Origin of the sequence: Streptomyces sp. NPDC048507 (assembly GCF_043199995.1) — a bacterium.
GTDB lineage: Bacteria > Actinomycetota > Actinomycetes > Streptomycetales > Streptomycetaceae > Streptomyces.
The window spans coordinates 248379-359202 of record NZ_JBICWZ010000004.1 but is presented as its reverse complement, the minus strand read 5'-3'; the positions used below and the strand labels follow the sequence as shown (position 1 = coordinate 359202).

At 73.4% G+C, this 110824-nt stretch carries 108 protein-coding genes, 2 tRNA genes and 1 pseudogene (1 of these 111 running past the window's edge); 56 read left to right on the top strand and 55 right to left on the bottom strand.

What is annotated here, in order from left to right; translation table 11 throughout:
• The first annotated feature begins 67 nt into the window (after positions 1-67).
• From ACGFXC_RS14675 to ACGFXC_RS14645, 7 genes are all read left to right on the top strand, one after another.
• The gene (locus tag ACGFXC_RS14675) at positions 68-283 is read left to right on the top strand and encodes a CbtB-domain containing protein (RefSeq protein ID WP_362125771.1); all 216 of its coding nucleotides are present in this window, start codon (positions 68-70) and stop codon (positions 281-283) included.
• Between the two features lie 211 nt (positions 284-494).
• Positions 495-1247, top strand: coding sequence for a CbtA family protein (locus ACGFXC_RS14670; RefSeq protein WP_393712745.1), 753 nt, complete (start codon positions 495-497; stop codon positions 1245-1247).
• Between the two features lie 43 nt (positions 1248-1290).
• Positions 1291-1536, top strand: coding sequence for a hypothetical protein (locus tag ACGFXC_RS14665; RefSeq protein ID WP_351823703.1), 246 nt, complete (start codon positions 1291-1293; stop codon positions 1534-1536).
• 103 nt (positions 1537-1639) lie between these two features.
• Positions 1640-2701: a PucR family transcriptional regulator gene (locus tag ACGFXC_RS14660; RefSeq protein ID WP_393712743.1), complete on the top strand. Its 1062-nt coding sequence runs from the start codon at positions 1640-1642 to the stop codon at positions 2699-2701.
• Positions 2702-2930: 229 nt separating this feature from the next.
• Complete coding sequence (locus ACGFXC_RS14655) at positions 2931-3581, top strand: hypothetical protein (protein ID WP_393712741.1); 651 nt, start codon at positions 2931-2933, stop codon at positions 3579-3581.
• A 104-nt stretch (positions 3582-3685) separates the two neighbouring features.
• Positions 3686-4054: a hypothetical protein gene (locus ACGFXC_RS14650; RefSeq protein ID WP_393712740.1), complete on the top strand. Its 369-nt coding sequence runs from the start codon at positions 3686-3688 to the stop codon at positions 4052-4054.
• A gap of 57 nt (positions 4055-4111) precedes the next feature.
• Positions 4112-4330: a hypothetical protein gene (locus ACGFXC_RS14645; protein WP_393712739.1), complete on the top strand. Its 219-nt coding sequence runs from the start codon at positions 4112-4114 to the stop codon at positions 4328-4330.
• A gap of 186 nt (positions 4331-4516) precedes the next feature.
• Here the strand turns inward: ACGFXC_RS14645 and ACGFXC_RS14640 are convergent, their stop codons facing one another.
• On the bottom strand, positions 4517-4930 hold the full coding sequence (locus ACGFXC_RS14640; protein ID WP_393712738.1) for a hypothetical protein: 414 nt from the start codon (positions 4928-4930) through the stop codon (positions 4517-4519).
• Positions 4931-5112: 182 nt separating this feature from the next.
• Here ACGFXC_RS14640 and ACGFXC_RS14635 point away from each other — a divergent pair, with 182 nt between their 5' ends.
• From ACGFXC_RS14635 to ACGFXC_RS14620, 4 genes are all read left to right on the top strand, one after another.
• Positions 5113-5940, top strand: coding sequence for a hypothetical protein (locus ACGFXC_RS14635; RefSeq protein ID WP_393712736.1), 828 nt, complete (start codon positions 5113-5115; stop codon positions 5938-5940).
• Positions 5941-6010: 70 nt separating this feature from the next.
• Positions 6011-8014 (top strand): FUSC family protein, encoded by a 2004-nt coding sequence (locus tag ACGFXC_RS14630; RefSeq protein WP_393712734.1) that lies wholly within the window; start codon positions 6011-6013, stop codon positions 8012-8014.
• Between the two features lie 90 nt (positions 8015-8104).
• Positions 8105-8815, top strand: a complete 711-nt coding sequence (locus ACGFXC_RS14625) for a hypothetical protein (RefSeq protein WP_393712732.1) — start codon at positions 8105-8107, stop codon at positions 8813-8815.
• Positions 8803-10074, top strand: coding sequence for a sensor histidine kinase (locus tag ACGFXC_RS14620; RefSeq protein WP_393712730.1), 1272 nt, complete (start codon positions 8803-8805; stop codon positions 10072-10074). The genes ACGFXC_RS14625 and ACGFXC_RS14620 overlap by 13 nt, the downstream gene beginning before the upstream one ends.
• Before the next feature lie 60 nt (positions 10075-10134).
• Here ACGFXC_RS14620 and ACGFXC_RS14615 read toward each other — a convergent pair whose 3' ends face one another.
• Positions 10135-12225, bottom strand: a complete 2091-nt coding sequence (locus tag ACGFXC_RS14615; RefSeq protein ID WP_393712728.1) for a PhoX family protein — start codon at positions 12223-12225, stop codon at positions 10135-10137.
• 294 nt (positions 12226-12519) lie between these two features.
• On the opposite strand from ACGFXC_RS14615, the gene ACGFXC_RS14610 reads away from it, so the two are divergent.
• Positions 12520-14166 (top strand): VWA domain-containing protein, encoded by a 1647-nt coding sequence (locus ACGFXC_RS14610; RefSeq protein ID WP_393712726.1) that lies wholly within the window; start codon positions 12520-12522, stop codon positions 14164-14166.
• 119 nt (positions 14167-14285) lie between these two features.
• On the opposite strand, the gene aspS is transcribed toward ACGFXC_RS14610, so the two are convergent.
• Positions 14286-16115: an aspartate--tRNA ligase gene (gene aspS, locus ACGFXC_RS14605; protein WP_393712724.1), complete on the bottom strand. Its 1830-nt coding sequence runs from the start codon at positions 16113-16115 to the stop codon at positions 14286-14288.
• A gap of 136 nt (positions 16116-16251) precedes the next feature.
• Between aspS and ACGFXC_RS14600 the strand changes: the two genes are divergently transcribed.
• Together ACGFXC_RS14600 and ACGFXC_RS14595 are read left to right on the top strand one after the other, a co-directional pair.
• Positions 16252-18447, top strand: coding sequence for a SpoIIE family protein phosphatase (locus ACGFXC_RS14600; protein WP_393713192.1), 2196 nt, complete (start codon positions 16252-16254; stop codon positions 18445-18447).
• 38 nt (positions 18448-18485) lie between these two features.
• Positions 18486-19559, top strand: a complete 1074-nt coding sequence (locus ACGFXC_RS14595) for an AI-2E family transporter (RefSeq protein WP_393712722.1) — start codon at positions 18486-18488, stop codon at positions 19557-19559.
• Positions 19560-19605: 46 nt separating this feature from the next.
• Here the strand turns inward: ACGFXC_RS14595 and ACGFXC_RS14590 are convergent, their stop codons facing one another.
• Positions 19606-20565, bottom strand: a complete 960-nt coding sequence (locus ACGFXC_RS14590) for a pirin family protein (protein WP_393712720.1) — start codon at positions 20563-20565, stop codon at positions 19606-19608.
• Positions 20566-20755: 190 nt separating this feature from the next.
• On the opposite strand from ACGFXC_RS14590, the gene ACGFXC_RS14585 reads away from it, so the two are divergent.
• Complete coding sequence (locus tag ACGFXC_RS14585) at positions 20756-21142, top strand: hypothetical protein (RefSeq protein ID WP_393712718.1); 387 nt, start codon at positions 20756-20758, stop codon at positions 21140-21142.
• 8 nt (positions 21143-21150) lie between these two features.
• On the opposite strand, the gene ACGFXC_RS14580 is transcribed toward ACGFXC_RS14585, so the two are convergent.
• The 3 genes from ACGFXC_RS14580 to ACGFXC_RS14570 are packed head-to-tail and all read right to left on the bottom strand — an operon-like array spanning position 21151 to position 22673.
• Positions 21151-21597, bottom strand: coding sequence for an SseB family protein (locus ACGFXC_RS14580; RefSeq protein ID WP_362125816.1), 447 nt, complete (start codon positions 21595-21597; stop codon positions 21151-21153).
• Between the two features lie 10 nt (positions 21598-21607).
• Complete coding sequence (locus ACGFXC_RS14575; RefSeq protein ID WP_393712716.1) at positions 21608-21754, bottom strand: DUF397 domain-containing protein; 147 nt, start codon at positions 21752-21754, stop codon at positions 21608-21610.
• 16 nt (positions 21755-21770) lie between these two features.
• Positions 21771-22673 (bottom strand): helix-turn-helix domain-containing protein, encoded by a 903-nt coding sequence (locus ACGFXC_RS14570; RefSeq protein ID WP_393712714.1) that lies wholly within the window; start codon positions 22671-22673, stop codon positions 21771-21773.
• Positions 22674-22784: 111 nt separating this feature from the next.
• Here ACGFXC_RS14570 and ACGFXC_RS14565 point away from each other — a divergent pair, with 111 nt between their 5' ends.
• Positions 22785-22991, top strand: a complete 207-nt coding sequence (locus ACGFXC_RS14565) for a hypothetical protein (protein ID WP_393712712.1) — start codon at positions 22785-22787, stop codon at positions 22989-22991.
• A gap of 106 nt (positions 22992-23097) precedes the next feature.
• On the opposite strand, the gene ACGFXC_RS14560 is transcribed toward ACGFXC_RS14565, so the two are convergent.
• A complete protein-coding gene (locus tag ACGFXC_RS14560) occupies positions 23098-23484 on the bottom strand; it encodes a winged helix-turn-helix transcriptional regulator (protein ID WP_393712710.1) in 387 nt (128 codons plus the stop codon).
• An 87-nt stretch (positions 23485-23571) separates the two neighbouring features.
• Between ACGFXC_RS14560 and ACGFXC_RS14555 the strand changes: the two genes are divergently transcribed.
• From ACGFXC_RS14555 to ACGFXC_RS14540, 4 genes are all read left to right on the top strand, one after another.
• Positions 23572-24216, top strand: a complete 645-nt coding sequence (locus ACGFXC_RS14555) for an NADPH-dependent F420 reductase (protein ID WP_393712708.1) — start codon at positions 23572-23574, stop codon at positions 24214-24216.
• 171 nt (positions 24217-24387) lie between these two features.
• Positions 24388-26214, top strand: coding sequence for an acyl-CoA dehydrogenase (locus ACGFXC_RS14550; RefSeq protein ID WP_393713191.1), 1827 nt, complete (start codon positions 24388-24390; stop codon positions 26212-26214).
• A gap of 145 nt (positions 26215-26359) precedes the next feature.
• On the top strand, positions 26360-27094 hold the full coding sequence (locus ACGFXC_RS14545) for a hypothetical protein (protein WP_393712706.1): 735 nt from the start codon (positions 26360-26362) through the stop codon (positions 27092-27094).
• A gap of 102 nt (positions 27095-27196) precedes the next feature.
• Positions 27197-28489: a M18 family aminopeptidase gene (locus ACGFXC_RS14540; RefSeq protein WP_393712704.1), complete on the top strand. Its 1293-nt coding sequence runs from the start codon at positions 27197-27199 to the stop codon at positions 28487-28489.
• 46 nt (positions 28490-28535) lie between these two features.
• Here ACGFXC_RS14540 and ACGFXC_RS14535 read toward each other — a convergent pair whose 3' ends face one another.
• Positions 28536-30368, bottom strand: coding sequence for an NHL domain-containing thioredoxin family protein (locus ACGFXC_RS14535; RefSeq protein ID WP_393712702.1), 1833 nt, complete (start codon positions 30366-30368; stop codon positions 28536-28538).
• Between the two features lie 103 nt (positions 30369-30471).
• Between ACGFXC_RS14535 and ACGFXC_RS14530 the strand changes: the two genes are divergently transcribed.
• Both ACGFXC_RS14530 and ACGFXC_RS14525 read left to right on the top strand, forming a co-directional pair.
• On the top strand, positions 30472-31026 hold the full coding sequence (locus tag ACGFXC_RS14530) for a Uma2 family endonuclease (protein WP_393712700.1): 555 nt from the start codon (positions 30472-30474) through the stop codon (positions 31024-31026).
• Positions 31027-31087: 61 nt separating this feature from the next.
• A complete protein-coding gene (locus ACGFXC_RS14525; protein ID WP_393712698.1) occupies positions 31088-32242 on the top strand; it encodes an acyltransferase family protein in 1155 nt (384 codons plus the stop codon).
• Here the strand turns inward: ACGFXC_RS14525 and ACGFXC_RS14520 are convergent.
• Positions 32205-33011 carry a hypothetical protein gene (locus tag ACGFXC_RS14520; RefSeq protein ID WP_393712696.1) on the bottom strand — a complete coding sequence of 269 codons (807 nt, stop codon included), beginning with the start codon at positions 33009-33011 and terminating at the stop codon, positions 32205-32207. The genes ACGFXC_RS14525 and ACGFXC_RS14520 overlap by 38 nt on opposite strands.
• 32 nt (positions 33012-33043) lie before the next feature.
• Here ACGFXC_RS14520 and ACGFXC_RS14515 point away from each other — a divergent pair, with 32 nt between their 5' ends.
• Positions 33044-33550 (top strand): LURP-one-related/scramblase family protein, encoded by a 507-nt coding sequence (locus ACGFXC_RS14515; protein WP_393712694.1) that lies wholly within the window; start codon positions 33044-33046, stop codon positions 33548-33550.
• Between the two features lie 95 nt (positions 33551-33645).
• Here ACGFXC_RS14515 and ACGFXC_RS14510 read toward each other — a convergent pair whose 3' ends face one another.
• Together ACGFXC_RS14510 and ACGFXC_RS14505 are read right to left on the bottom strand one after the other, a co-directional pair.
• The gene (locus ACGFXC_RS14510) at positions 33646-34077 is read right to left on the bottom strand and encodes a hypothetical protein (RefSeq protein ID WP_393712692.1); all 432 of its coding nucleotides are present in this window, start codon (positions 34075-34077) and stop codon (positions 33646-33648) included.
• Between the two features lie 28 nt (positions 34078-34105).
• Positions 34106-34909, bottom strand: a complete 804-nt coding sequence (locus ACGFXC_RS14505; RefSeq protein WP_393712691.1) for a carbon-nitrogen family hydrolase — start codon at positions 34907-34909, stop codon at positions 34106-34108.
• A gap of 137 nt (positions 34910-35046) precedes the next feature.
• Between ACGFXC_RS14505 and ACGFXC_RS14500 the strand changes: the two genes are divergently transcribed.
• Positions 35047-35871, top strand: a complete 825-nt coding sequence (locus tag ACGFXC_RS14500; protein WP_393712689.1) for a maleylpyruvate isomerase family mycothiol-dependent enzyme — start codon at positions 35047-35049, stop codon at positions 35869-35871.
• A gap of 19 nt (positions 35872-35890) precedes the next feature.
• On the opposite strand, the gene ACGFXC_RS14495 is transcribed toward ACGFXC_RS14500, so the two are convergent.
• From ACGFXC_RS14495 to ACGFXC_RS14455, 9 genes are all read right to left on the bottom strand, one after another.
• Positions 35891-37267: a nitrate/nitrite transporter gene (locus ACGFXC_RS14495; RefSeq protein ID WP_393713189.1), complete on the bottom strand. Its 1377-nt coding sequence runs from the start codon at positions 37265-37267 to the stop codon at positions 35891-35893.
• An 8-nt stretch (positions 37268-37275) separates the two neighbouring features.
• The gene (locus ACGFXC_RS14490; protein WP_393712687.1) at positions 37276-37980 is read right to left on the bottom strand and encodes a GntR family transcriptional regulator; all 705 of its coding nucleotides are present in this window, start codon (positions 37978-37980) and stop codon (positions 37276-37278) included.
• 73 nt (positions 37981-38053) lie between these two features.
• Entirely contained in the window at positions 38054-39946 is a 1893-nt protein-coding gene (locus tag ACGFXC_RS14485) for a C1 family peptidase (protein ID WP_393712685.1), read from the bottom strand.
• A gap of 116 nt (positions 39947-40062) precedes the next feature.
• Positions 40063-40389, bottom strand: a complete 327-nt coding sequence (locus ACGFXC_RS14480; protein WP_393712683.1) for a resolvase — start codon at positions 40387-40389, stop codon at positions 40063-40065.
• Positions 40390-40675: 286 nt separating this feature from the next.
• Positions 40676-41293, bottom strand: coding sequence for a peptidase inhibitor family I36 protein (locus ACGFXC_RS14475; RefSeq protein ID WP_393712682.1), 618 nt, complete (start codon positions 41291-41293; stop codon positions 40676-40678).
• Positions 41294-41534: 241 nt separating this feature from the next.
• Positions 41535-42554 (bottom strand): CU044_5270 family protein, encoded by a 1020-nt coding sequence (locus tag ACGFXC_RS14470; RefSeq protein ID WP_393712680.1) that lies wholly within the window; start codon positions 42552-42554, stop codon positions 41535-41537.
• The gene (locus tag ACGFXC_RS14465; protein WP_393712678.1) at positions 42551-43117 is read right to left on the bottom strand and encodes an RNA polymerase sigma factor; all 567 of its coding nucleotides are present in this window, start codon (positions 43115-43117) and stop codon (positions 42551-42553) included. Before ACGFXC_RS14465 ends, ACGFXC_RS14470 begins: the two co-directional genes overlap by 4 nt.
• A gap of 263 nt (positions 43118-43380) precedes the next feature.
• A complete protein-coding gene (locus ACGFXC_RS14460; protein ID WP_393712676.1) occupies positions 43381-44631 on the bottom strand; it encodes an FAD-dependent monooxygenase in 1251 nt (416 codons plus the stop codon).
• A gap of 138 nt (positions 44632-44769) precedes the next feature.
• Positions 44770-45045: a glutaredoxin domain-containing protein gene (locus tag ACGFXC_RS14455; RefSeq protein WP_393712674.1), complete on the bottom strand. Its 276-nt coding sequence runs from the start codon at positions 45043-45045 to the stop codon at positions 44770-44772.
• Positions 45046-45107: 62 nt separating this feature from the next.
• On the opposite strand from ACGFXC_RS14455, the gene ACGFXC_RS14450 reads away from it, so the two are divergent.
• Together ACGFXC_RS14450 and ACGFXC_RS14445 are read left to right on the top strand one after the other, a co-directional pair.
• Positions 45108-46316, top strand: a complete 1209-nt coding sequence (locus ACGFXC_RS14450; protein ID WP_393712672.1) for a DUF1266 domain-containing protein — start codon at positions 45108-45110, stop codon at positions 46314-46316.
• Between the two features lie 74 nt (positions 46317-46390).
• Entirely contained in the window at positions 46391-46804 is a 414-nt protein-coding gene (locus ACGFXC_RS14445; protein ID WP_393712670.1) for a PPOX class F420-dependent oxidoreductase, read from the top strand.
• Positions 46805-46815: 11 nt separating this feature from the next.
• Here ACGFXC_RS14445 and ACGFXC_RS14440 read toward each other — a convergent pair whose 3' ends face one another.
• The 5 genes from ACGFXC_RS14440 to pdhA (ACGFXC_RS14420) all read right to left on the bottom strand — a co-directional run bounded on the left by ACGFXC_RS14440 (position 46816) and on the right by pdhA (ACGFXC_RS14420) (position 52341).
• Entirely contained in the window at positions 46816-47580 is a 765-nt protein-coding gene (locus tag ACGFXC_RS14440) for a hypothetical protein (protein ID WP_393712668.1), read from the bottom strand.
• Positions 47581-47614: 34 nt separating this feature from the next.
• Complete coding sequence (locus ACGFXC_RS14435) at positions 47615-48553, bottom strand: GNAT family N-acetyltransferase (protein WP_393712666.1); 939 nt, start codon at positions 48551-48553, stop codon at positions 47615-47617.
• Between the two features lie 126 nt (positions 48554-48679).
• A complete protein-coding gene (locus ACGFXC_RS14430; RefSeq protein WP_393712664.1) occupies positions 48680-50134 on the bottom strand; it encodes a dihydrolipoamide acetyltransferase family protein in 1455 nt (484 codons plus the stop codon).
• A 12-nt stretch (positions 50135-50146) separates the two neighbouring features.
• Positions 50147-51127, bottom strand: a complete 981-nt coding sequence (locus ACGFXC_RS14425; protein WP_393712662.1) for an alpha-ketoacid dehydrogenase subunit beta — start codon at positions 51125-51127, stop codon at positions 50147-50149.
• A gap of 5 nt (positions 51128-51132) precedes the next feature.
• Entirely contained in the window at positions 51133-52341 is a 1209-nt protein-coding gene (gene pdhA / locus ACGFXC_RS14420) for a pyruvate dehydrogenase (acetyl-transferring) E1 component subunit alpha (protein ID WP_393712660.1), read from the bottom strand.
• A gap of 325 nt (positions 52342-52666) precedes the next feature.
• Between pdhA (ACGFXC_RS14420) and ACGFXC_RS14415 the strand changes: the two genes are divergently transcribed.
• Complete coding sequence (locus ACGFXC_RS14415; protein ID WP_030225053.1) at positions 52667-53326, top strand: response regulator transcription factor; 660 nt, start codon at positions 52667-52669, stop codon at positions 53324-53326.
• A gap of 161 nt (positions 53327-53487) precedes the next feature.
• Positions 53488-53913 carry a pyridoxamine 5'-phosphate oxidase family protein gene (locus tag ACGFXC_RS14410; RefSeq protein ID WP_393712658.1) on the top strand — a complete coding sequence of 142 codons (426 nt, stop codon included), beginning with the start codon at positions 53488-53490 and terminating at the stop codon, positions 53911-53913.
• Between the two features lie 71 nt (positions 53914-53984).
• Here ACGFXC_RS14410 and ACGFXC_RS14405 read toward each other — a convergent pair whose 3' ends face one another.
• A complete protein-coding gene (locus ACGFXC_RS14405; protein ID WP_393712656.1) occupies positions 53985-55601 on the bottom strand; it encodes a protein kinase in 1617 nt (538 codons plus the stop codon).
• Between the two features lie 226 nt (positions 55602-55827).
• On the opposite strand from ACGFXC_RS14405, the gene ACGFXC_RS14400 reads away from it, so the two are divergent.
• The 10 genes from ACGFXC_RS14400 (at position 55828) to ACGFXC_RS14355 (ending at position 67739) form a co-directional block, all read left to right on the top strand.
• A complete protein-coding gene (locus ACGFXC_RS14400) occupies positions 55828-57498 on the top strand; it encodes a protein kinase (protein ID WP_393712654.1) in 1671 nt (556 codons plus the stop codon).
• Between the two features lie 190 nt (positions 57499-57688).
• Positions 57689-58270: a hypothetical protein gene (locus ACGFXC_RS14395; RefSeq protein ID WP_393712652.1), complete on the top strand. Its 582-nt coding sequence runs from the start codon at positions 57689-57691 to the stop codon at positions 58268-58270.
• A 98-nt stretch (positions 58271-58368) separates the two neighbouring features.
• Positions 58369-59007, top strand: a complete 639-nt coding sequence (locus tag ACGFXC_RS14390; protein ID WP_393712650.1) for a PadR family transcriptional regulator — start codon at positions 58369-58371, stop codon at positions 59005-59007.
• A 62-nt stretch (positions 59008-59069) separates the two neighbouring features.
• Positions 59070-59831: an ABC transporter ATP-binding protein gene (locus ACGFXC_RS14385; RefSeq protein ID WP_393713188.1), complete on the top strand. Its 762-nt coding sequence runs from the start codon at positions 59070-59072 to the stop codon at positions 59829-59831.
• Positions 59832-59839: 8 nt separating this feature from the next.
• Positions 59840-62689 (top strand): FtsX-like permease family protein, encoded by a 2850-nt coding sequence (locus ACGFXC_RS14380; protein ID WP_393713186.1) that lies wholly within the window; start codon positions 59840-59842, stop codon positions 62687-62689.
• A gap of 82 nt (positions 62690-62771) precedes the next feature.
• Positions 62772-63311 (top strand): bacterial proteasome activator family protein, encoded by a 540-nt coding sequence (locus ACGFXC_RS14375; RefSeq protein WP_393712648.1) that lies wholly within the window; start codon positions 62772-62774, stop codon positions 63309-63311.
• 178 nt (positions 63312-63489) lie between these two features.
• Positions 63490-64371: an NTP transferase domain-containing protein gene (locus ACGFXC_RS14370; protein WP_393712646.1), complete on the top strand. Its 882-nt coding sequence runs from the start codon at positions 63490-63492 to the stop codon at positions 64369-64371.
• Entirely contained in the window at positions 64368-65651 is a 1284-nt protein-coding gene (locus tag ACGFXC_RS14365) for a molybdopterin molybdotransferase MoeA (RefSeq protein ID WP_393712644.1), read from the top strand. The genes ACGFXC_RS14370 and ACGFXC_RS14365 overlap by 4 nt, the downstream gene beginning before the upstream one ends.
• Entirely contained in the window at positions 65639-66739 is a 1101-nt protein-coding gene (locus ACGFXC_RS14360) for a potassium channel family protein (protein WP_393712642.1), read from the top strand. The genes ACGFXC_RS14365 and ACGFXC_RS14360 overlap by 13 nt, the downstream gene beginning before the upstream one ends.
• A 22-nt stretch (positions 66740-66761) precedes the next feature.
• Complete coding sequence (locus tag ACGFXC_RS14355) at positions 66762-67739, top strand: NAD(P)H-quinone oxidoreductase (RefSeq protein ID WP_393712640.1); 978 nt, start codon at positions 66762-66764, stop codon at positions 67737-67739.
• A 46-nt stretch (positions 67740-67785) separates the two neighbouring features.
• Here the strand turns inward: ACGFXC_RS14355 and ACGFXC_RS14350 are convergent, their stop codons facing one another.
• Genes ACGFXC_RS14350 through pdhA (ACGFXC_RS14340) form a run of 3 tightly spaced genes read right to left on the bottom strand, consistent with a single transcriptional unit; the run spans position 67786 to position 71221 of the window.
• Positions 67786-69081, bottom strand: coding sequence for a dihydrolipoamide acetyltransferase family protein (locus tag ACGFXC_RS14350; RefSeq protein ID WP_393712638.1), 1296 nt, complete (start codon positions 69079-69081; stop codon positions 67786-67788).
• On the bottom strand, positions 69081-70088 hold the full coding sequence (locus ACGFXC_RS14345) for an alpha-ketoacid dehydrogenase subunit beta (RefSeq protein ID WP_393712636.1): 1008 nt from the start codon (positions 70086-70088) through the stop codon (positions 69081-69083). Before ACGFXC_RS14345 ends, ACGFXC_RS14350 begins: the two co-directional genes overlap by 1 nt.
• Entirely contained in the window at positions 70085-71221 is a 1137-nt protein-coding gene (pdhA, locus tag ACGFXC_RS14340; protein WP_393713184.1) for a pyruvate dehydrogenase (acetyl-transferring) E1 component subunit alpha, read from the bottom strand. Before pdhA (ACGFXC_RS14340) ends, ACGFXC_RS14345 begins: the two co-directional genes overlap by 4 nt.
• Positions 71222-71398: 177 nt before the next feature.
• Here pdhA (ACGFXC_RS14340) and ACGFXC_RS14335 point away from each other — a divergent pair, with 177 nt between their 5' ends.
• The gene (locus ACGFXC_RS14335; protein ID WP_393712634.1) at positions 71399-71980 is read left to right on the top strand and encodes an Lrp/AsnC family transcriptional regulator; all 582 of its coding nucleotides are present in this window, start codon (positions 71399-71401) and stop codon (positions 71978-71980) included.
• Positions 71981-72058: 78 nt separating this feature from the next.
• Here ACGFXC_RS14335 and ACGFXC_RS14330 read toward each other — a convergent pair whose 3' ends face one another.
• Positions 72059-72646 carry a TetR/AcrR family transcriptional regulator gene (locus tag ACGFXC_RS14330; RefSeq protein ID WP_351826624.1) on the bottom strand — a complete coding sequence of 196 codons (588 nt, stop codon included), beginning with the start codon at positions 72644-72646 and terminating at the stop codon, positions 72059-72061.
• On the bottom strand, positions 72643-74196 hold the full coding sequence (locus ACGFXC_RS14325; protein WP_393712632.1) for a 3-hydroxyacyl-CoA dehydrogenase: 1554 nt from the start codon (positions 74194-74196) through the stop codon (positions 72643-72645). Before ACGFXC_RS14325 ends, ACGFXC_RS14330 begins: the two co-directional genes overlap by 4 nt.
• 168 nt (positions 74197-74364) lie before the next feature.
• Here ACGFXC_RS14325 and paaN point away from each other — a divergent pair, with 168 nt between their 5' ends.
• Positions 74365-76047, top strand: coding sequence for a phenylacetic acid degradation protein PaaN (paaN, locus tag ACGFXC_RS14320; RefSeq protein WP_393712630.1), 1683 nt, complete (start codon positions 74365-74367; stop codon positions 76045-76047).
• 46 nt (positions 76048-76093) lie between these two features.
• Here paaN and ACGFXC_RS14315 read toward each other — a convergent pair whose 3' ends face one another.
• From ACGFXC_RS14315 to ACGFXC_RS14295, 5 genes are all read right to left on the bottom strand, one after another.
• Complete coding sequence (locus ACGFXC_RS14315) at positions 76094-76825, bottom strand: Crp/Fnr family transcriptional regulator (protein WP_393712628.1); 732 nt, start codon at positions 76823-76825, stop codon at positions 76094-76096.
• Complete coding sequence (locus ACGFXC_RS14310; RefSeq protein WP_393712626.1) at positions 76822-77112, bottom strand: hypothetical protein; 291 nt, start codon at positions 77110-77112, stop codon at positions 76822-76824. The genes ACGFXC_RS14315 and ACGFXC_RS14310 overlap by 4 nt, the downstream gene beginning before the upstream one ends.
• Before the next feature lie 612 nt (positions 77113-77724).
• Entirely contained in the window at positions 77725-78483 is a 759-nt protein-coding gene (locus tag ACGFXC_RS14305) for a TrmH family RNA methyltransferase (protein ID WP_393712624.1), read from the bottom strand.
• Between the two features lie 44 nt (positions 78484-78527).
• Positions 78528-79802 carry an HTTM domain-containing protein gene (locus ACGFXC_RS14300; RefSeq protein WP_393712622.1) on the bottom strand — a complete coding sequence of 425 codons (1275 nt, stop codon included), beginning with the start codon at positions 79800-79802 and terminating at the stop codon, positions 78528-78530.
• Positions 79790-80461 (bottom strand): DUF5819 family protein, encoded by a 672-nt coding sequence (locus ACGFXC_RS14295; RefSeq protein WP_393712620.1) that lies wholly within the window; start codon positions 80459-80461, stop codon positions 79790-79792. The genes ACGFXC_RS14300 and ACGFXC_RS14295 overlap by 13 nt, the downstream gene beginning before the upstream one ends.
• 134 nt (positions 80462-80595) lie before the next feature.
• Here ACGFXC_RS14295 and paaA point away from each other — a divergent pair, with 134 nt between their 5' ends.
• From paaA to ACGFXC_RS14265, 6 genes are all read left to right on the top strand, one after another.
• On the top strand, positions 80596-81618 hold the full coding sequence (paaA, locus tag ACGFXC_RS14290) for a 1,2-phenylacetyl-CoA epoxidase subunit PaaA (RefSeq protein ID WP_393712618.1): 1023 nt from the start codon (positions 80596-80598) through the stop codon (positions 81616-81618).
• Entirely contained in the window at positions 81615-81899 is a 285-nt protein-coding gene (gene paaB / locus ACGFXC_RS14285; RefSeq protein ID WP_030225109.1) for a 1,2-phenylacetyl-CoA epoxidase subunit PaaB, read from the top strand. Before paaA ends, paaB begins: the two co-directional genes overlap by 4 nt.
• Complete coding sequence (gene paaC, locus ACGFXC_RS14280; protein WP_393712616.1) at positions 81896-82645, top strand: 1,2-phenylacetyl-CoA epoxidase subunit PaaC; 750 nt, start codon at positions 81896-81898, stop codon at positions 82643-82645. The genes paaB and paaC overlap by 4 nt, the downstream gene beginning before the upstream one ends.
• On the top strand, positions 82642-83139 hold the full coding sequence (gene paaD / locus ACGFXC_RS14275) for a 1,2-phenylacetyl-CoA epoxidase subunit PaaD (protein ID WP_393712614.1): 498 nt from the start codon (positions 82642-82644) through the stop codon (positions 83137-83139). The genes paaC and paaD overlap by 4 nt, the downstream gene beginning before the upstream one ends.
• Positions 83140-84276, top strand: a complete 1137-nt coding sequence (locus ACGFXC_RS14270; RefSeq protein WP_393712612.1) for a 2Fe-2S iron-sulfur cluster-binding protein — start codon at positions 83140-83142, stop codon at positions 84274-84276.
• 167 nt (positions 84277-84443) lie between these two features.
• Positions 84444-85586 carry an acyl-CoA dehydrogenase family protein gene (locus tag ACGFXC_RS14265; protein ID WP_393712610.1) on the top strand — a complete coding sequence of 381 codons (1143 nt, stop codon included), beginning with the start codon at positions 84444-84446 and terminating at the stop codon, positions 85584-85586.
• A gap of 18 nt (positions 85587-85604) precedes the next feature.
• Here the strand turns inward: ACGFXC_RS14265 and ACGFXC_RS14260 are convergent, their stop codons facing one another.
• The 6 genes from ACGFXC_RS14260 to ACGFXC_RS14235 all read right to left on the bottom strand — a co-directional run bounded on the left by ACGFXC_RS14260 (position 85605) and on the right by ACGFXC_RS14235 (position 91185).
• Complete coding sequence (locus ACGFXC_RS14260; protein ID WP_393712608.1) at positions 85605-85949, bottom strand: rhodanese-like domain-containing protein; 345 nt, start codon at positions 85947-85949, stop codon at positions 85605-85607.
• 139 nt (positions 85950-86088) lie between these two features.
• Positions 86089-86919 (bottom strand): hypothetical protein, encoded by an 831-nt coding sequence (locus ACGFXC_RS14255; RefSeq protein WP_393712606.1) that lies wholly within the window; start codon positions 86917-86919, stop codon positions 86089-86091.
• A gap of 143 nt (positions 86920-87062) precedes the next feature.
• Positions 87063-88493 (bottom strand): DUF2252 domain-containing protein, encoded by a 1431-nt coding sequence (locus ACGFXC_RS14250; protein ID WP_393712604.1) that lies wholly within the window; start codon positions 88491-88493, stop codon positions 87063-87065.
• 70 nt (positions 88494-88563) lie between these two features.
• Positions 88564-89223, bottom strand: coding sequence for a response regulator (locus tag ACGFXC_RS14245; RefSeq protein ID WP_393712602.1), 660 nt, complete (start codon positions 89221-89223; stop codon positions 88564-88566).
• Positions 89224-89231: 8 nt separating this feature from the next.
• Complete coding sequence (locus ACGFXC_RS14240; protein ID WP_393712600.1) at positions 89232-90926, bottom strand: sensor histidine kinase; 1695 nt, start codon at positions 90924-90926, stop codon at positions 89232-89234.
• Between the two features lie 176 nt (positions 90927-91102).
• Positions 91103-91185, bottom strand: a tRNA-Leu gene (locus ACGFXC_RS14235).
• Between the two features lie 292 nt (positions 91186-91477).
• Between ACGFXC_RS14235 and ACGFXC_RS14230 the strand changes: the two genes are divergently transcribed.
• The 6 genes from ACGFXC_RS14230 (at position 91478) to pknB (ending at position 99531) form a co-directional block, all read left to right on the top strand.
• Entirely contained in the window at positions 91478-92305 is an 828-nt protein-coding gene (locus ACGFXC_RS14230) for an FhaA domain-containing protein (protein WP_393712598.1), read from the top strand.
• 10 nt (positions 92306-92315) lie between these two features.
• Positions 92316-92813, top strand: a complete 498-nt coding sequence (locus tag ACGFXC_RS14225) for an FHA domain-containing protein (protein WP_266575716.1) — start codon at positions 92316-92318, stop codon at positions 92811-92813.
• Between the two features lie 144 nt (positions 92814-92957).
• Positions 92958-94421, top strand: coding sequence for a PP2C family protein-serine/threonine phosphatase (locus ACGFXC_RS14220; protein WP_393712596.1), 1464 nt, complete (start codon positions 92958-92960; stop codon positions 94419-94421).
• A gap of 31 nt (positions 94422-94452) precedes the next feature.
• Positions 94453-95877, top strand: a complete 1425-nt coding sequence (locus tag ACGFXC_RS14215; RefSeq protein ID WP_393712594.1) for an FtsW/RodA/SpoVE family cell cycle protein — start codon at positions 94453-94455, stop codon at positions 95875-95877.
• Positions 95874-97337, top strand: a complete 1464-nt coding sequence (locus ACGFXC_RS14210) for a peptidoglycan D,D-transpeptidase FtsI family protein (RefSeq protein WP_393712592.1) — start codon at positions 95874-95876, stop codon at positions 97335-97337. Before ACGFXC_RS14215 ends, ACGFXC_RS14210 begins: the two co-directional genes overlap by 4 nt.
• A 157-nt stretch (positions 97338-97494) precedes the next feature.
• Entirely contained in the window at positions 97495-99531 is a 2037-nt protein-coding gene (pknB, locus tag ACGFXC_RS14205) for a Stk1 family PASTA domain-containing Ser/Thr kinase (protein WP_393712590.1), read from the top strand.
• A 101-nt stretch (positions 99532-99632) separates the two neighbouring features.
• On the opposite strand, the gene ACGFXC_RS14200 is transcribed toward pknB, so the two are convergent.
• The 6 genes and pseudogenes from ACGFXC_RS14200 to ACGFXC_RS14175 form a co-directional block, all read right to left on the bottom strand.
• Entirely contained in the window at positions 99633-100367 is a 735-nt protein-coding gene (locus tag ACGFXC_RS14200) for a class E sortase (protein ID WP_393712588.1), read from the bottom strand.
• 12 nt (positions 100368-100379) lie between these two features.
• Positions 100380-101237: pseudogene (locus tag ACGFXC_RS14195) on the bottom strand (class E sortase); the annotation flags it as partial.
• Positions 101210-101848 carry an aminodeoxychorismate/anthranilate synthase component II gene (locus ACGFXC_RS14190; RefSeq protein ID WP_393712586.1) on the bottom strand — a complete coding sequence of 213 codons (639 nt, stop codon included), beginning with the start codon at positions 101846-101848 and terminating at the stop codon, positions 101210-101212. The gene ACGFXC_RS14190 and the pseudogene ACGFXC_RS14195, both read right to left, overlap by 28 nt.
• A complete protein-coding gene (locus tag ACGFXC_RS14185; protein WP_030225149.1) occupies positions 101845-102021 on the bottom strand; it encodes a hypothetical protein in 177 nt (58 codons plus the stop codon). The genes ACGFXC_RS14190 and ACGFXC_RS14185 overlap by 4 nt, the downstream gene beginning before the upstream one ends.
• A gap of 92 nt (positions 102022-102113) precedes the next feature.
• Positions 102114-102824, bottom strand: a complete 711-nt coding sequence (locus tag ACGFXC_RS14180) for a class E sortase (RefSeq protein ID WP_393712584.1) — start codon at positions 102822-102824, stop codon at positions 102114-102116.
• The gene (locus ACGFXC_RS14175; protein ID WP_393712582.1) at positions 102793-103569 is read right to left on the bottom strand and encodes a DUF881 domain-containing protein; all 777 of its coding nucleotides are present in this window, start codon (positions 103567-103569) and stop codon (positions 102793-102795) included. The genes ACGFXC_RS14180 and ACGFXC_RS14175 overlap by 32 nt, the downstream gene beginning before the upstream one ends.
• A 91-nt stretch (positions 103570-103660) precedes the next feature.
• Between ACGFXC_RS14175 and crgA the strand changes: the two genes are divergently transcribed.
• Entirely contained in the window at positions 103661-103915 is a 255-nt protein-coding gene (gene crgA / locus ACGFXC_RS14170) for a cell division protein CrgA (protein WP_266575696.1), read from the top strand.
• Positions 103916-104031: 116 nt separating this feature from the next.
• Here crgA and ACGFXC_RS14165 read toward each other — a convergent pair whose 3' ends face one another.
• Positions 104032-104916 carry a rhomboid family intramembrane serine protease gene (locus ACGFXC_RS14165; RefSeq protein ID WP_393712580.1) on the bottom strand — a complete coding sequence of 295 codons (885 nt, stop codon included), beginning with the start codon at positions 104914-104916 and terminating at the stop codon, positions 104032-104034.
• Between the two features lie 107 nt (positions 104917-105023).
• On the bottom strand, positions 105024-105551 hold the full coding sequence (locus ACGFXC_RS14160) for a peptidylprolyl isomerase (protein ID WP_393713183.1): 528 nt from the start codon (positions 105549-105551) through the stop codon (positions 105024-105026).
• Between the two features lie 175 nt (positions 105552-105726).
• On the opposite strand from ACGFXC_RS14160, the gene ACGFXC_RS14155 reads away from it, so the two are divergent.
• Positions 105727-106446, top strand: a complete 720-nt coding sequence (locus ACGFXC_RS14155; RefSeq protein ID WP_393712578.1) for a DUF5324 family protein — start codon at positions 105727-105729, stop codon at positions 106444-106446.
• Positions 106447-106520: 74 nt separating this feature from the next.
• Here the strand turns inward: ACGFXC_RS14155 and ACGFXC_RS14150 are convergent, their stop codons facing one another.
• Positions 106521-107081: a LysM peptidoglycan-binding domain-containing protein gene (locus ACGFXC_RS14150; protein ID WP_393712576.1), complete on the bottom strand. Its 561-nt coding sequence runs from the start codon at positions 107079-107081 to the stop codon at positions 106521-106523.
• Between the two features lie 241 nt (positions 107082-107322).
• Positions 107323-107395 (bottom strand) — tRNA-Ala (locus ACGFXC_RS14145).
• Between the two features lie 161 nt (positions 107396-107556).
• Here ACGFXC_RS14145 and ACGFXC_RS14140 point away from each other — a divergent pair.
• Both ACGFXC_RS14140 and ACGFXC_RS14135 read left to right on the top strand, forming a co-directional pair.
• A complete protein-coding gene (locus ACGFXC_RS14140; RefSeq protein WP_393712574.1) occupies positions 107557-108105 on the top strand; it encodes a helix-turn-helix domain-containing protein in 549 nt (182 codons plus the stop codon).
• A 34-nt stretch (positions 108106-108139) separates the two neighbouring features.
• Positions 108140-109345, top strand: a complete 1206-nt coding sequence (locus tag ACGFXC_RS14135) for a serine/threonine-protein kinase (RefSeq protein ID WP_393712572.1) — start codon at positions 108140-108142, stop codon at positions 109343-109345.
• Here the strand turns inward: ACGFXC_RS14135 and ACGFXC_RS14130 are convergent.
• Entirely contained in the window at positions 109342-110730 is a 1389-nt protein-coding gene (locus tag ACGFXC_RS14130) for a hypothetical protein (protein ID WP_393712570.1), read from the bottom strand. The genes ACGFXC_RS14135 and ACGFXC_RS14130 overlap by 4 nt on opposite strands.
• A gap of 88 nt (positions 110731-110818) precedes the next feature.
• Positions 110819-110824, bottom strand: the end of a protein-coding gene (locus ACGFXC_RS14125) for a DLW-39 family protein (RefSeq protein ID WP_208809277.1). The gene runs 129 nt beyond the window's last position; only the last 6 of its 135 coding nucleotides appear in the window; the start codon falls outside the window, past its right edge; the stop codon is at positions 110819-110821.

Genomic DNA, 110824 nt, shown 5'->3' with positions numbered 1-110824 from the left:
AGTCAGACCCGCCACCTTCTTCGAGAGCACCACTGACCGGGACGCGTGTTCCCCCTGGAGGTTCGCCATGGCCCACTCCGCCGTTCCCACGTCGGCGCCCGTCGCCGTCGCCCCGCTGTCCCTGAAGGAACTGGCCCCCTGGGCGCTGTTCGTGGGCGTCCTCATGCTCGTCCTGCTCTACCTCGTCGGCGCCGAACAGGGCGCCACCGCGGTCTTCCAGGGCGACGGCATCCACGAGTGGATGCACGACGGCCGCCACCTGCTCGGTTTCCCCTGCCACTGACCGGCTGACCGCCCGGTCCCCGCACCCGCCCGGAACTCCCCCGCGCGCGGCGGCTCCACGACGCCCTCCCGTACGGCCCGTCCGTACGGCGCTCCGTCGTGCCCCCGTCCGCGTGCGGCTTCCGCGCGCCCGTGCGTCCGTGCGGCCAGGCGGCCGCGCGGCCCCCGGAGCTCCCGCTCCCCGTCTCCGCCCCAGCAAGGGAACCCGAAGCATGAACCCCATCTCCCCCCGTGTCCTGCTCGTCCGGGGCATGCTCGCCGGCCTGCTGGCCGGCGTCGCCGCCTTCCTCGTCGCGTACCTGCTCGGCGAGTCCAAGGTCGACGCCGCCATCGCCATCGAGGAAGCCGGGTCCGCCCTGCACGACCACGCCGAGGAAGCACCCGTCAGCCGGGCCCTCCAGGCCACGGCCGGCCTCGGCACCGGCACCCTGCTCTACGGCGTCGCCTTCGGCGGCATCGCCGCGCTCGTCTTCTGCTACGCCCTGGGCCGGCTGGGCCGCTTCGGCCCGCGGGCCACCGCGGTGCTGGTCTCCGGCGGGCTGTTCCTGACCCTGAACGTGGTGCCGTTCCTCAAGTACCCGGCCAACCCGCCCGCCGTGGGCGACCCCGACACCGTGGTCCGGCGCACCACCCTCTTCGTGCTGATGATCGCCCTGAGCCTGCTCCTCGGGGCGGGCGCCCTGATCCTGGGCCGCCGGCTCGCCCCCGCGCTGGGCAACTGGAACGCCTCGGTCGTCGCCTCGCTCGCCTTCGTCGCCGCGGTCGGCCTCGCCTACGCCCTGCTCCCCGGGATCAACGAGGTCCCGGCGGACTTCCCGGCCGCGCTGATCTGGCAGTTCCGTCTCACGTCCCTGGCCATCCAGGCCGCCCTGTGGACGACTTTCGGCCTCGTCTTCGGTTTTCTAGCCGAACGCGCTATTGCCCCGGCCGTCGCGCCCAAGGAGGCTGTACAGCCGATGAGTTGAGCACGACACGCCTGTTGCGGGTGTGAAGGGTGGGAGCCGGGACATGCCGACCGCGATCTGGGAATGGCGGGGCTGGACCGGCGCCGCACCCTTCTGGCTGAACTCGTTGCTCCTGCTCGTGGCGCCCTTCACGGCGGCCACCCTGCTCGCGCAGATCGGCGTCATCACCGCCCTGGCCGCCGTCGGCGGACTGGCCCGCCAGCTGCTGTTCGGGGACTACGGCCACCCCGCGATCCACCTCGCCGCCGCCCTCATGGGGGCGGCGGCGGTCGCTTTCGTGGTGATCTGACCCGCGCGTCCCCCCTGGTCCGGGCCCGATGACGGGCCCGGACCAGTCCTGTTCGAGCCCTTGCGGCGACAATGGGTGCCGGAAATTCGACGGGGGAGCCGGTGTGACGTCAGGACGGGACATACCCGAGGAGTATCTGGCCGGGTACGCGACGATCCTCGCCGACGTCCGCACCACCGGCCGCCGCCCGGGGCGCGAGGCGCTCGACGCCCGGCGGGCGCTCGGTGAGAAGGCCGCCGAAGCCGGGTACGGGCTGCGCGGACTGGTCGGCGCCCATCTGGCCGCCACCCGGACCGCGCTCGGCGGCCGGACCGCCACGCACCACGTGCTGGCGGCGGTGGAATCGGCCGTCGACGCCTTCGCCGAGGGGTACGAGCGCGCCCAGCGGCTGGCCGTGCGCCAGGAGGAGGCCGCACGCCGGGAGTTCATCGACGACCTGCTGCTGGGACGCAGCGACCTCGGCCGCCTCAGCGAGCGCGCGGCCCGCTTCGGACTGCACCTGGCGCACGCCCACGCGGTGGCCGTCGCCCGCGGCCCCGAGTGCTACGAGGACACCGGCGCGGCCGTCCGCCAGGTCGAACTCGCCCTCACCGCACGGTTCGGGGACCGCACCGTCCTGCTCGCCACCAAGGACGGCCGGCTCATCTGCGTGGCACCGGGCACCGACGACGAGGTGCTCTCCTGCTTCGCGCAGCACGCGTACGCGGCGTTCGGCGGCCGGGGGGCCGTCGCGGTGGGGCGTCCGCATCCGGGCGCGGGCGGGGTCGTGACCTCGTACGAGGAGGCCCTCGGCGCTCTCGGCATCGCGGACCAGCTCGGCCTCCCGGGGCCCGTGCTGCGCGCCGCCGACCTGCTGGTCTTCCCCGTCCTGACCCGGGACCGGGCCGCGATGGCCGACCTGGTCCTGAGCGTGCTCGGCCCGCTGCGGGCCGGGCGCGGCGGGGCCGAGCCGCTGCTGGAGACCCTGGACGCGTACTTCGGTTCGGGGTGCGTGGCCGCGGAGGCGGCCCGGCGGCTGAACCTGAGCGTGCGGGCCCTGACCTACCGGCTGGAGCGGATCCACCGGCTGACCGGGACCGACCCCGGGGACCCGGTCCAGCGGTACACCCTGCAGACGGCGGTGATCGGGGCCCGGCTGCTCGGCTGGCCGGCGCACGCGCTGTAGGCCGTCGTCCCCAGGGGCACGGGACGCGGCTCACCCGATCGGGCGTACGCGCGGCAGTGGGCGGGAGCACGCCCGGCGCACCCCCGCCAGCTGCGAAGACTCCGGCGCACGGGCGCGACACACCGGTGACGCGCCGTCACCTCGCGTCGTCCCGGTGCGCAGCGGGCCACCCTGGAGGGGTGCACTGCTCACAGGAGCCGGCCGCCCGAGCCGGACCGGGAGGAACGTCATGGCCCGTGCCCAGTGGATCGTCGCCGCACTGACGGTCACTCTGCTCTGCACCGGGGTCGCCCTGTTGCACGGCAGCGAGGGCGCCGAGCCCGCCGCCCCGGGGGTGGCCGACGCGCTGCCCTCCCGGGCGCTCGGGCTGTCCGGGCACCGGCGGCTGGTGCACGGGCTGGAACATTCGGGGGCCCACGGCCCGGGCCACGCCCCCCGGAAGGTGTCCGCCCCGCCCCTGCGGGCCTCGCGGCCGCTGCGGCTGCGGATTCCCGGCCTGGGGGTGGACCTCCCGCTGGAGCGGGCTCCGCAGGGCGCGGAGGGCACGCGGGGCGCGGAGGGCACGCAGGGCGGGACGGGCACGCAGGGCGTCGAGGGCGCGGCCCGCTGGGACCCCGCGGCCCCCGTCCCCGGGTGCGCCGGCACCGCCGTGATCACCGCGGACGGGCTCCCGCTCGGCGGACTGCGGCGGGGCCGCACCATCGAGATCCCGCGCGCGGACCACCGTACGGCCGTGTTCACCGTCGAGCGGGTATCGCCCGGCGGGGTCGGCTCCTCGGCGGAGCGGCCCGGACGGGCCCGGCTGCGGCTGGTCAGCGGCGAGACGGTGGTCCTGGCCCGGCTCACCGGCCCCCTGCGGAGCGCCCCGGACGGCTCCTGACGGGCCGTCCGGCGTCAGCCGTGGGGGGTGACTTCGTCCCCCGGTCGGGGGCTTCTGGGGGCCGGGTGGGGAGCCGCCCGGCGTGGCGGGGCATGGAAGGCGTCATGAGCGGTACGCGGTACGCGCGGACGGTGCTGGCCCGGGCCCTGACGGTGGCCTGCGTCGCACTGCTGTGCCTGTTCGGCGCCGGTCCGGCGGCGAGCACGGCCTCCGCACTGGCCGCCGAATCCCGCCCCGCCTCCTCCGCCCCGGCCGAGCCCACCGAGGGGCAGTCCGACGGGGCCGGGGACGGTGACTCCCGGGCGGCCGTCCGCACGGACGCACGGGGCACGGCGGCCGTCCGGCGGCTGCCGCCGGGCATGTTTCACGTGAAACACGCGTGCGAACCGGTGCGTCCGGTCGGCGCGGCGGGCGGCGGGGCCGGACCGGTCCCGTCCCCGCGGGTGGTACGGAGCGTGGTCCTGCGCTGCTGAGCGGGCCGAGCAGCAGCGCGTCCCCCCACACTCCTCGAACCACCGTGAGGTTCCGCCATGCCCATCGACCCGTACGCCGCGCTGAACGCCATGCTCCGCGCCGAGGCCGCCCGGTTCTCCCCGCCCGTCCGTCCGGCCGCGGAGCGGTCCGCGCCGCAGCCGGCGGCAGCCACCGCCACGGCCACCGCGGCCACCGCCACCGCCACCGCCGAGCGCGAGACCGGGCCCAAGCCCGCGCCCGCGCCCCAGCAGCGGCCGGCCGACCCGGCCGCGTAGATGTGAGGCGGCACCGGTTCCCGCGCCCTCGGCAACGGGTGTGGTCACGTGAGGTTCGACCACGGGGCACGGGAACCGGTGCCACCGTCCACTCTCCGCTCCCCCGGCCGCCCGGCGCCTCGGGCGTCCGGCCGGTCCTGGATCGGCCGGAAGGACGGCCGGGGTTGCCGCGCGAAGTGCGTACGGTCAGGGTTCCCGCGTGTAGTAGCGGTAGAACGCGATGATCCCGCACCCCGCGCCGACCGCGAGTCCGACGCCGGAAGCCCGCAGGACCGACTCGTTGGTGAGGCTGTGCAGATAGCCCGCGGCCACACCGAGGAACACCCCGTACGCGGCGGCGTGCAGCTCCCGGGGCAGGCTCCGGCCGACCCGGTTGAGGGCGAACATGATGGCGGCGAACAGGGCGCCGCACAGGATTCCGTAGAAGACGTTGCCCGCGTCGACGGGGCCCGTCTGGCGCTTGATGAAGGCCGCCCAGACCCCGTAGACGAGGCCCATGAGCAGGGCGCGGGTCAGGGCGTTCCTGGCCGTGTGGTCCGTGTCCGCCGCCGACGTCATCGGGCGGTGCCGCCGCGGGGCGGTGGGTGCCGCGTGTGCCATGGCGGGCTCCTCTCTTCCAGCCTCCAGGGCACACCCGCCGCCCCGGGGCGGCAAGTGGATCACCCGTCCGGGTGGCGCCGGGCCCGGCCGGGACACGGGCGCGGGCGCGGGCGGGGGTACGCGCCACCCGGACGCAGCAGTGCCACTGGCGCGGTCCGCACCGCGGGGCTTTCCCTGGTGACGTGCGCACCTACCTCTCGGCGGCCCTGATCGTGCTCGTGGCCCTCCTCGTGCCCGTGAGCGCGGTCGCCTACTGGACCGACCACGAGCTGGCGGACGCCGACCGCTACACCGCCGCCATGTCCCCGCTCGCCGAGAACCGGGCCGTCCAGGGGGTGGTCGTCACCCAGGCCACCCGCGCCCTGGCGGGCCAGATCGACGCGGGCCCCTTCCAGGGCGGCGTGGACGCCCTGATCGGCGAGGCCCTGCACTCCTTCGCCGGGACCCCCGCCTACCGGACGGCCTGGGACGCCGCCAACAGGGCCGCGCACACGGCCTTCCTCGCCGCCCTCGAAAGCGGCCGCGGGGACGCCGTCACCATCGACCTCGCACCGGTGACAGCCCAGGTCAGGGGCGAACTCGTCGCCGACGGGGTGCCCCTCGCGGACCGCATCCCGCAGACCCACCTGACGGTGAAGGTCATGGAGTACGACAACCTCGGCGCCCTCCGGAAGGGGTTCCACATGCTCCAGATCGCCGGAGTCTGGCTGCCGGTGCTCACCCTGGTCCTCGCCGTCTCGGCGGTCGCCGTGGCCGTCCGGCGGCGCCGCGCGGTGCTGGCCACCGGCCTCGGACTGGCCGTGGGGGCCGTACTGCTGTGGATCGCGGTGGTCCTGGGCCGCCGCCTGACCCTCGACGACCTGCCCGCCGATGTCGACCGGGCCGCGGCCGGCGCGGTGTACGACGCGCTCACCGCGTTCCTGCGGACCACCACCTGGGTGGTGCTCGCCGTCGGTCTGCTGGCCGCCCTGGCCGCATGGCTGTCCGGGCGGCTGCGCCGCACCCCATAAGCTCGGAAGTACCCATACTCCGCAGAACCCCCCAGAAGAACCGATTCGCGAGCGGCGACACGGAAGCGGAATGACCACCGAACGACGCACCGAACACATACCGCCCGGGCCACCGCGCCCGAAGCCGCCGGCACCCCCCGGCTGGCTGCTCGCCGGACTGCGGCCCAGCCACGCCCCCGTCCCCTGGGCGGCCGCCGCCCGGGCCGGGATCGCCCTCGCCGCCCCGCTCGCCGTCGGCTTCGCCCTCGACGAGCCCGAGTACGGCGCCCTCGTCTCCATGGGCGCCCTGTCCGGGGTGATCGGCGACACCGCCGACGCCTACCGGATGCGGATCCTCAACATCGCCGTCCCGCAGTTCTTCGGCGCCGTCGGGGTCGCCGTCGGCACGCTCGTCTTCGGACACGGCTGGGTCGCCGTCGGCGTCCTCACCCTGATCGCCCTCGTCTCCGGGATGATCTCCTCGATCGGCACGGTCGCCTCCGTGTCCGGGCTGCTGCTCCTGCTCAACGCGGTCGTCGGCGCCGGACTGCCGATGCCCCGGCCCTGGTGGACCGCCCCGCTGCTGCTCACCGCCGGCGGCCTGTTCGTACTCGCCCTGACCCTGCTGGGCTGGCCGCTGCGCGGCCGCGGCCCCGAGCGGACCGCCGTCGCCGGGGCCTACCGGGCGCTGGCCGACAGCCTGGAGGCCGCGGCCGGGCCGCAGCCCGCGTACGAGGAGCGCCGCCAGCGGGTCACCCAGGCCCTGAACCAGGCCTACGACCTCGTCCTGGCCCGCCGCGCCCGGGTGCACGGCCGCAGTTCCTCGCTGGTGCGGATGCTCGCCCAGCTGAACGCGCTGATCCCGCTGGTCGAGGCCGCCCCCGCCGTCCACCTGCGCGGCAAGCCCCTGGCCCCCGCCGTCCCGGCGGCCGTACGGGACCTGGCCCGGGCCGTCGAGGACGGCCGCACCGGGACGCCCGAACTGGACCTGCCCGCGCCCGAGGGACCGTCCGGGCGCGCCCTCGACTCCGCGCTGCGGCACGCCGCGGTCACCGTGCACCTCGCCGAGCCGGACCCGAACAACATCGACGACCGCCTCGGACGGCCCGCCGCCCTGGGCGTCCGGGCCCGCCGGGCGGTGCGCGACATGGCGTTCTCGGCGGCCTCCTGGCGCTACGGGCTGCGCCTCGCCCTGTGCATCGGGCTCGCGCAGTCGCTGGTCTCCCTCATCGCGGTGGAGCGGTCCTACTGGGTCGCGCTGACCGTCACCTTCGTCCTGAAGCCCGACTTCGGCTCGGTGTTCTCCCGGGCCGTGCTGCGCGCCCTGGGGACGGCCGCCGGGCTGGTGCTCGCCGCCGCCGTCCTGGCCGAGGTGCCGCGCGGCTGGTGGGACGTACCCGTCATGGTGCTGCTGGCCGCGCTGATCCCGGTCTTCTCCGCGAAGGGGTACGCCTTCCAGACCGCGGCCATCACCCCGGTGATCCTGCTGCTGTCGGACCTGCTCAACCACCAGGGCTTCGACCTCATCCGGCCCCGGCTGCTGGACAGCCTCATCGGCTGCGCCATCGCCCTCGTCGCCGGCTACCTGCTGTGGCCCGAGAGCTGGCACGCCCGGATCGGGGACCGGCTCGCCGACACCGTGGACGACGCCGCCCGCTACGTGGACCGCGCCTTCGCCCCCGTCGCGGACGAGGCGGCGCTGCGGGAGGCCCGCCAGATCCGGCTCCAGGCCCGGCGGCGCATCTACCGGGACCTCTCCGGCGTGCGCAGCGAGTTCCAGCGGGCGCTGACCGAGCCGCCGCCCACCGGGGCCCGGGCCGCCGCGTGGTGGCCGCTGGTGGTGGCCCTGGAGCGGATCGTGGACGCGACGACCGCCGCCCGCGTCCGGGTCAACCACGGCGCGACCGCCCCCGGCGCGGCCGAGGTGACCGCCCTCAGCGCCGAACTGCACGGCCTGGCGGCCGGGCTGCGCAGCAGCCGGACCCTCAAGGAGGTCCGGATTCCGCCGCTGGCGCCGGGCTCGGAGGACTCCGTCCTCGCCCCGCTCCACCACGAGGTCGCGGCCGCGCGCGCCATCGCCCAGCCCGAGCGCTGACCGTCGGCCCGCCCGGCCGCCCGGCCACCCGAGTCCCCCGAACGGCGCACGGGCCGGGCCGGGCCGGCGGCGCCGGGGGAGCATCGGAGCATGCACCGGGTGCCGGCCGTGATGGTCCTCGCCGCCGTTCTGGCGGCCGCGGCGGGCTGCGCCGATGCGGAGGGGCTGCGCGACAGCGGCGACCTCGGCACGGCGCACGCCCCCAAGACCCTGTGGACGGACGTCCGCCCCGCCCCGCCCGGCCCCGGCCAGCAGGCGGGTGCGCCCGCCGTGGTGCCCGGACTGCCCGAGGTGGCGGCGCGGACCATGCGCGGGGTCGACGCGCTGGCCGTCGTACGGGCCGACATCACCGCCGCCACCGCCGAGGACGGCGGGACGGGCCGCCTCGTCGACCCGCGCGCGGCGGGACGGCTCGCCCTGTGCACCGGGGCCGGGGACGGCGGACCGGACTGCCCGGTGCGCCCCGGCGTCCTGCACGACCTGACGGGCGACGGCCGGGAGGAGCTGATCACCGCCCTGGACGTGGACGGCCGGCTCAGCGAGCTGCGCGTGTACGGCGTGCGCGACGACGGGCGCGTCGCCCGGATCCTGTCCCGGCGCGCGGTGCTGGAAGGGGTCGAGGTGGCCGCCGAGCACCTGGCCGTCCGCGAACCGACCTCGAACCCGCAGTACATCTCGGTCTCCGACTACGTCTGGGACCCCAAGGCGGGCAGCATGAGCCTGTCGCAGCTCACCCTCGACGAGTGCCACGCCCTCACCGACGTGCCGCTGCCCGCGAACCGGTCCCGATGCGCGCGCTGAGCAGCCTGCGGTGGAAGATCGCCCTCACCACGACGACGGTGTGCTGCCTGGTCGCGGCCGTCCTCGGGATCCTCGTGCACGACGTGGTCGCCCGGCAGGTGGTCGGGGAGGTCCGCAAGGACGCGGACCGGGACCTCGAACACGCCCTCGGCCACTACGAGTACGGCACCGCCCACGGCGACGTGAACGCCGCGCTGGACCCGCCCGGCCTGCCCCGCCCGCTGCGCGAGCTCGTGGCGCGCGGCCGGACCGGCAGCATGGCCGGCAGCCACGAGGGCAAGCCGGTGATGTGGGCGGCCGCCCCCGCCGACCGGCGGGCCCTGGCCGTCTGGATCCCGTACGGGAACACCCGCGACCGGCTGCGCGACCTCGACACCGCGATCCTTGCGTGCTCGGCGCTCGCGGCCGGGCTGGTGGCCCTGGCCGGGCTCTTCCTGGCCGGCCGGATCAGCCGGCGGCTCGCCTCCACGGCCGCCGTGGCCCGCCGGATCAGCGCGGGCGACCTCGACGCCCGGGTCGGCCTGCCCGCCGGCGCGGACGGGCCGGCGCAGACGGAGCGTCCGCGCCGCTACCACGACGAGGTACGGGACGTCGCCCAGGCGCTGGACTCGATGGCGGCCTCGCTCCAGGAACGGCTGGAGGGCGAGAAGCGGTTCACGGCCGATGTCGCGCACGAGCTGCGCACCCCGCTGACGGGCTCGCTGGCGGCGGCCGCGCTGCTCCCCGAGGGCCGCCCGAAGGAGATGATCAACGACCGGCTGAAGGCGCTGCACCTGCTCACCGAGGACCTGCTGGAGATCTCCCGGCTGGACTCCGGGGTGGAGCGGGCCGACCTCGCCCGGGTGGAGCTGGGCCGGGCCGTGCAGCGGGCCGTCGCGGGGACCCGGCTGCCCGCCGACGTGCGGGTGATACGGGATCTGGCGGTGCTCACCGACCGGCGCCGCCTCGACCGGATCCTGGCCAACCTGCTGGCCAACGCCCACCGGCACGGGCGGCCGCCGGTCGAGGTGACCGTCGAGGGCCCGGTGGTGGTGGTACGGGACCACGGGCCGGGCTACCCCGCCGAGCTGATCGAGCAGGGCCCCCAGCGCTTCCGCACCGGAGACCCCGGCCGCGGCCGGGGCCACGGGCTGGGCCTGACGATCGTGGCGGGCCAGGCCGCGGTCCTGGAGATCGCCCTGACCTTCGCCAACGCCCCGGACGGGGGTGCCGTGACGACCCTGCGGCTGCCGGTGGGGCGGCTGACCGACGGCGGCTGACCGGGGCAGTGACCGTGGTGCGGCCAACTGCCCCGGGCGGCCGGGGGGATGAGCGGCGGATCAGACGCCGATGTTCTTCCCGTCCTTGCGCCACACCGACACGACCGCCGGGCGGACGATCTTGCCCGGACCGTCGGGCCACACCGACTGCGGCTTCTCGACGGACGCGCCGTCGATCTCGCCCGGGTGCTGCACGGCGACCAGGACGCGCTTGTCCTGGACCAGCGGACCGCAGGTCTCGGCACCGCGCGGCACGGTGAGGAACTGCTTGAGCTCGCCGCGGCGCTCACCGGCGGTGGCGACGCCGAACAGGCCGTCGTGCGAGCCGAGCTGGTTGCCGTCGGTGGAGATCCACAGGTTGCCGTGCGGGTCGAAGGTCACGTTGTCCGGGCAGGAGATCGGGCTGACCTTGTCCTTGGGGAAGCCCGCGAAGAAGGTCGAGGGGTCCTTCGGGTCACCGGCGACCAGGAACAGCCGCCAGGCGAAGCCGTCGCCCGCCGGGTCGTCGAAGTTCTCGGCGATCTCCAGGATCTGGCCGTGCTTGTTGAGGTTGCGCGGGTTGGGCTCGGTCGCGCCCTCCTTGCCCGGCTTGCCGCGGTCGGTGTTGTTCGTCAGCACCACGTAGACGCGGCCCGTGCGCGGGCTCGGCTCGATGTCCTCGGGACGGTCCATCTTGGTGGCGCCGACCTTGTCACCGGCCTCGCGGGTGAAGACGAACACCTCGTCGGCGCTCATGCCGGGAACGTGCGAGACGTTGCCGGAGGGGGAGGCGGTGGCGAGCTTGATCCAGACGCCGGAACCGTCGAACTGGCCGTCGGCGGGCAGCTTGCCGGAGCCGTCGAACTCCTCGGCCGGGGAGTCGCCGCTGAGCTTGGCGACGTAGAGGGTGCCCTCGTCGAGCAGCGTGAGGTTGTGCTCCTTCGCCGCGCGCGAGTCGCCCTTCTTCATCTGCTTCGAGGAGACGAACTTGTAGAAGTAGTCGAAGCGCTCGTCGTCGCCCATGTAGACGACGGGACGGCCGTCCTCGGTCAGCCGCGGCTGGGCGCCCTCGTGCTTGAAGCGGCCGAGCGCGGTGCGCTTGCGCGGGACGGAGTTCGGGTCGTACGGGTCCAGCTCGACGACCCAGCCGAAGCGGTGGGACTCGTTGGGCTCCTGGACGCAGTCGAAGCGCTTGTCGAACCGCTCCCACTTGCGCTCGGTGGCGCCGGTGGTCACGCCGTAGCGCTTCAGGCGGGCGGCCTCGGCCGGGTCGGTGACCTGCGCGGCGTTGGCGAAGTACTGGTTGAAGTTCTCCTCGCCGTGCAGGGTGGTGCCCCACGGGGTGGTGCCGCCCGAGCAGTTGTTGAGCGTGCCGAGCACCTTGGTGCCGGTGCGGTCGGCGGAGGTCTTCAGCAGCGGGCTGCCGGCGGCCGGGCCGGTGAGGCGGAACTCGCTGGTGGCGGTGAGGCGGCGGTTGAGCTGGTGGCGGCCCACCGCGGTCAGCTTGCCGGAGCGGTGGTCCTCCTGGACGACGACGACGCCGAGGCCGTGCGCGGCCCAGGCGATCTCGACCTGCTCGCGGGTCGGGTTCGCCGGGTCGTAGCCCTTGAACATGAGGTTCTCGTCCGTGTACTCGTGGTTGGCCACGAGCAGCTGCTGGCGCTCGTAGCCGCCGCCGAGCGGGAGCAGGCTCAGGAAGTCGTTGTTGTACCCGAACTGACCGGCCTGGGCGGCGGCGGTCTGCTTGTCCGGGTTGAAGCCCGGGGCGCCCTTGACGATCGGGTCGCCCCAGCGGATGACGACGTTCTGGTCGTGGCCCTCGGGGACGGTGACGCGGTCGTCGGTGTTCGGCGCGACGGCCTTGAAGCGCAGACCGCGCGCGGCCTCGCCGGAACCGGCCTTGGGGTCGGCGGTGGGGGTCGCCTCGGCGGACTGGCCGCCGCCCGCGCCGAGGGTGACGGCGGTGCCGGCGGCGGTCGCGACGGTGACGACGGCGGCGGAACGCAGCATCGAACGGCGCGAGTAGGCGCGGGCTATGACGTCGCCGACGTACTCGTTGTCGCTGGTGTTGGGCACCTCGTGGAAGCAGGCGTCGCCACAGCGGTAGCGACAGGTGAGAGCGGAACGGCCGCTCCCATGCGGGTTGCCGATGATCGGCAGGAGCTTGCGCACGAGGTGTCCTCCGGTGAGTGCACGGTGCCGACAGCGTGTCGGTACGAACCAGCGGTGACGCTAGGCGCGGGTTGCGCCGATGCGGCGGCGCGGGAGTGAACGCTGGATGAACCCGGCACGGCGGAGGGGCAGTTCGGGCGGAGGGCCCGGTTCCCTGGTTGGCTGGGCGCCACGAAGGGCGCCCCTGCCGACGTTCCAGCCAAGGGGCCGATAACCTTACGTGTCCACTCTGGGCAGGGATCAACCGCGCAGCACGGACAAATGACGCACGCACTCATGCGAAAGGCCTGGCCCATGGGTATTCGGAGCTTGTTGCGCAAGGTGTTCGGACGGTCTGCCGAGCCGGTTCCGGAGACGTCGGACTCCACCACCTCGGCGGCGGTCCCCAGCCAGGCGGAACGCCATCCCCTGGACGCGGCCGCCGATCTGGTGGCGGCCTCCTTCGACAACCCCACCGTCCCCCCGCAGTCCGCGCCGCGGGACCGCGAGCCGGGGACGGTGCTCACCGCCCCGACGCCGGTCGCGGACCCGACGGTTCCGGAGGCCCGGCGCCCCTCGCCTCCGGCGACCCCCCAGCCGACCCCGTCGGCGGCCGTGGCCGCCTCGGCCGAACCCGTCACCCCCGAGCCGGCCCCGGCCGCGCCGGAAGCCACCGCCGAGGCGGAGCCGGAGGCCACCCCGGCCCAGGCCGAGGCCCTCGCCCCGCAGCCGGAGGCCGCTCAGGCCGAGGCCGAGGCGCCCACCGAGCCGGAGCCCGCCCCGGCGGAGCCGCAGGCCGCCGCCGAGGCGAACCCGGAGGCTGCTCGGGCCGAGGCCGAGGCCACCCCGGTGGAGCCGGAGGCCGAGCCCGCCCCGGCGGAAGCCGAAGCCGCCGCCGCGCCCACGCCGGAGGCCGTCCCGGCCCAGGCCGAAGCCGCCGCCCCGGAACCCGAGCCCGCAGCAGCGGCCACCGAGCCGGAGGCTGCTCGGGCCGAGGCCGAGGCCACCCCGGCGGAGCCGGAGGCCGAGCCCGCCCCGGCGGAAGCCGAAGCCCCCGCCGAGGCGGAGCCCGTACCCGCCGCCGCCGAGGCGGAGCCGCAGGACGCCGACTCCGCCCGCGAGCCCGCAGCAGCAGCGGCGAGCGCGCCGGAGGCCACCCGGGCCGAGGCCGAGGCGCCCACCGAGGCCGAGCCCGCCCCGGCGGAGCCTGAGGCCGAGCCCGCAGTGGCGGCGGTCACCGAGCCGGAGGCCGAGGCCGAGGCCGAAGCCCCCGTCGCCGAGCCGGAGGCAGAGGCCGCGCAGGGGCCCGCCGTGGCCGCGGCAGCGGTCCGGCGGCGGGCCGCCGGGGTGGCGGCCCCGTACAGGGCCGCCGGTCAGGTGCTGCGCTCCAAGGGCCGGGCCGGCGCCCGCGCCAAGGTGTACCTCGTCCTCGACCGCTCCTTCTCCATGCGCGGCTTCTACAAGGACGGCAGCGCCCAGCACCTCGCCGACCACGCCCTCGCGCTGGCCGCGCACCTCGACGAGGAGGCCACCGTCCACACGGTGTTCTTCTCCACCGAGGTGGACGGCACCGCCGAGCTGACCCTCGACGACCACGACGCGGTCTGGGTCGAGACCCGCCACGCCGAGCTGGCCCGGATGGGCCGCACCAGCTACCACGTGGCCGTGGAGGCCGTCCTGGAGCGCTACCGCAAGGACGGCGGCACGGGCCCGGCCCTGGTCGTCTTCCAGACGGACGGCGCGCCCGACAACCGCCAGCCCGCCCGCCAGGCCATCGCCGACGCGGCGACCACCGCCCCCGAGGTGCACTGGCAGTTCGTCGCGTTCGGCGACCACGACAGCAGGGCCTTCGACTTCCTGCGCAAGCTGGACGCCGGGAACGCCGGTTTCTTCCACGCCGGCCCGGCCCCCGCCGAACTGAGCTCGCCCGCCCTCCTCAAGGGCCTGCTGGAGCGCTTCTAGGCCCCGCAGCCCCCACCCCCACCCCCACCCCAACGCCGAAGGCGGCGCCCCCTCCACCACGGAGGGGGCGCCGCCTTCGGCGTTGCGCGGGCGGTGCGGGCGCCGGCGCCCGGGCCGGATCAGCCGCGCGGCGAACCCGGGTCGGGGACGACGGCGTCCGAGACGGGGCGCTCCGAAGCCGCCGCCTTCGTCTCGACGGGCTTGCGCAGCGCGATGTTCAGCTCGCGCAGGCGGGTCTCCTCCAGCACCGTCGGCGCGCCCATCATCAGGTCCTGGGCGTTGCCGTTCAGCGGGAAGGCGATGGTCTCGCGGATGTTCGGCTCGTCGGCCAGCAGCATCACGATGCGGTCCACGCCCGGGGCGATGCCACCGTGCGGCGGGGCACCGAGGCGGAACGCCTTCAGCATGCCCGCGAACTCCCGCTCGACGGTCTCCGCCTCGTACCCGGCGATCGCGAAGGCCTTCAGCATGACCTCGGGCTCGTGGTTGCGGATGGCGCCGGAGGACAGCTCGATGCCGTTGCAGACGATGTCGTACTGCCAGGCCAGGATGTCGAGCGGGTCCTTCTCCTCCAGGTCCTTCATGCCGCCCTGGGGCATGGAGAAGGGGTTGTGGGAGAAGTCGATCTTGCCGGTCTCCTCGTCCTTCTCGTACATCGGGAAGTCGACGATCCAGCAGAAGCGGAAGACGTTCTCCTCGAAGTGGCCGGCCCGCTTGGCCGCCTCGACGCGCACGCCCGACATGATCTTGGAGACCTCGTCGAACTCGCCCGCGCCGAAGAACACCGCGTGCCCGGCCGCCAGGCCCAGGCGCTCGGTGAGGACCTTGACGTTCTCCTCGGTGAGGAACTTGGCGATCGGGCCGGTCAGGGCACCGTCCTCGCCGACGCGGACCCAGGCCAGGCCCTTGGCGCCCAGCGAGATCGCGTACTCGCCGAGGCCGTCGAAGAACTTGCGCGGCTGCGCGGCGGTGTCCGGGACGGCCAGCGCGCGCACGTGCTTGCCGGCGAACGCCTTGAACTCCGAGCCCTCGAACACGTCGGTGATGTCGACGAGCTCCAGCTTGGCGCGCAGGTCGGGCTTGTCGTTGCCGTACTTCAGCATCGACTCGCGGAACGGGATCCGCGGGAAGGGGGAGGTGACCTCGCGGCCGCCGCCGAACTCGGTGAAGAGCTCGGTCATCAGGCGCTCGATCGGCTGGAAGACGTCCTCCTGCTCGACGAAGGACATCTCGACGTCGAGCTGGTAGAACTCGCCCGGCGAGCGGTCGGCGCGGGCGTCCTCGTCGCGGAAGCAGGGCGCGATCTGGAAGTAGCGGTCGAAGCCGGAGATCATCAGCAGCTGCTTGAACTGCTGCGGCGCCTGCGGCAGGGCGTAGAACTTGCCCGGGTTCAGGCGGGACGGGACGACGAAGTCACGGGCGCCCTCGGGAGAGGTCGCGGTGAGGATCGGGGTCGCCATCTCGTTGAAGCCGAGGGCCACCATCTTCGAGCGGATCGACGCGATGACCGCCGAGCGCAGCATGATGTTGCGGTGCATGCGCTCGCGGCGCAGGTCGAGGAAGCGGTACTCCAGGCGCCGCTCCTCGTTCACCCCGTCGTCGGTGTTGATCGTGAAGGGCAGCGGGGCGGCCGCGCCGAGCACCTCGACCTCGACGGCCTCGATCTCGATCTCGCCGGTGGGCAGCTCCGGGTTGACGTTGTCGGCGCCGCGGGAGACGACCTTGCCGTCGACGCGGACGACCGTCTCCTTGGACAGCTTGTCCAGGACGGCGGCGGCGGCGGTGCCGGGGCGGGCGACGAGCTGCGTGATGCCGTAGTGGTCACGCAGATCGATGAAGAGGATGCCGCCCAGGTCTCGACGATTGTGCAGCCAGCCGCTCAGCCGGACGTCGGAGGCGACGTCGGAGGCACGGAGCTCGCCGCACGTGTGGGACCTGTACCGATGCATCAGTCATCCAGTTCTACGCGATACCAGGGTGGATTCAACCGTCCCAAGGTTACCGTCCGGGCGGGCCGCCCGGCGGGCGCGCCCGGAGAGGGCGGTGAACAGGCAGCCCGGTGGGATGACCTGTCAAGATGACCGGGTGCGCACCGAGGACGTCCTGGCCGCCATCGCGACCGGCCTGTGGCGATGGGACAACGCCTCCGGGACGGTCACCCTCGACGGCGAGGCCGCCCGGCTGCTCGGGCTGCCCGCGGAGCCCGTCACCCTTCCGGAGGTGGCCGTGCGCTCCCGGTTCCACCCGGTGGACTGGAACGAGATCAACGGCATCGTGAACCTGGCCGTGGCCGAGGACACCCTCGCCGAGGCCCGGTTGCGGATCATGGACGAGGACGGGCGCGTGCTGCGCACCGTGCGCAGCCGCAGCAAGCCCGTGGAGAACCGGTCCCCCGAGGGCCGCGTCGACTACGAGCTGATCGGCACCATCCAGGAGATCGCCGAGCCGCAGCCCGGCACGACCGCCGTGCACACCGCGATCACCGGCGACTGGCGCCGCTCCCGGGAGGCCTTCCTGCTGGACGCGGGCCGGGCGCTCGCCGAGGCCCGCTCCACGGCGGAGGTGCTGCGGGTGGCGGCGTCCCTGTCGATGCCGGGCTTCAACCCGGACGGGCTGGCCGTCTTCGGGGTCGCGGGCGACCGGCTGTCGATCATCGGGCACCACGGGCACGGCCCGGGGGACGAGAGCCCCTTCTCCGACATGCGGGTGGACACGGACTACCCGGCCGCCGAAGTGGTCCGCACCGGCCGGGCGATCTACCTGCCCACCCCCGGGGCCTACCTGGAGCGCTTCCCGGCCACCTGGCCGCTCGCGCAGCGCTTCGGCCGGGAGTCCTGGGCCTTCCTGCCGCTGATCTCGGCCGGGCGGACCATGGGCGCCTGGATGGCGGCCTTCAGGCACCCGGTGTCGTTCTCCCCCGACGAGCGGTCCGTGCTGACGACGGTGGCCCGGATGCTGGCCCAGGCCCTCCAGCGGGCCGGGGTCGCCGAGTCCGAACGGGAACTCACCACCGGCCTCCAGCGGTCGATGATGCCGCAGCTGGGGCCCGAGATCCCCGGCATGACCATCGCCGCCCGCTACGTCCCCACCGGCGGCGGGCTCCAGGTCGGCGGCGACTGGTACGACATGATCCCGCTGCCCTCGGGCCGGTTCGCGCTGGTCATCGGCGACGTCCAGGGGCACGACGTACGGGCCGCGGGCCTGATGGGCCAGCTGCGGATCGCGGTGCGGGCCTACGCGTCCGAGGGGCACCGGCCGGACGCGGTGCTCTCGCGGGCCTCCCGCTTCCTGGCCGGTCTGTGCTCCTCCCAGGAGTCGGACTCCACCGGGGACTGCGACTACCAGAGCCCGCGCTTCGCGACCTGCCTGTACGTGGAGTGCGACCCGGAGACGGGCCTGCTGGAGGTGGCCCGGGCCGGGCACCCCGACCCGGCGGTGCGGATGACGGACGGCACCGTCCTGATGCGGCCCACGGCGGGCGGGCTGCCGCTCGGCATCGTCCCGGACACCGACTACCCGACGACCCGGTTCGCCCTGGAACCCGGCGAGACGATGATGCTGTGCACCGACGGGCTGATCGAGACCGGCGGGCACGACCTGGACACCGGCTGGGCCCGGCTGCGGCCCGTCCTGGAGGCCTGGACGCACGACACGGAGAGCCTGGAGGAGCTGGCCGACCTGCTGGTGCAGGCCGTGCACGGCCCCTCGTCCCACCACACCACCGGACCACTGGCCGACCGCCGCGAGGACGACATAGCCGTGGTGCTGCTCTGCCGCGAGGGCGCGGCGTGCGGCTGCGGACCGGCGTTCCCGCACGGTGCACGGCCCCCGCGGCGCATGGCGGCGACGGTGGCGCAGGCCGAGCCGGAGCGGATCGCGGGCGCGCGCCACCAGGTCCGGGAGCTGCTGCACGACTGGGCGGACGCCGACCAGGTGGACTCCGCGGTGCTGATGGTCTCCGAGATGGTCACCAACGTGCTGGTGCACACCGACGGCGACGCGCTGCTGGTCGCGGAGGCGGTGGGCGAGCTGGGCGCGCGGCGGCTGCGCGTGGAGGTCGCGGACGCCAGCGACGAGCTGCCCCACAAGCGCCACCCGGGGGAGATGGCCTCCAGCGGCCGGGGCGTGCTGCTGATGGAGATGCTCGCCGACGCCTGGGGGGTCGACCCCCGGGGCGCCGGCAAGTCGATCTGGTTCGAGCTGTACGAGCGGTCGAAACCGGACGAGGACCAGGGCCCGGACGAGGACCGGGACCAGGACCAGGACCAGGACCAGGACTGACGAGGGCTGAGGACACCTTCCGAAAGGCGGCCGCGGCGATGCCGACCCCCCTGCTTCCCGCTCCGGCCCGGCGGCTGGCCGCCTGGTGCGCGGTCGTCCTGCTCGTCGCGGGCGTGCTCGCGCTCGGCATCTGGCTGTGCGTGTTCCTGCGCAGCGTGGTCACGCCCGTCCTGCTGGCCGTCCTCGGCACCGCCCTGCTCGGGCCGGTGCACCGGCGGTTGGTGCGCACGGGCGTGAACCGCTCGCTCGCGGCCGGGCTGACCTGCCTCGCCGTCGTCGCGGTCGTCGGCGGGGCCACGTACGTCGTCGCGCTGGCGCTGGTCGAGACGGGCGACCAGATCGTCGACGCGCTGGAGCGGGCCGGCCGGGCGATCTCCGAGCACTTCGGGGCGGCCGGGACCTCGCTGGAGGACGTCGCCGGGAACTCCAGGGACCTGCTCGCGAAGTTCGGCGGGACGGCCGCCTCGGGCCTGCTCTCCGGGATCGGCGCGGTCGCCTCGGCGATCGCGACCGCCGCCCTGGCCCTGGTGCTGGTCTTCTTCTTCCTGCGCGACTCCCACCGGGCCACGGGCACGCTTCGCGCGCTGGTGCCGGGCCGTTCGGGCGACCTGGTGGAGGCGATGGCCCGGCGGGCCTACCGCGCCGTCGAGGGCTTCATGCGCGGCACCACCTTCGTGGCCCTCGTCGACGCCGTGCTGATCGGCACCGGTCTGCTGGTGCTGCGGGTACCGGGGGCGCTCGGGCTGGCCGCGCTGGTGTTCATCACCGCGTACGTGCCCTACCTCGGCGCCTTCCTCTCCGGCGCCGTGGCCGTCCTCGTCGCCTTCGCCGACCGGGGCTGGGTGATCGCGCTGTGGGTGCTGGCCGTGGTGCTGGCGGTGCAGATGATCGAGGGGTACGTGCTCCAGCCGATGGTGCAGAGCCGGACGGTGCAGATGCACCCGGCGGTGGTGATGCTGGCCATCACGGCCGGGGCGAGCATCGCCGGCATCCTCGGCATGCTGCTCGCGGTGCCGCTGACGGCCGCCGCCTTCGGGATCCTCGCGGAGCTCCGCGGCCGCTACGGCGAGTCCGGGCCCGGGGCGGGAGCGGGCCCGGCCCCGCCCGGCTGAGGAAGCCGGTGCGGGGCGCTGCGGGACCCTGCCGCTCCTTCGTGCGCTACTTCGTGCGCTCCGTCGTCGGGATCCGGCCGAGCCGGCCCGCCTGGAAGTCGTCGAAGGCCTGCTGGAGCTCCTGACGGCTGTTCATGACGAACGGCCCGTAGTGCGCCATGGGCTCCCGGATGGGACGCCCGCCGAGGAGCACGACCTCCAGGTCGGGGGCGTTGGAGTCCTGGGACTCGTCCGCCCGCACCGTGAGCGATCCGCCCCGGCCGAACACCGCGGTCTGCCCGGTGTGGACGGGCCTGCGCTCCTGACCGACCGAGCCGCGCCCGGCCATGACGTAGGCGAGGGCGTTGAAGTCCTCGCGCCACGGCAGGGTGATCTCGGCGCCCGGGGTGACGGTCGCGTGGATCATCGTGATCGGGGTGTGGGTGATGCCCGGCCCCTCGTGCCCGTCCAGCTCACCGGCGATGACGCGGATCAGCGCGCCGCCGTCCGGGGTGGTGAGCAGCTGGACCTGGCCGCCGCCGATGTCCTGGTAGCGCGGGGGCATCATCTTGTCGGAGGCCGGGAGGTTCACCCACAGCTGGAGGCCGTGGAAGAGCCCGCCGGACACGACGAGGGACTCCGGCGGGGCCTCGATGTGCAGGAGGCCCGAACCGGCGGTCATCCACTGGGTGTCGCCGCCGTTGATGACTCCGCCGCCGCCGTTGCTGTCCTGGTGGACGAAGGTTCCGTCGATCAGGTACGTGACGGTCTCGAAGCCGCGGTGGGGGTGCCAGGGGGTGCCCTTGGGCTCGCCCGGCGCGTACTCCACCTCGCCCATCTGGTCCATCATGATGAACGGGTCGAGGTGCTGGTAGTCGATCCCGGCGAACGCGCGGCGCACCGGGAATCCCTCGCCCTCGAAGCCGCCCGGGGCCGTGGACACGGCCAGCACCTTGCGCGGCTCGGCCGTCTGCGGCGCGGCCACGCGCGGAAGGGTCAACGGGTTCTCAACAGTCACTGCGGGCATGGTCAGGACCTCCTTCTGGCATCGACTTTAGTTGAAAGTCGAACTTTCTGCCACACCGGACAGAACAGTGCACCCGCCCGGCCCATTCCCGCGGGCACGCAGCGGGCGGCGACGGGCCCGTGACCAGGGAAATCCCGCCAAATGTCCTACGCATGACAACCAGAACGCCGATGGCCCGGTCCTTCCGGGCATGGAAACACGCATCCCCGCGCCCGTGGCCGCCCTCGGCCGGGCGGCCGCCATCGCCGCCCTGGCCGTGGCCATCGGCTACGCCACCCACCACTGGGCGTCGAGCGGCATGCCGCTGACCCCGCTGCCCGGCTCGCCCTGGCCCTACCTCACCGCGTGGGCGGCCCTGACGTTCCTCGCCGGGCTGCTGCTCCAGTGGGCGACCGCGGGGGTCGACTACGACGGCCGCTGGCAGCTCGTCGTCCTGCCGGTCTACGCCGGCATCCGCCTCAGCCTGGCCCACCGCCCGGACCCGGCCCTGCTGTACGCGTACGGGGCGACGGCCCTGGCGGTGGCGGCGGCGGGCATCGCGCTGTGGCGGCGCGGACGCCGCCGGACCGGCTCCTAGGCCGTCCCTCAGCCGTACATGCGGCGCATGGCGAAGTCGACCATCTGCTCGACCGCCTTCGCGTCGAAGACCATCCGGTGGTCGCCCTCCATGTCGAGGACGAAGCCGTAGCCGGTGGGGAGCAGGTCGATCACCTCGGCGCCGGTGATCACGAAGTACTTGGACTCCTTGCCGGCGTACCGGCGGAGCTCCTTGAGCGTGGTGAACATCGGGATGACCGGCTGCTGCGTGTTGTGCAGCGCCAGGAACCCCGGGGTGTCCCCGCGCGGGCAGTAGACCTTCGAGGAGGCGAAGATCTGCTGGAAGTCCTCGGCGGACAGCGACCCGGTCGTGAAGGCCCGCACCGCGTCCGCGAGGGAGGGCGGGGACGGCTCGGGGTACAGCGGCGGAGCGTAGCCCTGCTGGGGCTGCGCGTACTGCTGCTGCGCGCCGGGGTTCTGGTCGTAGCCGTACATGGGCCGAAGCCTATCGAGGCCGCGGGCCGTACGGGTCGGTACCGCCCTTCAGGGCGGCAAGGAACGGCTCCCACGCCGCCGCCGACAGCACGATGACGGGCTCGCCCCTCCTCTTCGAGTCCCGCACGGGAACCAGCCCGGCGACCCCGTCGGCCACTTCGACGCAGAGCCCGTCAGGGGCCGTGCTGTAGCTGCTCCTCCGCCAGGCGAACGCGCTCGGCTCGGCGTGCGTGGGTGCCAGTCCCGTAGTCCTCCGCTGCTGACTCGATCATCCTCAAGGACACCTCCGGCGGTAGAGCAGCCGCCCGAAGGCGGTTGTACGCCTGCTGGTACTTCGTCACGATGCCCGGGTCGTCGATGATCTGACCGCTGTACATACCCTCGGTGTACATGATCGGCGGCGCATCGCCGAAGCTCATGAGGAACGTGGATCCCATCATGAACGGGTGCGCACCGGTGTTGGCCGGGAGGATCTGTGGAATGTAGCGGCGCCGGCGCGCAACTGCGGCCACATGGGCCAGCTGCTCTGCCATGACCTGGTCTCCGACGATGGACTGGCGCAGGACCGATTCGTGGAAGATCACCCAGGACACCGGCCCGTCGGCGTCTTCGATCGCCCAGGCGCGGGCGCGCCGCGCGGTGACCCTCTGCTGGATGACCGCTTCGTCGTCCGTCGGGCTGAAAACCTGGATGATCTCCCTGATGTAGGGCTCCAGTTGCAGCACGCCGGGAAGCAGCATCGGGCACCACTCCTCCACATCCCGTGCGTGCGCCTCCATTTCCACGGCATCCGCGAAATACGGGGCGTACTGATTGGCCCGCGCATTGCGGACGTCCTCGCAACGCCGCGCGAAAAAGCCGTCCGTTCGCAGCAACCCGTCCATGTGCCGCGCCAGATCGAGGGGCATCCGCCGGTGCCCCCGCTCGATCTCGCTCAGGTAGCTGGCTCCGTAGAAGCTGCCCTTCACCGCCTGCTGCAGCGTGAGCCCCGCCTCCTCCCGCTTGAAGCGGAGTTCCTTGCCGTAGAAGGCCGGAACGCTCGCCGAGCCGTCGATCTCCTTGCGTGGGACCACCATCGCCTGCTTTCCACACTCCGCGCTGTGGACTGAAAACCCTTCCCACGGTACGCGGGGCCGCGTCAGCCTGTGAGGGCTTCGTCACACTCCGCACAGGAACGGAAGTCCCCCATGAGCGACCACGACGGCGACCGCGTCGCGATCACCGCCCTCACCGAACTCCGCGCCGCCCTCGCGGCACACGGGATCACGCTGCCCTCTCTGGACCTGCACCTGCCCTCGTACGCCGGGGCGTACCGGTCCCCGCCGCTGATCAGCCTCGGGAACTGCAACCCCGCCACCGCGCGGCGGCTCGCGGCCGCGCTGGACGGGCGGTGAGCCTGACCGTCCGGCTGCGCGCCGTCCCCGAGGCGGCCCCGCTGCTGCGGTACGCCGTGCGCGAGCACCTCGGGGCGGATTCGGCCGACGCCGAACTCCCCCGCACCTAGCGGGCCTCGTGGCGGTCCTGCGCCGCGAGCACCGCGTCCGCGTACCGCGCGGCCCAGGCGCCCATCGCCCGCATCGGGACCAGCAGCGCCGTGCCGGCCTCCGTCAGGGCGTAGTCCACCCGCGGGGGCGCCTCGGCGTAGGCGCGGCGCTCCACCAGGCCGTTGCGCTCCAGCCTCCGCAGCGCCTCGTTCAGCACCTTGGGACTGATCCCGCCGATCCGCGCCACCAGTGCGCGCGGCCGCATCGGGCCGTGCGCGCCGAGCGTGAAGACGACGACGCCGTCCCAGCGCTTGGCCAGCACCTCGAAGGCGACGCGCGCCCGGCAGTCGGCCGTGTACGCGACGTCGGGCAGGCCCGGGCCCGGGCCGGTCGGCATGTCCATGCGGCCATCCTGCCCCCGCCGATGGACACCGGACGGTGTGCGTCGGGCTCCGTAGCGTCGGCCGTCCGACGAGAAGAGGGGTGGACCATGCGGATCGGTGTCATGGGTACGGGAGCGATGGCGGCGGCCCTGGGCGGCGCCTGGGCGCGGGCCGGGCACGAGGTGTTCGTGGGCGGGCGGGACACGGCGGCCGCCGCGGCCCTCGCCGCGCGGACCGGGGCGGCCGGGCACGGCTCCCTGGCGCAGGCGGCGGCGTACGGGGAGGCGGTGCTGCTCGCCGTACCCGCCGGGCGGGCCCCGGAGGTGGCCCGCGAGCACGCGGCGGCGCTGGCGGGGCGGACGCTGGTGGACTGCGCGAACGCGCTGGAGCCCGGCCCCGGCGGAGTGGTGCTGGCCACCGGCCCCGGCACGAGCGTGGCCGCGCTGATCGCGGCGGCGGCGCCCGGCGCGCACGTGGTGAAGGCCTTCAACCTGGCCCGCGCGGACATGTGGGACCGGCCCCCGGTCCGCCACGACGGCGCCGCCCCCACGGTGCCGTTCTGCGCCGACGACGCGGCGGCCGGTGCGCGGGTCGCGGAGCTGATCACGGGGACGGGCTGGAGTCCGGTGCCCGCGGGCGGGCTGGACCGGGCGGCGTACCTGGAGGCGACGGCGGCCTTCGTGATCGGCGTCTGGTGGGCGGGCGGATCGCCGCGACTGGCCTTCCCCGAGCCCCCGCGGGCCGCGGCCTGAGCCCCGGGGCCGGGGCGGCTGCGCCCCGGCCCCGCTCCAGCGGCCCTGGCTTGACGCTGGTCACAGTCTTCGGTGAGGGGTTGCGTGTTATTACCGGTGGGTAGCATCATGACATTACCGATTGGTATGTACGAGGAACCTGTCTCCCCGAGCCTTAACGGAGCCGTCGCCATGGGGCACTACAAGTCGAATCTCCGCGACATCGAGTTCAACCTCTTCGAGGTGCTCGGCCGCGACAACGTGTACGGCACCGGCCCGTTCGGTGAGATGGACACCGAGACCGCCAGGACCATCCTCAGCGAGATGACCAAGCTCTCCGAGAACGAGCTGGCCGCCTCCTTCGAGGACGCCGACCGCACGCCGCCGGTCTTCGACCCGGCCACCAACACCGCGCCCGTCCCGGCGTCCTTCAAGAAGAGCTACAAGGCCTTCATGGACTCCGAGTACTGGCGCCTGGGCCTGCCCGAGGAGATCGGCGGCACCACCTCGCCCCGCTCCCTCATCTGGGCCTTCGCCGAGACGATCCTCGGCGCGAACCCGGCCGTGTGGATGTACTCCTCCGGCCCGGCGTTCGCCGGCATCCTCTTCGAAGAGGGCAACGAGGCGCAGAAGAAGGTCGCCGGGATCGCCGTCGAGAAGCGCTGGGGCTCGACCATGGTGCTGACCGAGCCGGACGCCGGCTCGGACGTCGGCGCGGGCCGCACCAAGGCCGTGCAGCAGGACGACGGCTCCTGGCACATCGAGGGCGTCAAGCGCTTCATCACGTCCGGTGAGCACGACATGGAGGAGAACATCCTCCACTACGTCCTCGCCCGCCCCGAGGGCCACGGCCCGGGCACCAAGGGCCTGTCCCTCTTCCTCGTCCCGAAGTTCCACTTCGACTGGGAGACCGGCGAGCTGGGCGAGCGCAACGGCGTCTACGCCACCAACGTCGAGCACAAGATGGGCCTCAAGGCCTCCAACACGTGCGAGATGACCTTCGGCGACCAGCACCCCGCCAAGGGCTGGCTGATCGGCGACAAGCACGACGGCATCCGCCAGATGTTCATGATCATCGAGTTCGCCCGCATGATGGTCGGCACGAAGGCCATCGCGACGCTCTCCACCGGCTACCTGAACGCCCTGGAGTACGCCAAGGAGCGCGTGCAGGGCCCGGACCTGGCCAACTTCATGGACAAGACGGCCCCCAAGGTCACCATCACGCACCACCCCGACGTGCGCCGCTCCCTCATGACGCAGAAGGCGTACGCCGAGGGCATGCGCGCCCTCGTGCTGTACACCGCCTCCGTCCAGGACACGATCCAGGTCAAGCAGGCCGCGGGCGAGGACGCCTCCGCCGAGATCGGCCTGAACGACCTGCTCCTGCCGATCGTGAAGGGCTACGGCTCGGAGCGCTCCTACGAGCAGCTCGCCCAGTCGCTGCAGACCTTCGGCGGTTCCGGTTACCTCCAGGAATACCCGATCGAGCAGTACATCCGGGACGCCAAGATCGACACCCTCTACGAGGGCACCACCGCGATCCAGGGCCAGGACTTCTTCTTCCGCAAGATCGTCCGCGACCAGGGCGCCTCGCTGAACGTCCTCTCCGAGACGATCAAGAAGTTCCTCGCCGAGGGCCCCGGCGGCGACGACCTCGCCCCCGCCCGCGACGCCCTCGCCAAGGCCGCCGTGGACCTGGAGGCCATCGTCGGCCAGATGATCGTCGACCTCACCGCCACCGGCGAGGACGTCAAGAACATCTACAAGGTCGGCCAGAACACCACCCGCCTGCTGATGGCCTCCGGCGACGTCGTCGTCGGCTACCTGCTGCTCAAGGGCGCGGCCGTGGCCGCCGAGAAGCTCGCCACCGCCTCCGCCAAGGACGTGGCCTTCTACACCGGCAAGATCGCCGCCGCGAAGTTCTTCGCCGGCCAGGTGCTGCCGGGCGTCTCCGTCCAGCGCGCGCTGGCCGAGGCCGTCGACAACTCCCTCATGGAGCTGGACGAGGCCGCCTTCTAGCCGCCCGCCCTGCGGGGCGCACCCCGCGTACGCGGTGTACGCACAGCGGCCGGGCCTCCGTTTCGGAGGCCCGGCCGCCGGTGTGACCGGACCCACCCACCGGCGCCTTTCCCCGATGTCGGCCGTTCATGGGACGCTCGTAGGCATGAGTCCACAGGAGCAGCACCACAGCAGGGGGTATTCCGTCCCCACCGGGCGGCCGTACGCCCTCAAGGAGCTGCAGGCCAATGTGGGCGCCCTCGGCGACCGGATCACCGAGCTGTACGACGGCGCGCACCCGGCCGAGTACGACCCCGTCGCCGACGCCCTGTACGTCGCCTTCCGCACGGCCTCCGGCCTGGCCCCCGCCAAGAGCTACACGGGCTGCCCCGAGCACCCCAACGGAGCCCTCGACCCCGAGGCGCCCGACGGCTGGGGCCGCTGCCTGATCTGCAACGACCGGCGCCGCCTAGGCCGGCGGCTCCAGGGCGGGCGCGCCGCGGGCCCCGCCGCGGCGGGCGAGCAGCGCCGCCTCGGCTACCCCGTGCCCGAGCCCCCGTACACGCTCGACACGCTCCGGCAGTACCTGCGCACGATCGACGAGCAGCGCTTCCACCTCACGCTCGGCTCGCCCGACCAGGACTTCGTGCGCATCGCCGACGACCTGCACCGGGCCTTCATCGTCGCGCGCGAACTGTCCCGGCCGCGGGGGGCCTCCGGATGCTCCGAACACCCGGGCGCGCCCGTGGACCCCGATGCCCCTCCCGGCGAGGCCTGTATCTTCTGCGCCGGACGCAAAAGACGCGCGCAGCGCCCGGCGCAGACCCCCGAGATGCTCCCGCGCATCCGCCGGGGCGAGCGCAGACAACTGCAGCGCAGATTCGAGCGTCCGCCGGGCTGAGAACGACGGGGCCGCGGGGCCAAAGAGCCCCCGGCGCCCAGCGTTTCGGCTATCCGCCGCAGTCCGGACATGACGAACACGACCGTCGTTAAGGTGAACCACATGAGCTCTCCCGCCCGCTTCGACCGCGGCCACACCGACGACCTGATGACCTTCCTGACGGCCAGTCCGTCGCCGTACCACGCCGTGGCCAACGCGGCGGAGCGGCTGGAGAAGGCCGGATTCAGGCAGTTGTCGGAACAGGACGCCTGGGACTCGGGCACGGGGGGCCGGTTCGTCCTGCGCGGCGGCGCGCTCATCGCCTGGTACGTGCCGGAGGGCGCGGCCGCGCACACCCCCTTCCGGATCGTCGGCGCCCACACCGACTCCCCCAACCTCCGGGTCAAGCCGGTCCCGGACACGGGCTCGCAGGGCTGGCGGCAGGTGGCCGTGGAGATCTACGGGGGCACCCTGCTCAACACCTGGCTGGACCGCGACCTGGGCCTGGCCGGGCGGCTGAGCCTGCGCGACGGCACCGAGCGGCTGGTGAACGTGGACCGCGCGCTGCTGCGCGTGCCCCAACTCGCCGTGCACCTGGACCGGTCGGTGAACACCGACGGCCTGAAGCTGGACAAGCAGCGCCACATGCAGCCCATCTGGGGTCTCGGTGACGCCCGCGAGGGCGACCTGATCGCCTTCCTGGAGGAGGAAGAGGGGCTGCCGCAGGGCTCGGTGGCGGGCTGGGACCTGATGGTCCATTCGATCGAGCCGCCCGCCTACCTGGGCCGCGACCGCGAACTCCTGGCCGGACCGCGCATGGACAACCTGCTGTCCGTACACGCGGGCGTCGCCGCCCTCGCCGCCGTCTCCTCGCACCCCGCCCTGGACCACATCCCGGTGCTGGCGGCCTTCGACCACGAGGAGAACGGTTCGCAGTCCGACACCGGCGCCGACGGGCCGCTGCTGGGCAACGTGCTGGAACGTTCTGTCTTCTCCCGCGGCGGCAGCTACGAGGACCGGGCGCGGGCCTTCGCCGCCACCATCTGCCTCTCCTCCGACACCGGGCACGCCGTCCACCCCAACTACGCGGAGCGGCACGACCCTTCGCACCACCCGCGGGCCAACGGCGGCCCGATCCTGAAGGTCAACGTCAACCAGCGGTACGCCACCGACGGCAGCGGCCGCGCCGTGTTCGCGGGCGCCTGCGAGCGCGCCGGGGTGCCGTGGCAGACCTTCGTCTCCAACAACTCGATGCCCTGCGGCACCACGATCGGCCCGATCACCGCCGCCCGGCACGGCATCCAGACGGTGGACATCGGCGTGGCGATCCTCTCGATGCACTCCGCCCGCGAACTCTGCGGCGCCGACGACCCGTTCCTGCTCGCCAACGCCCTCCTGTCCTTCCTGGAGGGCTGAGCGGCCCCGGCCGGACCCGGGCGGGTCCGGCCGCGGCGGGCGGGGCTCAGGCGTCCAGGCCCGCCAGGACCAGCGGGAGGCGGGCGGCGCCGTCCGCGGTGACGCGCAGCGGTACGCCCCAGTCCTGCTGGTGGACGTGGCAGGCCGGGTACTCGTTGGCCGGGTCGTCGTCGCAGGAGGCGGCCATCGCCGACACGTGCAGGACGCCCTCGGTGACCTCCGGGTTCAGGACGAGCTCGCGGAACAGGTCCGTGCCGGGGCCCTCCCCGGCGGTGAGGAGCTCCGGCGGGGTCGAGGAGACCAGCAGCCGGGTGGAGGGCCCGTAGCGGGTGTCGAGCTTCTGCCCGGCCGGGGCCCGGAAGACCACGTCGAGGCGGAGCGTGCCCGGGGCGACGTCGGTGGCGGCCCGCCGGGTGCGGTGGGCGACCGCGTCGACCCGTACGGCCTCCTCGGGCAGCCGCAGCCGGGTCAGCCGGTGCCGGGCGGACTCCACGACCACGATGTCGCCGCCGACGAGGACGGCGTCGCTGGGCTCGCGCAGGTCGGTGGCCAGCGTGGTGACCTGCCCGGTGGCGGGGTCGAAGCGGCGCAGGGCGTGGTTGTAGGTGTCGCAGACCGCGACCGAGCCGTCGGGCAGGGCCGTCACCCCGAGGGGGTGCTGGAGCAGGGCCTGGGCGGCGTCGCCGTCGCGGTGGCCGAAGTCGAACAGGCCGGTGCCGACGGCGGAGCGGATCACGTAGCCGTCCGCGCCGTCCGCGCCGGCGGGCTCCGCGTACCGCAGGGCGCTGGTCTCGGCGTCGGCGATCCACAGCCGGTCCCCGGCGGCCGACAGCCCCGACGGCTGCGCGAACCAGGCCTCGGCGGCGGGGCCGTCCACGAGCCCCTCGTTGGTGGTCCCGGCGGCCACCTGGACGGTGCCCGCCTCCGGGTCCCAGGTCCACAGCTGGTGCACGCCGGCCATGGCGATCCACACCCGGCCCCGCCACCAGGCCACGTCCCAGGGGGAGGAGAGGTCCGTCTCCAGGGCCGGCCCGGAGGTGGGCGAGCCCTGCCACCACTGCCGCCCGGTCCCGGCGACGGTCTCGACGGCGCCGGTGGCGGGGTCGTAGGCGCGCAGCGCGTGGTTGACGGTGTCGGCGACCACGACCCGGCCGTCGGGCAGCAGCGCGAGGCCCTGCGGCTCGCTGAAGGCGTCCGGTCCGAAGCCCCGCTCCCCGCTGCCGATGCGCCGTACGACGTCCTCCCCGTCGGGGGAGAGCTCCACGAGCTGGTGCCGCGTCGAGTCCGACACGAGCAGGTTGCCGTTCTCCAGCAGCAGCGCCTTGCCGGGGAAGCGCAGGTCGGTGGCGACCGGCTCGGGCGCCACGTACGGCCCGTCGCCGCGCCGCAGGGTCCCCTTGGCCGCGTGCTCGGCCTCCAGCTCCGCGACGAGCCGCTCGATGGCGTGCGCGTGGCCCTCGCCGGCGTGCTGCGCGACGACGTACCCCTCGGGGTCGATCACCACGAGCGTGGGCCACGCCCGCACGGCGTACTGCTTCCAGGTCGCCAGCTCGGGATCGTCGAGCACGGGGTGGTGCACCCCGTACCGCTCGACGGCGTCGGCGACGGCGGCGTGGTCGGCCTCGTGCACGAACTTCGGCGAGTGCACCCCGATGATCACCACGGTGTCGCGGTGCTTCTCCTCCAGCTCGCGCAGCTCGTCGAGGACGTGCAGGCAGTTGATGCAGCAGAAGGTCCAGAAGTCGAGGATGACGATCCGCCCCCGCAGGTCCGCGAGGGTGAGGGCGTTGCCGCCGGTGTTCAGCCAGCCCCCCTCACCGGTCAGCTCGGGGGCACGGACACGGGCACGGCGGCGGGGCTCGGGCGCGGCAGAAGTCATGCCCCCAAGGGTGCCACCCCGGACGAAGTGCACCCACGTGGGTGACGACGGGCCGCCGACGGACCTGCCAGGCTGGGGGCAACCTGCGAAGGAGGCGTCCCGCATGACTTCCGCGTACGAATACGCCGATGAAGGCGACGCCCAGCGCGCCCTCAAGTACGCCATCCAGCACCACAGCGGGGACCGGACCGAAATCGTCGAAGGGGTCATCGACAGCGTGACGCCGAACTGGGACCACGAGAACGCCGCCGAGGAGATCCGCGACCAGATCAAGCCCCGGGTGCGAGCACTGGGCTGTGTCACCGGGTCCGGAAACCTCGACCTTCCCGGTTCCGCGAACTGGTACGTCCCCGACCTCGCGGTGGCTCCGAAGGAACTGGCGAAGGGCGGTGGCTCCCTCGTCCCCGACCAGACCCTGCTCATCGTGGAGATCACCTCCGAGTCCAACGCGGAGACCGACCGCGTCGTCAAGCGCAAGCGGTACGCCGAGTACGGCGCCCCCCTCTACCTGCTGGTGGACCGGGTCGACAAGGCCGTCACCCTGTTTTCCGGGCCCGGTCGGCTCGGCTACGCCACCGTCGACGGTCCGCACGCCTTCGGGACGCCGGTGCGGCTGCCGGAGCCGTTCGGGATCGAGCTCGACACCAGCGGTCTCTAGCGCCCCCCGGCGCGGTCGCGGACCCCGGGCGTAACGCGGCGGCGTGCTAGTTTTTCCGGCCGTGGCGACGACAGAACTGATATCCGGGCCCGACGGCACCCGCACCGCGGCCGAGGGGGGCCGGCCGAGCGGAATCGTTTCGCTGCCCTCGCTCACCGGGCTGCGGTGGACGGCCGCGCTGATGGTGTTCCTGTACCACGTGCACATCGTGGAGTACTTCGGCGGCCGCTCCCAGGACCTGGTCACCTTCGCCTTCGGGGCGGGCAACAGCGGGGTGTCGTTCTTCTTCGTCCTGTCCGGCTTCGTCCTCGCCTGGTCCTCCGCCACCGCCCCCACGGGCCGGCGGATCCTGACCTTCTACCGGCGCCGGTTCGCCCGCGTGTACCCGCTGCACCTGGTCACCGCCGGCTTCGCGCTGCTGATGGCCGTGGCGTTCGCGCCGGACACCGAGCAGGGGCTGCGCCCGCTCGCGGCGAACCTGGGGCTCGTACAGTCCTGGGTGCTGGAGATCCCGTACTTCCAGGGGCTGAACCCCGTCAGCTGGTCCCTGGCCTGCGAAGCGTTCTTCTACCTCTGCTTCCCGCTGCTCCTGTGGCCGCTGCGCCGCCTCGGCCCGCGCTCCGCGTGGCCCGTCGCGGGGATCGCGCTGGCCGCCGTACTGGCCGTGCCGGCCGTCTGGGAGCTGACCGGCACGCCCGACGGCACGGTCTGGTCCCAGTACTTCTTCCCGCTGGTGCGCCTCCCCGAGTTCGTCCTCGGCATCGCCGTGGCCGAGCTGGTGCGCTCCGGGCGCTGGCGCGGACCGGGCCTGACGGCCTCGCTCGCGCTGGCCATGAGCGGCTACTTCCTGAGCTACCAGGCCGACTACGCCTACCGCTCCGTCGCCTGCACCGTCCTCGGCTTCACCTGCCTGATCGCCGCCGCCGCCCGCGCCGACGTGGCGGGGGAGCCCTCGCCCTGGCGGGGCCGGCTCAGCGTCAAGCTGGGCGAGGTGTCCTTCGCCTTCTACATGGTCCACATCCTGGTGATCCGGACCGGCGAGCACCTCTTCGGCGGGCACCCCAAGCTCTCCCTGTGGGACGGCGGCCTGCTGGTGCTCGCCGCCGCCTTCTCGGTGTCCCTGGCCCTGGCCTGGGCCCTGCACACCTGGGTGGAGGTGCCGGGCCGGCGGCTGCTGCTCAGGCGGTGGCGAGGAACGCGCGCAGCGAAGCCGTGAGGGCCTCGACGAAGGCGTCGCGGACGCCCTGCGGGAGCAGGTCCAGGGAGAGGTACGGGTTCAGGTCCTCCAGCTCGACGAGCAGCAGCTCGCCCGAAGGGGCCCGGCAGGCGTCCACGCGCTGGATGCCGTGCGCGAGGGTGTTCCAGTCGGTGAAGCGGCGGGCGAAGGCCAGGTCCGCGTCCGTGGGCTCGTAGGGGGCCAGCTCCCAGCGGCGGCGCGGGTCGGGCGCGTACAGGGCGTACTGGAAGGCGTCGTCGACGAAGTAGAACGACACCTCGTACGCGAAGTCGATCCGCGGCTGGATCAGGATCTCCCCGGCCGGTCCGGACGGTTCGGCGGTGAAGGTGAGCCCGATGGAGTCGGCGCCCCGCTTGGGCTTCACCGCGTACGAGGCCGCGCGCGGCAGCAGGTGCAGGTCCGCCGGGTCGTCGACGGTCGGGATGACCGGGAACCCGGCGGCGGTCAGGTCGAGGAGGTACTGCTTGCCGGCCATGTCGCCGCGGCCGGTCAGCGGGTTGTAGACGCGGGTCCCGGCGGCGAGCGCGGCCGCGCGGAAGGCGTCGTGGGCCTCCTGGTGGTGCAGGACGGGCCCGCTGTTGCGGACGATCACCGCGTCGAAGCCGGGCAGCAGCGCCGCCGCGTCCAGCGGATGGCACAGGGCCAGCGGGAAGTGCTCGCGGAGCCGGGCGGTGAGGAATATGTCCTCGTCGCCGTACCGGCGGCCGCGCGCCGGGTACGCCAGGTCGGTCACGTAGAGAAGAGGCATGGCGGCAACCTATCGCGGGCAACGATCAGCGCATGAAATACCTCGTACGGGACAAACTGCTGGCCATCGGGGACGACTACTGGATCGAGGACGAGGACGGCCGGCCCGCCTTCCTCGTCGACGGGAAGGCCCTGCGCTTCCGCGACACCCTGGAGCTGAAGGACCGCGACGGCCGGATCCTGATCACCCTGCGGGCGAAGCTGTTCGCCCTGCGCGACGCGATGACCCTGGAGCGGGACGACCAGCGCCTCGCGGTGATCCGCCGCAAGCGGCTGTCGCTGCTGCGCAACCACTTCCTGGTGACGCTGGTCGACGGCACCGGACTCGACGTCAGCGGGCGGATCCTGGACCGCGAGTTCAGGGTCGAGTACGACGGCGAACTGCTCGCGCTGATCTCCCGCCAGTGGTACCGGATCCGCGAGACGTACGCCGTCGACGTGATCCGCGAGGACGCGGACCCGGCGCTGCTCATCGCCGTCGCGGTGTGCGTGATCCGGATGGCGGAGAAGGAGCGCGAGGACCCGGACCCCGAGGACTGAGACCCCGGCTCCGGGGAGGGGCCGCCGCGGGGACGGCGGGCCCGCCCTCGCCCGAGGACGCACCCCGCCGTCCCCGGCCGGGCGCCGCGCGTGCGCTAGGGGCGGTCGTGTCCGTGGTGGGAGCGGGCCGTGAGCTGGCCCTGGACGTACGGATCGGACTCCGGGGCGTAGGGGCCGCCGTGGTCCGCCAGGTGCTCCCCGATGCGCTCCCACTCCGCCACGACGGCCGGGTCCTCGCCCGCCCCGCGGGCCGCCTCCAGGGCGTCCTGCGCCTCGTGGTGGGCCATGCCGGTGGCCTCGGCTCGCACCCGGTCGCGCGCCGCGCTCTCCCCGGGGGCGGGCTCGTGCGGCTCGGCCGCGGCCTCGACGGCGGCGTCGAACTCGCGGGCACCGCCCCCCTCCCGGGACCCGGAGTCCGGGACGGACGGGGCGTCAGGGGCGGGCGCGGCCACGCGCGCGGCGGTCGGCCGGACCGGGGCCGCCGGGGCCTCGTGCGGCGCGGCCGCGGTGTCGTTGCGGTGGGTCATGCAGCTGTCCTGCCCGGTCCGCGCCGGATCATGAGCCGTTCCGGTCCGGGGTGCGCAGCCCCAGCACCCGGTCCTTCAGCGCCGGGAACTGCTCCCGGGTGGCGGCCACCTTCGCCGGGTCCAGCTCCACCGTCAGGACGCACTCCCCCGGGCCCGCCTCCGCGAGCACCTCGCCCCACGGGTCGACCACCAGGCTGTGCCCGGACTGCTCGACGCCCGCGTGGGTGCCGGCCAGCGCGCAGCCCAGTACGTACGCCTGGTCCTCGACGGCCCGCGCCCGGTTCAGCAGGGTCCAGTGCGCGCGCCGCCGGGCCGGCCAGCCCGCCGAGACGACCATGGTCGTGGCGCCCGCGTCGACCAGGCCCCGGAACTGTTCGGGGAAGCGCAGGTCGTAGCAGGTGGCCAGGCCCAGGGTCTGCTCCGGCAGGGTCACCGTCGTCAGCGAGTCCCCTGGCGACATCAGCACCGCCTCGCCCTGGTCGAAGCCGAAGCGGTGGATCTTGCGGTAGCTCGCGGCGAGCTCGCCCGTCGGGGACAGCACGAGGGCGGTGTTGTAGAGCGAGCCGTCACCGGCGCGCTCGACGACGGAGCCGGCGTGCAGCCAGACCCCGGCGTCGCGGGCGGCCTTGGACATGGCCTCGTACGTCGGGCCGTCCAGCGGTTCGGCCTCGGTCTCGAACTGCTCGTAGGCGAACGCCCCGACGGTCCACAGCTCGGGCAGCACGACGAGGTCGCTGCCGCTCTGCTCGCGCACGAGCTCGGCGGCGCGCGAACGCCGGGAGGCCACCGACTCCCCTTCGTTCACCGCGATTTGGATCAGAGAAGCGCGCACAGTACCACCGTCCTGGCCTATCAGCCGTCCACTCGGGCCTACGATCGTCACACGAAAGCACTGCCGGGGTGCTCATCGGCAGCGTAGTTTTGGGAATAGTCCACAACGCGCCACTGAAACTGCACGCGAGGGGTCCCGTGACCGTCCATCCCAGCCTTGAGCCCTATGCCGACGCGTGGACACATTCCATCGAGGCGATAACCGAGCTGGTCCTCCCGCTGGCCGAAAGCGAGTGGAACCGGGCGACCCCGTGCCCCGGCTGGTCCGTCCGCGACGTCGTGTCGCACGTCATCGGCATCGAATGCGAGCAGCTCGGCGACCCGCGCCCGATCCACACCCTGCCCCGCGACCTGCGGCACGTGGTCGACGAGTTCACCCGGTACATGGAGGTGCAGGTTGACGTCCGGCGCCACCACACCGCCCCGGAGATGACCTCCGAGCTGGAGTACACGGTCATCCGCCGCGCGCGCCAGCTGCGCGGCGAGAAGCGGGATCCGGCCACCCTGGTACGCGGGCCGCTCGGCGACCAGGTGACCCTGGAGCAGGCGCTGCGGCTGCGGGCGTTCGACGTGTGGATCCACGAGCAGGACCTGCGGGCGGCGCTGGGCGTGCCCGGCAACTGGGACTCCCCTGGCGCCCACGTGGCGCGCGACCTCCTGCTCGCCGGGCTGCCGAAGGCGGTCGCCAAGGGCGCGGGCGCGCCGCCCCACTCGGCGGTGGTGCTGGACGTCCACGGGCAGCTGGAGTTCATGCGGACCGTACGGGTCGACGCGACGGGCCGGGCCACCCTGGAGAAGTCGCCCTCGCTGGGCCCGGCCGTGACGCTCACCATGGACTGGGAGACGTACGTACGGCTCGCCGCGGGCCGGGTGCGGCCGCGCGCGGTGGCCGACCGGGTCAAGGCCGAGGGCGACCCGGAGCTGGCCGACGCGATCCTGGCGGCCTTCGCGGTCACTCCGTAGGACCCGCCGGGCCACCCCCTCAGACCTCCGCGGCGGCGGAGGCGGCGGAGGCGCCGGAGGGGGCCGCGAGCACCACGTCCGGCGGCTGCTGCGCGGCGGGGACGGCGCGCTCCCGTTCGCGGGCCAGGGCCCGGCCGCGCAGGCGCAGGATCTGGGTCACGCCGAGCACCTCCAGGACGAAGACCGACGAGAAGGCGATCCGGTAGTTGTCGCCGGTGGCGTCGAGCAGCACGCCCACCGCCAGCAGGGTCGTCATCGAGGCGAGGAACCCGCCCATGTTGGTGATGCCGGAGGCGGTGCCCTGGCGTTCGGCCGGGTTGGCGGGCCGGGCGAAGTCGAAGCCGATCATCGAGGCGGGCCCGCAGGTGCCGAGCACCACGCACAGGGTGACCAGCAGCCACATCGGCGCCCGGTCCCCCGGGCTGGCGAGGACGGCGCCCCACAGGGTGGCGGTGACCGCCACGGTGGTGAGGGCGAGCGGAATCCGGGAGGCCTGGCGGCGGCCGACGATCTGGCCGTAGATCAGCCCGAAGCCCATGTTGGAGGCGACCACCAGGGTCATCAGGGCGCCCGCGGTGGTCCGGGACAGCCCCTGGGCCTCGACGAGGAACGGCATCCCCCACAGCAGCAGGAACACCATCGCGGGGAACTGGGTGGTGAAGTGCACCCACAGCCCGAGCTTGGTGCCGGGCTCCCGCCAGGAGTCGGCGATCTGCCGGCGCACGAAGGCGCCCGCGCCCCGCGCCCCGCCCGTCGGCGCGGCCGGCGCCGGCTCGTGGCCCTCGGGGTGGTCGCGCAGGAACAGCACCAGCGGGACGAGCACCACCAGCCCGGCGACGGCGCTGCCCGCGAAGGCCGGCACCCAGCCGAGCCCGTGCAGGACCGGTGCCAGCACCAGGGTGGAGACCAGGTTGCCCGCCATCCCCACCAGCCCGGCCAGCTGCGCCATCAGCGGCCCGCGCCGGGCCGGGAACCAGCGGGTGCCCAGCCGCAGCACGGAGATGAAGGTCATGGCGTCGCCGCAGCCCAGCAGGGCGCGGGCGGCCAGGGCCATCCCGTAGGAGGGGGACAGCGCGAAGCCGATCTGTCCGGCGGTGAAGAGGACGGCGCCCAGCGTGAGCACCTTCTTGGTGCCGAGCCGGTCGACCATCAGACCGACGGGTATCTGCATGCCCGCGTAGACCAGGAGCTGGAGCAGGGAAAAGGTGGACAGCGCCGAGGCGTTGACGTGGAAGCGGTCGGCGGCGTCGAGTCCGGCGACGCCCAGGCTGGTGCGGAAGATGACGGCGACGAAGTAGACGGCGACGCCGATCGACCAGACGGCCACGGCCCGGCGGCCGCCGGGCGGGTCCCTGAACACCGGGGCGGTGCGGGAGGCGCTCACCGGCCCGCTCACCGGCCCGCTCACCGGCCCGTCCCCCGCACCAGTTCCGCGACCCGGCCGACGTGTCCGCGTACGGCGGCGGCGGCGGTCTCGGCGTCCCCGCAGCGCAGGGCGTCCAGGATCTCGGTGTGCTCGGCGAGGGAGCGCTCCACCCGGTCGGGGTGCGCGTGCAGCAGGGCCACGCCCATCCGCAGCTGGCGGTCGCGCAGCTGGTCGTAGAGGCGGCAGAGGATCTGGTTGCCCGCGTGCCGGACGATCTCGGCGTGGAAGCACCGGTCGGCGTGCATCATCGCCGCCAGATCGCCGCGCCCGGCGCAGCGCCGCTGCTCCGCGACGAGTTCCGCGAGCCGCTCCAGCAGGGCGGGCGGCGCGGGCACGGCCCGGCGGACGGTGAACTCCTCGACCAGCAGGCGGGTTTCGATGACGTCGGCGATCTCCTGCGCGGAGACCGGCAGCACCAGCGCGCCCTTCTTCGGGTACAGCTTCAGCAGCCCCTCGGTCTCCAGCCGCAGCAGCGCCTCGCGCACCGGCGTACGGGAGACCCCGACGGCCTCGGCGAGTTCCCCCTCGGTGAGCAGGACCCCGCCCTCGTAACGGCGCTCCAGCACGCCCTCCTTGACGTGCCGGTAGACGCGGTCGGCGGCGGGCGGCGGCTTCTGGGCGGGCGGCGTGGTCGGCGCGGCGGGCGAAGCGGGCGCGGCGGGCGAGGGCGATGGGGCTGGCATGCGCACAGGATAGATACATGAAGGGTGCATGTGTATCCGTGTCCACGATCCGGACGCGCGGACGGTGCGCGGGTCACACGGGCCCGATCACCGCCCCCTCGTGCCAGCCCGCGCCGTCGCGCCAGTAGTGCTGGAGCAGGCGGTCGGTGCGCAGGACGACGACCTCCAGGTTGAAGCCGAAGCTGCCCTGGAGCATCCCGGTGACGCCGAGGACGTCGTGGCCGAACACCGCGTCGCGGAGCCAGCCGGCCCCCGCCGCGTTCCCGCGCCACCAGTGCTCGACGCGGCCGTCGGCGCGCGCCGCGCACAGCTCGTAGTTGCCCGCGGTGTCCTCGTCCACCGCCCCGTACTGCGCCTCGATCAGGCAGGGCGCGGAGGTGATCCCGGCGCCGAAGACCTCGCCGGGGCGCCAGACGAAGCCGTTCGGGTCGTCGCGCCACCACAACTGCATCGTGCCGTCCTCGCGCGCGGCCACCAGGTCCAGGTGGCGGCCGCGGGTCTGCACCAGGGCGGGCCCGTAGTGGGCGATGCCCGAGGCGAAGCGGCCGCCGTCGTGCCACGTCCAGGGCGCGCCGTTGATCCGCCACCAGTGGCCCAGCCGGCCGTCGGCGGTGCGCACGACCACCTCGAAGTTGCCCGGCTTGCCGTAGTCGCTCTGGATGAACGCCGGGGTCGAGCCGACCGCCGCGTCGCCCGGGCCGAAGGCGCCGCCGTCGCGCCAGACGCCGACGGCCTGCTCGTAGTACCAGTGGCGCAGCCGACCGCCGGTGGTGACGTGCAGGGACTCCATGTTCCGGTTGTAGGTGGTGCCGGTGAAGGCGGGCTGACCGGAGGCGTCCGAGGCGAAGGAAGCCGCCGGGGACCAGCCGAAGGGGGCGTCGCCCTCGCGCCACCAGTGCCGCAGGCGGCCACCGCCGCCCGCCGTCGCGGCCAGCTCGAAGTTGCGGTGGGCCGGGCCGTTGCCGCTCTCGTAGACGTTCCCCGCGTGCAGGCGCCGCTTGCTCCAGGGGTCGATGTTGGTGCCGAGCAGCCCGGACTTGGCCCAGTAGTCGATGTTCACCTCGCCGTACGCGATCCGGCCGTAGCCGCCGACGTGGTGGCCGGTCCCCCAGGAGTTCTTGAACAGCCAGCAGCCGGCCGCGTCGTCGTAGCCGACCACCAGCACGCAGTGGCCGCCCGCGAGCCGGTCGCTGGTGCGGTGGTAGACGCCGGAGCCGAGCCCGAAGAAGTCGTCGTAGACGTCGAAGCAGGCGGTCAGCGGGCCGACCGTGTCCAGCCACGCCTTCTGCTGCTCCACGTCCCCCAGGCGCACGTGGCCGGTGATCCGGACGGTGCGCCCGGAGCGGTCCCAGCTGGGCGTGTACTCGGCGCGCCAGGCCTCGCGCCGCTCGGCGGGCAGGCCGGGGGGCGGGGTGCCGTACGGCCAGCAGTCGGGGTCCGCGAGTCCGCCGTTGGTCCGGATCCAGTCCAGGGCGGTCTCCGGGTTGCCGCCCTGCCCGCAGGCGGACTTCAGCCCGTCGTGCACGTCCCCCTCGGAGCGCCGGGCCCACACGTCGTGCTCGATCCGGGCCATCGACTCGACGAGGCCCGTCGCGGCGAAGACCCAGCAGGACTCGCAGGGGTTCTGGTCCTTCACCTTGGTGAGCCAGGGCCAGCCCCAGCGGCTGCGCCAGTCCACGGCCACGGGGCGGGGGGCGACGGCCGCCGGGGGCTCCCCGTCCAGCAGCCCGTGCGCGGCGCGGCGGCGGGTCAGGTGCGGGTTGCCGCTCGGGCGGCCGACGAGCGCCCGCAGGTCCACGGCCCCCGCCTCGGCGGCCGGCGTCAGGTTCACCCCCGGCTCCAGGCCGAGCGAGGGGCGCGGTACGGGGTCCCCGTCGGCCAGGTGCTCGCTCACCGACCACCGCGCCCCGTACGCGGCGAGCCGTGCCCGCAGCTCCCCCGCCGTCTGGCCGAACTCCCCCGGCATACCGCCCCCCAGCTGCAACCGCCCGGTCCTGAGACCCGGGAGCGTCTCCCCGCCACCGGCCCCCGTCAAGGGGGTCCGCGCGGGCGCACGGAGGCACGGCCGTCGCGGACGGACCGCTACGCGGGACCGGTGCGCGGACCGGTACCGGCCTCGGGGAGCGGCTGGCAGCGGGCGAGGAGCCGGCGGTGCACGGTGGGGACAGCGGTGACGCGCAGGGTGTAGTCCCGGCCGCGCCGTACGGGCATGCCTTGGTCGAGTGCGGCCTGTTCTGGGGGGTCAAGTCGGGCGGCGAAGAGGAAGTCGGCGACCCTGCCCGGCATGTCGAGGGTGACCGGCAGCTCCGGTGCCGGGGAGGCCGCTTCGACGGCGGCCTCGTCGGGCAGGAGGTCGGCGACGGCGGTGCGGATCGCGCCGCGGCTGACACCGTGGGCGCGCGCTCGCACCGGCGGGGCCTACACGACCTGGGAGCCCTCCACCTCCGCCGACACCCGGGTGAAGTTCCCCGGCATGTCGGTCTTTTGGCGGCAGGCTGTACTGCACGTTCTACGCCGACGCCCAGCCCCACTCAGCTGAACGATCCCGCCCTCGCACACGTTGCACGCCACAAAGAACCGCAGCGCTCGATCGATCGTGACCGAAAGGGTCCCCGGTCACCGACCGGGGACCCTTTCCCTGCGTTTTCGAATGCTCACTGCTGATGGCCCGGCTGCTCAGCCGGGCCGTGACGCGCTACATGTCCAGGGCGTCGGCCTTGTCGTTCCACGTGCCGCCCGTTACGTACCCGAGCGTCGTGAGGTCGTAGCAGCTGCCGGCAGGGATGGACATCGACGGATCCGGCATGAAGTCCCGGAAGTCGACCAGGGTTCCGCCGAACTGGGGGCGGTTGACACAGATGGAACTGGCCTGGTCACGGAAGTTCCAATTGCTGAGGTTCTTGGTCCCACCTGCACTCCACTGGAGACGGCGGCCGGTGTAGTTGGAGTGCTCCCACAGACAGACCCAACCGCTGGCGCAGTCGCCCGCAGCGAACGTCGAGGCGGGCGCCTGCGCGCCGAGCGCCTTGCGCTTGGCGGCCGTCTCCTTGGCGAGGACGGCGTTCTCCTTGGCGAGCGAGGCGTCCGCCTCAGCCTGGCTGTCGAAACACCGGACTTCACCGTTCGGCACCTCGGCACAGACCTGGGCTCCCTGCCAGCCGTTGGCGAGGTCGATCTGCTTGCCCTTGTACGTAGCGATCACGGGCTTGGAGGCGTCGGTGCCGGAGCGGATCTCCTTCTCGGCCGCCGGGCTGAGGCTCCCCGGGACGGGTGCGGCCGGCGAAGGTGTCGCGGCACCCGCAGTGGGTGCCATGAGCAGAACAGCGCCGGCAGCGGCGGCCGAAGCGACGACGACGCGAAGTGAACGCACTTGTTTTTCCCCCTGGTTGTCCGTCTGGATGGCGGAGCTTGCCCGCCCACGGCGTGGGTCTAGTGCCGGGGCAGACCAGGAGACTAGGCAGCCTCACGAGAATCAGAAGTGACCGAATTCACACAAGAGTTCGAACCGGCGGCGATCCGGACTCCTTCTCGAATCTTTGCCCGAATCACACTTCTCACTGCCTCGGGAGTTGGCCGGCCCGGTCCGTGACTCCTCGGGCGACGATGGACACCGATGTCACCGGCGTGCCCGCCTTGCCCCAAGCGCTGTCCTTGAGGAGCAACGTGCGCTCACCCAGAAGCCGGAGGCTCGACTTGTCGAAGATCCATTCCGTCCGCTCGCCCTTGTGAACGCGAGCGACGGCTACACCGGCCCGCCCGACGGAGTCCGTGGAATCGGGCACCATCACGACTCCCGGGATGCGGGCCGCTGCCCGGTAGAGGGCCGCGCTTACTCCGGGGGGAGCCTCCATCGTGCGAAGGAGGTCTCCGATCGCGACGAAGGCCTCCTGATCGGGTCCGGTGGTCGAGCCGGAGTCCTTGCCGTGGTTGAGGCGGGTGTCCGCGTAGATGAGCTCCAGCAGCTTGTCGGGGTCGGTCGGGAGCGATTCGAGGAAGCGGTACGTGGGCCCGTTGATGCTCGGCTTGCCCTGACCCGGGTCCGTCTGCGGATCCACCTCCGTGCCCTTCGCGGTCCGCGTCATCGTCTTGGCCGAGCCGTCGACCGATACCCACTGCTCTGCGGACTCATCAGTCCGAGCCGGCTCCATCTCTCCGCCCGCCACCTCGGACAGGGACGTGGAGTGGCCGCTGGTCTTCGTGTACAGGAACTGCCCGTCGCGGACCGCCGGGGCTGACGTCTCGGCGGCGGCCAGGGCAATCCTGTCCAGGAGCTGTACGGCGGCGGGATCGGGCTTCGCGGCTTCAAGGTGATCCCCAGGGCCGTTCCCACCCAGGGTGAAGGCGACAGCCACGGCGCACGCCGCCGCCACCACTCCCAAGGAGATGAACAACGGGCGCTTGGACCGCCGCGACGGGGCCGTCCGCTCACTTCGAGCTGCTTCTCGCATCAGGTGCTCCCTCGTCAGGCGGTCGCCACGGAAGGGCATTTCCGCGTCGGAAATGCCGGGCATTCGCCGGAGGATCTCTTCACGCTCGGACAATTCGATTTGCGTGTCGTCATCGGCGGCGTTCACAGGTGTCCCTCCCGCGCGGTTCGGGACGCGGGCCCGCGTCCGTTGGCCGGCTCAGAAGCCAGATGGGCGATGGTGAGTTTGCGTAGGCGGCTGCGTGCCCGGAAGAGCCGGGAGCGCGCGGTTCCCTCCGTTACGCCGCAGGCCGCCGCCACCTCCGCGTGGGAGAGGCCCGACCAGACGGACAGCACGATCACCTCGCGGTCGGCACGACGCAGCCGATTCAGCGCAGCTAGCGCGGCGTCCGCCCTGGCCCTGTCGCCGATGCGTGAAACCACCGCGTCCGCCAGATCCGGAACGACGTCCGGACGCGGGAGACGCGTCATCGCCTCGCGATGGCGGCGAGCGGTCCTGCGGGTGTTGCGAAGGACGTTGGTGGCGACTCCGAGCAGCCAGGCTCGGTGACTGGCGACACCGTCGAGGGTTTCGCGGAGCCGCCATGCCTCAAGAAAGGTGAGGGAGACGATGTCCTCCGCACCGGTGGGGTCGGAGGTCATGCGAACGGCGTGCGCGTACACCGCCTGGGCATGCGCATCATAGATTTCCGCGAACAGTTGCTGGTCCACGTTGGTTAGTGTCCGTTTGAAGCGGGTCGTTGCATGTGACGTGCGTCACGTTGGACTGTGCGGTCTCTGGAGCTGCCTTGACGACGACGGGGGCCGAGGCCGCGGCCACTGTCGGCCTGCCGCCTCGGGCAGGCGAGCGCGTGATGCGCAATCTCCGGCGCCTGGGGGACACGCCCAGGACTTCGCGATCCTGGTCGGGCGGCATGTCGAGGGCGGCGCGGATGATCTCCTCGGTGGCCACGGTTGGGCGCCCGCCGACCCGGTCACGGGCGGCGGGCCGGACCGGCGCCGGCCGCCGGGGGCAGGGCCTGGCCTCCGATGCCCGGCGCGCCGCCCAGCTGGCCGTGCCACCAGTCCGCCACCTCCCGCGGCCCCATCGAGGCCCACGGCGGAGTCCGCTCCACCTGCGCCCGCCCCAGCCTCCGGGCCAGCGCCACGAGGTCCCGCCCGGCCCGGCCCCGGGCCGCCTGGTAGCCGTCCACCAGCTCCTCCCAGGACCCCGCGCGGCGCCAGGCGGCAGCAAAGGCGGTGGCGTCCTGGAGGGCCTTGGCGGCGCCGCTGGTGTTGTGCGGGCGCACCACGGTGGCCGCGTCGCCCGCCAGCAGGAGCCGCCCGCCTGCCACCCGCTCGGTCTCCAGGTCGTAGATGGGCTGCACGAAGGTGTCCGCCGGGTCGGTCAGGGCCAGCACCGCGCCCCAGTACGCCGGGAACTCCCGCTCCAGCAACGCCCGCAGGTGCGCCGAGAGTTCCGGGGTCAGCGCGCCGGCCGGGAAGCTCGTCGGGTCGTCGAGGCGCAGCCCGCCGTCCCGCGGCGGCGGCGCGTACAGCACCCAGTTCACCCGGGGTCCGTCCGGGCCGGGGATCCGGTAGATCACGCAGCTGCCGCCCTCGAAGCAGACGGTGGTGACCGCCCCGGGGTGCGGATCGGCGGCGGCGGCGCCGCCGAGCCCGGCGAGCCGGCCCGCGTCGAGGTTGCCGCGCCAGCAGACGTACCCGGCGTAGTGCGGCCGCGCCCCCGGGCAGAGCGCCTCGCGCACCACGGAGCGGTACCCGTCGGCGCCGACGGCCAGGTCGTACCGCTCGACGGCGCCCCCCGCGAGCCGGATCCCGGCGCCGCCGCCGTCCCCGGTCACGGCCTCGACGCTCACGCCCTGCCGGTAGACCACGGAGTCCGGGGTCGCCGCGCGCAGCCCGCGCCACAGCAGCCCCCAGTGGTACGAGTGGAACGGGAACGGCTGCTCCCAGATGAGCCGCCCGCCCGCCTCCCGCGGATCCCGCACCACCCACCGGCGCCGCTCCAGCCGGTGCGCGGGAACCCCGGCGGGCAGCGCCCCGGCCGCGGCCAGCTCGGCCGCCCGGTCGTCGTGCACGCACAGCCCGAGCCCCCGGTCGGCGAGCCGCCCCCGCGTGCGCTCCAGCACGACGACCCCGTCCGCCCCGGCCCGTACCGCCGCCGACGCGAACGCGCACCCCGCGATGCTCCCGCCGACGACCGCCACCACTGCGCCCCGCATGTGCGTCTCCTGCCGTAGAGGGGGGCCCGCCGCGGCTACCCGGCCGCGACGAACGCCGCCCGGCTGCTCCCGCCGACACCGTAGACGCGATGCCCCCGGCGGCACGGCGCGGCGCCGGCCCGGGCCGGCACTTCCGGACTAAGCGGCGGCCATGGCGTACCTGATCTGGGCCAGGGAGGGGTTCGTCAGGAGCCGCTCCGCGCCCGAGCCGGAGGTGACCCGGACCGTCGGGACGGTCTCGTTGCCCGCGTTGACCCCGCGCACCAGGGCGGCCGCCTCCGGGTCGCGCCAGATGTTCACCGGGCGGTAGCGGGTGCCGGTCAGCCGGAGCTTGAACCAGAGCTTGATGCAGTACGCGCACCCGGGCCTCCAGTACACGGTGATGCCCGGCTTCCCGTCAGGTGAGGTGTCCATGTCCGAAGCCTGTCATGCCCGCCCTGCGGGAGCCCCGGGTTCCCCCTATACAGTCGGGACGCATGGATGGCTGGACGGCGCCGAGCGCGATCGAGAGAGAGCTGTACGGGGCCAAGGCGCGCGGGGACTGGCCCGGCTACCTGGACGCCCTCGCCCGCGCCGAGCTGTTCCTGCCCCAGCACCGCGCCCAGGCCGACGCCGAGCCGGCCCAGGCCCGCTTCCACCCCATGCCCGGCGGGGCCGCCCTGGCCGTCTACACCCGGGGCATGCTGCCCGCGCCCGACCCGTACACCGTCTACCTGCGCCAGAGCCTCGCCTGGTTCGCCAACGCCTGGGACGCCCGGGACCCCGCCTACCTCGCGGTGAACCCCGGCTGCCCCGCCGAGGCCTACCTGACCACCACCCCCGCCGACCTCGCCCGCTGGCGCGCGCACTGGGACGCCGCCCCCTCCTGGGGCCTGGCCGAGGGGGGCGTGCACGCCCTGCACACCGGCGGCCCGCTGCACGGACCGGTCGCGCACGGACTCGCCGTCGGCGCGCACCTGGCCGTCTCCAACGGGGAGTTCTGGAACGCCCTCGCCTACCACGGCCTCGGCTACACGCGCGAGCGCGAACGCCTGCGCTCGTCGTGGGGCGTCACCGACAGCGCGGGCTGGCTGGAGGCGCTGGGCCAGCTGCTGAACGCCGAAGCCGTCAGCCCCGTCTGGGAGTTCGCGCTGCGCGTGCGCCGCGTCCTCGCCTCGGACTTCGCCGGGCCCGTCGACGTCGAGCACTGGCGCCACGCCGCCGAGGCCGGCCTGCGCCGGGGCGCCGAACGCTCCGCCGAGCCGCAGCTCACCCCCGACGGGGTCACGGTCGCCGAGCCGCGCCCCAGCGCCGAGGTCGAGGGGGAGATCGCCGGGGTGCGCCGGCTCATCGGCCGGATCGCCCGCTACGAACAGCGCTTCCGGGCCGACGGCCTGCTCCCCCCGGACGGCTGGGTGCGCTCCGTGGAGGGCTGGGACCTCGGCCGGGCCTCCCAGATGGCCCGCTGGGGCGTCGCCACCCGCTACGGCACCGTGGAGGACGCCGAGCGCGCCGTGCTCCGCGCGGGCGGGGCGGTCCGCCGGACGTACCGCTCCTGGGCGGACTTCTCCGCCGGGTACGCCCTCGGCCGGTGCCTGCACTTCGACGAGGAGGAGTTCGGCCAGTGGTACGCCTCCTCGCTCGCCACCCATCTGACGCTGACCACCGATCCCGCCAGCCCCTGGCTGCACATCCCCTGGCGCTGAGCGACTTCGGGAAGTCCCGGCCCGGCTCCCCGGGCCCGCCCCGCGCCGGCCCGGCCGCACCTACCCTCACCCGTATGACGATCGCGCTGAACGAAGCCGTACGACAGCTCCTCGACGCCCCGCACCCCGCCGTGCTCGCCACCCTCAACCCCGACGGCAGCCCGCAGAGTTCGGTGGTCTGGGTGACCCGGGACGGCGACGACGTGCTGATCTCCACCGAGCGGGGCCGGCGCAAGGAGCGCAACGTGGTCCGCGACGGCCGGGTCGGCCTGACCGTCTTCGACCTGGCCAACCCCTACCTCTACGCGGAGATCCGCGGCACCGCCACCGTCACCGAGGACGCCGGGCGCGCGGTCGCGGTCCGCATCGCCGAGGAGTACCTGGGCCCGGGCGGCGGCAAGGAGTACGCGGCGGGCGCCGACGGAGCGGTACGGGTGATCGTGCGCATCACCCCGTCCAAGGTCCTCGGCAACGCCACGAAGGCCTGAGCGCGGGCCCCTCAGGGAAGCCGTGGCCGCACCGCCGACCAGGCGTCCACGGCCTCCCGCAGCGGACCGCCGTCCGCGAGGTAGGGCCGGACCGCGTCCGTGTGGCCCAGCAGGTTCTTGATCAGGCGCAGGTGCACGATGCCCGCCCGGGGCAGGTCCCGCCAGACGGCGGCCCGCGCGGCCGCCTCCCGCGGGGACAGGTCCAGCAGCGCGAGCGCCTCCCGGCACAGCAGCGCCGGGTCCCCGCCCGGCCCGGGCCCGAACTCCCGGATCAGGTAGCCCCGTACGTGGGCCAGGTCGATGCCCCGCGCCAGGCCGCAGGCGCCCTCCGCCCGCGCGCACCGGTCCGCCGCCGCCAGCGCCACCCGCCCCCAGCGCAGCCGTACCCCGGCGGGCAGGGACTCGTCGCGCATCCCGGCCGCGGCCAGGCTCCGCAGGGTCCGCGGCGGGGGCTCGTCGCCCAGCGGCGGCCCGGTGGCCAGCCAGGCCTCCAGTTCCGCCAGGGCGTGCCCGTCGGGCGGTACGGAGGTCAGCACCTGGCCCCGGCTGAGCAGCGCGACGACGGCCCCCGCGAAGCGCACCCGCGCCGTGTGCCCGGCGCCGAAGGCGTCGACCGGGCGCCCGTGGCGCTCGGTGCGGCGCAGCCCGAGCCGCGCGGGCCCGGCGGCGTAGACCTGCCCGGTCCGGGCCAGGCCGCCCAGGCACCGCACGACGCACACGCCGCCCGCGGCGTCGGCCGCCTCGACGGAGTACACCTGCAACTCGGTGATGGGCACCCCGACCCCCTTCCCGGAGCGGGAGGTTACCGCGTCACACCGCCGGCGGCGGCTCCAGGACGAGGCGGATCTCGGTGACCTCGTAACCGGCCCGGTCGAAGGCGGCGGCCATCGGGGCGTTGACGGTGTCGGTGGTGGCGGTGACGCGCTCGGCGCCCGCCGCCGCGTGGAAGCGGGTGATCTCGGCGAGGACCTCGTCGATCAGGCCCCGGCCGCGCTGCTCCGGGACGACTCCCAGGTAGCCGACGTTTCGGTGGTAGGGGGTCGCGGAGGGGACGGCCATCCCGGCGAGGGTGCCGTCGGGCAGGTGCGCCAGGCGCCACCACGCGCGCTCGCCGGGGCAGTCGAGGTAGAACGCGAAGTCGTCGCGGGCGAGCTCCTCCTCCGACATCGTGGCGAGTTCGCTCTGGGTGTTCAGGTCGAGGCTGCCGCGGGAGAGCCGGGCGAAGACGTCCAGGAACTCCTCGTCGGTGCCCTCGCGGAAGACGAGGCGCCCGGTCGGCGCGGCGGTGCCCGCGGCCGGGGTCCACTCGTAGCGCAGGCGCTCGATCTCCCGCGCCAGACCGGTCCGGGCCGCGGCCTCCCGGCGCCAGGCGACGGCGGCGGCCAGGGCCGGGTCGGCGCGCCAGTCGCGCGGCAGGCACACCTGGTAGCCGGGGGTCGCCCCGAAGGCGGCGTGGCCGGCCTCCAGCAGGGCGGCGGCGAGGGCGGCCGGGTCGGCGACGTCCTCGCGGACCTGGAGGCAGTCGAGGGCCACCGGCCGCTCGCTGTCGGCCCGGCCCCACCACAGGGCGCGGGCCAGCGGCTCCCCGTCCTCGTCCTCGGCGAACCAGGTCCACTCGGGGCGGAACCGGTGCGCCGCGAACTCCTCTCGGACACGGGTGGCGTCGAGGGCGGCGACGGGGCCGTCGGCGGGGTAGCCGGCGGCGCGGTCGAGATCTGCGGGGTCTGCGGTGGCAGCGCGGAAGAACATCCAGCGATGTTCACATGCCGGTGCCCCCGCTGACCAGGCCTTTTCCCTCCGGTCCGGGCAGCGGCGAGGGGCCGGCCCCGCCGCGCGCGTGCGCGGCGGACCGGCCCCTCGACCGACCGTGGACCGCTACGACCAGGTGACGAGCCGGCGCGGGTGTTCCAGGACGGCGGCGATGTCGGCCAGGAAGCGGGAGCCGAGCTCGCCGTCGATCAGACGGTGGTCGAACGACAGCGCCAGGGTGGTGACCTGGCGGGGCTTGACCTTGCCCTTGTGGACCCACGGCTGGAGCTTGATCGCGCCGACCGCGAGGATCGCGGACTCGCCCGGATTCAGGATCGGCGTACCGGTGTCGACACCGAAGACGCCGACGTTGGTGATGGTGATGGTGCCGTTCTGCATGTCGGCCGGGGAGGTCTTGCCGTCGCGGGCCGTGGCGACCAGCTCCGACAGGGCCGTGGACAGCTCGCCCAGGGTCTTGGCGTGCGCGTCCTTGATGTTCGGCACGATCAGGCCGCGCGGGGTGGCGGCCGCGATGCCCAGGTTCACGTAGTGCTTGAGCACGATCTCCTGGGCCGCCTCGTCCCACGACGCGTTGACGTCGGGGTTGCGGCGGATCGCGACGAGGACGGCCTTGGCGATCAGGAGCAGCGGGTTGATCCGCAGACCGGCGAGGTCCGGGTCGTCCTTGAGCTCCTGGACCAGCTTCATCGTGCGGGTCACGTCGAGGGTGATGAACTCGGTGACGTGGGGCGCGGTGAAGGCCGAGTGGACCATGGCCTGGGCGGTGACCTTGCGGACGCCCTTGACCGGGACGCGGGTCTCCCGCGCCGGGGCGCCGTCCGTGGCGGCCGCGGCCACCGCGACGGGCGCGGTCGCCGGAGCCGGGGCGGCGGCGGCCGGGGCCGGCGCGGGGACGGCGGCCTGCTGCGGGGCGATGGCCGCGGCGGCCGCCGCGTGGACGTCCTCCCGGGTCACGACCCCGCCGTCGCCGGTGGGGACCACCGAGGCCAGGTCGATGCCGAGGTCCTTGGCGAGCTTGCGCACCGGCGGCTTCGCCAGCGGCCGCTCGCCGCCGGGCTGCGCCGGTACGACGGGCAGCGCCGCCGGCACGACCGGAGCCGGCGCGGCCGCCACGGGCGCGGCCGGAGCCGCGGCCGAGCCGTTCTGTGCGGCCGTGCCCGCCGGGGCCTTGCGCGGACGGCGCTTCGTGGAGGCGGTGGAGACCCCGTAGCCGACCAGGACGGGCTGGCGCGCCTCGGGCGCGGCCTGCGCCTCGGCGGCCACGGCCGGGGCGGCGGCCGCAGCCGCGGCCTCGGCGGCCGGGGCCTGCGCGTCGCCCCCGGCGGTCTCGACCGAGATGATGACCTGGCCGACGTCGACGGTCACGCCCTCCTCGAAGAGCAGCGCGTGCACCACCCCGTCGAAGGGGATCGGCAGCTCGACGGCCGCCTTCGCGGTCTCGACCTCGCAGACGACCTGCCCGTCGGTGACGGTGTCACCGGGCTGGACGTACCACTTGAGGATCTCGGCCTCGGTGAGGCCCTCGCCCACGTCGGGCATCTTGAATTCGCGGATGGTCATGAACGTGGCTCCTCAGTACGCCAGCGAGCGGTCGACGGCGTCGAGCACCCGGTCCAGGCCCGGCAGGTACTCGTCCTCCAGGCGGGCCGGCGGGTACGGGGCGTGGAACCCGCCCACGCGCAGCACCGGCGCCTCCAGGTGGTAGAAGCAGCGCTCCGTGATGCGGGCGGCGATCTCCGCGCCCACGCCGAGGAAGACCGGCGCCTCGTGGACGACCACGAGCCGGCGGGTCTTCTCGACCGACGCCTGGATCCCGTCGAAGTCGACCGGGGACATCGAGCGCAGGTCGACGACCTCCACCGACTTGCCCTCCTCGGCGGCCGCGGCGGCCGCCTCCAGGCAGACCTTCACCATCGGCCCGTAGGCCGCCAGCGTGAGGTCCGAGCCCTCACGGGTGACGCGGGCCTTGTGCAGCTCGCCGGGGATGGCCTCGACGTCGACCTCGCCCTTGTCCCAGTAGCGGCGCTTCGGCTCGAAGAAGATCACCGGGTCGTCGCTGAGGATCGCCTGCTGGAGCATCCAGTAGGCGTCCGCCGCGTTCGAGGGCGAGACCACCTTGAGGCCCGGGACGTGCGCGAACAGCGTCTCGGGGGACTCGCTGTGGTGCTCGACCGCGCCGATGCCGCCGGCGTACGGGATGCGCACGACGACCGGCATCTTGATCTTGCCGAGGGCGCGTGCGTGCATCTTCGCGAGCTGCGTGACGATCTGGTCGTAGGCGGGGAAGACGAAACCGTCGAACTGGATCTCCACGACCGGCCGGTAGCCGCGCAGGGCCAGGCCGATGGCGGTGCCGACGATGCCCGACTCGGCGAGCGGGGTGTCGATGACCCGCTCCTCGCCGAAGTCCTTCTGGAGCCCGTCGGTGATGCGGAAGACACCGCCCAGCTTGCCGACGTCCTCGCCCATGATCAGGACCTTGGGGTCGGTCTCCAGCGCCTTGCGCAGCGACTCGTTGAGCGCCTTCGCGATCGACATCTTCTCGGTGGCCATGGTGGTCACTCCCCACCCTCGAAGGACGCGAGGTAGGCGGCGAACTGCGCGCGCTCCTCGTCGACGAGCGCGTGCCCGTCCGCGTAGACGTTCTCGAAGATCGCCATGGTGTCGGGGTCGGGCATGGAGCGCACGACCTCGCGCACCCGCTTGCCCAGGGCCTCGCTCTCGGCTTCGAGCTCGGCGAAGAACGCCTCGTCGGCGCCGCCGGAGGCGAGCAGGTGGGCCTTCAGGCGCAGGATCGGGTCCTTGGCCTCCCAGGCCACCGTCTCCTCGTCGCGCCGGTACTTCGTCGGGTCGTCGGAGGTGGTGTGCGCGCCCATGCGGTAGGTGAACGCCTCGACCAGGGTCGGGCCCTCGCCCCGGCGGGCCCGCTCCAGCGCCCAGCGGGTCACCGCGAGGCAGGCCAGGACGTCGTTGCCGTCGACCCGGATGCCCGGGAAGCCGAAGCCCTGCGCGCGCTGGTAGAGCGGCGCGCGCATCTGGCGCTCGGTCGGCTCGGAGATCGCCCACTGGTTGTTCTGGCAGAAGAACACCACGGGGGAGTTGTAGACGGCCGAGAAGTTGAACGCCTCCATGACGTCGCCCTGGCTGGACGCGCCGTCGCCGAAGTAGGCGATGACCGCGGAGTCCGCGCCGTCCTTGGCCACGCCCATCGCGTACCCGGTCGCGTGCAGCGTCTGCGAGCCGATGACGATCGTGTAGAGGTGGAAGTTGTTCGTGGTCGGGTCCCAGCCACCGTGGTTGACCCCGCGGAACATGCCGAGCAGGTTCGTCGGGTCGACGCCGCGGCACCAGGCCACGCCGTGTTCGCGGTAGGTCGGGAAGACGTAGTCGTCGTCGCGCAGGGCCCGGCCGGAGCCGATCTGGGCGGCCTCCTGGCCCAGCAGCGACGCCCACAGGCCCAGCTCGCCCTGACGCTGGAGGGCGGTCGCCTCCCCGTCGAAACGGCGGGTCAGGACCATGTCGCGGTAGAGCCCGCGCAGGTCTTCGGTGGTGATGTCCGCGACGAAGGGTGCGAACTCCGCGGCGTCGGGGTTCGCCCCGGCCTCGATCCGTTCGCCTTCGGGCGTCAGCAGCTGTACGAGCTGAGGCTCGGCGTCGTGCGGCTGTGCGGTGGCAGCGGCGGTCTTGCGGGCGCTCGCCGCGCCTGCCGCCCGCTTGGTGCCGCTGCTGCGTCGCGGCTTGCGCGCGGCAGTGCTCTCCACGGTCACGTGTGCTCCTCCGTCGGTCCGGCACCCGGGTTCTCCGGGGACCAGTGCGGCTCACCTGTATCCGTACCCGCGCACGGGGTGGGTGCACGGCACGTACGGGATTCAGGCGTGACAGGTGCCCCGGCGAGTGCCCTGCGCAATGCACGTTACCCAGTGCTCCGCATAACTGCGAAACCCCGCTTGACCTGCGATTTTGCTTGGATATCCAAGTAAATCGGCGGTCTCGGGAACAACGACTGGTCACAGCCTTGCAGGGGGCCGGAACAACGGCACGTTATCCCGGGTAACTCCGGCAGGGAAGGGGTGAGTGTGTGAAGATGACTTTGTGCGCGAAGACGGAAAAATCAAGGTATTCCTCCTGGACGACCACGAAGTGGTACGTCGGGGCGTTCATGAGCTGTTGTCGGTCGAAGACGACATCGAGATCGTCGGCGAGGCCGGTACGGCCGCGGACGCTCTCGTCCGCATTCCGGCCACCCGCCCCGACGTGGCGGTCCTCGACGTGCGGCTGCCGGACGGCAGCGGCGTCGAGGTCTGCCGCGAGGTGCGCTCCCAGAACGAGGACATCAAGTGCCTGATGCTGACCTCGTTCGCCGATGACGAGGCCCTGTTCGACGCGATCATGGCCGGCGCCTCGGGCTACGTCCTGAAGGCGATCCGCGGAAACGAGCTGCTCAGCGCGGTACGGGACGTCGCGGCCGGCAAGTCGCTGCTGGACCCGGTGGCCACCGCGCGGGTGCTGGAGCGGCTGCGCGACGGCAAGAACGGCAAGGGCGACGACCGGCTGTCGAACCTCACCGAGCAGGAACGCAAGATCCTCGACCTGATCGGCGAGGGCCTCACCAACCGCGTGATCGGCGAACGGCTGCACCTCGCCGAGAAGACGATCAAGAACTACGTCTCCAGCCTGCTGTCGAAGCTGGGCATGGAGCGCCGCTCCCAGGCCGCCGCGTACGTGGCGCGCCTGCAGGCCGAGAAGCGCTAGGGGTCGAGCCGGTCTCCGGCCCGTCCGGAGCGTTCCTCGACCCCCCGCCCCCGTGGTGCCGCGGTGCCACGGGGCGGGCCGTTTCATTCGGGACCAACGTCCCCGATCATCGGGGCGGGATCCTCTTCCCGACGCCGTGTCGGTGCCGGAGAGTGGTCCACATGTCCCCTGAGGAACTCCACGCCATCGAACTGCTGCGCCGCGTGCCCTACGGCCGAGTCGCCACCAGCATGCGCGCGCTGCCCTTCCTCGCCCTCGCCCGCCACATCGTGGTGGACGGCAAGGTCGTGCTGAGAATGCACGCGGGATTCGGCTACCACCAGGCCTGCAACGGCAGCGTCGTCTCCTACGGGGCGGACAACTTCAATTCCGAAGACCCGCGCCTGTGGTCCGTCCAGTTCACCGGAACGGCGGAAATAGTCGAACCGACCACCGCCGAACTGGAGCTTTTCGGTCCCGGCCCGCATTTCGTGGACGGCGCCGTCTTCGACCCCGTGTACATGCGGATCGAACCGCAGCTGGTCACCGTCCACACCCTCGCGGGGAACCTGCACCGGCAGGGCAGGCAGTACCAGCACGCACTCTGACCTGCGGCGCGGCACGGACCGACGCGAAAGGGCCCGGCGGAAGCGATTCCGCCGGGCCCTCTGCGTTCATGTCATTCCGATTCGCCGACCGGGTTGTCCCCGCCGCCGCCGCCCGAGGTCGGCGGCGCGATGGTCGGCGGCTTCGTCGGCGGCTTGGTCGGCGGCGAGGCCACCGGGGTGGTCGGGTCCTCCGACTTCGGCGGCGGGCTGCTCGCCGAGGACGGCGGGTTGGTGGACGGCGTGTACTTGCTGCGGCTCGGCGTGGGGACGTACGTCTCCTCGCGCGTGGAGCCGCCCGAGTCGCTGCTCGGGGGGTTCGACGGGGTTTCCGGCGTCGTGCTCGGGTTGCTCGGCGTGGACCCCGGCGAGCTCTGGCCGGTGCCCGGCTTGCCGCCGCCGCCCTTGCCGCCGCCGATGCCGGTGCTCACCGCGTACGCGACACCGCCGGCGATGGCGAGGACGGCGAGCAGCGCGAAGACCCACATCTTCCAGCGCCCGCCGCCCCGGCGGTCGTCGTACCCGTCGTAGCCGTCGTAGCCGCCGCGACCGCCGCGGCCGCCGCCCTGGCCGCCGCCGCCCGGGAAGGCGGTGCCGTCGTCGGGGTTCAGCGGGGGCACCATCGGCTGCTGGAACTGCGAGGTCGTCGCGTGCGCGTTGTACTGGGGGCGCGGTCCGCCGTTGCCGCCCGCGGGCATCGCCGTGGTGGCCGAGCCCGGCTGGCCGTGCGGCAGGGACATGGTGACCGGGCCGGTGTTCCAGGTGCCGGTGTTCGGCCCCTGGTCCTGGAGCATCTGGAGCGCGTACTGGACGAGCCCGCGCATCTCCTCGGCGCTCTGGAAGCGGTCGTCCGGGTCCTTGGCCAGCGACCGCATGACGAGGCCGTCGAGTTCCTGCGGGATGGTGTGGCCCTCGGGCAGCTGCGAGGGCGGCACCGGCGCGTCCTGCACGTGCTGGTAGACCACCGACAGCGGGGTCTCGCCGGTGAACGGGGGCCGCAGCGCGAGGAGTTCGTAGAGCAGGCAGCCCGTCGCGTAGAGGTCGCTGCGGTGGTCGACGGCCTTGCCGAGGGCCTGCTCGGGCGACAGGTACTGCGGGGTGCCCATGACCATGCCGGTCTGGGTCATCGTCGACTGCGCGCCGTGCAGGGCGCGGGCGATGCCGAAGTCCATCACCTTGACCGCGCCGGAGTGGGTGATGATGACGTTGGCGGGCTTGATGTCGCGGTGCACGATGCCGTGCTGGTGCGAGTAGGCGAGCGCCTCCAGCACGCCCGAGACGATGATGAGCGCCTGGTCGGGGCCGGGGGCCTCGGCACTGATCAGCAGGTCCCGGATGGTGCGGCCCTCGACCAGCTCCATCACGATGTAGGGGACGACGTTCGGGCCGACCCGGTCCTCGCCCGAGTCGTACACGGCGACCACGGCGTGGTGGTTCAGCCCGGCGACGGACTGTGCCTCGCGGGTGAAGCGGGCCTTGGACACCGGGTCCTCGGCGAGGTCGGCGCGCAGCAGCTTCACGGCCACGGTGCGGCCCAGGCGCACGTCCTCGGCGGCGAACACCTCGGCCATGCCGCCGCGGCCCAGCCGGTGGGTCAGGCGGTAACGTCCGTCGCCCACCAGGCCGCCGGCGCCCCAATGCTCAGGACCATCGGTCATCCCGGCGCCGTTTCCCTCGGGTTCGGGTGCCATCAGTCCTCGCCGTCGTCTGTCTCGTCCGCTCTAGCGGTGGGTCCTCATCGGGTGCTCCGATGAACGCTACAGCCTCGGAACCGGTCACCGTTCGGACACAGACGCCCCGTGGCCCCCCGGTCACGGAGCGGGCACCGGCTTGACGTGTGCTTGCCCTCCGGCAGACTGGGCGCGACCTGTGCTCAGCCGGACGCGCGGGGACACAGCCCGAGGGGAAGCAACAGTCATGAGCCAGGACGGCACACAGGGCCGGTACGCAGGCGGCTCTCTGGCCGGTGGCCGTTACCAGCTAAGGGATTTGCTGGGCGAGGGCGGCATGGCCGCCGTCTACCTCGCGTACGACTCCGCCCTCGACCGGCAGGTCGCGATCAAGACCCTGCACAGCGAACTGGGGCGCGAGGCGTCCTTCCGCGAGCGGTTCCGGCGTGAGGCGCAGGCTGTTGCGAAACTGTCGCACACCAATATCGTCTCGGTCTTCGACACCGGCGAGGGCGAAGTCTCCTTCGGCGGCTCGGGCGACGGCACGGTCATGCCGTACATCGTCATGGAGTACGTGGAGGGGCAGCCGCTGGGCTCCGTCCTCGACGCGGACGTCCGCCAGTACGGGGCGATGCCGGCCGACAAGGCGCTGAAGGTGACCTCCGACGTGCTGGCCGCGCTGGAGACCAGCCACGAGATGGGGCTGGTCCACCGCGACATCAAGCCCGGCAACGTGATGATGACCGGACGCGGCGTGGTCAAGGTGATGGACTTCGGCATCGCGCGGGCCATGCAGTCCGGGGTCACCTCGATGACGCAGACCGGCATGGTCGTCGGCACCCCCCAGTACCTCTCGCCCGAACAGGCGCTGGGCCGCGGCGTGGACGCCCGCTCCGACCTCTACTCCGTCGGCATCATGCTCTTCCAACTGCTGACGGGCCGGATCCCGTTCGAGGCGGACTCCCCGCTGGCCATCGCGTACGCGCACGTGCAGGAGGAGCCGGTGGCTCCGTCCTCCATCAACCGGTCGGTCACCCCGGCGATGGACTCGCTGGTGGCGCGGGCCCTGAAGAAGAACCCGAACGAGCGCTTCCCGACGGCCGCGGCCATGCGGGACGAGATCCTGCGGGTGCTGTCCGCCGGTCGGACGGGTGCTCCGGTCATCGTGCCGGGCGCCGCACCGGGCGGCAGCGGGGCGGGCGTCAGCTCGGCCGTGTTCCCGCCGGTGGACTCCGGCTTCCAGGCGCCGCCGCCGCACTCGCTCCAGCAGCCGTACCAGCCGCAGCACACCCCGGCGCCGTCCCCGTACGCTCCGCACACCCCGGCGCAGGGCGGGTACGCGTACCCGCACACGCCCGCGCCGCAGCACCAGACGCCGCAGCACCAGCAGCAGTACGCCCCGCAGACCCCGGCGCCGTTCACCATCTCGCCGTCGCCTTCCCCGGCGCCCTCGCAGGGCGGCGGCGGTAAGCGGAACACGCCGGTGGTGGTCGGCGCCGTCGTGGTGGCCCTGCTGGCCGTCGGCGGGCTGATCGCGGTGCTGAACATGGGCGGGGACCAGGACCAGAAGGACACCGCCGGCGGCTCCGGCGGCGCGAGCTCCTCCGCCTCCGCCCCGGCCGCGGCGGGCCACAAGGGGCCGGACACCTCGCGCACGATCGACGCGGACAAGTGCAAGAGCGCCACCAAGTCCTACAAGGACGCCACGAAGGTCATGGCGCCGGACTTCCGCTACAAGAACCTCCGCTCGGTCAAGGAGTGCATCCAGGCCGCGGGCTGGAAGTTCACCCTCCAGGAGCGCGACGAGGCGGTCTACGGCCAGGACACCGTCCTGGAGCAGCTCCCGGCGTCCGGCACGGACGTCGCCAAGGAGGGCACGGAGTTCACCCTGGTCGTCTCGACCGGCGACCCGCAGTAGGACCCCGCGCCGCGCGGCGGCGCGGGCGGCGAAGGACGGCGGGGCACCGCCGAAGGACTGACCGGCATCCCGGGCCACCCTCATGGGCGGCCCGGGATGCCGCTTTTGTCCCACCATGTAAATCTGAGGACGTCATTCTGATGCCTCGGCGTCCCGGCGCTCCGGCCGCACGGAAGGGGAGGGCTTCCCCGTGACCCGACGCCCGCGCCCGCCGCGCCCCCCGCGCCGCCCCCGCTGGACCGCCGGAGCCGTACTGGCCGCCGCCGCGCTGCTCGCCGCCGCGCCCGCGAGCGCGGCCCCCGCCCGCGCCCCGGCCGCCGCCGCGCCGACGAGCGCGGTCGCGGTGGCCGACGTACCGGAAGAGGCGTACGAGGAGCTCGCCGGCAGTCCGGCGGGCGTCGGCCGCGAGCACCCGGGACGCCCCGCCGGGGAACCGCCCGCCGCCGAGGTCCTCGCCGCGCCCCGGCCGGCGCGCCAGGTCCGCCCCGCGCACCCGCACCCGGAGCGGCCGGCCGTACCGCCGCACCGGCGGCCGCCGGGCACCGCCGCGAGCCCGGCCGCCACGGCGGCGGCCAGTCCGGCGGCGAGCGACCCCGCGGGCACCCCGGACGGCCCGGCGCCGAGCCGCTCCCCCGGGCTCAACGCCCTCGGCACGGACCCCGGCGACCGGGCCGCCGACCTGGCCGCCCACCTCCTGCCGCTCGGCACCGGCCTGGCCCTGATGGGGCTGGGCCTCGGCTTCATGGGCATGCGGCTGCGCCAGGGCCGCTAGGCCTCCCGTGCTGCCCGGAGTGCTTGCCCGAGCGCTTGCCGGAGATGCTTGCCGGAGATGCTTGCCGGAGATGAGCATACTGGGTATACATACTCGGTATGTCGATCCGCCACGGGCTACTCGCCCTGCTGGAGCGGGGCCCCCGGTACGGCTCCCGGCTCCGCACCGAATTCGAATCCCGCACCGGCTCCACCTGGCCGCTCAACGTCGGGCAGGTGTACACGACCCTCGCCCGCCTGGAGCGGGACGGCCTCGTCGTCCCCGGCGGCGAGGACGCCGCCGGGCACACCCTCTACGCCATCACCGACGCCGGCCGCGACGAGCTCCGCGCCTGGTACGAGCGGCCCGTCGACCGGACCAACCCGCCCCGCGACGAGCTGTCCATCAAGCTCGCCATGGCCGTCGGCGCCCCCGGGGTGGACATCCGCGCCGTCATCCAGGCCCAACGGCACGCCACGGTCCGGGCTATGCAGGACTACACCCGGCTCAAGGCACAGGCGATCACCGCCGTCGAGAGCGGCCGCTCCGACGAACGCGACGACCTGGCCTGGCTGCTGGTCCTGGAACAGCTCATCTTCCAGACCGAGGCCGAGGCCCGCTGGCTCGACCACTCCGAGTCCCGGCTGGTCCGGCTGGCCGCCCGCGCCGCCACCGAGCCGGCGGCCCCGGAGGCGGAGTCGGCCCCGGCCGGTCCGGTCGCCGGACCGTCCCGCAGCGCCCGCCCGCGGCGGAGCTGAACCGACCTTCCCAGGGGGGACCCCTCATGACCGACCCGTACGGCATACCCGACCATCACCGCATGCCCGGCCACCACGGCGCACCCGACCCGCACCGCCCCCGGCCCGTGCTCCGGCTCGACCGGCTCGTCCGCACGCACGGCAGCGGCGCCACCGAGGTGCACGCCCTGCGCGGCATCGACCTGAGCGTGTACCCCGGCGAGCTCGTCGCCGTCATGGGCCCGTCCGGCTCCGGCAAGTCCACGCTGCTCACCCTCGCGGGCGGACTCGACACCCCCACCAGCGGCCACGTCCTGGTCGAGGGCGTCGACATCACCACCGCGAGCCGCAAGGCGCTGGCCGCCCTGCGGCGCCGCAGCATCGGCTACGTCTTCCAGGACTACAACCTGATCCCGGCCCTCACCGCCGTCGAGAACGTGGCCCTGCCCCTCGAACTCGACGGCACCTCCGCCCGCAGGGCCCGGTCCGCCGCCCTCGCCTCGCTGGAGGAGACGGGCCTGCGCCCGCTCGCCGACCGCTTCCCCGACGAGATGTCCGGCGGACAGCAGCAGCGCGTCGCCATCGCCCGCGCGCTCGTCGGCGAGCGCCGCCTGGTCCTCGCCGACGAACCCACCGGAGCCCTCGACTCCGAGACCGGTGAATCCGTCCTCGCCCTGCTCCGCTCCCGCTGCGACGCGGGCGCCGCCGGAGTCCTCGTCACGCACGAGCCCCGCTTCGCCGCCTGGGCGGACCGGGTCGTCTTCCTGCGCGACGGCAGCGTCGTCGACGAAACCCTGCGCGGCGGCACCGACTCCCTGCTCTCGGGTCGGGTGGCCGGCCTGTGACCTCCCGGATCGGTTCCTGGTACCACCCCTGGGTCGCCGCCCTGCGGATCGCGCGCCGCGACGCCTGGCGCGCCAAGGGCCGCAGCGCCCTGGTCCTGTCGATGATCGCCCTGCCGATCGTCGGCGTCAGCGCCGCCGACCTCACCTTCCGCAGCTCCGAACTCTCCACCGACCAGCGCCTGACCCGCCAGATCGGCGCCGCCGACGCCCGGCTCTCCGCGTCGGGCCTGGACGGGCCCGTCCTCCAGCACCCCGACGGCGAACACTTCGCGCCCGTCGGCGGCTACGAGAAGTACCGGCCCGACAAGGCGAGGGAACAGCCGCTGAAGTCGGCCCTCCCGGCCGGCGCCAAGGCCACCGAGGACACCACCGGCCACGTCAAGGTGCACACCGCGCACGGGCTGCTCCAGAGCGACCTGCGCGAGCTGGACGTGCACGACCCGCTGACCCGGGGCCTGATCACGCTCGACCGCGGCCGGCTGCCGCAGGGCCCCGGCGAGGTCATCGCCACCCGGGCCTTCCTCGACGCCTCCGGCCTCCACGTGGGCTCCGCGGTCACCCCGCGCGGCGTCACCGCTCCGTACCGGATCGTGGGCGCGTACGAGCTGCCCTCCAAGCTCAGGAACACCGAACTGCTCGCCCTGCCCGGCACCCTGTTCGCCCCGCTGGACGGCGCCCTGCGGGCCGCCGGCGGCTCCGGGCTGTCCGGCACCACCTCCTACCTGGTCTCGGTCGGCGGCGGTGAAGGTTTCACGTGGAACATGACCGCGGCGGCCAACGCCAAGGGCGCCCTCGTGCTCTCCCGCGCCGTGGCCCTGCGCCCGCCCGCCGACGCCGAGGTCCCGCTGTTCCGGCAGGAGCGCAAGGAGCAGTACGAACCGGTCGCCGGCGGCGGCGCGGTCACCGAGAAGGCCGTCCTCGCCACCGTGGTCGGACTCGCCATGCTGGAGATCTGCCTGCTCGCCGGGCCCGCCTTCGCGGTCGGTGCCCGGCGTTCGCGCCGCCAGCTCGGCCTGGTCGGCGCGAACGGCGGCAACCGGCGGCACGTGCGGTCCGTCGTCCTGTCCGGCGGCCTGGTCATCGGCGCCGTCGCCGCCGTCAGCGGAACCGCGGTCGGCATGGCGCTCACCATCGGGCTGCGCCCCGTACTGGAGGAGCAGCTCGGAGTCCGCTTCGGCGGCTTCGCGGTCCGCCCGCTGGAACTCCTCGCCATCGCCCTGCTCGCGGTGCTGACCGGGCTGCTGGCCGCCGTCGCCCCCGCGGTCACCGCGTCCCGGCAGACGGTACTGGCCTCCCTCACCGGACGCCGCGGGATCCGCCGGGCCAACCGGGTGCTGCCCGTCCTCGGCCTGCTCGCCGTCGCCGGCGGCGCCGCCATCGCCGTGTACGGCACCGGCTACCGGGTCAGCCCCACGGTCGTCGCGGGCGGCAGCGCCATCACCGAGCTGGGCATCGTCGCCCTCACCCCGGCACTGGTCGGCCTGTTCGGACGGCTCGGAGGCCTGCTGCCGCTGGCCCCCCGGCTCGCCCTGCGCGACGCCGTCCGCAACCGGGGCCGCACGGCGCCGGCCGTGGCCGCGGTCCTGGCCGCCGTCGCCGGAACGGTCGCGGTGTCCACGTACCAGCACAGCCAGGACGTCCAGGCGCGGCACGAGTACACCGCCGAACTGCCCGCCGGTTCCGGGTACCTGCTCGCCGACGACGACCTCGGCCACAAGGAGGTGCCCGCCCTGCGCGCGACCCTCGCCCGGGACCTGCCGCTCGGCGTACGGGCCGACGTGGACCGGCTCGTGGCCGGGAACCCGAACTGCGCCCGGGGCTCGATGGATCCGGGCTGCGGGCGGGTCGCGCTCATCACCCCGAAGGAAGCCCGCTGCCCGCTCTGGGAGGCGGAGAACGGGCCCGCGTCCTTCACCCCCGACCAGGCCAGGACCCTGCGCCAGGACCCGCGGTGCGCGGTGCCGCAGTTCCGCGCCCCGATGGACACGGTCGTCGCCGACGAGAAGCTGCTCACCGTGCTGGCGGTCACCGACCCCGGCTCGGCGGCCGCGCTGAAGGGCGGCCGGGCCGTCTCCTTCGACGGGCGCAACGTGCAGGACGGCCGCGTCACCCTGCGGCTGGTCACCGACCAGGCCGCCGCCGACGATGCCGCCGCCAAGCGGGCCGAACTTCCCGGCCAGGACAAGGTCCTGACCGTCCACCAGGCCCCCGCGGGCACCCAGGGCTGGGGCTTCGCCCTCGTCGTCCCGCCCGCGGCGGCCAAGGCGGCGGGCCTGGCCACCGCCCCGGCCGGCTCCTACTTCAGCCTCGACGGAAAGGCCCCCACCGAGCGGCGGCAACGGCTCGAAGGGGACCTCGACCGGCTCGGCGCCGAAGCCCAGTTCAAGATCGAGGAGGGGTACCAGGGCCAGAGCGGCCTGGGCGTGCTGGCACTCTCCGTCTTCGCGGGACTCGTCACCATCGGCGCCGCGGGCATCGCCACCGGGCTGGCCCAGGCCGACTCCGAGGCCGACCTGAAGACGCTGGCCGCGGTCGGCGCGGCCCCGCGCGTACGGCGCACGCTCAGCGGGTTCCAGTGCGGGGTGGTCGCCCTGATGGGCGTGGTGCTCGGCTCGGCGGCCGGGATCCTGCCCGCGGTCGGGCTGCGGCTCACGCAGGAACGCGAACAGGAACGCCTGGTCCGTCACGGCATCGAGATGGGCTACGCCACGCTGCGGGACACCGAGCTCTACGTGCCGATCGCGGTGCCGTGGGGGACGCTCGCCGGACTGCTGGTGCTCGTCCCGCTCGGCGCGGCCCTGCTGGCGGCCCTGGTCACCAAGTCGAGCGGCGCCCTCGCGCGGCGGGCCGCGGGCTGATGTTCCGGCCCCCGTACAGGGTGGATCACGCCCGTACGGGGGCACACCGTGTGAGTACGCAGGTGTGCGAGAGAATGACGGCATGGAGATGCCGAGGAGTGAACGGTCGCAGGACAGTCCCCCGCACGTCCTGATCGTGGGACAGGACGGGATGGCGGTCGGCGGCGCCGATGACGAGTCGCGCGAGGTCCCGGTGACGGAGATGGTCGAACAGCCCGCCAAGGTCATGCGGATCGGCAGCATGATCAAGCAACTCCTGGAAGAGGTACGCGCCGCGCCTCTCGACGAGGCGAGCCGGGTCCGGCTCAAGGACATCCATGCCGCCTCGGTGAAGGAACTCGAGGACGGCCTCGCCCCCGAGCTGGTCGAGGAACTGGAACGCCTGTCGCTCCCCTTCACGGAGGAGGCCATCCCCTCCGAGGCGGAACTGCGGATCGCGCAGGCGCAGTTGGTGGGCTGGCTGGAGGGTCTCTTCCACGGGATCCAGACGGCCCTGTTCGCGCAGCAGATGGCGGCGCGGGCCCAGCTGGAGCAGATGCGCCGCGCCCTGCCTCCGGGCGGCTCCCACGAGGACGACGACGAGGGCCCCCACGGCGCCGTCCGCTCGGGCCCGTACCTGTAACCCCCGGGGCCGGAGCCACCCCTCCGGCCCCACCCCTCCGGCCCCACCCCTGCCGCCCCACCCCGTGCGGGCCGCCTCCCGGGGCCCGGCCGCGCCCGCCCGGCGGCACCGCGGGGCCGCGTAGGACCCCCGTAAGCGCGGGCCGCCTGGGCCACCGCGCCGCCCGCATACTCGGGGCATGAGCTACGACGCCATCGTCCTGGCCGGCGGCGCGGCCCGCCGCCTCGGCGGAGCCGACAAGCCCGCCCTCCCCGTGGGCGGCCGCGCCCTCCTGGACCGGGTCCTGGACGCCTGCCCGGACGCCGCCACCACCGTCGTGGTCGGCACCCGCAGGCCCACCGCCCGGCCGGTCACCTGGACCCTGGAGGACCCGCCCGGCGGCGGCCCCGTGGCCGCCCTGGCCGCCGGGCTGCGCGCCACGACCGCCGAGCTGGTCCTCGTACTCTCCGCCGACCTGCCCTTCCTCGACCGGGACACCGTCCGCACCCTGATCGCCGCCGCCACGGCCGGCCCGGCCGACGGCGCGCTGCTCCGCGACCCGGACGGCCGGGACCAGCCGCTGGTCGCCGCCTACCGCGCCGAACCCCTGCGCCGCGAAACCGCCCTGCTCGCCACCGAACACGGCCACCTCCGCGGTCTGCCCCTCCGTGCGCTCACCGCCGAGCTGGCCCTGGCCCCGGTCTCCGTGACCGCCACTGCGCCACTCGCCTCGTTCGACTGCGACACCTGGGAGGACCTGGCGGCGGCCCGGGCCAGGATCAGGGAGCATGGAAGCGTGCTGGAGCAATGGATCACCGCCGCCAAGAACGAGCTCGGCATCGACGTCGACGTCGACATCGCGACCCTGCTCGACGTAGCCCGTGACGCCGCCCACGGCGTCGCCCGCCCCGCGGCCCCGCTGACGACCTTCCTGGTCGGCTACGCGGCCGCCCGCGCCGAAGCCACCGGCGCCGACCCCGCCCGGGCGGTGGCCGAAGCCTCCCGCAAGGCCGCCGACCTGGCCCTGCGCTGGGCCGCCGAGGCCCAGCCCCCACACCCCGAGGAGACCGGCTCCGGATGACCCGTACCGACGCCGACGGCGACCTGGACGAGGCCCTCGCCCTGGTCAGCCGCACCCCAGCCGGTGGGGGCCACCGCGCATCCCCCTGGCCGCGCGCCCGGGAGACCGCCGCCCGGGCCGGCTCGGGCATCCGGGGCCGCACCCACCGGGTCGCCCTCGCCGACGCCCTCGGCGAGGTGCTGACCGCCCCGCTCGACGCCCTCGGCGACCTGCCGTCCTTCGACACCTCCGCCATGGACGGCTGGGCCGTCGCCGGACCCGGCCCCTGGAACATCCGGCCCGGCGGCGGCATCCTGGCCGGCGCCGAGCCGCCCGCCCCGCTCGGTGACGGCGAGGCCGTCCGGATCGCCACCGGCGCCCGGATCCCCGCCGACACCAGCGCCGTCATCCGCAGCGAGCACGCCCGCGAGTCCGGCGGCCAGCTGTACGCCGCCCGGCCCGTCGACCACGGCCAGGACATCCGGCCGCGCGGCCAGGAGTGCCGCTCGGGCGATCTGCTGCTGCCCCCCGGCTCCCTGATCACCCCGGCCGTGCTCGGCCTCGCCGCCGCCGCCGGGTACGACGAGCTGTCGACCCGGCCCCGGCCCCGGGTGGAGGTCCTGGTGCTGGGCGACGAGCTGCTCACCGAGGGGCTCCCGCGCGAGGGCCTGATCCGTGACGCCCTCAGCCCGATGCTGGGCCCCTGGCTCACCCGGCTCGGCGCCGAGGTCACCGCCACGCGCAGGCTCGGCGACGATCCCGCCGGGGCCGACGCCCTCCTCGCCGCGATCACCGGCTCCACCGCCGACGTGGTCGTCACCACCGGCGGCACCGCCTCCGGCCCCGTCGACCACGTACACCCCGTACTGGCCCGGGCCGGCGCAGAACTGCTCGTCGACGGGGTCGCCGTACGCCCCGGGCACCCGATGGTGCTGGCCCGCCTGGGCGGCCGCGCGGACGGCCGTCACGTGGTCGGGCTGCCCGGCAACCCGCTGGCCGCAGTCTCCGGGCTGCTGACCCTCGCCGAACCGCTGCTGCGCGCCCTCGCGGGCCGCCGCCAGCGGCCCCGGTACACGGTGGCGGTCGAGGGCGACGTGCACGGCCACCCGTACGACACCCGGCTGGTGCCGGTGCTGCTGACCGACGAGCACGCCGTCCCGCTGCGCTACAACGGCCCGGCGATGCTCCGGGGGGTGGCGGCCGCCGACGCGCTGGCCGTCGTACCGCCGCACGGGGTGCGGTCCGGGCAGGACGTCGAAGTCCTCGACCTGCCGTGGGCCTCGGGGGGATGTTTCACGTGAAACTCCACGGCCAGGACGCCATGGCGCGGGGCGCGGACGAGAAGCTCGTCTCGCGCCGCGTCAAACTCCCCAAGCGCGTGGTCGAGAAACCGCTGCGGCAGGTCACGCGGCGGTTGCTGATGGCCCTGTTCGTGCTGGTCCTGACGGTCATGATCGTCTGGCTCGACCGCGACGGCTACCACGACAACGCCAACGGCAAGGTCGACTTCCTCGACAGCGTCTACTACGCGACGGTCACCCTGTCGACGACGGGCTACGGCGACATCGTCCCGTACAGCGACAGCGCGCGGCTGGTCAACGTCCTGCTGATCACCCCGCTGCGCGTGCTGTTCCTGATCATCCTGGTCGGCACCACCCTGGAAGTGCTGACCGAACGCACCCGGGAAGAGTGGCGGCTCAACCGCTGGAGGAACAACTTGCGTGACCACACGGTCGTCGTCGGCTTCGGCACCAAGGGCCGCTCCGCCCTGCAGACGCTGCTGGCGACCGGCCTCCACAAGGACCAGGTCGTCATCGTCGACCCGAGCGCCAAGGTGATCGACATCGCGAACTCGGAGGGTTTCACCGGAGTCGTCGGGGACGCCACCCGTTCCGAGGTGCTGCTGCGGGCCGAGCTGCAGAAGGCCCGTCAGATCGTCATCGCCACCCAGCGCGACGACACGGCGGTCCTGGTGACCCTGACGGCCCGGCAGCTCAACCGCGGCGCGAAGATCGTCGCGGCGGTGCGCGAGGAGGAGAACGCGCCGCTGCTCAAGCAGTCCGGCGCGGACGCGGTCATCACCAGCGCGAGCGCGGCGGGACGGCTCCTGGGCCTGTCCGTGCTCAGCCCGAGCGCGGGCACCGTGATGGAGGACCTGATCCAGCAGGGCACCGGCCTGGACCTGATCGAACGGCCCGTCCGCAAGGCCGAGGTCGGGCGCGGGGTGCGGGAGACGGAGGACCTGGTCGTCAGCGTGCTGCGCGGACACCGCCTGCTCGCCTACGACGACCCGCACGCCAGCCCGCTCCAGCTGACGGACCGCCTGATCACCATCGTGCGGGCGACGCCGCCGACGACCCCTCAGGTCATACTCGGCCCGGCGGAGTAACGGGCGGGGTAGATTCCGGGCCATGCATGCGATCACCATCGAGCAGCCCGGCGGGCCCGAGGCCCTCGTCTGGACCGAAGCACCCGATCCGGTGGCCGGCGAGGGGGAGGTGCTCGTCGAGGTCGTGGCGAGCGCCGTCAACCGCGCCGACGTCCTCCAGCGGCAGGGCTTCTACGACCCTCCGCCCGGCGCTTCGCGCCACCCCGGCCTGGAGTGTTCCGGGCGCGTCGTGGCCCTCGGGCCGGGGGTCTCCGGCTGGTCGGTGGGCGACGAGGTGTGCGCGCTGCTGGCCGGCGGCGGCTACGCGGAGCGCGTGGCCGTCCCGGCGGGGCAGCTGCTGCCGGTGCCGGCCGGCGTGGACCTGGTGGCGGCCGCAGCGCTGCCGGAGGTCGTCTGCACGGTGTGGTCGAACGTGTTCATGGTCGCCGGGCTGCGTCCCGGCGAGACCCTCCTCGTCCACGGCGGCTCCAGCGGCATCGGCACCATGGCGGTCCAGCTGGGCAAGGCCGTCGGCGCGAAGGTGGCGGTGACGGCGGGCGGCAAGGAGAAGCTGGCGCGCTGCGCGGAGCTGGGCGCGGACGTGCTGATCGACTACCGCGAGCAGGACTTCGTGGAGGAGCTGCGGGCCGCGACGGGCGGGGCCGGGGCGGACGTGATCCTGGACATCATGGGTGCGAAGTACCTGACCCGGAACCTGGACGCGCTGGCCGTGAACGGCCGCCTCGCGATCATCGGGCTCCAAGGCGGGGTCAAGGCCGAGCTGAACCTGGGCGCGCTGCTGGCCAAGCGGGCGGCCATCACGGCGACCTCGCTGCGCACGCGGCCGCTGGGGGAGAAGACGGCGATCGTGGCCGCCGTACGGGAACACGTGTGGCCCCTGATCGCCTCGGGCCGGGTCCGCCCGGTCGTGCACGCCACGTACCCGATGGCCCGGGCCGCCGAGGCCCACCGGGTCCTGGAATCCAGCACCCACGTCGGCAAGCTCCTGCTGACCCGCTGATCCCGCCCGGGGGAGGCGCGCGCCTCCCCCGGGCCTGCGCTCGCTCCTACAGCCCGCGCAACAGGACCGCCGGGTTCTCCACGCAGTCGGCCACGAACCGCAGGAACCCGCCCGCCGTCCCCCCGTCGCACACCCGGTGGTCGAAGGTCAGCGAGAGCTGCACGACCTTGCGTACGGCCAGCTCGCCCCCGTGCACCCACGGCTTCGGCACGATCCGGCCCACCCCCAGCATCGCCGCCTCGGGGTGGTTGATGATCGGCGTCGAGCCGTCGACCCCGAACACCCCGTAGTTGTTCAGGGTGAACGTGCCGCCGGTGAGGTCCCCCGGCGTGAGCCTGCCCGTCCGCGCCAGCTCCGTGAGGCGCGCGAACTCCGCCGACAGGGATTCGGGGCTGCGCGTGTGGGCGTCCCGGACCACCGGGACCATCAGCCCGCGTTCGGTCTGCGCGGCGAAGCCGAGGTGCACGGCCGGGAGCAGCACGATCTCGTTGGCCGCCAGGTCCATGGTGGAGTTCAGCTCGGGGTACTTGGCCAGCGCGGCCGTGCAGATCCGCGCCAGCAGCGCGAGCACGGAGATCTTCGGGCCGTCCACCGCGTTCATCGCGGCCCGCGCCGCCATCAGTTCGGTGGCGTCCGCGTCGACCCAGCAGGTCGCCTCGGGGATCTCGCGCCGGCTGCGCGACAGCTTCTCCGCCACGGCCCCGCGCAGCCCCTTGAGCGGGATCCGCTCGCCCCGCCCGGCGGCGGGGGCCGGCGCCGCCACCGGGGCCGGAACCGCCGGGCGCAGTGCCGCCTCCACGTCGGCCCGCAGGATGAGACCCTCCCGCCCGCTCCCGCGCAGCGCCCGCAGGTCGATCCCGTTGTCCCGGGCCAGCTTGCGCACCAGCGGCGAGATCACCGCGACGGGACCGGCCGGGGCCGCGGGCACCACCGGGACCACGACCGGCGCCGGTACCGCGGCGGTGGCGGGTCGCACCCGCTGCCGACGCGCCGGACGCGCGTGGTCCGATCCGTACCCGATCAACGGCCGCGGAGCGGCGGCTTCGGCGCCCGCCTCTGCGGCCGGGGCCGGCGCGGCCCCGCCGGCCGCCTGCTCCGACCCCACCGCCACGGTGATCAGCGGGGCTCCCACCGGGAGTTCCGTGCCCTCTTCGCCGAACCGCGCGGTGACCACGCCCCCGTAGGGACACGGCACCTCCACCATCGCCTTGGCTGTCTCCACCTCGACCACCGGTTGGTCGACCTCGACGACATCGCCCACGGCCACCAGCCAGCGCACGATCTCCGCCTCGGTCAGCCCCTCACCGAGGTCGGGCAGCTTGAACTCCAGTACCTGCGGCATCAGTTCTCCCACTGGAGCCGGGCCACGGCATCCAGGATCCGGTCCACTCCGGGCAGGTGGTACTTCTCCAGCATCGGCGGCGGATACGGGATGTCGAAGCCCGTCACCCGCAGCACCGGCGCCTCCAGGTGGTGGAAGCAGCGCTCCGTCACCCGGGCCGCGATCTCCGCGCCCGGCCCGCCGAACCCGGCCGCCTCGTGGACCACCACCGCGCGCCCGGTCCGGCGTACGGAGGCCACGACGGTCTCCTCGTCGAACGGCACCAGCGAGCGCAGGTCGACGACCTCCAGGTCCCAGCCCTCCTCGCGGGCGGCTTCGGCGGCCTCCAGGCAGACCGGCACCGAAGGCCCGTAGGTGATCAGGGTCGCGCTCGTGCCCGTCCGCCGGACCAGCGCCTCGCCGATGCCCGGAACGGCCGCCGGGGCGTCCGGCGACCACTGCGCCTTCGACCAGTAGAGCCGCTTCGGCTCCAGGAAGACCACCGGGTCGTCGCTCGCGATCGACGCCCGCAGCAGCCCGTACGCGTCCTCGACGGTCGCCGGGGTCACCACGTGCAGGCCGGGCGTGGCCAGGTAGTAGGCCTCGGAGGAGTCGCAGTGGTGCTCGACGCCGCCGATGCCGCCGCCGTACGGGACCCGGATGGTGATCGGCAGCGGCATGGCGCCCCGGGTGCGGTTGCGCATCTTCGCGACGTGCGAGATCAGCTGCTCGAAGGCCGGGTACGCGAACGCGTCGAACTGCATCTCCACGACCGGCCGCAGCCCGTACATGGCCATGCCGACCGCCGCGCCGAGGATCCCGGCCTCGGCGAGCGGGGTGTCCGTGCAGCGGTCCTCGCCGAACTCCTTGGCGAGCCCGTCCGTGATCCGGAAGACGCCGCCGAGCGCGCCGACGTCCTCGCCCATGACGTGGACGGTCGGGTCCTCGGCCATCGCGTCGCGCATGGCCCGGGTGAGCGCCTGCGCCATCGTCGCGGGCTTCACCGCCGGTCGTGCCACCGTGGTCATGCGTCGCCCTCGGCTTCCAGTTCGGCGCGCAGCTGCTCCGCCTGCTCGCGCAGCCGGCCCGTCTGCTGCGCGTACACGTGCGCGAAGAGGTCCATCGGGTCGAGGACCGGTTCGGCGTTCATCCGTTCGCGCAGGGTCGCGGCCATCGCCTCGGCGGCGGCGCGCGCCTCTTGGACGCCCGTCTCGTCGAGGATCCCGCGGGCGGTCAGCTCGCGCTCCAGCAGCTCCACCGGGTCGTGCGCCTTCCAGGCCTCCACCTCGGCGTCCGAGCGGTAGCGGGTCGCGTCGTCGGCGTTCGTGTGGGCCTCCATCCGGTACGTGACGGCCTCGATGAGGGTCGGTCCGCCGCCGGCGCGCGCCCGCTGGACGGCCTCGGTGAGCACCTCGTGCAGGGCGGCGACGTCGTTGCCGTCGACGAGCCGGCCGGGCATGCCGTACCCCACGGCCTTGTGGGCGAGGGTCGGGGCCGCGGTCTGCTTGGCGAGGGGGACGGATATCGCGAAGCCGTTGTTCTGGACCAGGAAGACCACCGGGGCCTGCCAGACGGCGGCGAAGTTCAGGGCCTCGTGGAAGTCGCCCTCGCTGGTGCCGCCGTCGCCGACCATGGCGAGCGCGACGACCTCGTCGCCGCGCAGGCGGGCGGCGTGCGCCAGGCCCACCGCGTGCGGAAGCTGGGTGGCGAGCGGGGTGCACAGGGGGGCGATGCGGTGCTCGCGGGGGTCGTAGCCGGTGTGCCAGTCGCCGCGCAGCAGCGTCAGCGCCTGGACGGGGTCCAGGCCGCGGGCGACGGCCGCGAGGGTGTCGCGGTAGCTCGGGAAGAGCCAGTCCTGCTCCTCCAGGACCAGCGCGGCCGCGATCTCGGCGGCCTCCTGCCCGACGGTGGAGGGGTACACGGCGAGACGGCCCTGCCGGGTCAGCGCGGTGGCCTGCGCGTTGTAGCGGCGGCCGCGCACGAGCTCGGCGTAGTACCGGCGCATCAGCGCGGGGTCGAGGCCGGCGGCCGCCTCGGTGCCCAGCACCCGGTACGGCTCGGGGTCCGGAAGCAGCGGGGCGGCCTCCGTACGGGGCCTCCAGGCGGGCGGCGGGGTGACACGGTGGGACGCACCGGCACCGGGCAGCTCTTGGACCGTCATGGCGGCGTACACCTCCTCGTGGGAAGCGGGCAGGGACGCCTCGGGTGTGAGGCGCCTCACCTACCGATTGTTCGGTCGTCGGCGCAATTTGGCTACAGGCGGCTCCAGGCTGTGGACAAAGTGGCGACGGGGCCCTGGGATGGGTGCAGGACGTCCAGGAGAGGGAGGCAGTGGGCAATGCCGGATGAACAAATGGCCGGAGCGGGTTCCGCACCGGTCCCACCGGGGGGTGGCCCGGGCGTCACACCGGCACCGGCGGTTCCGCCGCGCCCCCTGGACCCGATCGACCGGTCGATCATGCGGCTGCTCCAGGCGGACGGGCGCGCGTCGATACGGTCGGTGGCCGAACAGGTGCACGTCTCGCGGGCCAATGCATACGCCCGCATCAACCGGCTGATCGACGATGGGGTGATCCGGGGTTTCACGGCCCGCGTGAACCACGAACGCGCAGGTCAGGGCGCTTCCGCGTATATCACTCTCAAGATCGTCCAGAACTCCTGGCGGACGGTGCGCGAGCAGCTGCGCGAGCTGCCGGGCGCGGCCCACATCGCACTGGTCAGCGGGGACTTCGACGTCCTGCTGCTGGTCCACACCCCGGACAACCGGACCCTGCGCGAGCTGGTCCTCACCCGCCTCCAGGCCATCCCGGAGGTCCTCTCCACCCGCACCCTGCTGGTCTTCGAGGAGACCGACCTGCTGTCCCCGGGACCGGGCCAGAGCACCGCTCCGGCCCAGGCGCCGACGCTCGGCGAGGACTGAGCGCGGTCCCCCGGCCGACGGGCGGCCATCCGGGGTCCGCATGCTCGCGGCCCGGCCCGGCCGGGCCCCGGACGGGGACTAACGAGCCGTGCGCAGGCCGTCCAGGGCCATGCTGACCACGGCGTCCGCGAGCTGGTCGGGGGTCGTCCCCGGGTGCGGGCGGTACCACTCGACCAGGGAGTTCACCATGCCGAAGAGCAGTCGGGTGGCCAGCCGGATGTCCACGTCCGCGCGCAGGTCACCGTCGGCCGCAGCGGCCTTGAGGAGCTCGGCGACCTGGTGGTCGAACTCGCGGCGCCGCTCCAGGGCCCAGCGCTCGGTCCGGGTGTTGCCGCGCACGCGCAGCAGCAGGGTGACGTACGGGAGCTCCGCGACCAGCACCTCGACCGTGCGGCGCGTGACGTGCTCGACCCGCTCGACCGCGCGCCCCCGTACCGCGCCGGGCTCCTCCAGGACCGCGAAGAGGCCGTCGAGCGCCCGGCTGACGGCCCGGCGCAGCAGCTCCTCCTTGCCCGCGACGTGGTGGTAGATCGAGGACTTCGAGATGCCGGCGGCCTTGGAGAGGTGCTCCATGGACGTGCCGTCGTAGCCGCGCTCGTTGAAGACCTGCACGGCGACGGACAGGAGCGTCTCCGGGGTGTAGGTGTCCCGCCTCACCGTGGTCATCCGGTCTCCTCCGTGCCGTTCCCGTTGCCGCTCCCGTCCTCGCCGCCGTCCTCGTCCTCACCGGCCGCGTAGCCCAGCTTGAACAGGGCCAGCGAGGGCGCGTACCTGCCGCCGGGACAGCGTTCGTCGAGGTGGTGGAGCAGGTCGTACGCCCAGTCCCGGCCGAGCTTCTCGTGCCAGGCGGACGGGCCCAGCGGATAGTTGACGCCGAGCCGCATCGCGGTGTCGACGTCCTCGGCCGTGGCCACGCCGCGCGCCACGGCGTCGGCGGTCAGGTCGATCAGCATCGCGACGGTCCGGGCGACGATCATGCCCGGGACGTCGCCGATGACGGAGACCTCCTTGCCGAGCTTCTGGAACAGGCCCACCGCCTCGGAGAGGGTGCGTTCGGTGGTGTCCGCGCTGGCGGAGAGCGCGATCCGGGTGGCGCCGCGGTAGTCCAGCGCGAGGTCGAAGTAGACGACGTCGGTGAACTCCACCGAGGTCTTGCCGTCCGCGAGCACCAGCTGGCCCTCGCCGGGCAGCTGGATGTACGGGCCGCCGTGCTCGGTGGCCGTCACCGCGATCCCGGCCTCCTCCAGCAGCGTGGCCAGCTCCGCCGCCGGGCCCAGGTCGCCGACGACGCAGACCTTGTCCGGCGCCGTCCCGGGGCCCGCCGTGTGCGGCGCGGGCTGCTCGGCGCCCTGCGCGTACGGGAACCAGCCCTGCCCCGACTTGCGGCCGAGGCGGCCCGACTGGACCAGCCGGCGCTGGGCGAGCGAGGGGGTGAACTTGGGGCTGCGGAAGAACGACTCCCAGACCGACCGGGTGACGGCCTCGTTGACGTCCTGGCCGATCAGGTCCGTCAGCTGGAAGGGGCCCATCTTGAAGCCCCCGCTCTCGCGCAGGACGGCGTCGATGGTGGCCGGGTCGGCGCCCTGCTCCTCGTACACCGCGAAGGCCTCGGCGTAGAAGGGGCGGGCGATCCGGTTGACGATGAAGCCCGGGGTGTCGGCGCAGCGGACCGGGGTCTTGCCCCAGGCCAGGACGGTGCCGTAGGCGCGCTCGGCGGCCTCGGGAGCGGTCGCGAAGCCGCTCACCACCTCGACGAGCGGGAGCAGCGGGGCCGGGTTGAAGAAGTGCAGGCCGAGGAAGCGGTCCGGGTGCGCGAGGCCGGCGGCGATCTCGGTGACGGAGAGGGAGGAGGTGTTGGTGGCCAGCAGGGCGTCCGGCGCGACCACCTCTTCGAGAGCGGCGAAGAGCGCCCGCTTGACGGCGGCGTCCTCGACGACGGCCTCGATGACCAGGGCCGCGCCGGCGAGGGCGGCGAGGCCGTCGGCGGCGCCGATCCGCCCGGCGGCGTCCTCGGCCGCGGCCGGGTCCAGCCGGCCCTTGGCGGCCATCCGCCCGACGCGCTCGCGCACGAGGGCGGCGCCGGCGGCGGCGAGGCCGTGGTCGATGTCGTGGATCAGCACGCGGTGACCCGCGAGGAGGGCCACCTGGGCGATGCCCTGCCCCATGGTGCCGGCGCCGACGACCGCCACAGTGCGGGACCGCTCGATTGCTGTCATGTCCTGATCCTCCCGCACCGGGTTGTCCACAGGTCTGCCGGGCCCTCTTGTCCCGACCGATCGTTCGGTTACTCTAACTGCAGTCTGCTCTTCTTCACCCGCCCCCGCCTGATCTCAGCCTGCGAAACCAGCCTGATCTTGCCCGGCTCAACGAGGAGTTGGTCCCTGATGGCCGCCGAGCTCACCCTCCCCCAGCTGACCGAGAAGCACCGCAGCACCCTGGACCAGGCGCTCGCCGCCATCCGCAGCCGCGCCTACTGGTCCCCGCACCCCGAACACCCGAAGGCCTACGGGGAGAGCGCCCCGGCCGACGGCCTGGCCGCCTTCGAGGCCCTGCGCGGTACCCGCCTCGACCTCGGGCAGCCCGGCACCGACGGCTGGACCGGCGGCGAGGTGTCCCCGTACGGCCCGGAGCTGGGCGTCGAGTACCCGCACGCCGATCCGGACGTCCTGCTGCCCGCGATGAAGGCCGGCATCCCGGCCTGGCGCGACGCCGGACCCGAGACCCGCGCCCTGGTCTGCGTCGAGGTCCTGGCCCGCATCTCCGCCCGCACGCACGAGTTCGCGCACGCGGTCATGCACACCAGCGGCCAGGCCTTCATGATGGCCTTCCAGGCGGGCGGCCCGCACGCGCAGGACCGCGGCCTGGAGGCGGTGGCGTACGCGTACGAGGAGCAGACCCGCGTGCCCGGGCAGGCCGACTGGTCGAAGCCGCAGGGCAAGCGCGACCCGCTGGCCCTGGGCAAGACCTTCACCGCGGTCCCGCGCGGCATCTCGCTGATGATCGGCTGCAACACCTTCCCGACCTGGAACGGCTACCCGGGCCTCTTCGCCTCCCTGGCCACCGGCAACGCCGTCCTGGTCAAGCCGCACCCGCGGGCCGTCCTGCCCCTTGCGCTCACCGTCCAGGTGGCCCGCGAGGTCCTCGCCGAGGCCGGCTTCGACCCGAACCTGGTCGCCCTCGCGGCCGAGCGGCCGGGCGAGGGCATCGCCAAGTCCCTCGCGCTGCGCCCCGAGATCAAGCTGATCGACTACACCGGGTCCACGGAGTTCGGCGACTGGCTGGAGGCCAACGCCCGCCAGGCGCAGGTCTACACGGAGAAGGCGGGCGTCAACACCGTCGTCCTCGACTCGACCGCCGACTACAAGGGCATGCTGTCCAACCTGGCCTTCTCGCTCTCCCTCTACAGCGGCCAGATGTGCACCACCCCGCAGAACCTGCTGATCCCGCGCGACGGCATCGCCACGGACGCCGGGCACAAGACGTACGACGAGGTCGTCGCCGACCTCGCCGCCTCCGTCGGCGGCCTGCTGGGCGACGACGGCCGGGCCAACGCGCTGCTGGGCGCCCTGGTCAACCCGGACGTCAAGGCCCGCCTGGAGGCCGCGGCCGGTCTGGGCGAGGTCGCCCTGGCCTCCCGCGAGGTGGTCAACCCCGAGTTCCCGCACGCGGTGGTCCGCACCCCGGTGATGGTGAAGCTGGACGCCGCCAAGGCGGACCCGGAGGCGGCCTACCTCTCCGAGTGCTTCGGCCCCGTCTCCTTCGCGGTGGCCGTGGACTCCACCGCGGACGCCCTCGACCTGCTGCGCCGCACCGTGCGGGAGAAGGGCGCGATGACGGTGGGCGCGTACACGACCTCCGCGGACACCGAGCGGGCGATCGAGGAGGTCTGCCTGGAGGAGTCCGCGCAGCTCTCCCTGAACCTCACGGGCGGGGTCTACGTGAACCAGACCGCGGCCTTCTCCGACTTCCACGGCTCGGGCGGCAACCCGGCGGCGAACGCCGCCCTCTGTGACGGCGCCTTCGTCGCGAACCGCTTCCGCGTGGTGGAGGTCCGCCGCCAGGCCTGAGCGGCCCCGGCCCCGCGGCTGCGGGCCGCGGGGCCGGCCCGCCCCCTCAGGCGCACTCCGCGGCGCCCACGGGGGCGGCGACGCCCGCCTCGACCTTCTCCAGGAGCTTCAGGTCGGGGAAGGTGTAGGAGCGGTAGGAGGTCTTCACCACCTGCTTGGCGCGCAGGGACCGCAACGCGTTCTCCACGGTGGCGCGGGAGAGCATGAGGGCCTGCGCCAGGTCCAGCTGCGAGGGGCCCTGGACCCGGTAGCCGTCCTCCGTGGCGAAGCCGGTCCTGTCGAGCAGCTCCACGAAGAGCCCGCACAGGCGCTGTTCCGCGGGCCGGGCGAACATGCCGTAGACCCGCTCCGTGGTGCGCAGGCGTTCCGTGATCGACACGCTCACCGCCCGCATGAGGGTGGGGTGCTTGCCGATCATCGACCGCATCACGTTCATCGGAACGGCCATCGTGACCGTGGTCGTCAACGCCATGGCCAGCGGCGCCCGGGACGGGGCGAAGAGGTCCAGGTCGCCCAGGACGTGGCCCTGGTGCCGGAAGCGCAGCGTCGACGCCTCGTGGTGCACGAGCTCCTCCGACACGATGCCGGTGTCGTTGAGCACGATGTGGACGGCGTCACCCCCGCGGACCGTCATGCCCCGGATGCGCGCCCCGCGCCCGTACTGGCGGACGCGGGAGGCCTGGAAGATCTCCTGGCACAGCTCGGTGCTCAGCGACCGGAAGAACGGGTAGTCCCCGAAGCCGAGTTCGTGCCGCTTGAAGCGACGGGCCGGGGTCACAGGACCGGCGTGCCCGCACCGGCGCCGCCGGGCCGGTCCGGCGCCGCAGGCGGCCCGACGGGGATCGGGGGCGCCGCGGGCGCCACGGTCGCGCGGGCCTGCGGCGCGGCCGGGCCCGGGAACACCGGGTGCAGCGAGGCGAAGACGGCCGGCAGCGCGAGCAGCTCGCCGCCGACGGAGCCTATGACGGCGGGGATCCACCGCGGAGTCGAGGTGAGCCGCCAGACGGCGGTTCCGATGACCGCGGCCACCAGGCCGGTGATCATGACAGCACTCAGGAGAAGCATGTGAGCACCCCTTTACTTGGCTGAGGAGATTTAATTGGTAGGTGCAGCTTTTGGGCGTGCGTGGGAATCGGGCGCTTGGCGAGAGCGCCACCCATGTACTCCGAAGGGAGAATAACGGACGGCACCGTTCACCACGTCACGTCTCGCGATGATCACGGAATCGTTCATCCCCCGCGGCCGCAAGGTGAGTTGCCTCCCAGGTCGATGCCCGTCCTGTCCGGTCTTCGGACCCTCAGGGGGGTTCCGGCACCTGCGCACCGGCCTGTCACCGAGTGCCGCATTCGGACTTTGAATTCCACGATGACACCCATGAATTCCGGTCGGCATGGTGTCGAAATGCGTACTCGAACGCCGGTCCATGCCCCAGGTCTGGGGAATTTCCTGGCCCGGACCGCGCCCTCTCCCTCAGATGAGGGAATCTTCGCCGATGCCCTGTCGTTAGATTCGTCGAGCTGAGTTGAGCCTGGTAGGTGCAGCGCAGCGGTCGGGCGGACGCTCCGGGGTGGCCCCCCGGGCCCGCCCGACACCACTTCGTACGCCGCTTTCCGGCCACCGCCTACCGCCCCGTAACCCCGCGGACCGGGACCGGGACCGGGACGTCGGCCGGGCGGTTCAGCGCGCGGGAGCGGGGCCGCCCCAGTGGAAGAGGGTCATGGCCACGCTGGTGGCCAGGTTGTAGCTGGAGACCTGCGGGCGCATCGGCAGGGACACCAAACGATCGGCGCGGGCGCGCAGCTCCGGCGAGATGCCGTGGCGTTCCGAGCCGAAGGCCAGCAGGGCGTCGTCCGGGAGGACGAGGGAGCGGATGTCCTCGCCCTCCGGGTCGAGCGCGTACAGCGGCCCGGGCGGCAGCCCGTCGAGGTCCGTACGGTCCACCGTGGTGGCGTAGTGCAGCCCGGCTCCGGCGCGGACCACGTTCGGGTGCCAGGGGTCCAGGTCGCCGCGGGTCAGCACCCCGGCCGCCCCGAAGCCGGCGGCGAGCCGGACCACGGCCCCGACGTTGCCGAGGTTGCGGGGGTTGTCGAGCAGGACGACGGGGGCCTCGCGGGGCCGCCCGGTGAGCGCGGCCCGTCCGGCGGCCCGGTCGGGGCGCACGGCGAGCGCGGCGACCCCGGTGGGGTGCACGCGGGGCAGCAGTTCCGCGAGCGCGGCCGGCCGCACCAGCCGCTCCACCTCGGGGGCCACGTCCGGAGCCAGCTCGTCGGCGAGCGCCCGTACCGCCGCGGGGTCGTCGGCGACGGCCACCAGCACCTCGGCCCCGAAGCGCAGGGCGTGCTTCAGCGCGTGGAACCCGTCGAGCACGACCGCCCCGTCGCGCCCGGCCCACTCGCGCCAAGCCCGCGCGCCCTCACTGATCCCCTGCTCACTCATACCGCCGACCTTACGAGCTCACCCCGCCCGGCCCCCACCGCCCCTCACCGGCCCACCCCGGCCCCGTCCGCGTCCGGGGAGCGGGGTTCCGGGGGCAGGGCCCCCGCCGCGGGCGCCCCGCCCCGGCGCTCCCCCGGCCCGGCCGGGGCGACGGCGGACGCGCGCAGGGGGGACCGGCGCCGCAGGACGCCGGGCCGCAGGACACCGGCCCGGGACCCCGCCCACACCAGGAAGCCCGTCGGCAGGAACACCGCGTCGGCGGCGATCATCGCCATGGAGAAGAACGGCAGCCCCAGCAGCACCGCGATCCCCGCGTGCTCCAGCATCATCGCCGCCAGCAGCACGTTCTTGACCCGCCGGTTGAACAGCGTGAAGGGGAACGCCACCTGCACCGCCACCGTCCCGTACGACAGCAGCATCACCATCAGCCCGCTCCCCGCGAGCACCCCCGACAGCCACGGCCACGGGGTGAAGTAGTCCAGCCGGAGCGGGTAGTACAGCGCGGTCCCGTCCTGCCACCGCGAACCCTGGATCTTGTACCAGCCGGCCGTCGCGTAGATCAGGCACACCTCGGCCATGATCACCAGCATCCCCGCGTTGTGCAGCAGGTTCGCGAGCACGTCGAGCGCGGCCCGCCCCTCGCCCCGCGGACCGTGGCGCTCCGCCAGCCACCACACCGCGGCCCCCGTCCACAGCGCCGCGAACACCGCCGTCCAGCCGGAGCCGAGCCGCCCGGTCACCACCGCGTACGCGAACACCGCGCCCAGCACGCCCCACAGCACCGGCCCCGCCGCCCCCGCCGAGGCCGAGCCGCGCAGCCGGGCCCGCCGCGCGTCGAGGGACCACACCCGCGCGCACCGCGTCAGGACCAGGTACATCGCCATGAGGTGGATGACGTTGTCCCCGCCGTCGCCCATGAACACGCTGCGGTTCTGCAGCGACAGCACGCCCACCATGAAGACGACGGACGTCGCCCGCGTCCGCCAGCCCAGCACCAGCAGCGCGCTCGCGAGCACGGAGACCACGTAGACGGTCTCGAACCAGAACGCGGACCGCGACCACATCAGCACGCTGAAGGCGTCGTTCGAGGCGACCAGCCGCTGCGCCAGCTCCCAGCTCCACGGCCCGTCGGGCCCGTACAGCTCGCGGCGGTTCGGGAGCTCCCGGAGCAGGAAGAACAGCCAGGTCCCGGCGAAGCCGATGCGGACCACGGCGCTCTGGTAGGGGCCCAGCGCCTCCCCCGTGACCCTCTCCAGCGCCCGCCGCGGACCCGCGGCCCAGGCCCGCCCCGGGCGCCGCGCCCCGTTCACACGGTCCACCACGGCAGCTCCCGGTAGTACGTCTGGGTGTCGGTCTTCTCGTCGCTCCAGGCCGGCGCGGGCACGGACCGCGTCGCCGAGCGCAGCTGGACCCGCAGGATCCGGTCGCCGCGGTGGCCGGGGGCCAGCCGCTCCAGCGCGATGCGCCGCAGGTAGGCCTCCGACAGCTCGCCGCGTTCGCCGTTCGGCTTGTCGTTCTCGTCGTGCGAGCCGGTGAAGAAGTCCCAGGCCCGCCGGAGCTCGTTCTGCTCCGTGTGGCTGGGCAGGAGGCCGTGGCGGATGGCGGCGCCGTCCTCGGCGGACAGGTCCCGCCAGCCGCCGGTGACGAGCGCCCCGTCCGCGGTGCGGACCTGGGCGCGGACCTCGACGGCGATGTTCTGCTGGAGGGGGTTGGGCGCGAAGAGCTTCCAGTTCTGTTCGAACTCGGGGTAGATCCAGCCGTCGATCAGGGCCGCGTGCCGCTTGCTCACCGTGTTGGACGGTGCCACGTGCAGGAAGACGAGCGCCAGGTGGGTGCAGGCGGCGACGGCGACGGCCGCGAGCGCGAGCGCGGCCACCATCCGGTAGGGGGCGGAAAGGCCCGCGATCCCCGGTGCGCGGGGGTTCTCGGCCGGCTGTGGAAGGTCTCCTTCCACGGGCTCGTGCTCGTTCGAATCCATCCCGCCCCGATCATCCGGCTTCCACAGGGTTGCCCACAGAGGTTGACACCCTACGGGCCGCCGTCTCACCATTGAAGAGAATGAACCGAACGATCGGTCGGTCGGGCGGACGCACACTCTGACAGGGGACCGGGATGGTCGCAGTGACCCCGGAAACGGGCACGTCAAGCACCGCGGGCGCGCAGCCCGGGGATCTCGGGGCGCAGCTCCGGGCCTCCTTCGACGCTGCCGTGGCCGCGGACGAGCGGGTGGAGCCTCGCGACTGGATGCCCGACGAGTACCGCGCGTCCCTGGTCCGCCAGATGGCCCAGCACGCCCACTCCGAGATCATCGGCATGCAGCCCGAGGCCAACTGGATCACCCGCGCGCCCTCCCTGCGGCGCAAGGCGATCCTGATGGCCAAGGTGCAGGACGAGGCCGGCCACGGCCTCTACCTCTACAGCGCCGCCGAGACCCTCGGCACGAGCCGCGACGAGCTCCTCGACAAGCTGCACTCGGGCAGGCAGAAGTACTCTTCGATCTTCAACTACCCCACCCTGACCTGGGCGGACGTCGGCGCCATCGGCTGGCTCGTGGACGGCGCGGCGATCACCAACCAGGTGCCGATCTGCCGCTGCTCCTACGGGCCCTACGCCCGCGCGATGGTCCGCATCTGCAAGGAGGAGTCCTTCCACCAGCGCCAGGGGTACGAGCTGCTCCTCGCCCTGTCCCGGGGCACCGAGGCCCAGCACGCCATGGCCCAGGACGCGGTCGACCGCTGGTGGTGGCCCTCGCTGATGATGTTCGGCCCGCCGGACGACGAGTCGGCGCATTCGGCGCAGTCGATGGCCTGGCGGATCAAGCGGCACTCCAACGACGAGCTGCGCCAGCGGTTCGTCGACATCGCCGTCCCGCAGGCCGAGTCGCTGGGCCTGACCCTGCCCGACCCGGACCTGAAGTGGAACGAGGAGCGCGGCCACCACGACTTCGGCGCCATCGACTGGGCCGAGTTCTGGGACGTCCTCAAGGGCAACGGCCCCTGCAACGAAGAGCGGATCTCACAGCGGCGCTCGGCGCACGAGGAAGGCGCCTGGGTCCGTGAGGCGGCCGCCGCGTACGCGCTGAAGCACGCGCCGCAAGAGAAGCACAGCGGCACCGGACGAGAGGTACAGGCATGACGCAGAACTGGCCCCTGTGGGAGGTGTTCGTGCGCTCGCGCCGCGGCCTCTCGCACACGCACGCGGGCAGCCTGCACGCCCCCGACGCGGAGATGGCCCTGCGCAACGCGCGCGATCTCTACACGCGGCGGGGCGAGGGCATCTCGATCTGGGTGGTGCCCTCCACCGAGATAGTCGCCTCCTCCCCGGACGAGCGGGACCCCTTCTTCGCCCCGTCCGCCGACAAGCCCTACCGGCACCCCACCTTCTACGAGATCCCCGAGGGGGTGCGCCACCTGTGAGCAGCACCGACGCCCCGGCCACCGACGCCCGGACCACCGCCGTACCGGCGGCCGTCCTCGCCCTCGCCGACGACGCGCTGATCCTCTCCCACCGCCTCGGCGAGTGGGCGGGCCACGCCCCCGTCCTGGAAGAGGAGGTCGCCCTCGCCAACATCGCGCTCGACCTCCTCGGCCAGGCCCGCGTCCTGCTGTCCATGGCGGGCGACGAGGACGCGCTGGCCTTCCTGCGCGAGGAGCGCTCCTTCCGCAACCTCCAGCTGGTCGAGCAGCCGAACGGCGACTTCGCCCACACCATCGCCCGCCAGCTGTACTTCTCCCTGTACCAGCACGAGCTCTACGCGGAACTCGCCGCCGGCGACGGCCCGTTCGCCCCGCTGGCGGGCAAGGCCGTGAAGGAGACCGCCTACCACCGCGACCACGCCGAGCAGTGGACGCTGCGGCTGGGCGACGGCACGGCGGAGAGCCGGTCGCGGATGCGCGCGGCGCTCGGCTCGCTGTGGAAGTTCACCGGGGAGATGTTCCGGCCGGTGGAGGGCCTGGAGGTCGACCTGGCCGCCCTCGAAGCCCGCTGGCTGACCGCACTGACCGGCGTCCTGGAGCGGGCCGGGCTCGAACGGCCCGAAGGGCCCCGTACGGGCGCCTGGGCCGCCGGGGCGGGCCGCCAGGGCCTGCACACCGAGTCGTTCGGGCGGCTGCTCGCGGAGATGCAGCACTTGCACCGCAGCCACCCGGGGGCGTCGTGGTGAGCGCGGCCCGGACCAGGCTGGAGGCGGAGCTGGCCGAACTGGCGGGCTCCGTCCCCGACCCGGAGCTGCCGGTGCTCACCCTGGCCGAACTCGGCGTCGTACGCGGAGTGCGGATGCATGAGGACGGCCACGCGGAGGTCACCCTCACCCCCACCTACACCGGCTGCCCGGCCATCGAGGCCATGTCCGCCGACATCGAGCGGGTCCTGACCGGGCACGGCATACCGCGGGTGCGGGTGACGACCGTGCTGGCGCCCGCCTGGTCGACGGACGACATCACCGCCGAGGGCCGCCGCAAACTGTCCGAGTTCGGCATCGCCCCGCCCCGCCCGCACGCGGCCGGCGGCGCGGTCCCCCTCACCCTGTCCGTGCGCTGCCCCCACTGCGGCTCCACCGACACCGAACTGCTCAGCCGCTTCTCCTCCACCGCGTGCAAGGCCCTGCGCCGCTGCGTCGCCTGCCGCGAACCGTTCGACCACTTCAAGGAGCTGTAGATGGCCGTGTCAGTGCCCCAGGCCCCGGCCGGGACCGCCCGCCCCGCGCGCCACGGCGCGTTCCACCCGCTGACGGTGGCGGCGGTCGACCGGCTGACGGACGACTCGGTGGCGCTGACCCTGACCGTCCCCGAAGGACTGCGCGCCGCGTACCGGCACGCGCCCGGCCAGCACCTGACCCTGCGCCGCACCGGCACCGAGGGCGCCGAGGTCCGCCGGACCTACTCGATCTGCTCCCCCGCCCCGGCCGCCAACGGCCCGGGCCCGGCCCGGCTGCGGGTCGGGGTGCGGCTCGTGGAGGGCGGCGCGTTCTCCACCTTCGCGCACAAGGAGATCGCCGCCGGGGACGTACTGGAGGTGATGGTCCCGGCCGGACGGTTCGTCCTGGACCCGGCCGCCGCCCCGGCCGGCGCGCACTACGCGGCCGTCGTCGGCGGCAGCGGGATCACCCCGGTCCTGTCGATCGCCGCCTCCCTGCTGGCGGCCCGGTCCGACGCCCGGTTCTGCCTGGTGCGCGGCGACCGCACGGCCGCGTCGACCATGTTCCTGGACGAGGTCGCCGACCTGAAGGACCGCTACCCCGACCGCTTCCAGCTGGTCACCGCCCTTTCCCGGGAGGAGCAGGAGGCCGGCCTGCCGTCCGGGCGGCTGGACGAGGCACGGCTGACCTCCCTGCTGCCCGCCCTGCTGCCGGTCACCGAGGTGACGGGCTGGTACCTGTGCGGGCCGTACGGGCTCGTCGAGGGCGCGGGGCGGGCCCTGGGCGCGCTGGGCGTGGCGCGCACCCGGGTGCACGAGGAGGTCTTCCACGTCGAGGACGGCGCGCAGGCGGCGTCCCCCGCCCGGGCCGCCGCACCCCTGCGCGGCACGGTCACCGCACGGCTCGACGGCCGTTCGGGCACCTGGCCGGTGCAGGACGGCGAGTCGCTGCTGGACGCCGTGCTGCGCGGCCGCGCGGACGCCCCGTACGCCTGCAAGGGCGGGGTGTGCGGCACGTGCCGGGCGTTCCTGGTGACGGGAGAGGTGCGGATGGAGCGCAACTTCGCCCTGGAGGAGGAGGAGACGGAGGCCGGATTCGTGCTGGCCTGCCAGTCCCACGCGGTCTCGGAGGAAGTGGAGATCGACTTCGACCGCTGATCCGCCCCCGCGCCCGTTCCCGGCCCGTTCCCGGCCCGGTTCCCGGTCTCGTTCCCGAGTCCCCGTCAGGCTGTGCTTTTCCCCTGCGGTGTTCTATCTTGACGCACCGTCAGATCTGAACGGACGACGGATACGACCGGGATCCGGTGCGCGCGGGAGGACAGGCAGTGGACTTCACCTTCACCGAGGAACAGCAGGCCGCCGTCGAGGCGGCGAAGGCCGTGTTCGCGGACGTCGCCCCCGACCGCGTACCGAGCCCCGCCCTGACGCCGGGGGCCGTCGCCGAGGAGTTCGACCGGCCGCTGTGGGCCAAGCTCGCGGGCTCGGACCTCCTGGGACTCGTCCTCGCCGAGGAACACGGCGGAGCGGGCCTCGACGCCATCGCGCTGTGCCTCGTCCTGCGCGAGGCGGCCCGGGTCCTGGCCCGGGTGCCGCTGCTGGAACACTGCGCCACGGCCATGGCCGTCCAGTCCCACGGCGGCCCCGAACTGGCCGCCGCCCTGCTGCCCGGCGCCGGCCGCGGCACCCTCGTCCTGACCGTCGCCGCGCACGGCCGCACCGGCCACGATCCGGCCGAACTCGCCGTCACCGCTCGCCGCGAGGACGACCACTGGATCCTGGACGGGGTCCAGACCGCCGTCCCCTGGGCCCACAGCTGCGACTGGATCGCCGTACCCGCCCACACCGGCGAGGGGGAGGCCGTCCTCGCGCTCGTCCCCCGGGTCACCGACGGGCTCGCCCTCGCCGAGCAGTACTCCACCAGCGGGGAACGCCTCGCCGAACTGACCCTGGACGGCGTCCGCGTCCACGGCGCCCACCTGATCGAGACCCCCGGGGCCTGGGAGCGGCTCCGTCAGGTCCTGGCCACCGGCACCTGCGCCCTCGCGCTCGGCCTCGGCGAGGGCGTCCTCACGATGACCAGCCAGTACACGAGCAAGCGCGAGCAGTTCGGCTTCCCCGTGGCCACCTTCCAGGCCGTCGCGGTCCAGGCCGCGGACCGCTACATCGACCTCCGCGCGATGGAGGTGACCCTCTGGCAGGCCGCCTGGCGGCTGGACGCCGCCACGGGCGGCGCGGGCGGCCCGCTGCCCAGCGAGGGGGACGTCGCCGTCGCCAAGATCTGGGCCTCCGAAGGCGTGCGCCGGGTCGTGCAGACCGCGCAGCACCTCCACGGCGGCTTCGGCGCCGACACGGACTACCCGCTGCACCGCTTCCACGCCTGGGCCAAGCAGCTGGAACTCCAGCTGGGCCCGGCCGCGGCCCACGAGGAGGCCCTGGGCGACCTGCTGGCCGCCCACCCCCTCGCGTGACCGGGGCGGCCTGAGCGGTCAGAGGACGAAGGCCGAGTTCCCGTTGTCCGTCACCATCGGGCGCCCGGCGCTCTGCCACGCCTGCATCCCGCCGTCGATGTTGACGGCGTCGATCTCCTGGCGCACGAGGTACTGGGTCACCTGCGCGGAGCGCCCGCCGACCTTGCACATCACGTGGACCCGGCGGCCGTCCTCGATGGCCTCCGTCAGCTCGCCGAAGCGGGCCACGAAGTCACTCATCGGGATGTGCAGCGCACCCTCGACGTGACCGGCCGCCCATTCGTCGTCCTCACGGACGTCCAGGACAAAGCCTTCGGCGGGCACCGCGGCGGCGTCCACCGAGGGGAGCGGTCCGAGGTTCATAACTGTCGCCTTCTCTCTTCACGGGTCTCGCCCGCCAACCTATCCGACCCCGGTGCACCGCCCGGCGGTACACCGCCCGGCCCGGCCCCCGCGGCAGTACCGCAGGGCGATACCGCCGGGCGGCAGGGCGGCGCCGCCTCTAGGGGGTGCCGAAGGCCGCCAGCTGCGCCTCGCGCTCGGCGACCTGCGCGAGCAGCTGCTCCGCGATCTCCTCCAGCAGCCGGTCGGGGTCGTCCGGGGCCATCCGCAGCATCGCCCCGATCGCGCTCTCCTCCAGCTCCCCGGCCACCACGGAGAGCAGTTCCTTGCGGCGGGCCAGCCACTCCAGCCGGGCGTACAGCTCCTCGCTCTCGCTCGGCCGCACGGCCGCCGGCGCCGGACCGGCCTCCCACTCGGCGGCCAGCTCCCGCAGCAACCCTTCCTCACCCCGCCCGTACGCGGCGTTGACCCGCACGATGAAGGCGTCGCGGCGGGCCCGCTCGTCCTCGTCCTGGGCCAGGTCCGGATGGGCCCGGCGGACCAGCTCCCGGTAGAGGCGGCGGACCTCCTCCGAGGGCCGCACCCGCTCCGGCGGCTTCACGGACCGGTCGGTGAGCATGGCGCCCGCATCGTCGGAGATCCCGTCCGAGTCCATCCAGTCGTGGAACAGCTCCTCGACGCCGGGCATCGGCATGACCAGCGCACGCGCCTCGCGGGCCAGCCGCAGGTCCTCCGGGTCGCCGCTGCGGGCCGCCTTCGCCTCGGCGATCAGCGCGTCGAGCTCGTCGAGCCGCGAGTACATCGGGCCGAGCTTCTGATGGTGCAGCCGGGAGAAGTTCTCGACCTCCACCCGGAAGGTCTCCACGGCGATCTCGAACTCGATCAGCGCCTGCTCGGCGGCCCGCACGGCCCGGTCGAGCCGCGCCTCGGGCCGCTCGTCGCGGGGGTCGGCGGGCTCTTCGGGAACTGTCTGCTCGGTCTGCTCGCTCACCCGGCCAGCCTACGGCCCGCCGGGGCCGCCCGGACCGCCACGTTTCACGTGAAACATCGCCCACCCGTACCCCGGGGCGGCCCGAAGGCCGTCCCGGGGCCTCGGACGCCGCTCCTCAGACCCCGCTTCTCAGACCCCGCTCCTCAGACCCCGGCCTCCGCCGCGATCCGGCCCGACTTCACCGCGGCCACCAGATCCGCGTGGTCCGCCTCGCTGCGGTCCGCGTAGGCCACGGCGAACGCCGCCATGGCCTCGTCCAGCTCCTCGTTCTTCCCGCAGTACCCCGCCAGCAGCCGCGGATCCGCGCTGTGGGCGTGGGCCCGGGCCAGCAGGGCGCCGGTCATCCGGCCGTAGTCGTCGAGCTGCTCGACGGCCAGCGCCCCCGGGTCCACGCTCCCCTTGCGGTTGCGGAACTGGCGCACCTGGAACGGGCGGCCCTCCACCGTGGTCCAGCCCAGCATGATGTCGGAGACCACCTGCATCATCTTCTGCCCCGCCACCACCCGCCGGCCCTCGTGCTCCTCCGGCCGCGCGGGGAAGCCCAGCCCCGGCAGGTACGGCAGCAGCACCGACGGCCGCGCCTCCTTCACCTGGAGCACCAGCGGCTCACCACGGTGGTCCAGCAGCAGCACCACGTACGAGCGGGTGCCCACGCTGCCGGTGCCCACCACCCGGAAGGCCACGTCGTGGATGGCGTACCGGGCCAGCAGCGGCAGCCGGTCCCCGGAGAGGGTCTCCAGGTACGGACCCAGCGAGGCGGCCACCGCGGCGGCCTCTGCGTCCCCGACCCGGCGCAGCACGGGCAGCGCGTCCACGAACCGGCGGGCGCCGTCCGCCCCCGCCTCGGTCGACTTGGCGGCGAACCGGGCGGAGGTGTTGTTGCGGGCCTTCTCCGAGACCCGCTCCAGCGTGCCCAGCAGATCGCGGGCATCGGTGTGCGAGACGAGTTCCTCGTCGGCGATGGCGTTCCACGCGTCCAGGGCCGGCAGCTTGGCCAGCAGCCGCATGGTGCGCCGGTAGGCGCCCACGGTGTCCCGCGCCGCCGCGCGGCAGGTGTCCTCGTCGGCTCCCACGACCCGCCCGGCCAGCACCAGCGAGGTCGCGAGCCGCTTCACGTCCCACTCCCACGGGCCGAAGACGGTCTCGTCGAAGTCGTTCAGGTCGATGACGAGCCGGCCGCGCGCGTCCCCGTACAGGCCGAAGTTGGCGGCGTGCGCGTCGCCGCAGATCTGGGCGCCGACGCCGGTGACCGGGCCGCCCGACAGGTCGTGTGCCATCAGCCCGGCCGCTCCGCGCAGGAACGCGAAGGGGTTGGCGGCCATGCGGCCCACCCGGATCGGGGTCAGTTCGGCGACCCTGCCGGCATTGGACTCCTCCACGGCGCGGACCGCGTCCGGGCGCCCGGCGGGCGCCTCGAAGCGGGCGTGCGCCGCACGCGGCACCCGTGCCCGCAGTGCCTTCCCGGCCTCCCGGGGCGATCCCGGCACGGACCGGGGGGCGAAACCGCCGACGCGCGGTATCCGCCCGCCCCGTTCCGCCGCCGCCCCGGCCGTCTGCTGCTTCGGTACCGTCACCACTCGCGCTGCCCCCGCACTTCTCGCGCCGCACCGGCCTCTTTCGCCGGTCAGATCGGCCCGACCGTATCTAGAGCCCGGCGTCCCTGGCCAGCAGGGCAGCCTGGACCCGGTTCTCGCACTCCAGCTTCGCCAGGATCCGGCTCACGTACGTCTTCACCGTCGCCTCGCTCATGTGCAGGCGACGGCCCGCGTCCGCGTTGGAAAGGCCCTCGCCCAGCAGCGCCAGCACCCCGCGCTCCCGTTCGCTGAGCCCGTCCACCCGCCGCCGGGCCGCCTCGCCGCGCCCCGCGGCCCGGCCGGTCGCCAGCTGGTCCACGACGTGGCGGGTCGCGGCGGGTGAGAGGTAGGCGTCCCCCGACGCGGCCGCCCGGACCGCCCCGATCAGCTCGCCCGGCGCCGAGTCCTTCAGCAGGAACCCCGCACCGCCCTCGCTCAGCGCCCGCAGCACGTTCTCCCGCTCCCCGAAGGTGGTCAGGATCAGCGCCCGGACCCCCGGCGCCGCGCGCCCGAGCTCCCCCAGCGCGGTCAGCCCGTCCATCACCGGCATCTGGATGTCGAGCAGCAGCACGTCCGGGGCGTGCGAGCGGGCCAGCTCCACCGCCTCCCGGCCGTTCGCCCCCTCCGCGACGACCTCGATGTCCGGCGCCGAGGTCAGGATCATCCTGATCCCGGCCCGGATCAGCGGCTCGTCGTCAGCGATCACCACTCTGATCACCTTGGCTGTCACCCGCGCTCCTACTGCTTGACCTCGTACGCCTGCTTCTCCACGAGCTTGCCGTCCCGGAAGCAGAAGCGGAAAACGGAGTCGTTGGTGAACTGCGACGAGTCCTCCGACGACAGCAGGAACAGACAGTCGGTGCCCGCCGGTCTCGGCGGGCCCTTGCGGTCCAGCCCCGACGTGAGGACGCTGTCCCCGTCCGGCAGCCGGTCGCGCACGGACTTCTCCGGCTGGCCCAGCTGCACGGCGTCGTACTCCTCCTTGCTGATCATCGCCTTGCCGACCGAGCCCACCAGCAGCGCCACCCCCGCCCCCAGCACGATGAGCAGCAGCACCAGCGCCGCGACGGCGATGCCGCAGCCCATCGCGATGCCACCGGTCCGGCTGCGCACCGGCACGGCCAGCTCGCGGTCCACGGCCGCCCAGTCCATCGGGGGCGCGCTGCGCCGCACCGATGCCCGGGCCTGGGAGCGCTGCCCGAAGTCGTCGGCCACGTCCTCGGCGGCCCCGGCCGGCTCGGTCCCGTACGGAAGCACTCCGGCGACCCGGAAGCCGCCGCCCTCGGTCGCACCCGCGTGGACCATGCCGCCGACCAGCCGGGCCCGCTCCCGCAGCCCGGTCAGCCCCTGCCCGCCGGAGACCACCTCGCCCGCCTCCGGACCGGCCGCCGGCCCGTTGGCGATCTCCACCACCAGGGAGTCGTCCTCGTACCGCAGCTCGACGGTGATCGCCGACCCGGGCGCGTGCTTGTAGGCGTTGGTCAGCGCCTCCTGCACGATCCGGTACGCCGCGTGGTCACAGGCCGCGACCAGCGGCCGGGGCCGGCCCGCCGCCGTGAGCCGTACGTCGGTCCCCGCGGCCCGCGCGGCCTCCACGATGCCCGTGATCCCGGCCACCCCGCGCGCCGCCGGCTGCGCCTCCTCCACGGGGGCCGCCGGGGCCTCCACCCCGTCGCGCAGGATGCCGACGACCTCGCGCAGCTCGTGCATGGCCGCGACCGAGGCCTGGCGCAGGACGCCGACGCCCTCGCGCTGGCGGTCGGTGAGCGCGGGGTCCACCTCCAGTGCCCCGGTGTGCACCGAGATCAGCGCCAGCTGGTGGCCGAGGCTGTCGTGCATGTCCTGGGCGATCCGCTGCCGTTCGCGCAGCCTGGCCTGTCCGGCCACCATCGTCCGCTCGCGCAGCAGTTGGTCGTTGCGTTCCTGCAGGGCGCTGAGCAGGGTCCGGCGCTGGTACCAGTACCGGCTGGCCAGACCGGGCATGACGGTGGCGGCGAGGAAGAGCAGTGTGGAGAAGACCACGACCAGCAGGGGCTGCATCTGCGACCACTGGTCGACCAGGCTGAGCCCGACCTGGACGAGGAAGGCCAGCAGGATGGCGGTCAGGGCCCGTCCCACTCCGACGATCCGGCGGCCCGCGGACCAACCGAGCACGACCGTCACGAGGAACACGGCGGGCAGGAAGGCGCTCGCCGCGGCTCCCAGCACCAGCGTGGCGGCGGGCAGCCGGCGGCGCAGCAGCGTGAGCGACACCACGGCCACCACGCCCAGCAGCATCTTCAGTCCGGAGCTGTCGCTGAGTTCGTCGACGCCCAGTCCGAGCACGGCCAGCACCGCCGCGATGGCCAGGTCCCCCGCGAACGCGCGCCGGGACCAGGGATCGGCCCCCTTCAGCCGTTCCCAGCCCACCCGCACCGCCGCCTCGACATCCACCCGACCGACCCTAGACACCCGCGCCCGGGCCCGCCCGCCCTCTTTCGTCGCGCACCGCCCGACGAAAGTCGCCGCTCCGGCACATCCGCGTAGGCCCGCGCCCGCCGCGGACCGGGAGCCGGGTACAACGAAGAACCCCCGCACCGGATTTCTCCGGTGCGGGGGCTCTTTTTCGGTGGGCGAGGGGGGATTTGAACCCCCACGTCCCGAAGGACACTGGCACCTGAAGCCAGCGCGTCTGCCGTTCCGCCACTCGCCCGAGTAGCTCTCCAGTGGACTTCCCTTGCGGGCCGTTCCCCTGGCGACGAACGAAAGATTAGCACGTCATCCGGGGTGGATTCACATCCCTTTCCCGGGGCACCCTCACGCCTGCCGGGGCGGCCCCTCCCGCAGTCGCCTCCGGGTGCGGGACACTGTTCTGGAGCACCCCTACGATCCCTTGTGAGGACCAACACTCCTGCACACGGGACCGAAGGGGAACCAGCCGAATCCGCCACGCGTGGATACGATCAGTAAGCAGTACAGGGCGACAACGACGGAGGAGGTGCCCCATGGGAGTTCTGAAGCGGTTCGAGCAGCGACTCGAAGGTCTGGTGAACGGCACCTTCGCCAAGGTGTTCAAGTCCGAGGTCCAGCCGGTGGAGATCGCCGGCGCCCTCCAGCGGGAGTGCGACAACAACGCCACCATCTGGAACCGCGAGCGGACGGTCGTGCCCAACGACTTCATCGTCGAGCTCAGCACGGGTGACTACGAACGCCTCAGCCCTTACTCCGGCCAGCTCGGCGACGAGCTCGCGGGCCTCGTCCGCGACTACGCCAAGCAGCAGCGCTACAGCTTCATGGGCCCCATCAAGGTCCACCTGGAGAAGGCGGACGACCTCGACACCGGTCTGTACCGGGTCCGCAGTCGCACCCTCGCCTCCAGCACCTCCCAGGACGGCCCGCAGTCCCCCCAGGGACCGCAGCCGGGCGGTTACGGCTACCCGCCGGTGGCCGCCCCGCCCATGCCCTCGGGACCGCCTCCGGGCGGACCCGCTGGTCAGGGCGGACAGGGCGGACGCCCGGGCGGTGCACCCGTACCTCCCGGCGCCCCGGGCACCACGCGCCGCTGGATCGAGATCAACGGCACCCGCCACCAGATCTCGCGCCCCACGCTCGTACTCGGCCGGAGCACCGAGGCCGATGTGCGGATCGACGACCCCGGCGTATCGCGCCGGCACTGTGAGATCCGGACCGGAACACCCCCGACGATCCAGGATCTCGGGTCCACCAACGGCATCGTGGTGGACGGGCAGCACACCACCCGCGCTACGCTCCGCGACGGCTCGCGGATCGTCGTGGGCAGCACCACCATCATTTACCGGCAAGCCGAAGGGTGAAGCGGGGGCAATGTCAGAGCTGACCCTGACGGTCATGCGGTTGGGTTTCCTGGCCGTTCTGTGGCTGTTCGTCATCGTGGCCGTTCAGGTCATCCGCAGCGACCTCTTCGGAACGAGAGTCACGCAACGCGGCTCCCGCCGCGGCGGCGCGACCAGCGCTCCGCAGCAGACGGGGCGGCAGTCCGCGCCGCCCCAGCAGCGCCAGCGCCGTGGAGCGCCGACCAAGCTGGTCGTCTCCGAGGGCACCCTCACGGGAACCACGGTGGCCCTCGCCGGCCAGACGATCACGCTGGGCCGCGCCCACGACTCGACGATCGTGCTGGACGACGACTACGCCTCCAGCAGGCATGCCAGGATCTACCCCGACCGTGACGGCCAGTGGATCGTCGAGGATCTCGGGTCCACGAACGGCACCTATCTCGACCGGACCCGGCTGACCACCCCGACGCCCATTCCGCCGGGCGCCCCGATCCGCATCGGCAAGACCGTCATCGAGCTGCGGAAGTAGTACGAGAATGAGCGAGCGGAGCGAGCGAGCCGCGGCGGTCCGTCCCACCGGGGACACGGACCCGAGCGCGCTCCCGACCGGAGGGTGGGCAGTGTGGCTCGAGACCGGTTGTACCCCGAGGCATCGTCGACAGGGCAGGTGCGCATGAGTCTGTCCCTGCGGTTCGCCGCCGGATCGCACAAGGGGATGATCCGCGAGGGCAACGAGGACTCCGGCTACGCCGGCCCCCGGCTCCTCGCCGTCGCCGACGGCATGGGTGGCCAGGCCGCCGGCGAGGTCGCCAGCTCCGAGGTCATCTCCTCCCTCGTGCAGCTCGACGACGACGTCCCGGGCTCCGACATCCTCACCGCGCTCGCCACCGCCGTGCAGCGCGCCAACGACCAGCTGCGCGTGATGGTCGAGGAGGACCCCCAGCTGGAGGGCATGGGCACCACGCTCACCGCCCTCCTGTGGACCGGTCAGCGGCTCGGCCTCGTCCACGTCGGCGACTCCCGCGCCTACCTGCTCCGCGACGGCGTCCTCACCCAGATCACGCAGGACCACACCTGGGTGCAGCGGCTCGTCGACGAGGGCCGGATCACCGAGGAAGAAGCCACCACGCACCCGCAGCGCTCGCTCCTGATGCGGGCGCTCGGCAGCGGCGACATCGTGGAGCCCGACCTCTCGATCCGCGAGGTCCGGGCCGGCGACCGCTACCTGATCTGCTCCGACGGGCTCTCCGGCGTCGTCTCCCACCAGACCCTGGAAGAGACCCTCGCCGACTACCACGGCCCGCACGAGACCGTGCAGACGCTGATCCAGCTGGCGCTGCGCGGCGGCGGCCCGGACAACATCACCTGCATCGTCGCGGACGTCCTCGACACCGACAGCGGCGACACCCTGGCCGCACAGCTGAACGACACCCCGGTCGTCATCGGCGCGGTGGCCGAGAACCAGCACCAGCTCTTCGACGGCAACGCCATGCAGACCCCGGCCGGCCGCGCCTCCGGGCTCGGCCGCCAGTCCGCACCGCCCGCGGGGTCCTTCGGCCCCCCCGGCAGCGGTGAGGCCCCCGGCTACGGCTACGCGGAGCAGGGCAAGGGCGGCGGCGGCGCGTACGGCAGCTTCGGCGAAGCCGACGGCTACGAGGGCGAGGCCCCGTACGAGGACACCTACGACCACCCGCGCAGGCGGCGCAGCAAAGGGCGCAAGTGGACCACGCGCACGCTGCTCCTGCTGCTCATCGCGGGCGTCGTCGGCGGCGGCCTGTACGCCGGGCACCGCTGGACGCAGAGCCAGTACTACGTCGGCGTCAAGGGTGACCACGTCGCCCTGTACCGCGGCATCAGCCAGAACCTGGCCTGGATCCACCTCTCGCAGGTGGACACGGATCACCCCGACATCGAACTGAAGTACCTGCCGAGCTTCAAGCGCAAGCAGGTCGAGGCCACCATCAGCGAGAGCACCGTCGACGGGGCCCGCAAGAAGATCGACGATCTCGCCGGCCAGGTCTCCGCCTGCAAGAAGGACGAAGCCCGCCGCGCCGCGGAAGCCCAGAACAACCAGACGCCCGGTCCCAGCCTGACTCCCGCGGAGCAAGCGCTCGTCGGCCAGTGCGAAAAGCAGTAGAGATACGCGGGCACAGGGGGCCCGCCACACCATGAGCGTTGTCACCAACACGACCACCATCGGCGCCATCGAGGCGCCGAGCCGGCGGAACACCGAGCTCCTGCTGCTCGCCTTCGCCGTGGTCATCCCGATCTTCGCCTACGCCAACGTGGGTCTGGCGATCCACGGCGAGCTGCCCCCGGGCATGTTCCTCTACGGACTCGGCTTCGCCGTCCTCGCGGGCATCGGCCACCTCGTCGTGCGGCGCTACGCCAAGTACGCCGACCCGCTGCTGCTGCCCATCGCCACCCTGCTCAACGGCCTCGGCGTCGTCCTGATCTGGCGGCTCGACCAGTCCGAGCGGCTGCAGAACCTCGCCAAGCGCAGCTTCGGCACCTTCTCCGAGTCCGCGCCGCGCCAGATGATGTACACGGGGCTGGCCATCGCCCTGTTCGCCGTCGTGCTGCTGGTCCTCAAGGACCACCGCGTGCTCCAGCGGTTCACGTACATCTCCATGGCCGGGGCGCTGGTCCTGCTGATCCTGCCCGTGGTCCCGGGTCTGGGCGCGGACGTCTTCGGCGCGAAGATCTGGATCAGCGTCGGCGGCTTCTCCATCCAGCCCGGTGAGTTCGCGAAGATCGTCATCGCCATCTTCTTCGCCGGCTACCTGATGGTGAAGCGCGACGCCCTGGCCCTCGCCAGCCGCCGTTTCATGGGTCTCTACCTGCCGCGCGGCCGCGACCTCGGCCCGATCCTGATGATCTGGGCGGTCAGCCTCCTCGTCCTCGTCTTCGAGAACGACCTCGGCACCTCGCTGCTCTTCTTCGGCATGTTCGTGATCATGCTGTACGTGGCCACCGAGCGCACCAGCTGGATCGTCATCGGCCTGCTGATGTCGGTCGGCGGCGCCGTGGTGGTCGGCACCTTCGCCAGCCACGTCAAGGTCCGCGTCACCGCCTGGCTCGACCCCTTCGCCTGCTACACCACCTCCGGCGCCTGCGAGCAGGTCGGCCAGTCGATCATGAGCTTCGGTTCCGGCGGTGTGCTCGGCACCGGCTGGGGCCAGGGCAACTCCGACCTGATCGGCTTCGCCGCCAACTCCGACTTCATCTTCTCCACCGTCGGCGAGGAGCTCGGCCTCACCGGCGTCATGGCCTTCCTCCTGCTCTACGGGCTGATCATCGAGCGGGGCGTCCGCACCGCCCTCGCCGCCCGCGACCCCTTCGGCAAGCTCTTCGCCATCGGGCTCTCCGGGGCCTTCGCCCTGCAGATCTTCGTCGTCGCCGGCGGAGTCATGGGCCTCATCCCCCTCACCGGCATGACCATGCCCTTCCTCGCCTCCGGCGGTTCCTCCGTCCTCGCGAACTGGGTCCTCATCGCCATCCTCATCCGGATCAGCGACACCGCACGCCGACCTGCCCCGGCCCCCGCTCCGTCCCCCGACTCCGAGATGACCCAGGTGGTCCGCCCGTCATGAACAAGCCCCTGCGCCGCATCTCGCTGTTCTGCGGGCTGCTCGTCCTCGCGCTGCTGATCCGGACCAACTGGCTGCAGTACGTGCAGGCCGAGGATCTGAGCACGCGCAAGGAGAACCGCCGGGTCCAGATCGCCCAGTACGCCACCGAGCGCGGCAACATCATCGTCGAGGGCCAGCCCGTCACCGGTTCCGCCGTGACCAACGGCAGCGACTACAAGTACAAGCGGACGTACACCGACGGGCCGCTGTGGGCGCCCGTCACCGGCTACGCCTCCCAGGCGTTCGGCTCCACGCAGCTGGAGTCCCTCGACGACGGCATCCTCACCGGCAACGACGACCGGCTCTTCTTCGACCGCACGATCGGCATGTTCACCGGCGAGAAGAAGCAGGGCGGCAACGTCGTCACCACCCTGAACGCCGCCGCGCAGAAGGCCGCGTACGAGAAGCTCGGCTCCAAGAAGGGCGCCGTCGCGGCGATCGACCCGCGCACGGGCGCCATCCTGGCCCTGGTCAGCACCCCCTCGTACGACCCGTCCACCTTCGCCGGCAACTCGAAGGCCGACGAGAAGGCCTGGGTCGCGCTGAAGGACAGCGAGGACAAGAACCTCGTCAACCGCGCCCTGCGCGAGACCTACCCGCCGGGCTCCACGTTCAAGGTGGTCACGGCCGCCGCCGCGCTGGAGAACGGCGTGGTGAGCGACATCAACGCCCCCACGGACACCCCCGAGCCGTACATCCTGCCGGGCACGAAGACGCCGATGGTCAACCACGCGAGCGGCTGCGAGAAGGCGACGCTGAACTTCGCCCTCCAGGTCTCCTGCAACTCGGTCTTCGCGAACATGGGCGACAAGGTCGGCCGCGACAAGATGGTCGAGACCGCCCAGAAGTTCGGCTTCAACAACGACAAGATCGACACCCCGGTCCGCGCCTTCGCGAGCGTCTACGACAAGACCATGGGCCGGGACGGCAACGCCCAGAGCTCCATCGGCCAGTTCAACACCGCCGCCACCCCGCTCCAGATGGCCATGGTCACCGCGGCCATCGCCAACGACGGCAAGCTGATGAAGCCGTACATGGTCGACCAGCTGCAGGCACCCAGCATCGACACGGTCGAGAAGCACGAGCCGACCGAGATGAGCCGCCCGCTCTCCGCCGCGAACGCGCAGAAGATCCAGCAGATGATGGTCAACGTCGTCGAGAACGGCACCGGCACCACCGCCAAGATCAAGGGCGTCACCGTCGGCGGCAAGACCGGCACCGCCCAGCACGGCGAGAAGAACGCGAAGCGTCCCTACGCCTGGTTCATCTCCTACGCCGAGAACGCCGACGGGACCTCTCCGGTCGCCGTGGCCGTCGTCATCGAGGACAGCGCCGCCGACCGCGAGGACATCACCGGTGGCGGCCTGGCGGCCCCGGTCGCCAAGGCGGTCATGGAAGCCGTTCTGAAGAGCAAGGGATGAGACGCGCAGGCGGGGTCCGAGCGCTCGGTACCGGTCCGATATCAGCCTGTGGTCACGAACCGATCACCGACGATCGGCCGGTAGCCTTGCCGCGAACAGCACACCGCCGGACCACACACGGGTGCGGTCGGGACTGACGGAGAGGGCTGCAAACGTTATGGAAGAGCCGCGTCGCCTCGGCGGCCGGTACGAGCTGAGCCACGTGCTCGGCCGTGGTGGCATGGCCGAGGTGTACCTCGGTCACGACACCCGGCTCGGCCGTACCGTCGCCGTCAAGACCCTGCGTGCCGACCTCGCCCGCGACCCGTCCTTCCAGGCCCGGTTCCGCCGCGAGGCCCAGTCGGCCGCGTCGCTGAACCACCCGGCGATCGTCGCCGTGTACGACACCGGCGAGGACTACGTCGACAACATCTCCATCCCGTACATCGTGATGGAGTACGTCGACGGCTCGACCCTGCGCGAGCTGCTGCACTCCGGCCGCAAGCTGCTGCCCGAGCGCACCCTCGAAATGTGCATCGGCATCCTCCAGGCACTGGAGTACTCGCACCGCGCCGGCATCGTGCACCGTGACATCAAGCCCGCCAACGTCATGCTGACCCGGACCGGACAGGTCAAGGTCATGGACTTCGGCATCGCCCGCGCCATGGGCGACTCCGGCATGACGATGACGCAGACGGCCGCCGTGATCGGCACCGCCCAGTACCTCTCCCCGGAACAGGCCAAGGGCGAGCAGGTCGACGCGCGCTCCGACCTGTACTCCGCGGGCTGCCTGCTCTACGAGCTGCTCTGCGTGCGGCCGCCGTTCGTCGGCGACTCGCCCGTGGCCGTCGCGTACCAGCACGTGCGCGAGGAACCCCAGCCGCCGTCGAACTTCGACCCCGAGATCACGCCCGTGATGGACGCCATCGTCCTCAAGGCGCTGGTCAAGGACCCCGACTACCGCTACCAGTCCGCCGACGAGATGCGGGCCGACATCGAGGCCTGCCTCGACGGGCAGCCCGTCGCCGCCACCGCCTCCATGGGCGCGGCCGGCTACGGCTACCCCGACCAGGGCGGCTACGGACACTCCGGCCACGACCAGGCCACCACGTCCCTGCGCTCCCCCGACGCGGGCCAGACCTCGATGCTCCCGCCGATGCCCCCCGGTGGCGACGGCGGATACGGGTACGGGGACCAGGGCTCCGGCGGCTACGACCAGGGTCACGGCCGCCGCCAGCAGAAGAAGAGCCGGGCCTCGACGGTCCTGCTGGTCCTCGCGGGCGTGCTCGTCCTCGTCGGCGCGATCCTGATCGGCCGCACCCTCTTCGCCCAGTCCGCGGACAACAACAGCGCCGCCGTGCCCAAGTTCGTCGGTCTGACCTTCGCCTCGGCACAGGAGAGCGGCAAGAACGCGGGCGTCGTCGTGGAGAAGGAGGCCGAGGAGCCCTGCGCGGACCAGCCCAAGGGCAATGTCTGCTCGCAGGACCAGGCCCCGGACGCCAAGGTCGACAAGGGCAGCACGGTCAAGGTCAAGGTCTCCACGGGCGCCCCCAAGGTGCCGGTGCTCGACGTGGTCCGGCTGAGCTACGCGGACGCCGAGTCGGCGCTCAAGGCCAAGAAGTTCCAGGTCGAGAAGAAGCTGGTCGAGTCCGAGAACGCCACCCCGGGCACCGTCATCGAGCAGAACCCCAAGAGCGGCACCCAGGCCGAGCAGGGTTCGGTGATCACGCTCAGCGTCGCCAAGGAAGTCTCCAAGGGAGTCGTCCCGGACCTCAGCGGCATGCAGAAGGAGGACGCCGTCAAGGCCCTCCAGGCGGTGAAGCTCAAGCTGGGCAGCACGACGGAGGTCGACTCCCCCGGAGCCCCGCCGAAGTCGATCGTCGCGCAGCAGTACGCGCCCGGTACCGAGCTGGCCAAGGACACGGCGGTCAACGTGAGCGTCGCCAAGGCGAGCGCAGCTCCGACCCCGGTGCCGCTGCTGACCGGGCGGACCGTCGCCCAGGCCAAGGACGACCTCAAGCGCGTGGGCCTGGTGTTCGGCTCGGTCCTGTCGGGCCCGACCGACGACAACGCCCAGATCCTCGGCTCCACCCCCGCGGCGGGCACTCCGCAGCCGGCCGGGACCGTCATCAACGTCCAGACCGTGCCGAACAGCGGTCAGGGCGGCCAGCAGCAGGGCGGCGGCTGGTTCGGCGGCCTGACCGGCGGCCGCTGACGTCGCGATGTTTCACGTGAAACGGCCCGGCCCCCTCGTCCGTCGAGGGGGCCGGGCCGTTTCACGTGAAACACGGGGCGGGGAGGTTCAGCCGGGGAGGTTCAGCGCAGCTCCGCCGGCGGGGTGCGCTTGTCGTCGACCTTCTCCGTCCGCACCAGCTCGCCCCAGACGATGTAGCGGTACTTCGAGGTGTAGACCGGGGTGCAGGTCGTCAGGGTGATGAAGCGGCCCGGAGCGGTCTTCCCCGACTCCTTCGGGACCGGGTTGATCACGTCCACGTTGTACTTCGAGGTCTGCCGCAGCTCGGCGAAGACCTTGTACACGTACCAGGTGTCCCGGGTCTCGAAGACGACCGCGTCGCCGTTCTTCACCTTGTCGATGTTGTGGAACTTCGCCCCGTGCCCGTCGCGGTGCGCGGCGAGGGCGAAGTTGCCCTTGTCGTCCCAGGGCAGGGCCGCCTTCACCGGTTCCGTGTAGTACCCGGCGACGCCGTCGTTCAGCACGTCCGGCGCGGTGCCCGGCTTGACCAGCACCTCGCCGTTCTTCATCGATGGCACGTGCAGGAAGCCGATCCCGTCCCCGGTGTCGAGGGCGCCCGGCTGGACCGGGGCGTTCGCGGCCGGAGCGGGGGCCGCCTGCCACTGCCGGCGGACCTGGTCGCCGCGGGCCGAGGCCTGCCGGTCGGCGAGGACGTTGGTCCACCACAGCGAGTACGCCACGAACAGGCCGAGGATCAGGCCCACCGTGATCAGGAGCTCGCCCAGCAGGCTCAGGAACCCGGCGATCACACTGCGATCGGCGGGCGGCGGTGCGGAGCGGCGGCGGGCACGAGACACTGCGGGTCGTCCTTACGGGCTGGTCAGCGCGGGCGGGGCGCCCTGGCTGCGCGGGCGTTCGTCGATCATCCTGCCCCATACGATCATCCGGTAGGTGCTCGTGAACTCGGGAGTGCAGGTCGTCAGCGTGATGTACCGGCCGGGGCCGGTGAAGCCGGATCCCTCCGGGACCGGCTTGATCACCGAGACGTTCGCCGGAGAGGTCTGGGGGAGCGCCGAGGTCATCTCGTACGTGTAGTACGCGTCCCGCGTCTCCACCACGATGGAATCCCCCGGCACCAGCTTGTTGATGTAGCGGAACGGTTCGCCGTGGGTGTTGCGGTGTCCGGCGACCGCGAAGTTGCCCTGCTTGTCGGCCGGCATGGCCGTCTTCAGCGCCCCCTCGCCGTAGTGGCCGACCAGGCCCCGGTCCAGCACCTTCGCCTTGCTGATGCCCTCCGCCACCGGGACCTTCAGGCCCAGCTTGGGGACGTGGAGGATCGCGAAGCCCTGTCCCGGCTCGAAGGCGGCCACCGGCGGCGCGGCCGGTGCCCCGGCCCCCGGCGCCTGCTCCCAGGTCTGCCGCAGGGAGCCTGCGGCCCCGTTCGCGGAGCGCTCCGCGAGCACGTTGGTGTACCAGAGCTGGTAGGTGACGAACAGCAGCATCACCACGCCGACGGTGATGAACAGCTCACCGGCCGCCCGGCTGAGGACCACCACCGGACCGCCCGAACGCGGGCGGGCGCGCCGGCGTCCCCGTCCGCCCCGTTTGCGTGCCCGCGCGTGCGAGCGCTTCGCGGCCTCCTGCGCCGCCCTGCGCCGCGCGGCCCGGCCCTCGCTGGGCGCGGACGGCGCGACCGTCGTCACGCGACGGCCTTGCCCACCACCGGGGCCAGCCCCACCGACCGCTCGACGGCGCCGGCGTCACCGCAGCGCACGAGCCAGTTCGCGAGCATCCGGTGGCCCCACTCGGTCAACACCGACTCGGGGTGGAACTGCACGCCCTCGACGTCGTGCTCCCGGTGCCGCAGGCCCATGATGATGCCGTCCTCGGTCCGCGCGGTGACCTCCAGCACGTCCGGCAGGGTCGGCGGTTCGGCGGCGAGCGAGTGGTAGCGGGTCGCGGTGAAGGGCGAGGGCAGCCCGGCGAAGACGCCGAGGCCCTCGTGGACCACCGGCGAGGTCTTGCCGTGCAGCAGCTCGGGAGCCCGGCCCACGACGCCGCCGTAGGCGACCGCCATGGACTGCATGCCGAGGCAGACGCCGAAGACCGGCACGCCCGTGTCCGCGCAGTGCCGGACCATGTCGACGCAGACGCCCGCCTCTTCCGGCGTGCCCGGCCCCGGCGACAGGAGCACGCCGTCGAAGCCGTCCTGGGCGTGCGCGAGTTCGACCTGGTCGTTGCGCAGCACCTCGCATTCGGCGCCGAGCTGATAGAGGTACTGGACCAGATTGAAGACAAAGCTGTCGTAGTTGTCGACAACCAGAATGCGCGCGCTCACGGAGTGGCTCCCGATCCCTCGTCCACCGTCACGTCGTTGAACGGGAGCAGCGGCTCGGCCCACGGGAAGACGTACTGGAACAGTACGAACACCACCGCCAGGATCAGTACGAGAGAGATCAGCGCGCGTACCCACGCGTTGCCCGGCAGGTGCCGCCAGATCCAGCCGTACATTCCGTCCGCGTCCCTCTCGCTCTGCGCACCGCGGGAGCGGTACCGCAACAGCCTAAAGGCCCGGGGCCCGGCGGCGGGGGTCCCGTGGGCAATCAGACGGGCCGGGTGCCCGTGAGCTCGGCCCAGACGATCAGCCGGTGGCTGTGTCCCCACTCCGGATCGCAGGTGGTCAGGGTCAGGTACTTGCCGGGGCCGGTGAAGGGGGAGCGCTTCGGCACGGGGTCGACCACCCCGGTTTCGGTGGGCAGGGTGCGCAGCGCCCGCGCGCGCACCGTGTACGTGTACAGGGTGCCCGCCTCCCGGACGATCACGGCGTCGCCGGGGCGCAGCTCGGGGACGTCCTTGAAGGGGTCCCCGTAGGTGCGCCGGTGGCCGGCCACCGCGAAGTTGCCGTCCCCGCCGGGGCGGGCCGAGCCGGGGTAGTGGCCCAGGCCCTTCTTGAGCAGGTCGGCGCCGGTGCCTTCGAGGACGGGCTTGCTCCAGTCGTCCCCGAAGCGCGGGACGTACATCTCGGCGAAGACCCCGCCGGCCGGGAGCGGAGGCGGTGCGGGGGCCGGGGCGGCCTGCTGGGGGGCCGGGGCGCCCGGGGCGGGGGCGGCGGCCGGGGCCGCCGCAGCCCAGCGGTCGTGCAGCCGGTCCCGCTCGCCCTCCATGGCCCGGTCGGCCTTGACCCCGGTCCACAGCAGCACGTAGGCCACGAACAGCACGATCAGCGTCCCGGCCGTCAGGCACGCCTCGCTGAACGTCCGTACCACCAGGCGCAGTACGACGTCAGGGCGCGGCGGACTCCAGCGGCTTCGCATAGTGGAGGTCCACTGTGCCGGAGTAGCCCGGCAGTGTCAGCCTCTTGTCCTCGTCCACTTTCCAGCCGAGCCCGTACGCGTTGACGTACAGCTGGTAGTTCTGCAGGGCGGGGGAGTCCGCGAGCGCCTTGCGCAGCGCGCCCGGGTCGCCGACGGCGGACACCTTGTACGGGGGCGAGTACACGCGGCCCTGGAGGATCAGCGTGTTGCCCACGCAGCGCACCGCGCTGGTGGCGATCAGCCGCTGGCCCATGACCTCGATGCCCCGGGCCCCGCCCTGCCAGAGGGCGTTCACCACGGCCTGGAGGTCCTGCTGGTGGATCACCAGGTCGTTGGGCTGCGGCTCCGGCACGCCCGGGACGCGCGCGGTGGCGTTCGGCGGGGCGTCGTTGAGCGTGACGCTCAGGCCCTTGCCGGTGAGCTCCTCGGTGCCCGAGGCGACGCGCAGGGCGGCCAGCTTGGCGTCCTCGGCCTTGGTGCTGCCGTCGTCGCGCTCGGCCAGGGCGTCCACCGCGGCGCGCGCGGCCGCGGCGCTCTCTTCCAGCTCGGCGTTGCTGGTGCTGCGCTCGTGGATGAGGTCGGACAGCTTCAGGAGCGAGGCGTCCGTGCGGATGTTCGTACCCTTGGAGGTGTTGAAACTGGTGACGAAGATCAGGCCGGCCAGGGCGAACACGGCGGCCGTCAGCAGCCGGACCGGTCTGGCCCGGCGACGGGGACCCGCGGAGGAGTCGTCGGAATTGCTCAACGTACCCTTCTCCTTCAACGCCACAGGTCCACTACGCTAACGGACGCCCGGGGCAGGCAAGGTCCCCAGCGCATCGACAGGAGAGCCCCTCGTGCCGAAGTCACGTATCCGCAAGAAGGACGACTACACGCCGCCGCCGGCGAAGCAGGCGCAGACGATCAGGCTGACGAACCGCAGCTGGGTCGCCCCGGTGATGCTGGCGTTGTTCCTGATCGGTCTCGCGTGGATCGTCGTCTTCTACGTGACCGATACCCAGATGCCCGTCGAGGCACTGGGCAACTGGAACATCGTGGTCGGTTTCGGCTTCATCGCCGCCGGGTTCGGTGTCTCCACGCAGTGGAAGTAGGCGCATCCGGCGCCGCCGCGCAAGCTCTCCCCATGAGTTATCCACAGCGTCATCCACACCTGAGGAAAAGACAGAAGATCTGTGGATAACTCTGTGGAGAGTTGACGCCGGTGTGATCAGGTGAGCGCGGACAGTTCGGACGTGCGCACCACGATCAGCACCACGGCCAGCAGGAACACCGCCGCGCAGGTCCCCGCCTGCACCAGGGTGCGCCTGCTGCCGGTGGCGGGCGCGAGCAGCCCCAGCGCCACCAGCGCGCCGGTCACCAGACCACCGATGTGCGCCTGCCACGACACCGTCAGGCTGCCGCCCAGCGGCACGAAGGTGATCAGCAGCATCAGCCCGAGCGTGATCAGGACCGGCCGCAGTTCGTAGCGCAGCCGGCGCGCCAGGACCACGGTGGCGCCGAGCAGGCCGCAGATGGCGCCCGAGGCGCCGAGGGTCGGCGTGTTCGGCGCGGTCAGCAGGTAGACCAGGGCGCTGCCGCCCAGGCCCGACAGCAGGTAGAGGGCGAGGTAGCGGGCCCGCCCCAGCGCGGCCTCCAGCGGCCCGCCGATCACCCACAGGGCCAGCATGTTGCTGAAGACGTGCCACCACTCGACGTGCAGGAACACCGAGGTCAGCAGCCGGTGGTACTGACCGGTGGAGATCCCCTCCAGCGGGGCCCCGTAGTACTCGACGTAGCGGCCGAGCAGCTCCAGCCGCACCGCCAGCCCCGGCACGGCGAGCGCGGCGAGGAAGACGGCCGCGTTGATCCCGATCAGGATCTTGGTGACGAGCTGGGGGTCGGCCGCGACGAGCCCGCCCGCGAGGGTGCGCGGCGCGTTGGCCGCGCGGGAGTGCCCGGTCCCGGAGCCCTCCCGTACGCACTCCACGCACTGGAAGCCGACCGCGGCGTCGACCCTGCACTCGGGGCAGACCGGGCGGTCGCAGCGGGTGCAGCTGATGCCCGTGTCGCGGTCCGGGTGGCGGTAGCAGCCCGGCAGACGGTCGGTGTCCATCGGTCCCCTCGATCAGCGGCGGGGCAGGTGGGCCGCCCCGCCGGTCCGGTAGGCGCAGGTACACATCCTGGACGGACGGGCGGGGCGCAAAGGTTCCCGTCGCCCGGTCAGCGCTTCTCCACGGTGACCGACTGGATGATCACGTCGTCCAGGGGCCGCTCGGTGCGCGGGTTGGTGGGGCCCGCGGCGATCTTGTCCACGATCTTCTGGCTGGCCGGGTCGCGGACCTCGCCGAAGATCGTGTGCTTGCGGGTCAGCCAGGCGGTGGGCGCGACCGTGATGAAGAACTGGGAGCCGTTGGTGCCCGGCCCGGCGTTGGCCATGGCGAGCAGGTACGGCTTGGTGAAGGCCAGGTCGGGGTGGAACTCGTCGGCGAACTGGTAGCCGGGGCCGCCGGTGCCGTTGCCGAGGGGGTCGCCGCCCTGGATCATGAAGCCGCTGATGACGCGGTGGAAGACGGTGCCGTCGTAGAGCGGGGCCGTGGTCTTCTGGCCGTCGGTGGGACGGGTCCACTCGCGGGCGCCCGTGGCCAGCTCCACGAAGTTGCGGACGGTCTTGGGGGCGAAGTTCTCCAGCAGCTCGATCTCGATGTCGCCGTGGTTGGTCTTCAGGGTGGCGTAGAGCTTCTCGGCCACGAGTCTGCCTTCCATAGTCATCACTGTCGGTCCCGATCCTCCCACGGAGGGCAGCGCCGCACAGAAAATCCCCCACCCGTATGCCCTGTCGCGCGCGACGGGCGGCCCTGTGGCAGGCATGATCCGACAAAGGGTGGAAAGGTGAACTGTGTCCGCCACCGAGGAGGAGGATCCCGTGACCCGCAAGGACAGCGTGCGCCTGGCCGCCGAGAGCGCCAAGGACACCGTGAGGCACGCAGCGGAAGTGGTGGCGCCGTACGCAGGAACCGCCAGGGACGCGGCCGTGCACTACGCGCACGAGGCGAACGAGCGGCTGGTGCCGAAGGTCTCGCACGCGGCCGGCCAGGCGTCGCTCCAGGCCCGCGCGGCCTACGGCTCCCACCTGCATCCCCGTATGGTCGCCGCCCGCGCCCACGTTCCGCCGAACGTCGACCGTGCCGCCACCCAGGCGGTGGAGCAGACCCGTCGCGCCGCCCGCCAGGCCGCCGAGTACACGCAGCCCCGCATCGAGAGCGCCCTCGCGGCGGCCACCCCGGTCGCCGAGGAGGCCGCCTCCCGCTCGGTCGCGGCGTTCGCCGCGCTGCGCGGGCAGGTGACGCCCGAGGAGGTGCGCCGGCTGGTGCGCCGTCACGAGCGCCGGGCCCGCTGCGGCCGGGGCCTGCGCAACGTCGCCCTCGTCGGCCTCGTCGCCGGCGCCGCTTTCGCGGCGTGGAAGTGGTGGGACCGGCAGTCGAACCCGGACTGGCTCGTCGAGCCCCCGGCGGCCACCGAGGTCCCCTCGCGCGAAGCCGGGCCGGCCAGCTTCGACGACGAGCTGGAGGAGAAGGAGCGCGAGGCGCGGACGGACGCGCCGGGTCCCGCTCCGACGCGCCCCGACAGCGACAAGCAGCTCTGACCCCGCCTCGCGGCGGGTACGCGGAAGGGGCCCGGATCCAGTGGTGGATCCGGGCCCCTTCCGCATGCCCCGTCCTAGGAGGGGAGGTTGAGCACCGTCCCCGGGTGGATCAGGTCCGGGTTGGCGCCGACGACGCCCCGGTTCATGGCGTAGAGCTCCCGCCAGCGGGCCTCGTTGCCCAGCTCGTGGCGGGCGATCGCGGACAGCGAGTCCCCCGGCTTCACCGTGTACGTGCGCTTCTTGGCGGCGAGCGGCTGCTTGGGCGCCACCGGCACCGCCTTGTGCGCGGCCGACGCCGGACTCGGCGCGGCGGGCCGGGCGGCCGCCGCGGGCTTCGGCGGGACCGGCGGCCGGGGCGCCGCGGCCGCGGGCGGCTTGGGCGCCACCGGTACGGCCTTGTGCGCGGCCGACGCGGGACTCGGCGCGGCGGGCCCGGCGACCGGCGGCTTCGGCGGGGCCGACGCGGCCATCCGGTCGGCCGCCGCCCTGGTGGCCGCCGCGGCGTCGGAGTAGCCGCCGCCCGTCCCGGCGGGCGCGGACCCGGCCGCGGCCTGCTGCTCCGTCTGCTCCTTCGCCTTGTCGGCGGCCTCGTGTTCCTTCTGCTTGTCGGACTTCAGGAAGTCGAAGATTCCCATGTACCTGCGCCTCCGGCGTGGTGTCGTCCCCCGGCTCGGTGCCTGCCCCCACTCTCTGACACCGGGGCCCGCCCGGCCGCGTGACTGGGCCGTCCGGGGGACCGCCGCAGCCGGCGGCGGGCGCGCGCCCGTGAGGCCGTACGCCCGCGACCGCGCGAGCCCCCCTCGCCGCGCACCCCGGGCCACCGCACGAAAAAGACCCCCATCCCTGCGTTTTCGCAGGTCAGGGGGTCTTTCACTGTGGAGCCTAGGAGATTCGAACTCCTGACATCTGCCTTGCAAAGGCAGCGCTCTACCAACTGAGCTAAGGCCCCGGGAAACCGGATGGAACCCTCTCCCGTACGGGAGCGGGCGTTCCGCAGGACAGAGTACCCGGTGTACCCCCGCATCCCGCAAAATGATAGGGACTCCCGCCCCGCGACCACGCTCCGTAAGATGCTCGCGAGGTTCGCACCAGCGAAGGGGAGTAGTCAGAGTGGACGCAGTACAGCAAGAGGCCACGGCCAGAGCCAGGGAACTCCAGCGCAGTTGGTACGGGGAGCCGCTCGGCGCGCTGTTCCGACGGCTCATAGATGACCTCGGACTCAATCAGGCCCGCCTCGCTGCCGTCCTCGGACTGTCGGCGCCGATGCTGTCCCAGCTGATGAGCGGACAGCGCGCCAAGATCGGCAACCCGGCCGTGGTCCAGCGGGTGCAGGCCCTCCAGGACCTCGCCGGGCAGGTGGCGGACGGAAGCGTCAGCGCGGCCGAGGCCACCGACCGGATGGACGAGATCAAGAACACCCAGGGGGGCTCCGTCCTCAGCAACAGCGGCCAGAGCACGACGAGTTCCGGCGCTCCCACGGTCAAGCGGGTCGTGCGCGAGATCCAGTCGCTGCTGCGGTCGGTCTCCGCGGCCGGGGACATCATCGATGCGGCGGACTCGCTCGCACCCACCCACCCGGAGCTGGCAGAGTTCCTCAGGGTCTACGGGGCGGGCCGCACCGCCGAGGCGGTCGCCCACTACGAGGCCCACCAGAACTGACGCGCGGGCGCGCGAACGGGGGACGGGCACAGCGATGGGTGAGGTCTTCGCCGGCCGGTACGAACTGATCGACCCGATCGGACGGGGCGGGGCGGGAGCCGTCTGGCGGGCGTGGGACCGGCGCCGCGGCCGGTACGTCGCCGCGAAGGTGCTCCTCCAGGGCGACGCCCACACCCTGCTGCGCTTCGTGCGCGAACAGGCCCTGCGCATCGACCATCCGCACGTACTGGCCCCGGCCAGCTGGGCGGCGGACGACGACAAGGTCCTGTTCACCATGGACCTGGTCGCGGGCGGCTCCCTCGCCCACGTGATCGGCGACTACGGGGCCCTGCCGCCCCGGTTCGTGTGCGCGCTGCTCGACCAGCTCCTGTCGGGGCTGGCGGCGGTGCACGCGGAAGGCGTCGTCCACCGCGACATCAAGCCGGCCAACATCCTGATGGAGGCCACCGGAACCGGGCGGCCGCACCTGCGGCTGTCCGACTTCGGGATCTCGCTGCGCAAGGGCGAGCCCCGGCTCACCGGGACCGACCTCGTCGCCGGCACGCCGGGCTACTTCGCCCCCGAGCAACTGAGCGGCGCCGAGCCCGATTTCCCCGCCGACCTCTACGCCGTGGGGCTCGTCGCGCTGTACCTGCTGCTGGGCCGCAAGCCCGACTCCCGCGCCCTGGCGGAGCGGTTCCCGGCCCAGGGCGTCCCCGAGGCCCCCGAGGGCGTCCCCGCGCCCCTGTGGGACGTGATCGCGAACCTCCTGCACCCGGACCCCCGCAACCGGTTCAGGACCGCCACGGGGGCGCGCAAGGCCCTTGTCGAGGCCGCCCGGTTGCTGCCCGAGCCCGGCCCGGACGAGGATCCGGTGGAGGTGTTCGACCAACTCGGGCCGCTCCCGCTCGGTTTCGGTCCCGAGGGCCCCCCGGGCCGGCCCTCCGCGGACCCCCGGGCGACGCCCCAACCACCCCCGCGACAGCCGCCGCAGCACGCTCCCGCAGCCGGTCCCGCCGGAGCCTTCGGGCCGCCGCCCGCCGGTTTCGGACCGACGGAGCGGACGGACGGCTTCCACCTGGCGCCCCCGGCCCGGAACCCGGCCCCGACGCCCCCGACGACCCCCGCGGCCCCCGCACCCCCGGCCCGGACCGGATCCCGCCGCCGGGTTCCGCCGCCCCCGCCCAAGGTCACCGCCGGCCTCCTCACGGCCGCCCTGCTCTGCTTCGCCACCGCCGTCTGGGCCTTGACCCGCCTCTAGAGCGGGCCGCCGTCCCCCTGGCGCCGGGACAGCAGGAACCATCCCCCGAGCACCAGCAGCAGCAGCGCCCCCGTCCCGAAGCCCGCTCCGGCCACCGCCCGCATCACGGAGCGGCCGTCCTCGCGCGCGACGGCCTCGGGGACGGTGATCCCCTCCCGCGCCGCGGCCCGCTCGGCCGCGCCGACCCCGAATCCGGCGGCCGCCAGGCCCTCCCGGTACGCGGGCCCCTGCGCCGGGCCGCCGGCCACGTCCACCCGTAGCGTCAGCGGCACCGGCGAGGCGTCCTCGGTGAACTCGCCCACCTTTCCGCCCAGGGTGACGGCGAGGTAGTACCAGCCGGCCACCCGTACCGGCCGCACCGCGGCCTCGTCGGAGAAACGGTTCGCGTAGGCCACCGGCACCGTCCCCGGCAGGGTCACGGCCGCCTGCTGCCCGTCATAGGAAGCGTCCTTCGACTCCACGAGCGCCCGGTAGGGCGTGTAGAGGGAGACGGTGAGCCCGTCGGACGCCGAACCGTACGGCCTGGTCATCCGGGCCTTCGCGATCTCGGCACCGGCCGCCAGCCGCTGCCCCCAGTCCACCGGGACCCGGTAGAACCGCGTCTGGCCGGGCCGCAGGTCGTCGCGCCACACCCCGGAGCCCAGCGCCCGGGCGTCGTTGAAGCCGGTGCCCCCGCTGCGGGCGACCGGGTCCGCGCCGGGCAGCACCGGGGACGGCGAGGGCGAGGCGGGCGGCGGGGAGACCGGGGCGGTGCCCCCGGCGGGCGCCGGTTCGCGCATCACCAGCAGCTCCACCGGCCACGGCGCCCGGTCCGAATCCTTCGCGGCCGTCCGGGTCACCTTCGCGTAGTACGTGCCCGCGGACTGGCATGCGGCGTCCTCCTCCAGCCGCCGCTGGCCCGCCGCCGCCAGCGGGACCGGGTCGGTGCCGAGGCCGGCCCGGCCCGGGTTGTACGGGCACGCCCGGCCGCCGCTGGTCATCACCTCGACCTCCAGCCCGTCCCCGTACCCGACCTTGCTCCCGGCGGGCGGCCGCAGCACCGCGGAGACGTACACCGTGGAGGCGTCGTCCAGGCCCAGCCGGTAGACCCGTTCGCCCGGGGCGGCGGTGTCCTCGTAGACCACGCCCGCCTCCAGCAGCGGGGCGTCCGCCGTGGAGGGTCTGCCCTCCACCCGCCGGGCCCCCTCGGCCGACCGGTACTGCGGCGGCGGGGCGGCGGGCCCCTGCGCCGCGTGCGCGGCCGGCGGCGGCCAGCCGGCGGCGAGCGCCGTCACCAGGCCGGTGGCCAGGACGGAGCGCAGGGCCCGGCCCGCCAACCCGCCCGCGGCGCGTTCCCGATGCGTCCACCCCACGCCCAGCACCCCCGACTTTGCCAACGCAAGCACGATATTCGCATAACGGAACTCACTGTCCCGGAACAGCAAGAAGCCCCGGCAGCAGCGGCAGCCGGGGCTTCATGGAATCAAGCGGGTCTCACAC

What these genes read in the sequence shown, in the direction of transcription:
- ACGFXC_RS14645 (WP_393712739.1), top strand. Translation starts at nt 4,112, where the DNA reads ATGCCCATCGACCCGTACGCCGCGCTGAACGCCATGCTCCGCGCCGAG.
- ACGFXC_RS14665 (WP_351823703.1), top strand. Translation starts at nt 1,291, where the DNA reads ATGCCGACCGCGATCTGGGAATGGCGGGGCTGGACCGGCGCCGCACCC.
- ACGFXC_RS14335 (WP_393712634.1), top strand. Translation starts at nt 71,399, where the DNA reads ATGCCGGATGAACAAATGGCCGGAGCGGGTTCCGCACCGGTCCCACCG.
- ACGFXC_RS14180 (WP_393712584.1), bottom strand. Translation starts at nt 102,824, where the DNA reads ATGCGAAGCCGCTGGAGTCCGCCGCGCCCTGACGTCGTACTGCGCCTG.
- ACGFXC_RS14565 (WP_393712712.1), top strand. Translation starts at nt 22,785, where the DNA reads ATGAGCGACCACGACGGCGACCGCGTCGCGATCACCGCCCTCACCGAA.
- ACGFXC_RS14640 (WP_393712738.1), bottom strand. Translation starts at nt 4,930, where the DNA reads ATGGCACACGCGGCACCCACCGCCCCGCGGCGGCACCGCCCGATGACG.
- ACGFXC_RS14390 (WP_393712650.1), top strand. Translation starts at nt 58,369, where the DNA reads ATGTCGATCCGCCACGGGCTACTCGCCCTGCTGGAGCGGGGCCCCCGG.
- ACGFXC_RS14455 (WP_393712674.1), bottom strand. Translation starts at nt 45,045, where the DNA reads ATGGACACCTCACCTGACGGGAAGCCGGGCATCACCGTGTACTGGAGG.
- ACGFXC_RS14610 (WP_393712726.1), top strand. Translation starts at nt 12,520, where the DNA reads ATGGGTATTCGGAGCTTGTTGCGCAAGGTGTTCGGACGGTCTGCCGAG.
- ACGFXC_RS14210 (WP_393712592.1), top strand. Translation starts at nt 95,874, where the DNA reads ATGAACAAGCCCCTGCGCCGCATCTCGCTGTTCTGCGGGCTGCTCGTC.
- ACGFXC_RS14385 (WP_393713188.1), top strand. Translation starts at nt 59,070, where the DNA reads ATGCCCGGCCACCACGGCGCACCCGACCCGCACCGCCCCCGGCCCGTG.
- ACGFXC_RS14550 (WP_393713191.1), top strand. Translation starts at nt 24,388, where the DNA reads ATGGGGCACTACAAGTCGAATCTCCGCGACATCGAGTTCAACCTCTTC.
- aspS (WP_393712724.1), bottom strand. Translation starts at nt 16,115, where the DNA reads ATGCATCGGTACAGGTCCCACACGTGCGGCGAGCTCCGTGCCTCCGAC.
- ACGFXC_RS14560 (WP_393712710.1), bottom strand. Translation starts at nt 23,484, where the DNA reads ATGGACATGCCGACCGGCCCGGGCCCGGGCCTGCCCGACGTCGCGTAC.
- paaA (WP_393712618.1), top strand. Translation starts at nt 80,596, where the DNA reads ATGGTCGCAGTGACCCCGGAAACGGGCACGTCAAGCACCGCGGGCGCG.
- ACGFXC_RS14345 (WP_393712636.1), bottom strand. Translation starts at nt 70,088, where the DNA reads ATGACCACGGTGGCACGACCGGCGGTGAAGCCCGCGACGATGGCGCAG.
- ACGFXC_RS14225 (WP_266575716.1), top strand. Translation starts at nt 92,316, where the DNA reads ATGTCAGAGCTGACCCTGACGGTCATGCGGTTGGGTTTCCTGGCCGTT.
- ACGFXC_RS14165 (WP_393712580.1), bottom strand. Translation starts at nt 104,916, where the DNA reads ATGGACACCGACCGTCTGCCGGGCTGCTACCGCCACCCGGACCGCGAC.
- ACGFXC_RS14220 (WP_393712596.1), top strand. Translation starts at nt 92,958, where the DNA reads ATGAGTCTGTCCCTGCGGTTCGCCGCCGGATCGCACAAGGGGATGATC.
- pdhA (WP_393713184.1), bottom strand. Translation starts at nt 71,221, where the DNA reads ATGACGGTCCAAGAGCTGCCCGGTGCCGGTGCGTCCCACCGTGTCACC.
- ACGFXC_RS14310 (WP_393712626.1), bottom strand. Translation starts at nt 77,112, where the DNA reads ATGCTTCTCCTGAGTGCTGTCATGATCACCGGCCTGGTGGCCGCGGTC.
- ACGFXC_RS14595 (WP_393712722.1), top strand. Translation starts at nt 18,486, where the DNA reads ATGCCGACCCCCCTGCTTCCCGCTCCGGCCCGGCGGCTGGCCGCCTGG.
- ACGFXC_RS14585 (WP_393712718.1), top strand. Translation starts at nt 20,756, where the DNA reads ATGGAAACACGCATCCCCGCGCCCGTGGCCGCCCTCGGCCGGGCGGCC.
- ACGFXC_RS14545 (WP_393712706.1), top strand. Translation starts at nt 26,360, where the DNA reads ATGAGTCCACAGGAGCAGCACCACAGCAGGGGGTATTCCGTCCCCACC.
- ACGFXC_RS14555 (WP_393712708.1), top strand. Translation starts at nt 23,572, where the DNA reads ATGCGGATCGGTGTCATGGGTACGGGAGCGATGGCGGCGGCCCTGGGC.
- ACGFXC_RS14630 (WP_393712734.1), top strand. Translation starts at nt 6,011, where the DNA reads ATGACCACCGAACGACGCACCGAACACATACCGCCCGGGCCACCGCGC.
- ACGFXC_RS14365 (WP_393712644.1), top strand. Translation starts at nt 64,368, where the DNA reads ATGACCCGTACCGACGCCGACGGCGACCTGGACGAGGCCCTCGCCCTG.
- pknB (WP_393712590.1), top strand. Translation starts at nt 97,495, where the DNA reads ATGGAAGAGCCGCGTCGCCTCGGCGGCCGGTACGAGCTGAGCCACGTG.
- ACGFXC_RS14360 (WP_393712642.1), top strand. Translation starts at nt 65,639, where the DNA reads ATGTTTCACGTGAAACTCCACGGCCAGGACGCCATGGCGCGGGGCGCG.
- ACGFXC_RS14670 (WP_393712745.1), top strand. Translation starts at nt 495, where the DNA reads ATGAACCCCATCTCCCCCCGTGTCCTGCTCGTCCGGGGCATGCTCGCC.
- ACGFXC_RS14650 (WP_393712740.1), top strand. Translation starts at nt 3,686, where the DNA reads ATGAGCGGTACGCGGTACGCGCGGACGGTGCTGGCCCGGGCCCTGACG.
- ACGFXC_RS14135 (WP_393712572.1), top strand. Translation starts at nt 108,140, where the DNA reads ATGGGTGAGGTCTTCGCCGGCCGGTACGAACTGATCGACCCGATCGGA.
- ACGFXC_RS14270 (WP_393712612.1), top strand. Translation starts at nt 83,140, where the DNA reads ATGGCCGTGTCAGTGCCCCAGGCCCCGGCCGGGACCGCCCGCCCCGCG.
- paaN (WP_393712630.1), top strand. Translation starts at nt 74,365, where the DNA reads ATGGCCGCCGAGCTCACCCTCCCCCAGCTGACCGAGAAGCACCGCAGC.
- ACGFXC_RS14150 (WP_393712576.1), bottom strand. Translation starts at nt 107,081, where the DNA reads ATGGGAATCTTCGACTTCCTGAAGTCCGACAAGCAGAAGGAACACGAG.
- ACGFXC_RS14410 (WP_393712658.1), top strand. Translation starts at nt 53,488, where the DNA reads ATGTCCCCTGAGGAACTCCACGCCATCGAACTGCTGCGCCGCGTGCCC.
- ACGFXC_RS14405 (WP_393712656.1), bottom strand. Translation starts at nt 55,601, where the DNA reads ATGGCACCCGAACCCGAGGGAAACGGCGCCGGGATGACCGATGGTCCT.
- ACGFXC_RS14215 (WP_393712594.1), top strand. Translation starts at nt 94,453, where the DNA reads ATGAGCGTTGTCACCAACACGACCACCATCGGCGCCATCGAGGCGCCG.
- ACGFXC_RS14520 (WP_393712696.1), bottom strand. Translation starts at nt 33,011, where the DNA reads ATGCCTCTTCTCTACGTGACCGACCTGGCGTACCCGGCGCGCGGCCGC.
- ACGFXC_RS14185 (WP_030225149.1), bottom strand. Translation starts at nt 102,021, where the DNA reads ATGTACGGCTGGATCTGGCGGCACCTGCCGGGCAACGCGTGGGTACGC.
- ACGFXC_RS14370 (WP_393712646.1), top strand. Translation starts at nt 63,490, where the DNA reads ATGAGCTACGACGCCATCGTCCTGGCCGGCGGCGCGGCCCGCCGCCTC.
- ACGFXC_RS14460 (WP_393712676.1), bottom strand. Translation starts at nt 44,631, where the DNA reads ATGCGGGGCGCAGTGGTGGCGGTCGTCGGCGGGAGCATCGCGGGGTGC.
- ACGFXC_RS14535 (WP_393712702.1), bottom strand. Translation starts at nt 30,368, where the DNA reads ATGACTTCTGCCGCGCCCGAGCCCCGCCGCCGTGCCCGTGTCCGTGCC.
- ACGFXC_RS14530 (WP_393712700.1), top strand. Translation starts at nt 30,472, where the DNA reads ATGACTTCCGCGTACGAATACGCCGATGAAGGCGACGCCCAGCGCGCC.
- ACGFXC_RS14485 (WP_393712685.1), bottom strand. Translation starts at nt 39,946, where the DNA reads ATGCCGGGGGAGTTCGGCCAGACGGCGGGGGAGCTGCGGGCACGGCTC.
- ACGFXC_RS14350 (WP_393712638.1), bottom strand. Translation starts at nt 69,081, where the DNA reads ATGCCGCAGGTACTGGAGTTCAAGCTGCCCGACCTCGGTGAGGGGCTG.
- ACGFXC_RS14435 (WP_393712666.1), bottom strand. Translation starts at nt 48,553, where the DNA reads ATGTTCTTCCGCGCTGCCACCGCAGACCCCGCAGATCTCGACCGCGCC.
- ACGFXC_RS14675 (WP_362125771.1), top strand. Translation starts at nt 68, where the DNA reads ATGGCCCACTCCGCCGTTCCCACGTCGGCGCCCGTCGCCGTCGCCCCG.
- ACGFXC_RS14515 (WP_393712694.1), top strand. Translation starts at nt 33,044, where the DNA reads ATGAAATACCTCGTACGGGACAAACTGCTGGCCATCGGGGACGACTAC.
- ACGFXC_RS14625 (WP_393712732.1), top strand. Translation starts at nt 8,105, where the DNA reads ATGCACCGGGTGCCGGCCGTGATGGTCCTCGCCGCCGTTCTGGCGGCC.
- ACGFXC_RS14540 (WP_393712704.1), top strand. Translation starts at nt 27,197, where the DNA reads ATGAGCTCTCCCGCCCGCTTCGACCGCGGCCACACCGACGACCTGATG.
- ACGFXC_RS14260 (WP_393712608.1), bottom strand. Translation starts at nt 85,949, where the DNA reads ATGAACCTCGGACCGCTCCCCTCGGTGGACGCCGCCGCGGTGCCCGCC.
- ACGFXC_RS14510 (WP_393712692.1), bottom strand. Translation starts at nt 34,077, where the DNA reads ATGACCCACCGCAACGACACCGCGGCCGCGCCGCACGAGGCCCCGGCG.
- ACGFXC_RS14430 (WP_393712664.1), bottom strand. Translation starts at nt 50,134, where the DNA reads ATGACCATCCGCGAATTCAAGATGCCCGACGTGGGCGAGGGCCTCACC.
- paaB (WP_030225109.1), top strand. Translation starts at nt 81,615, where the DNA reads ATGACGCAGAACTGGCCCCTGTGGGAGGTGTTCGTGCGCTCGCGCCGC.
- ACGFXC_RS14400 (WP_393712654.1), top strand. Translation starts at nt 55,828, where the DNA reads ATGAGCCAGGACGGCACACAGGGCCGGTACGCAGGCGGCTCTCTGGCC.
- ACGFXC_RS14425 (WP_393712662.1), bottom strand. Translation starts at nt 51,127, where the DNA reads ATGGCCACCGAGAAGATGTCGATCGCGAAGGCGCTCAACGAGTCGCTG.
- ACGFXC_RS14450 (WP_393712672.1), top strand. Translation starts at nt 45,108, where the DNA reads ATGGATGGCTGGACGGCGCCGAGCGCGATCGAGAGAGAGCTGTACGGG.
- ACGFXC_RS14355 (WP_393712640.1), top strand. Translation starts at nt 66,762, where the DNA reads ATGCATGCGATCACCATCGAGCAGCCCGGCGGGCCCGAGGCCCTCGTC.
- ACGFXC_RS14375 (WP_393712648.1), top strand. Translation starts at nt 62,772, where the DNA reads ATGGAGATGCCGAGGAGTGAACGGTCGCAGGACAGTCCCCCGCACGTC.
- ACGFXC_RS14580 (WP_362125816.1), bottom strand. Translation starts at nt 21,597, where the DNA reads ATGTACGGCTACGACCAGAACCCCGGCGCGCAGCAGCAGTACGCGCAG.
- ACGFXC_RS14325 (WP_393712632.1), bottom strand. Translation starts at nt 74,196, where the DNA reads ATGACAGCAATCGAGCGGTCCCGCACTGTGGCGGTCGTCGGCGCCGGC.
- ACGFXC_RS14230 (WP_393712598.1), top strand. Translation starts at nt 91,478, where the DNA reads ATGGGAGTTCTGAAGCGGTTCGAGCAGCGACTCGAAGGTCTGGTGAAC.
- ACGFXC_RS14445 (WP_393712670.1), top strand. Translation starts at nt 46,391, where the DNA reads ATGACGATCGCGCTGAACGAAGCCGTACGACAGCTCCTCGACGCCCCG.
- ACGFXC_RS14475 (WP_393712682.1), bottom strand. Translation starts at nt 41,293, where the DNA reads ATGGCACCCACTGCGGGTGCCGCGACACCTTCGCCGGCCGCACCCGTC.
- ACGFXC_RS14330 (WP_351826624.1), bottom strand. Translation starts at nt 72,646, where the DNA reads ATGACCACGGTGAGGCGGGACACCTACACCCCGGAGACGCTCCTGTCC.
- ACGFXC_RS14295 (WP_393712620.1), bottom strand. Translation starts at nt 80,461, where the DNA reads ATGGATTCGAACGAGCACGAGCCCGTGGAAGGAGACCTTCCACAGCCG.
- ACGFXC_RS14490 (WP_393712687.1), bottom strand. Translation starts at nt 37,980, where the DNA reads ATGCCAGCCCCATCGCCCTCGCCCGCCGCGCCCGCTTCGCCCGCCGCG.
- ACGFXC_RS14305 (WP_393712624.1), bottom strand. Translation starts at nt 78,483, where the DNA reads ATGAGTGAGCAGGGGATCAGTGAGGGCGCGCGGGCTTGGCGCGAGTGG.
- ACGFXC_RS14620 (WP_393712730.1), top strand. Translation starts at nt 8,803, where the DNA reads ATGCGCGCGCTGAGCAGCCTGCGGTGGAAGATCGCCCTCACCACGACG.
- ACGFXC_RS14590 (WP_393712720.1), bottom strand. Translation starts at nt 20,565, where the DNA reads ATGCCCGCAGTGACTGTTGAGAACCCGTTGACCCTTCCGCGCGTGGCC.
- ACGFXC_RS14655 (WP_393712741.1), top strand. Translation starts at nt 2,931, where the DNA reads ATGGCCCGTGCCCAGTGGATCGTCGCCGCACTGACGGTCACTCTGCTC.
- ACGFXC_RS14570 (WP_393712714.1), bottom strand. Translation starts at nt 22,673, where the DNA reads ATGGTGGTCCCACGCAAGGAGATCGACGGCTCGGCGAGCGTTCCGGCC.